Here is a 115,343-nt window from a genome sequence, read left to right on the forward strand (position 1 = left end):
TGCTTCCATCCCATCAGGCGTAAATACAGGACAGCCGTGAAGGTTCGGATCGAGAAGCCCTTGAGCAAAAACCTGCGGTTTCAAGCCCGGAGGTTTCTGCCCAAGGTAAGGACCTGTCAAGACCGGGAAATCATCCTGCTGCGCGTTAATACACGGAGCCAATGTGGCGGATATCAGAAGCACAACACAAATTGCCTTAGATTTCATTGTTTAATAACCTCTCTTCCGTTTCTTATCTACTAATACTAATACGTCAGATAGATAATTATGTTACGCTTGTGTTTATTGCCTTCCAGCGACTTCATTGTACGTAAATGATTTGCCTCCAATGACTGCCGCGTCTTGTTGAATAACATATCTTCACTTGAAACCCGAATTTCACTATAGTTTGGCGAGAGTGGGGTCGGGGCCGCTTTGACTATGCTGCGTTCTCGAATATCCAGTTGCGGAACTCGTCTCGTAGACCCCGCCATAAATCTTGACCGCGGTGATCGCCGGGGTTTTCTTGTAGTATGTGATTATTGGTGTCCACGCTCTCAAAACTCCAACCGAAGCGAATGCAACGCCCACGCGTGTCTATCCTTTCTAACCTTGTCTGGGGGCAATGTTTGGCGTCTGTAACTTCTATCTACAAGCTCACGTATAAGTAGCCAATAAGGTAGAGATTATTGCACTATATTGGTGGAAAGGCCTGGAATATGAGAACATCTGTTGTACTGGCGCTACTGCTTTTGTTGACTCAGTCGGCATTCACTAAGACGATCTTCGAAGCCGTTAAGGAGGGTGACTCGACCAGTGTCGCGCAGTTGCTGAGACAAGATGCCGATCTGGTCAGGCAGTTTGATGACCGGCATTGCTCACCGCTGCATCACGCGGCAAGCGGAGGCAAAATGGCAATAGTCAATCAACTAATCGCCGGCGGTGCTGCAATTGATGCCAAGGATTCTGATGGCGAAACACCTCTGCATTGGGCTTCTTACAATGGTCGGACTGAGGTCGTGGAACTACTTATATCTCTTGGCACTTCTGTTGACATAGTTAGCAACGATGGCATCACGCCACTACACTATGCAATCAATCGAGGTCATGAGGAAGTAGTTATGAGCCTGATTGCAAATGGCGCAGATATCACTATTGTAGATTCCAGAAAGCGGACACCACTCTGGTTAGCCACCGAGCGAAGTAATGTCACATTAGTTAACATGCTCCTGAGCGCAGGCGCAGATGTGAACGTTACAAGACCTGATGGAACGAGCCTGTTGAGCCAGGCTGCATTGTGCAATCAAACTGCAATTGGCAATCTACTGATAGACAAGGGCGTTGATCTGAACTCGAGAAACGCCAGAGGACTCAGCCCTCTGCACTTTGCTGCAGTCTCCGGATCGGAAGAGTTTACGGACCTGATGATACAGCATCACGCTGATCTTGAAGTGAAGGCTATGGATGGTAGCACGCCGTTGGCTTTCGCCAAAGCCGCGGGGCATGACACTATTGTAGAATTACTTTTCTCTGGTGGAGCCACGAATATAGATCCTCCGTTTCCGAGCTTCTCCGGACCTTACCTGGGAATGCAACCTCCCGGCAAAACTCCGGAACAGTTCCTCAGTGGGATAATCACTTTCGTATACAGGCCCCATGGGGGAGTCACCATATCAAAGAATAACCACGAGATTTATTGGGTTCGGAATTGCCCCAATTTCCAGAAGATATGGTATACCAGGGAGGTGGATGGTATATGGTCTCGGCCAAAGATAGCCTCCTTCAATTCGTCCGTGGATGGCGTCGGCGATGAGGATCCATATATAACACCGGATGGAATGAAACTGTTTTTTTCCTCGAATCGTCCTTTACGCCCGGGTGAGCCGGCCCGCGATGTGCAAAGCACGTGGTTTGTAGACAGGACTGAAGACGGTTGGAGTGAACCCCGAATTCTTGAGATCCCTGGCCGGGACAAAACCTGGGATGTTGGAGGGGCAACTGTTTCGAGCGACGGGTCAGTTTTCTTCCATGTTGATTATGTGGAAAATGGGACATTCGTAGCAGATATCTACAGCATGAGTCTAGAAAACAACGCGTACGGGGCTCCGGAGAAATTGAGCGACGCCATCAATTCGCCGTCGGTCGAAGCAAAACCTTATGTGGCACCAGACGGCAGCTATCTGATTTTCTCATCTCACAGGCCCCTGGGGGGAATTATGATGAGCAGACGAAGAGCTGACGGTACGTGGGCAGAGGCCTCCAATATCAGCAATCTCTTGGGTGATGAAATTATCAGTCTCCAAGGAATTTCCACTGATGGTAAATACCTGCTCGTAAACGGCGCTAGGGACGGGCACTTCAGCTTCTACTGGATTGATGCATCTATACTTCAGGGCAGCTAATAAACACGCATATTAAGAGGTGAATATGCAGTCGGTTCGTAGTAAGAGGGCTTGATCCTTAAGGCTGCCAGCCAGGCGGAGAGAACGCTTCGAACAGTGACGTGACTTTGCCCCGCTGGCAGGTCAGATTTGGCGGCCAATTCTTAATGCTCCGGGAAATAATGTTATTTTACAGTGCCGACCTTCACTATTAAAACATCTTCCATCGACTTCCACCCATCGCGGCATAGTGTAACCGAATTATAAAGCTGAAGCTCACAGAAGTTTGGGGAGAGTGATATTTGGGCCGCTTTTACATATCTAACTGTAAACAATAGACTTAGCGTTTCCAAGACTGTCCAGCCTAGGCACTCAGAGCCTGGATGCCGGTGATCAATTCAGCTGCCGATTTGGATTGCAGATAAGTTCCAAGGCTGTCAGTAACGGCCCGGCATGTCTTACGCCGGGAGCTTGCCGCCTGAACAGCCGCGCAAACCCATTTCCGCGAAGGGGTCTCCGCGATCGCTGCGGGGGGGGGGGGGGGACAAAACTGTTGCCAAGAACCGATGCAACTCGTAATCTTCACCGTCGGCGGTGCCGACCGGTGTGATTGATGCTCACAGGCAAAAAAATCCTGATGATCGACGATGACGTCAACCTGGTAGGCGTCTTCCGGAAAGTGTTCGAAGCCAAGGGGTTTGAATTCGCGGAGGCGTATTCGGCCTCCGAGGGGCTCGAGAAAATCAAACAGGTGGGTCCTGATTTGATCATTCTCGACGTCATCATGGAAGACTTCGTGGCCGGGTTTCGCATTGTCACTGAATTGCGGGCCGGCGAACCCGGCTCGGCTTACAGCGCCTTTGCCGAAGTGCCCATCCTTATGCTGACCAGCGTGACGTCACGAGCCAACGTGGATTTCTCCAATAGAGTAGGCACGGCCCTGCTCCCGATTGACGCTTTCATTGAAAAGCCGGTAAAGCCGGATGTCCTGCTGGCCAAAGTACAGGAGCTGCTGGAGCCGGACTCCGCCGGCCACGAAGGTCAGGAATAACCGGCCGTACTGTCGCCCGTCCGTTCTTGTCGATCTGCCGCAGGAGCGCTGTCCGTGTACGGTCAGGCGGGGATTGTGAATACGAACCTGGCCCAGTTGCCGGGTTCGGATTCAGCCCATACCCGGCCGCCGTGTTTTTCGATTATCTGCCTGGTCACAAACAGGCCCAGCCCCGTGCCCGGTCTGGTATCTTTCTGCGCGGTCCCGAATCGGGAAAACTTGGTGAACATGGCCTCAGCTTCGTCCGGACTGAAACCGGGTCCTTCGTTCAGGATGCTGAACTTCAGGAACCCGTCGCCGGCGTCCCGGCCCGTCTCAATCGAGATATGTCCCCCTTTCTTACCGTACTTGATGGCATTCGACAGGAGGTTCTGAAATACCGATGTCATCAGGCCGCGGTCACAGGTGGCCTGCAATTCCGGGGGAACGCTGCACGAGAGGTGCATGTTGTTGTCGGCCGCCATCTCCGCAAGGCGCTGAATCACGGGGTCTATGATCTCGGCGCGCACCGGGACAGTCCCCGGTTGCAGCCTGAACTCACCTTCCTCGATACGGCTCAGGTTGAGGTAGTTGGCGATGGTGCCACTGAGGTAGTCGGCGCTGTTGGACGCCGCCTTGAGCACCGACTCCTGCTCTTCGGTCAGCGGTCCGAGGATTCGACCTCTGACGGATTCGAGCGCAAAGACTATTGAGGCCAGGGGTGACTTGAGTTCGTGGGTAACGAATCCGAGCATTTCCAGGTATGCACGGTTTCGCTCGTCGGCCTCGAGGTACGCCTTTTTCAGAGCGACGGAGGTTTCCTGCAACTCCTTGTTGTGCACCTCCAATGACCGGGCCATGGAATTGAGCGAATCAGCCAGCTCGACCATCTCCAGGCTCCCCCCCTTACCTTCCACGCGAGTGTCCAGCTTTCCCGCCGAGAGCTTGCGTGTGGCCTCGACGAGTCTCAGGATGGGCCGGTGAAGATTGGCTGAGAAGTAGAACGCGAGTCCGGTGACCAGCAGCAGGGCCAGCACGCTGATGCCGAGGAACTTCACGGCTAGGTTCCACTTGTAGTCGAGGTACTTCTGTTCCAACAGGCCGACGTACAGAATCCCGACCGTATTTCCCCCGGGGTCCCGTATGGGGTCATAGGCCGAGAGGTACCAGACGTCGACCACGAAGGCCCGGTCGCCGAACCGTTCGCCCTTCTCGAGCACCTTGGCGTAGACCTCATCGGAGACTCTCGTGCCTATGGCGCGGGTAGCCCCCTGGCGCACCACGTTGGTGGCGATACGGACGTCCCACAGGAAGATGGTGACGGTCCCGAGCGGTTTGCCCTTGTAGAGTTCATCGCCGAACACGGCGTCGCGAATCCTGTCGACCAGGTCGAACTTGCGATTGAGCAGGATTCCTCCGTACATGGCGCCGACGACCACCGAACCGGGCCCCACTATGGGGACGGCCGCCTGCAGAGCCATGCCGCGCTCTTCGAAGATCCGGTCGGTGGGCCGGGCGCGCTCGGTCCGGACAAGCGGGATGTAGGCTCTCTCGACCAGCCGCCCGCTCTCCAGGGCCAGGTCCTCCCTGGTGAGAAGGACTGTCCCGTGATTGGCCTCACCGCGCAGGGCGCGATCGATGAACTCATCTCGACGGATCAGGGCGTTGCCGGAGGCCTGACTCGGAGGTCCGGATACCAGCACTCCGTTACTGTCGACCAGCGACAGGTAGTCCAGCCCGTGTTCCTGCATAAGCGAGGCCAGTTCGGAGGCGACACTTACTGCCGGTGCCTGACCCGTGAGAACTCTTCTGGGGCCGTCCCGTTGTGATGCATCGTAGAGCGCCGTCTGCAACAGCGCGCTTTCCTCGGCATAGGCGGCCCAGGCGGAGTTGAGGTCCATCTGCACTTTGAGCTTGGCCTCTTTCACGACCGTTTCCGAGATGAAAGAGAGTCCGGCGTAGATGGTGAATCCGCCCATGAGGGCCACCACCAGCGTGTAGCCCAGAAGGAGAGTTGTGCGATGACTCAATCTCATGTCATGCTCTTTGCGTAACGGATGGCGCCGTTCCCGACTCACTTGCGTTTCACCAGGCAGCTCCAGATCGTCTCTTCCAGTTGTTCCCGGGCTGACCTGGCCGGTTCGATGGCCGCGGGAGCCTCGGAAGGCCCGCGCTCCCCCCGGAGTTCGTGCAGGCGAAGCTGGTGTTGCTGTTCTATTTCATCGATGCCGAATTCCAGCGGCATGCTGACGAAATCATAGATCTGGTTGACAAACGGCCTCAGATCCTCAACTCGCCGCAGACGCTCGATGGTTGTCCTGTTCAGTTCGGCCAGCATCCGGGCGGTTTCTTCCGCCGGATAGCCGGCCTCGATGCGCCTCAGGCCCGAGATTTCGAAATAGTCCAGGAGTAACATCTTGTTGCCGGTGTGCACGGACGTCAGAAGCAGCCGGTAAATCAGTTTGAGAAACCAGGTCAGCTCCGTCCTGTCCAGGCTCCGGATGGCGGGATACCGAGTCGCGTCGGCCGGACCTGTAATTTGCTCGATCACCGCCTGGATGATATCGTCCTCCAGACTCGTCAGCGCGGTGTAGATCCGAAGGTTGGGGTGGTCCGTCTCTCGCCGCATGGCCGCAAGGTTGCGAAGACGCCATTCAAGCGGTTCGCTCTTGAGCCGTTCCATGAGAAACGGGAACCGGCGCTCAATAAGATGTCGCGGGTCGGCCGCCCACTGAAGCAGGGAACTGGTCCGGCTGTTCTCGATGTTGAGTTGCCGATCGATATAGCGCTGCATCCAGGGTCGTTCAAACGGCTCGTTCTTCGTTATGTACCCCCAGAGCAGCCTGAGCCGGATGCCGATGCCGCACAGGAACGCCGGCATCAGCATCGGCTTCCGTATCCTGCCGTAGAAGTACCGGAGAGCCAGCGAGAAAAGCTCCCGATGGGTGGTTGAGCCGGGAGTGCTGACAATCAGGACCTCGGCCGGCCCCAGGTGAGCGTGACGCGCCAGGAGGTTGCGGAAGAACGCGACGACGTCGCGGACGTGAATGTAGGGGATGGCCGACTCGCCGTGGCCGGCCAGGATTCCGGCCCGCCAGGAACCGCCGAGCCAGGTCGTCAGGAACGCATACAGCGGCGGATATTCACACCAGTCGCTGAAGACGGCGCCCAGCCGCACGATGCAGGAGGGGGTCGTTCTACCGAACTCCCGCACCATGGCCTCGCCCTGCCGTTTGCTCCACGGGTACAAAAGCTTGCCGTCGGGAGGCGAGGCCTCGTTAACAACCTCGTCTTTTTTCGGGAAAGAGCAGGCGGCCACGGAACTGGCGAACACAAAGAGCTTGAGATTCAAGCTGGCCGCCAGGTCGAGAATGTACCTTGTGCCTTCAACGTTTGTCCGCCGGTATTCCGGTCGCTTTTTGCCGGTGAAATCATAATATGCGGCCAGGTGGATCAGGTAGTCGGCTCCCCCGGCCGTGGCGATTTCACGAAAGGCCCTGGCTATGCCTGCAAAGTCGGCGATGTCGGCGCGGATCCAGGCGATGTTGGCGTGCACCGGCGCATTGCACTCGTGCTGGGAACGTCGGGCAATGGCAAAAATGCGGTATTCACTCTTCAGGTCATCGAGCAGGTGACGACCGACGAATCCGGACGCGCCGGTGATGACTATTGAAGGCAGTCTGCCCGTCATGGCTGGTCACCGATCTGTTGTGTTCCGGCGGGCCCGGCTCGTTGCTGCGGGACACCGCCGTTCCCGTTTCGCTTTGACGCAAGAGACCTGAGCGTGGCAGGTTGTCAATATCTCAGGAGGACTGCTCGCCTCTGTAGTAGGCCAGACAGGCCCATAGAATCAGCGACCCCATCATGCAGTCGCCGATGCCTGATCCCAGCACCATCCAGACCCGGTCTACGAAGAGGTAGTAGGCAAAGAGGAAGATCGTGGCCATGAACTTGGCCACAATGGACAGCACGACCAGGCCGCGAAACCGGCCAGGATCGGACGCCCCCAGCCCGTAGGCAACTGCCAGGACGAGGTGGAAAACGCCTCCCTGAACCGGAAAGAATCCTTCGCTGTAAACCTGAAACCCGAAGAACGGCATGGCTGCCGCGGGAATGAAAATCAGGCTCAAGCCAACCAGGATCGAATGGATGGCCACCAGCCACAGTACCACGACAAGACGCTTTCGGGCGGACAGGTTCATCTTCATGGGCCGACTTCTGACTCTACGACCGTGTACTCTCTATCGGATGCTCGCAGGCTATGTTGAGTCTGGCGCGAACAGCGCCCGTTCAGGCGAAACAGCGAGCACCACGGTCAAGATATGCTTCGTCCACAGGGCTTGTCAACTTGGTGGTGCTCCCGAGGGGGGGCTGGACTCGCGGGACGATCAGGCGCTTGCGGGACTCTCCAATACCGGCCCTCCCGACCGTGCAGAAGCGCTGACAGTCTGTCCGTAAGGGTATGACCAGCATAGACTTGCGGTCGTACGTCCGTGCGCTCCGCTGCTCCTTATGCGTAACCCCTTTCTGGCCACGGAAGATACGGTGAATAATGGTGAACAATGTCGATAAGGTGGGTCAATGCCTTGCTATGAAAAGCCGATACGTAGATTGAACAACCTGCACCGGCATCTTCACAAGCCGTAAGCTGCCGACCTGTTCAATAGTGCCGCTCCGAAGGCTGATGAGGATTAATTCGCGTGGTCAACGAACATGAGGTAATCACTCTCCTGCTCGGCTTGGGTGTCCTTGCCTTCGTGTTGAGGAATCGCTTTGTCTTCAGAGGCCAGCCCGCCTTTCGGATCCTGATTTCCTGCTTTGTTGTCCTGTTGGCCGGCTGGTTTTTGACCATTGCCGAGCAGTTCGTCTGGCACGCGACGCTTAACGCCCTCGAACACATTTGCTACGCTGGTAGTTCCGTTCTGGCGGCTTTCTGGTGCTGGAAGGTCTTTGCCAGGGAGGCGGTTTGATGTCGCTGCTGGCCGGGATTGCCGACGTGGTGGCGATTGGCGCTCTGCTGGCAGGCCTGGTCCTGTTCCTGCGAGGCTGGCGCAGGGCCCTGCGAACCGACGCGAAGCTGGTGGCCCTGGTCCTGGTCGGCCTGGGACTCTTTCTGCAAATGAGCACCATCCTGGCCTGGTGGGGAATCTCATCGCGGCTGGAAGCCTTTGCCGAACTCGGCACTGTCCTCGTGCCGGTGCTGTTTGCCTGGTTCGTATATGCGCTTTTGCAGGCTGCCGCGCAGCGGGACCTGCGGGAAAGCGAGGAGCGCTTCAGGCTTCTGGCCGAGCTGTCACCGGATGCCATCGTGGTGCACCGCGACGAGCGCATTGTCTTTATCAACCAAGCGGGTACCCGGATGCTGGGTGCCGACTCCCCCGCAGATCTCATTTCAACACCCATACTGGACTTCATTCCCCCCGATTTTCGCGACCTGGTCAGGCGGCGCATTCCGTACATACAAGAGACCCGGGCCTCGGTGCCGCTTCAACGGCAAAAATTGATCAGCCTTGACGGCCGCACGGTGGACGTAGAGGTGGCGTCCACCTGTCTGACCTATGCCGGGACACCGGCCGTGCAATCCGTCGTCAGGGACGTCACGGAGCGCAAGAGGACTGAGGAGGCGCTCAGGGAGAGGGAGGCGCATATTCTCTCGATCATCGAGAGCCTGCCGTTTGATTTCTTTGCCCTGGACGGTGACGGTCGGTACACACTTCAGAATTCCACGTGCAGGAAGCACTGGGGCGACGCCGTCGGAAAGCGCCCTGAAGACCTTCCCGTCAGCGACGACGTGCACGCCCTCTGGGCGCGCAACAACGAGCGTGCCTACGCGGGCGAGACGGTCGAGGGCGAAGTAGAGTACGAGATTGGGGCCGAGAAGGTACATTGCTACAATATCATTGCGCCCATTCGTTACCAGGGGCAGGTCCGGGGCATTCTCGGCGTCAACATGGACATTACCGAACGGAAACGTGCCGAGGCGGCGCTCACCGAAAGTCAGCGTGCTCTCAGCACGCTCATGAGCAACCTCCCCGGTATGGCGTACCGGTGCGCCAACGACCGCGACTGGACTATGCAGTTTGTCAGCGACGGATGTAAGGAACTGACCGGGTACGAGCCGGCTGAACTTGTTGGCAACAAGGTCGCATCGTACGCCCAACTGGTTCATGAAGACGACCGGGAGGACATCTGGAACGGCGTGCAGGAAGGCCTGGCGGAACATCTGCCGTTCCAGCTTGCCTACCGCATTCTCACGAAGGCCGGAGACGAGAAGTGGGTCTGGGAGAGAGGGCGCGGTGTTTTCTCCGACGACGGTGCGTTGACGGCCCTGGAGGGGTTCATCACTGACATCACGGAGCGCAGACGCGCCGAAGAAGCGCTGCGGGACAGTGAACAGAAGTTTCGTGAAATCGCTGAACGGGCTCCGGAGGCCATTTACGAAGCCGACAGCGACGGCGTTATCAAGTATGCCAACCGGCAGGCGTTCGCCTACTTCGGTTACACGCTCAAGGAGCATGAAGCCGGGCTGAACGTACTTGATATGGTCGCTCCCTCGGATCGCGAGCGGGCGAAAAGGAACTTCTACCGTATGCTGGCCGGGGAACGTCTGGGGACCCGCGAGTACACCGCCCGTCGGAAAGACGGCACCACCTTCCCCGTGACCATCCATTCCAGTCCGGTTATTCGCGACGGCAAACCGGCCGGAGTCAGGGGGCTGATTATCGACATCACCGACCGTAAGCGTCGGGAAAAGGAACTGCTCAAGGCGCAGAAACTCGAGTCAGTCAGCGTTCTGGCCGGAGGTATCGCCCACGATTTCAACAATCTGCTTACCGGAGTTCTCGGAAACATCTCTCTGGTAAGAATGGAACTGGACAAAGATACCGAGGCCTCCGAATGGCTGGAAGAAGCTGAGCAGGCGGCACTGAGGGCACGGGACCTGACTCAGCAACTGCTGACGTTCGCCAGAGGCGGGGAGCCGGTAAAGAAGGTTGCAGCTATTGACAGAGTGGTCAAGGACTGCGTGCACTTCGCTCTGCGCGGGTCAAACGTCAGGCCGGAATTCTCGATCGGAGACGATCTGTACTCCCTGGAGATAGACACGGGCCAGATAAGTCAGGTTCTGCACAATCTGGTCCTGAACGCCGACCAGGCCATGCCCGACGGCGGCACAGTCACGGTGTGTGTCGAAAACGTCACTGTGCCGTCGGGCAGCCATCTGCCCCTGGAACCCGGGCGATATGTCAGGCTGACGGTCAAGGATGAGGGTGTCGGCATCCCCCAAAAGCACCTTCAAAGGATCTTCGACCCGTATTTCACAACCAAGCAGATCGGCAGCGGACTCGGACTGGCCTCCAGCTATTCCATTGTCAATAAACACGGCGGGCACATCGAAGTGGAATCAGAACCGGGGGCGGGATCCGTCTTCCGGATCCTCCTCCCGGCTTGCGAGGGCGGGCAAGTCACGTCCAACGACGCCGGAGACGAGGGTGAGTGCGATGGATTCTCCGGTGCCGGCCGCGTGCTGGTGATGGATGATGAAAGCTCGGTGCGCGAACTGACCAGACGGGTGCTCGGCAAGTACGGTTACACGGTCGATTGCACCGATGACGGGAGCCGGGCGGTGGAACTTTACAAGCGGGCCAGGAACGGCGGTCGGCCGTTCGACGTGGTCATCCTTGATCTCACCGTGCCCGGGGGCATGGGGGGCAAGCAGACCATTGCCGAACTTCGCCGAACGGATCCTGAGGTCAGGGCGATAGCCTGCAGCGGGTACTCCAACGATCCGGTGATGGCCAATCACCGGGCTTTTGGCTTTGACGCCGTGGTCGCCAAGCCGTACGTCCCTGATGAGCTTGTCCGAGCGGTAAGGGAAGTGACGTCAAAACCGGCACGTCCGGCGGCCACGTGAACGGCAGTTAGAGGATAAACGCCGCAAGCGGCCGAGAATACCGGGTCGGGGGCGGGGCTGCCAGCGTCCGGCCGACGCTGAACGCACCGCGCGCTACAGCTCGATCACCTGATCCAGGGTCGGACTTACACACTCCCAGCCTCGTTCCGAGCGCAGGTGCTCCACCATCGCCTGAGACTGTGACTCTTCACCGTGCGTGACAAACACCGTCTTCGGCGCTGCCGTCACCGGTTCCAGCCAGTGTAACAGTTCGAGGTAGTCGGCATGGCCTGACAGCCCGTGCAGTTGCCTTACCGCGGCTTTGACCTCCACCGGCTGTTTGTGAATGTAGATAGTCCTCTCACCTTCGGTCAGCTTTCTTCCCAGGGTACCCTGGGCCATGAACCCAACGAGTGCAACGGTGGTGTTGGGATCGGGCAGACGGTTGATGAGATGGTGCATTATACGCCCGCCGGTCAGCATACCGCTGGCGGACATAATGATCGCCGGACCCTTGAGTCTGTTCAGCAATTGAGAAGACTTACGCTTGCGGTGCAGGAACACGTTCCTGCCGTTGATGGCGCATGCCGGGCCGCCAAGCCTGTGCAAATCCACGGAGTGATACGCGTGGTACTTGCAGTAAATGTCGGTGACGGAGATCGCCATCGGTGAGTCAATATGAATGTCTATCGGCGGAACCCGCTTTTGCTCTATGAGTTCGTTAATCAGGTACGTTACCTGCTGGGTCCTGCTGACGGCAAAGGCGGGGACCAGCAGAATTCCCTTTTTCTGAACGGCATCGTTGATCATTTGCTCGAAGGCGGCGTAGGGGTCTTCCGGGGCATGGATCCTGCCGCCATAGGTCGATTCGCACACGAGGTAGTCACACTGCGGCGGTTCGGCGGGGTTGGCCGTCAGGGGATTGCCGTACCGCCCGACGTCGCCCGAGAACAAAATGGTGACCGTCCTGTCACCGTCGTCAGCCTCCACTTCCACGCAGGCGGCGCCGAGGATGTGGCCGACGCCGTGAAGCCGGAACCTGATGCCGTTACTGACCTGGGTCCAGGTCAGAAACGGGACGGGCGCGGACCTGGCCAGCGTCTTCTGAGCGTCATCGGTCGTAAACAGCGGCAGAGCGACCCCGTGTCGGGACAGTTTCTTCTTCGTCCGGTACGCGGCGTCTTCCTCCTGGATATGGGCGGCGTCAAGCAGCGAGATGGCCGACAGGTCGGCCGTCGGCGCGGTGGAATAGATCTGTCCGCCGAATCCGTCGCGGACCAGCCGTGGCAGGTACCCGATATGGTCGATGTGCGCGTGAGTCACTATCACGGCACCGACAGCGGTGGGGTCGAATTGCATGGGAGCCCAGTTGCGCAGCCGGAGTTCTCGCGCCCCCTGGAACATGCCGCAGTCTATAAGGATACTCTGATCGTTGACCGTCAGGCAGTATTTAGATCCGGTGACGGTGCCTGCGGCACCGTGGAAGGCAAGCTGAATCAAGTTGTGGGTCCTTTATATTGCAGGGTGTGCCTGTAGTCGTGTTGCCAATGACGGCGGGCGGTGACGGACGGTTTCTGGCTGCCGGGCAGGGGGTTGGCATCATTCGGGGCCCAGGGCGTGAGCCGGACGGTGTCCGTACTGTCGTACCGGGTGAGGTGTCTGGTCGGCCGGCACGAGCTCGTCCAGCCAGTAAGCGTCGTCGTCCCGATGAAAGATCATGAAGCGCTCCTCATCCGCCTCATTCTTGGCCCGGTGGTAGCGAAGGTATATGCGATCGCCCGTAAGTCCCACCATTTCAATCTTCCCCGAGGCGTGGGACATGACCAGGCGTGCCCGCTTGGCCAGGCCGCTTACTTTCTTCTTGGCTTCGACGAAGGCCAGGTAGGTCGCCACGAGCGTCAGTGCGAACGGCTTGTTACCCTCGGTGGGGCGACATTGGAAGAAGTAGTACGGCGGCGCGCCGACAAACGAGAGTCTGCGCATCAGATCCGCCAGCACGTGCGGGTCGTCGTTGATGCCTTTGACGATGGGCGTCTGGTTGACCATGATGACACCGGCGCGCCGCAGCAGGTCCAGGGCAAAGATGGCCGGCTCGCTTAACTCCTGCGGGACGTTGAAGTGCGCCATGATATAGATGCGCCTGTGCCGGGTGCTGTATCGCGAGAGCATGGGCAGGAGATCCGCGTCGTTGATTATGCGATACGGGTTGATGGCCGGCATCTTGGAGCCGATGCGGATAATGCCCACGTGGTCGATCTTGCGGAGCGGGCGGAGAATGTTTTCCAGGCGGCGGGTGGACATCAGCAGCGGGTCGCCGCCGGTAAGCAGGACGTTGGTTACCTGCATGTTCTTCCGAATGTACTCTATGCCTTCCGCGACGTCATTTACGACTTCCTCGTTTTCGTCCATGAACAGGCGTTTGCGAAAACAGAAACGGCAGTACGCGCCGCAAATCTCGTTGCAGAGCAGGAGCACGGTACGGGGATACTTGTGCTGGCACCCGGGCGCAACGTAGTTGGTTTCCTCGTCGGAAGCATCGAGCTCGCCGAAGGATTCCAGCTCACCGGTAGTGGGGATCACGATCTTCCTGATCGGATCATCCGGGTCTTCCCAGTTTATCAGCCTCAGGTAGAAATCGTTGGCGCGAAACTTGTATTTCTGGGCCACCGGGGCCAGCTTCCGATGATCCTCAGGCGACAACTGCTCCACCTGGTCCAAGGACCGGATGTATTTGACGCTTATCATCGTGTTTCTTCCCTGCTCGGCGATTTAACCACGGTGGCTAGCTAAAAGATGATGGGGGTTACAGAACCCCGACCCGGATTTCTTGTCGGAGCCGTCCAGAGAAACTTAAGGCCTTGCCTCTCAACGCCATAGTATGTCAAATAGGGGAATCGTTGTCAAGTCTCAAACTGATCCCGCCGTCGGCGCAGTTTCGACGTCAGTCCGGCCGTTGCAGGCTGTTGACCGACGGCTGCCGAAAGCGGGGGTCCTGAGCCTTAGTCCTTGCCAGGTAATCTCTTAGCAGCGCCGTTACTCTCCCTGACAGCAGTACGGCGCCGAGCAGGGTGGGAATTGCCATAAGGGCAAAACAGGTATCGATGATGTTCACTACGGTAGCCTGGCCAAGCCAGGCGGCAGCCGGAAAACTCAGCAAGTACACGTACACGTACTTGCCGCCCAGCCTGATGCCGAACAGGTACTTGGCGCATTTCAGGCTGTAGTATGAGTAGGAGATCATGGTCGAAACCGAAAACAGGACAATAATCAGCGTCAGGGTATACCGGCCGATCTCCCCCATGGCGGAGGTAAAGGCGGCCAGGGTGACGAGGACCGCTTCCGAATCGCCCTGGAGCTGACCGCTCAGGACACCGGAACTGAGGATGACCAGCGCGGTCAGTGTGCAGACGATGTTGGTGTCCAGGAAAGGCCCCAGCATGGCGATGAGGCCTTCGCGGATCGGTTCCTTCGTCTTGGCTGCGCCGTGCGCCATCGGGGCCGTGCCGACCCCGGCCTCGTTGGAGAAGGCGGCCCGCTTGATCCCGGTCCTCATCACCTCGGTAAAGGCGATGCCGGCTCCGCCGCCCAACACCGCCTCCCCGCCGAAGGCGTTCCTGAAGATCGACAGGAGAACGTCCGGAATCACGGCGAAGTTTGAGACAATGATAAACAGGGTTGAGACGAGGTACAGGATGAACATCGTCGGCACGACCCTGGAGGTCACTTTTCCCACGCGGGTGATCCCGCCGAGAATGACTATCCCCACGAGGACCATACAGACAAGCCCGACCACGAGGCGGTGGGTGCCGTAGTCGTTGTGCAGCAGGATGGACAACTGGTTGACCTGGAACAGGGACAGGCACCCGATCATGCCGCAGACGGCGAACATAATGGCCAGTGGTTTGAAGTGCCGGCCCAGGCCCACCTCGAGGTAGTACATCGGCCCGCCCTGGTCTATTCCCTGCTCGTCTTTTTTTCGGTACAGCGTGGCCAGGGTGCAGGTATAGAACTTGGTCGACATACCGACCAGTCCGGCTATCCACATCCAGAAGATGGCGCCGGCACCGCCGAGTGAGATGGCGATAGCCACGCCAGCGATATTACCCATGCCGATCGTCGCCGACAGGGCCGACGACAGCGCCTGAAAATGACTTATCTCGCCCGGATCGTCGGGGCGGTCGAACTTGCCGCGAAGGATGTCAATAGCGTGGCGTATAGCCGTGAAGGGGAGAAATCTACTGGCAACGGTGAAGAAGGCACCCGATCCGACCAGCAGGTAGACCAGCCAGGGCCCCCACATCCAGTCCACGGCGGTCACCCAGAAGTTGTCAAATGCTTCCAACCAGATCCTCGAGTTGCTCTACCGCCGGTTTACAGGGTGCCCGGTTCGCCGGCCGCGATCAATTCACATACGTTAAGCGGCGTCTGGCTACCAATTACGGATGCTGACTCGCCGTTGGCAAGCGCTAAACCCGGCCGGTCGGTCGGGCAGGCGGCGTTCGGCATCTCACCGCCGGCTTGTTTGTCCGCCAGCCGAGGCGGAATTGCTTGTCTGCCGCCGACCTGTATGGCATATTGACCGGTAGGCCCGAACCGCAATCTTTGCAGCCACTGATATACAGGTATGTTGAAGCTGATCGGCACTGATGGTGAGAAGTACTATGCCTGGGACCTGTCCCCGGGCCGGTACAGGATCGGCCGTACATCCGAGTGCGACCTCAGCATTCCGCACGCTACGGTGTCACGATCCCATGCCGAGTTGTACGTTTTGCCCGACGGCCGGCAATGTTTCGTGACGGATCTTGGCAGTCACAACGGCACGCTGGTTAACGGAGTCCGGCTGTCCGAGCGGACGGCGGCCAAGGCCGGCGATAGTATCGTATTCGGCCGGGCCGAACTCCGGCTTACTTCCGATCAGGAGGAAACGGTGCGGTCTTCACACCCTACCGGAACCGTGCTCTCCGACCTGGACCCGAAAAAATCCGTGTACCTGTCGATCAACGAGGCGCTCAAGCCTCTACCCTCCAAGGTGACCGACCTTCCGGGCCTCCTGCCCACGCTCTCGGAGATGGCCCGTTTGCTGTTGCCGCACGAGCCGCGAGAAGTAATGCTTCAGAAATCGCTGGAACTGGTATCGAGAGTCATTCCCGCCGAGCGGCTGGCCGTGCTGTTTACGTCCGAGGATGACCGGGAGATATATGCCGCCGCTACCCTGCTGCCCGGAGGGAAAGACCCGGGCACGTTTACGCTGTCAAGGACGATCGTGAACGACATCCTTACGGAGAAGAGCGCCGTAGTGATAAGCGACCCCCAGACTGACCCCCGCTACGCGCTGCAGCAGTCAATCGTCGCCTCCTCTGTCAGGTCGGCCATGGCCGCACCGCTGTTCGACGAGGGCAAGGTGCTGGGTATCCTTTACGCCGACACCACCAATCCGATGCATCGATACGACGACGACTACCTGCGGCTGCTGGCCACGTTCGGCAATATCATCGCCTCGCGCCTGCTTAGCCACACGCTGCTTCAGGAGCGGGAAGAAAAGCGGGTGATCGAGGCGGAGTTGCGGCGCGCCTCACAGATCCAGCAGCGTCTGCTGGTGTCGGGTTGTCCCCGGCTGCCGGGGTACTCGGTTTACGCTTTTCAGGAGCAGTGCCGGATGGTCGGGGGCGATCTGTACGAGATGGCCACGCTGCCGGACGGGCGGTTTCTGTTCCTTGTCGGTGACGTGAGCGGCAAGGGGATGGGGGCGGCCTTGCTGATGTCGAATATCCTTGCGTCCTTCAGGATTCTGTACGGCGAGGAGGATTTCGATTTGCACCAGGCCATGCTGCGGGTCTCCCGGCAACTGTACGTGTACAGTGACTCGGATGACTTTGCCACCATGTTCGCGGGCCTTCTGGACCCGGCCGCTAACAGGCTGACATACATCAACGCGGGCCATAACCCGCCCCTGATTGTGGGGCGAGACGGTCTCCGGCGGCAACTGGAAGCTTGTGGTATCATGATAGGGGCCTTTGATTTCGATGACTGGCAGCCGGCGGTCGTGGATGTATCCCCCGGCGACGTGCTGCTCGTGTACACAGACGGCGTGACTGAGGCCGAGCGCGGTGAAACGCAGTACGGCGAGGAACGGATGACCACCGTGCTGGTCAAGGCGGCCGAGAGTTCGCCGAAAGATATCGCCCGTATGCTGATCGAGGACATACGGGATTTCGCCCAAAACACGCCGCAATCTGATGATATTACGATGTTGCTGTTAAAGAGAGATACATGATGCTCAAACCGGGTCAGACTGTCGCTCATTTTGAGATTGTTCGGCAACTCGGTGCCGGCGGGATGGGGGAAGTCTACCTGGCCGAGGACAAGAAGCTTGCCCGCCAGGTAGCTCTCAAGACTGTGGCAGAGGGTGTCTTTGAGGACGCCGAGCGGCTTGAACGCTTCCATCGCGAAGCGAGGACGGCCGCCCGGATATCCCATCCCAACGTCATGGCGATTTACGATATCGGCAGCGTTCGTGATGTAACGACCGGCCGGGACGTGAATTACATCGTCATGGAGTACGTCAAAGGGCGACCGCTGGGAGAGTATCTGGACGTCAACAAGCCGGAGTTACCCAAGGTCGTGCGGCTGGCGGAGAAGATCGCCGCCGGGCTGGCGGCCGCCCACCAGATGAACATCGTCCACCGCGACATTAAGATGGACAACATCCTTGTCGACGAGGGCGGCAAACCGAAGATACTGGATTTCGGTCTGGCCAAGCCGGTCGAGCCTCTGCAAATGGAAGGTGCGGGCGAAAAAGAGCAGACTATCTCCCAGGAGTTGACAAAGGCGGGGAAGATTCTCGGCACCGTCAAGTACATGTCACCGGAGCAGGTCCAGGGTAAACCCGTTGACCACCGTTCGGACGTCTTCTCGTTCGGTATCCTTCTGTACAGCATGTGCACCGGTGAGTCTCCGTTTGCCGGCAGGACACAGGTATCCACGATGGCCAAGATTCTCGAGGTGCGTCATGAGTCGCCCCGGGCCGCCAACGAGGACTTCCCGGTGGAACTGGAGCGGATCATTGACAAGTGCCTGAGCAAGGATCCGGATGATCGGTACCAGGACACTCGTGATCTGGTGGTCGACCTGAGAAACCTTCGGCGGCAGTACGATTCCGGCGTGACCGGCGCCATCTCCGTGGTGACCGATCGAGAGCTGGCGCGTCAGAGGTCCGCCGGTACAAGGCCCTGGTGGGGGAGGGCAATCGTGTGGGCCCCGATTGTGATCGTGACGGTGGCGTTGCTGAGCATGCTGGTCTGGTTCTTCAGAGAGTCCGGGCCGGGTACGGCCGCCGCCGGTCAGAGCAGCCTGGCCATTCTCGGGTTTGAGAACAAGACGGGTGACGCCGAACTCGACTGGCTCGAAACGGGGCTGCCCGAAATTCTCCTGACGGATCTTTCGCGCAGCCCGAACCTGCGGATTATCGGCCGGCAGCGCATCCTGGAGAGCTTTCCCGCCGATAAACAGACTTCGTACACGTTCGAGGACTGTGTGCAGGCTGCCCGGTCGCTGGGAGCCGACGAGCTGCTTTCCGGTTCGTTCTTCAAACTGGGCGAGTTGATTCGAATCGACGCCCGGTTGGAGGATGTCGGCACCGGGAGGATAATCCTGGGGGAGAAGGTCATTGGGCCGGATCCGTTCGTTTTGGTGGACAGTCTGACAGCCAAGATATCCGCCCAGCTTAACCTCACCCGGGCCGATACGACCCGCCCGTTCGCGTTGTCGCCCGACGCATTCAAGCAGTACCATCTGGGCATGGAGCTCTTCAGGTCCGGCCTTTTTGATGAGGCTGTCGCCAAGTTCAACGAGGCGTTGGCTATCGACTCGACGTTTGCCCTGCCATACATGAGAATAGCGCAGGTTCACGTTTCGCAGGGACATCTGGCCGAAGCTGCCCGATACTTGCGGCTTGCCAAATCGTTCGAGCAGAAGTTGCCGCTCAGCGAGCGCAGCCTGTTGGACGTGTACGCCGACATGTGGCTGAACATCAACTACGACCACGCCTTTGCCAAGCTGAAGTCGATGCTTCGGGATTACCCGCAGGACGCCGAAGTCCGCACTCTGTACGCGGTGCTGGTGAACGCTTTTCAGCGAGACACGGTGACGGCTTTCGCGCACCTCGACACAGTGCTCATGACGTACCCGACCTCCAGGTCGGCTCTGGGTCGATATGCCGAGATGTACGAGGAATACGGTGACTATGGCAAGGCAATTGAGTACACGCAGAGACTCCTGGCCGTTATTCCCGACTCTCCCTTCCCGCAGTTGCGCCTGGTGGAGTTGTACAGTCGGCAGGGCCGACAAGAAGAGGCGGCGGCTATCTGCGAGGGCCTGCTAAGCAGGTTCCCGTCTGATCCCCGGCCCGTTCGTCTGTTAAGACGGCTGTCGATTCTCCGGCGTGATTTTGCAACCAGCCGAAGGTACGTCGAATTGCTCAGGCAACAGAATCCGGATGATCCCTATCTGCTGGCCGAGTACTACGGTCATCTGGCCAACCTGTCCGATTGGGGTGGCAGGTTCAGCCAGGCGATGAGCTATCGGCTCGCGGCCCTCGACCATTGCATAGCTACGGCGGATTCAATGCTTGTGTTCAGTGTGCTTAACGACATAGCCAATGCCTTCAGGCATTATGGCATGCCGGATTCCGCGCTCGGATACAGCGCCCGGGCCTTTGAATGGGCCGTACCCTATAACCAGTTCTCTTATGCTATTGACCTGGTGGTGGCGGACACGGCCAATGCCGCCAGGGCACGACCCATTAGCAGGAAGGCGCTTGACGACCTCCGGGCACGGGTGCCGAGGGATATCTGGTCCCAGGCCGAACAGGTCGACGTAATCTTCGAGGGTTTTGCGCGGGCGGATACCCCGGCCGTCATCGACGCCCTGCGCCTTCTCATCGAGGAGCAGGCACAGGAAGCCTCGGACAATGTACGAGAGCTCGGCGTCCTCCTTGTTAAGTCAGGCCGGTACGAAGAGGGCAGGCGGGTTCTTGAGCCGTTTCTCTCGGGAGAGTATGAATCATCGTCAGGATGGACCTACCCCTATAGTCTCTACCTGGTCGGGTTGGCCAGCGAAGAGTTGGGGGACACTGGCCGAGCGGTTGAGTGTTACCGGGAGATGCTGACCTATTGGGGCAATCCGGAAATAGAGCTGGAGGAGATCCGCGACGCCCGGGAGCGCCTGAACCGGCTTACCAGTTGACGGCGGGGAATCATCGCAGGAAAGCATCGGGTCGTCCGGCTGAAAAGCGGGACGACTTTCTTGTAACCGCCGACACGGCAAACCGTTGCGCGGCGTTCACCGGGCCCGACCGACAGAATCATTGACAAACTTGGAGAATGTTGTATAGTGTAGAGTCTGGCACATAACTCCGTCTTGAAGGTTGTCATAATGAAAAAGTTAATCCTCTTCACGTCGTTGTCTCTTCTGGCTGCTCTTTCTCAACCTGTGTTCTCCCAATCGCCCGTCTTCACCGGGTGTCCGCCTTTTGTCGAGGGCGGCTACTGCGACTCCCTGGTCTACCAGGTGGTCGCGATTGATCCCTCCGGCGACGATTACGGCAGAAACATACGCTACCATCTCGTCTCCGGGCCGGGGCAGGTAAACGAGAAAACCGGCTTGTGGGTTTTTCATCCCGATCCCGCGGAAGCCGACCCGTACCTCATCAATACCGTTGAGATAGCGGCATCGGCAGGTCAGGATACGACCAGCGGCGACGAGAACTGCACCTTCGGTGTTCGCATACGCAACGAATCTCCGCGCTTCGAGTCATTCTGCGGCGCTCATTTCACGGTGCTGCCGGATGACACCCTCAGGCTTCCCCTGAACGTGCACGATCCCGACGGCTGCGATCCGGTCGTTCTGAAGATATCTGAGGTTACGCCGGAGGTGCAGGGTACGCTGACTCTGGACGCCGCCACCGGTCTGCTCACGTTCGTGCCTGCGTCCGCCGACAGCGGCATGACGTTTACCGTGACGCTGGAAGCCACGGATGGCGTGAACGTGCGAAGCTGCCGCCTGTACTTTGACACCTACCCGCTCAGTCCCGTTCAGCTTCAGATTGAGACCAGTCTGGGTGCCTCGGTCGGGGACACAGTCCAGGTGGCTATTCTGATGAACGCCAGCCCGGTCGAGTTTGGCCTGATTGACCTGGTGGTCAGTTACAACCCGCGTCTGCTTGATTTCCTGGGGGCATCCGGCGGGCCGGCCTTTTTCTCCGAGACCGAAGGCTGTTCCTGGGAGTACTTCCGTTTTTCCGAGCAGATCGTGTCCGATCCGGGTTTTCCTGAGCGGCTCGTCCGGATTCGCGGTGTGGCCGAGAGTCGCGGCCACCCCCCGCACGCGCTGTGCTACCTGCCGGAGGTGCTGCCGGCCGAGTTTGCATCGCTCGAGTTTGCGGTAAGAGACGCCGCGACTCCGCACGTGGGAATAACGCCGATTCGCTTTTTCTGGGCCGACTGCCGGAGCAACCTGCTCTTTTCGCCGAACGGGCAAATCGCCTATTATTCCAGCGTTGTGTACGATCTGCTCGGTTACCCGATCACTCAGGATAGCGTGGTCGTCGGGTACGATGGTGCCGCCGATGTGTGCTATCTGTCGTATCCGGGGTATCGGGAGAGATACCGTCAGGTGGAGTTCTACAACGGCGGCATATCGCTAAAGGGTGGTGGTCCGCCGGCCCCGTACGTTGTGAGGATTGAGCACGAGGCCGGTCCTTACGGCCACGGGGTGATTCAGGGGATGCCCGTCACGCTCGATGTAACGCTCGAGAGTATCGACGCCGGCCACGGGCTCGGCGGTTTCAGCTTTCTGATAGCTTACAACTCCGTGGCCCTGACACTTCAGCGGGTTGACAGCGGTCAGATCTACGAAGATTGCGGTTGGGAGTATTTCTCGTACCGGCACGGCCCCTTTGACAATTGCGGCGATGGTTGCCCGAACGGTATGGTTCAGGTTGTCGGCGTTGCGGAAATCAACAATGGCTCGCATCACCCGGGGTGCGCTGATCCGACCCCATATGTCGACGGGCTGCCGGTAACGCTGGCCGAACTGGTCTTCATGGTGACCAACGACAGGAACTGGGAAAACGCGTTTATCCCCGTGCGGTTCTTCTGGACACAGTGCAGCGACAACCGGCTGAGCAGTGCCGACGGTTTGTGGTCGTTCGCATCCCGCAGGGTGTTTGACTGGGACGGGTACCTGCTCCCGCTCGACACCGCTTTCCCGACCTACGGGGGAGAGGTGCCCGGCTGCGGCTGGGTCGAGTACCCCGGACCATACTCGCTGATAGACTTTTACGGCGGGGGCGTCGACATCATTGGCTGCGATATGGACATCCTGGGTGACATCAACTGCAACGGGATTCAATACGAGATCGCCGATGCCGTTCTGTTCATGGAGTACTTCAAGAACGGCCTGGACGCCTTCGGTCTCTTCGCTGACTATTCGGTCGACGCCTCCGATATCAACCGTGACGGCACCCCTCTTTCGGTGGCCGACTTGGTGCAATTGCTGCGCATCATCATCGGTGACGTCGTGCCGGACCACATCGTCAAACCCTCACCGCATACGGCCTCGTTCAATCCGGACCCGATAACCAAAGTGGTCATTGTCGACACACGTGACACGCTGGCAGCTGTACACCTTGTATTCGAGGGTGAGGAGCACATCGTACCCGGCCCCGGAGTGAGAGGGTTTGACTTTATCAGCGTGTATGATGGTGAAGTAACGCGCGTGCTCATGTCTCCGCCGATCAGCGATCTGTATGCTTCACACTTCGACGGCGGCGTACTCGTCCGGTTTTCCGGTGACGGGGCTTTGATCAGCGCTGACGCTTCTACACAGGGCGGTCGCATGGTTCCGTGCGTTATCGGGGGCTACACGGCCGTCGATGAGGCAGGCTCTGACGGTCTGCCGGAGCAGTTCACGCTGTCGCCGAACTACCCGAATCCGTTCAACCCGGTGACTACGGTGAAGTTCGGCCTGCCGCACGCCTGCCGGGTGAAGCTCGAGATTTACAACATCGCCGGGCAGAGGGTAAGAACGCTCGTGGACGGCGACAGGTCCGCCGGTTATCACGCCGTCTCATGGCAGGGCACGAACGACGCGGGCAATCGGGTGGCCAGCGGGGTATATCTATACCGGATTACGGCCGGTGACTTCGTGCAGTCGCTTAAGATGTTGCTTCTGAAGTAGCCGGGTGTGACTGTCTCTTGAGCCGGTACTCGGCGACTGCGCTGTAGAGTGTTGGTACCACGAAGGTCGTGATGAGCACCACAGTCATCCCGCCGAACGACGGGATGGCCATCGGCACCATGATGTCGGCTCCCTTGCCGGTGGAGGTTATCACCGGCAGCAGGGCCAGGATAGTCGTGGCCGAGGTCATCAGGGCCGGGCGTATCCTGCGCTTGCCCGCCAGTACCGTAGCCTCGCGAATCTCCCTGACGCTGGATGGTTTCTGTGCGCGGAAGACCTGCCTGAGATAGGTCGCGATAATTACTCCGTCGTCGGTGGCAATCCCGAACAGGGCCAGGAATCCCACCCACACCGCCACGGACAGGTTGTATTGGCGTACCTGGAACAATTCCCGAAGGTCAATGCCGAAAATGGAGACGTCCAGAAACCAGTTCTGTCCATACAGCCAGAGCATGAGAAACCCGCCCGACCAGGCCACGAAGACGCCGGTAAAGACGAGCAGGCTGGTCGACACACTCCTGAACTGCATGTACAGGATCATGAAGATGATAACAAGGGCCAGTGGGAGCACGATGCTGAGTTTCTTTTGCGCCCGCACCTGGTTCTCGTAGCTGCCGGCGAAAGTGAAGCTTGCCCCTGAGGGCAAAATCAGTTCGCCGGTTCGGATCTTATCGTTCAGGTAGGCGCGCGCGGTTTCCACGACGTTGACTTCCGAGTGACCGGCTTTCTTATCAAAAATGACGTAGCCGGTCAGGAAGGCGTCCTCCGACTTGATGACCATGGGGCCGCGCACGAACTCTATCTTGGCCAGTTCGATCAGCGGAATCTGGGTACCGTTCGGTGCGGCCACGAAGACGCGGCCGAGGTCCTCGATGCTGGTACGCAGCTCTCGCGGATAGCGGACCCGCACGGGGTAACGCTGCCGCCCTTCGATGGTGGTGGTCAGCCGCTTGCCTCCGACGGCTACCTCGATGACGTCCTGGACCTGCCGGATCGACAACCCGTAGCGGGCGATGGCCTCGCGGTCAATCCTGATTTCGAGATACGGCTTGCCGACAATACGGTCGGCTAGGACGGTCGCCGGTTCGACCGACGGCACCTGCTTGAGCAGCCGTTCGATCTGCAGGCTGACCTCTTCGATTGTCCGGAGATCCGGGCCCTTGACCTTCACGCCCATCGGCGCCCGCATGCCGGACTGAAGCATGACGATTCGGGCCGCAATCGGCTGTAGTTTCGGTGCCGACGTCGTGCCGGTGATTTTGCCCGCCTTGACCAGTTCCTTCCAGATGTCATCCGGCGAGTGAATGTGATCCCGCCACTGCCGGTACGGCTTGCCGTCCTCGTCAGGAATCAGCTCACCCAGCGAATCGCGCACGAACTGTCCGGCCTTGTCATCGTACCGGAACTTGAGTATCCGACCGTCGCCGTCGCTTCGATACTCCTGCCGGTAGTTGATCACGGTTTCGATCATCGAGATGGGAGCCGGGTCCAGGGGACTGTCGATCCGTCCCAGTTTGCCGACTACCGATTCAACCTCGGGGACGGCCGAGAATGCCTTGTCCTGCAATTGAAGAACATCGAGCGCTTCACCGATGGAGGCGTGAGGCATGGTCGTCGGCATGTAAAGGAATGAGCCTTCGTCGAGATCAGGCATGAATTCCCTGCCCAGTCCGGGCAGGGCATGGCTCACGCGGCTGTAAATCGCCGTGGACCGGACGAAGTCCGGCATGAAACCGAATATCCGGTCGAACCCGAGCCAGATGGAGGCACCGAAGAGCACGAGCGACATCGGCAAGAGCAGGAACTGCCATTTGTGGCTCAGGCACCAGCGAAGGATCGGTTCGTAGGCCTTCTGCAGGAGATGAAAGAGGTACAGGATACCTCCGAGCAGCACGGCGACAAACAGGAAGTTGAGCACGAGTCCGTTCTGCACGCCGAGCGGCCGCCAGTGCGACGCCAGCAGAAGCCCAACGACGGTGACTATGAAATAGTTGGCAAGTCCGGGGATGCGCCTGCTCACGGAATTGGGCAACCGCTTCCGTACAAGGACAAATGCGGCGCCCAGGATCAGCAGTGCCCCGGTCCACCAGAAGGACCATACCAGCATGGTAAGTCCGGCCAGTGTCAGCCCCAGGGGAAGCAGCCGCGAGGCCTTCCGACCTTTCGCGCCGCGTCTGAACAGCAGGTGAGCCAGCGGCGGGATGATCGTGAGGCCGATGATCACCGAGGCGATAAGGGCGAACGTTTTGGTATAGGCGAGCGGCGTGAAAAGCTTGCCCTCAGGTCCCGTCATTGTGAATACCGGCAGGAACGAGACGACGGTGGTGGCAATTGCCGTCAGAACGGCACCGCCCACCTCGGAGGACGCCTGCAGGATGACGTCTCTCCGGTTCTCGGTGGGAGCGGCCCCGTCAAGGCGGCGCAGGATGTTTTCCGAGACGACTATGCCGACATCGACGATGGTACCGATGGCGATGGCGATTCCGGAGAGGGCCACGATGTTGGCGTCGACGCCGAACAGCTTCATGGCGATGAACACCGTAAGTACGGTCAGCGGCAACAACCCGGAGACGAGCAGGGACGACCTGAGGTGCATCAGCATGAAGACAACGACTATAATGGTCACCAGAATCTCATCCACGAGCGCCGTGTTGAGCGTGTGGAGGGTCTCGTGAATCAGGCCGGTGCGGTCATAAAACGGAACGATTGTCAATTTCGAGACGGTCCCGTCGGGCAGCTCCTTCTGCGGCAGGCCGGGGGATATCTCCTGGATTTTTTCTTTGACGTTCTTGATAGCGGCCAGGGGATTCTCCCCGTGGCGGACCACGACCACGCCACCGACGGCCTCGGCGCCGCCCTTGTCGAGCACGCCGCGACGGGCAGCCGGGCCGAGGCTTACGTGGGCCACGTCCCTGACCAGCAGCGGAACGTTGTTGCGGACCCGCACCACGGTGTTCTCGATGTCCGCCACACTCTTGATCGACCCCAGGCCCCGGATGACGTATTCGACCCTGTTCATCTCCATCGATCGGGCGCCGACGTCGACGTTCGAGTTTTTGACGGCCTGGAACACCTCGGACAGAGTGATCCCGTAGGTCTTGAGGACGTCGGGGTTGACGTCGATCTGATACTCCTGCACGTGTCCGCCTATGGAGGCGACTTCGGCTACGCCGCCCGCGGATTGCAGCGCATACCTGACGGTCCAGTCCTGGATCGAGCGCAGTTCGTGCAGGTCCCAGCCGCCGGCCGGGCTGCCGTGCTCGTCGCGCCCTTCGAGGGTGTACCAGAAAACCTGCCCCAGGGCCGTGGCGTCCGGCCCGAGCGCCGGTTGCACCTCGTCGGGAAGCGTTCCCGGCGGAAGCGCACTCAGCTTTTCGAGGATACGGGAACGGGACCAGTAGAACTCAACATCGTCCCTGAAAATTACGTAGATGGACGAGAACCCGAAGAAGGAGTGGCTTCGCACCGTCCTGACGCCGGGTATACCCATGAGCGACACGGTCAGGGGATAGGTGATCTGGTCTTCAACGTCCTGCGGCGACCGCCCGGGCCATTCCGTAAAGACGATCTGCTGGTTTTCGCCGATATCCGGAATGGCGTCCACCGGAACCGGGTATCTGGCAATCCCGCCCAGGTTCCAGTCGAACGGGGCGACCAGCATGCCCCAGCCGATCAGGATAACCAGGCCGAACAGGACGATCAGCTTGTTGTCAAGGCAGTATCGTATCAACCGTCCGGTCAGGGTGCGATTGCCGTCCGCATTTGAGTCCGTGTCCCGCAGCATGTGCTATTCCCCTTGAGACTTCACCGGCGGCAGCTCTTTCTTGATGGTGCCGCAACGAAGCATGGCCGCGCCGAAATACGAGTTATTGACGGTATTGGACGTCTGCAGCCAATGCGCCCCCGTGTTGTCGAACGCCATCGGGCAGTATGTCAGGTAGTAGGGGCGGTCGTCGGCATGGCCAAACGCCTCTTGAAGATCTATCATCGCGCTGGACAGTTGCTCGAACCTCGCGCGCGCAGCCGCCAGGTCGCGGGATTCTCCCTCCGTTGCCGCTGTCTGCCGTATCCGGGCGGCAAGAGCCTTCCAAGTTACGTGCGCGCTTTTCTCGAACCCTGCCGTGTTCACCGTGTCTGCCGCTTCTGCCAGCGCGGTCATGGCGTCGAGGGTCGCGCTCAGGTCGTCGGCCGCCAGTGCTTCCTGGACCGCAAAGTAAGCGTTGTAAACCGGCGTGAGCGCATGGATGTCGCCATGATGGCCGCGCGGCGTGGCTCCGGCCGGGTTCATCATGCTTACGCGGCCCTGAAGCTGCAGTTCGCTGTCTATCTTGAAGGACCCGTTGGTCACCACGGACTCGCCCTCGGCCAGTCCGGACTTGACGACAAAGTAATCACCCGCTCTCGGACCGAGTTCGACCTCACGGCCTTCAAAGATGAAGCCGTCTGCGTCCGAGACCTGCACGTAAACGACTGCCCGGGTGCCCGTAAGCAGCGGGGCGGTAACGGGGATGAGCAACGGTGGTTCCGTATCGTTCTCCGGCGGAACAAAGCCGAGCGATTCGGCCGGAACCAGCGGCATGCCGCAAATGTCACACGTGCCCGGGCCGTCCTTGACGATCTCAGGGTGCATCGGGCTGATCCATTTGCCGTGAAGGTCGTCGGCAAGGACGTTGCCGTATTCATCGAGCCGCGGCCGGATGGTGCCGCTGACGAACATGTTCGGCTTGAGCTTGAAGGCGCTGTTGTCGACCACTACGCGCACCTTTACGGTCCGCGTGTCGCTGTCAACGAGCGGGTCTATGAAGGTCACCGTGCCGCTGAAACGTTCGCCCGGCAGCGAAAGCACGGTAAACTCCACCGTCTGTCCGTACCGGACCCAGGTGAGATCGGACTCGTGCACGTCAAGCACAACCCACACCTTCGACAGGTCGGCGATCGTGTAGATCCTCGCGCCCGTTTGCACGTACTGGCCCTCACGAGCGTCCTTCCGGACCACCACCCCGCCTGCCGGCGCATGGATTGTGACGTGATCGGAGGCGGTTTGCGACTGTTCGATCCGGGATATCTGGTCACCGGTCAGTCCCAAAAGCCTGAGTTTCTCCCGCGCGGCTTCCAGGGTGGCCGCGGCGGTCGTGCGGAGGGCGCTATTGGCGCTGTTCTGCAGTTGGCCCGTGGCACGATGCACCTGGATCAATTCCTGCTGAGCCGCGAGAAGATCGGGAGAATAGATCTCGGCCAGATGATCACCCTTTCGAACGGTGATACCGGTGCGATCCGCATAGAGACGATCCAGGCGGCCCGGGACCCAGGCGGTTATATGCGCGAGTCTCCCTTCGTCGTAGGTGACGTTGCCCGAAACCCGGACGCTATGTCGGGCTATGCCTCGGCGCACCGGTGTGGTGGCAATGGCGGCCAGTTCCCTGGCGGCAGCCGTCATCTTGAGCTGCCGATTTCCAGTCTCCTCGACACCGCTGCTTTCAACCGGGATCAGATCCATGAAACAGATCGGGCACTTGCCCGGCTCGGGCAGTTTTATCTGCGGGTGCATGGAGCACGTCCACACGGATGACTCGTCAACGCTCCCGTGATCGTGGCCGGCCGGCGGCCCCGGCTCGGGACCGGGGCCGCTGAGTATGTAACCGGCCAGGAAGGCCAGGGTGATTACGGCCGCCAGGGCGACCAGGCCGCGTCCTCTGCGGACCGCCAGGCCGCGCCGTGACCTGCCCTCAGAATGTGATTTCACCGCCATTGTTTACCTCTTTCCTCCGGCGCGGTCAGTCGCTGGTCCCTGTGCGGTGTTTGCCGTGACCTTCGTTCTTGTTATCCGCCGGTCTGTCCATCGAGCCCAGGTACTGTCCCGGGTCCTTCTGGAACTTGTCGACGCACTGCTCCGAACAGAAGTACAGGTGACGGCCCTCGTGGTGAGCCTGCACCTTTTTGTTCTGAAGGATCTCTCCCGTCACCGGGCAGGTTGCCTGGATATTCTCAAACATGATGCCTTCGGCGGCGGCTTTCTTGAAGTACTTGTCCGGGTCGGCTTTCAACGCCTTGGAGCATCCCGGGCAGCAATGGTATACACGCTGGCCCTGGATGTCGGTGAAAACGGTCGAGTCGATCGCGCCCCCCATAACCGGACAGCGGCTCTGGTTTTTCAACGTTGTTTCGGTCGTGTCGGCCTGGGCGTTGATGCCGACGGCCGTGAACAGCGTCACGGCAATGATGGTGGCAAGTGTCATAGTCTTTCGCATAACGGTTTCCTTTCGTCGTACTGTTGTTATTCTTTGTTTTTTTCTTGGGCTGAGTGAAGGTCCTGGCCGGTCAGCATCTCAAGTTCGGCCAGGCGGCGTGCGTGCTCGACGGCCGCCTGCTGAGTCTGAAGCCGCAGTTCGAGCAGGACTCGCTGAGCATCAATGACCTGCAGGAAGGACGCCGTGCCGGCCCGGTAAGCCGCGAACGCAACGTTCATCGACTCCTCGGCCTTGGCAACGAGCCCGTCACGGTACAGGCTCAGACGCCGGCCGGCGTCTTCGTAAAAGAACCTGACCAGTTCGACGCGGGCGTCAAGCTCGTCACGCCTGCTTTCCCTGAGTTGCTCAGCCTCGTGCAGGCGGGCAACGGCCTCACTTTTCGCGGCTTTGTTCTTTCCGAACCAGATGGGCAGGCTGATACCGACCGACACCGTCCAGGCATCCTTGCCGCTGCCGGCCATCGTTGGGTCGGAAGCCTCCCCGGTCTCGATGTAATCCGCGCCAATGGTGAACCGCGGCAGGGAAGATCTGCCGGCCAGGCTGACGGCCGCCCTTTGGCTGTTTATGACATGGTCAATCGCCTTCAGGTCGGGATTATGCGCCCGGGCCATTTCAACAAGCGCTTGGGCTGTCAGGTCGGGGGTGCGAGCCGGGATGGAGTCCGGCACCGGGGGCGACACGCTGTCGGGAAGGTTGACCGCCGCTTTCAGCCGTGCCGCGGCCGGTACGAGTTGCTGTTCCAGGCCGCGCAGGCGGTCTTCCAGCGTGCCAAGCTCCACCTGGACTTTGACCAGGTCGGCATGCGGCTGCACTGCGCTGGAATATCTCGTCCGTGCTACCTCTTCCCAGAAGCTCAATAGCTCCATGTTCCTGCGCGCAATCTCGATCTGCGCACCGAGATAGTAGTAGTCGTAGTATGCGCTCCTGACCCGGTAGAACAGACTCAACTTCTCGGCCTGGTAGCGCTGGTAGGCCGCATTGGCAGCCTCGCTTGCCATGTCGCCCTTTTTCCCGAGAGTGCCGAACCACGGGAAGGACTGATGCACCGAGAACCTGTGCCTCTGCGGACCCACTCTCGTCTCGACATTTTCCACGAAATAGGCATATGTGAACGTGGGTTCCGGAAGCGCCTTGGCTATCGAAACCTTTGCCAGCTCGGCCTTCCAGCCATGAAAAGCAGCCTTCAGCGCAGGGCTGAACAGGGCGGCGTGGGCTAGGTAGTCGTCAAGAGCCGGTTTCTCAGCCGGGAAGTCATACTCGGACTCCGCTCGCGCAAGCTCGTGGTCGATCTGTCCTGCGTCACGGTCCCCCGGCTGCTGCCCGTACGCGGTGGACACAGCATGGAGGCCGGCGAGTGCGCCTGCGATCAGGAATGTCTTTATCAGTTTCACAGTATTTTGGTCACCTCTGCCCGTGCTGTTTGCTGCCGGGCCGCAGATGTTCTTCCGTTTGTAAGTCAAACCGCGTGCCAAACTCCGAATTCCGCGATAAGCCTCTGTTTGCGAATGGGTTATGGTTTTTCGGAACTTTGCCGCCCCGACCTTGTTGGAGAATATTGTCAGGTATGCGGGATTTCGATGAAGAATATTATTGAAAAATCAAGATTTGAGAGCCTATATAATGATGGACAGAGAAGGACGCTGAAGTGATGAGAGCCCTGTATGTAAAGCTGTCGGTAGTGGCAGCGAGCGTGGCCCTTACGCTGGCCATCCACTACGGCTGGATTCTCGAACACGTGTTCGGGCACTCCGGCTGGGTTCATGCGCTGCACGGCCGGTTCTGCTACATACCCATTGTGGTCGCCGCATCCTGGTTCGGGTTGCGCGGCGGAGTGATTACGGCAGCCGCTATCTCGCTGCTTGTCGTTCCCTATCTGGTCAGCGGGTCGTACCACGGTGAATTGTCGGGAGAACTCGTTGAGATAGTGTTCTATTTCGCTATTGCGGTGTTGGCCGGCGGCCTGGTCGACAGAGAGTTTGCGCTTCGTCGAAGGCAGCAGGAAACGCAACGTCAACTGGAGCGTTCTCACCAGCTATCGATCATCGGCCGGATGGCAGCCGGGGTAGCGCACGAGATAAAGAACCCCCTGGCTTCGATAAAAGGCGCCGTGGAGATACTTACGGGTGAATCCGCCTCGCGGCAGGACAAGGAGGAGTTCGGTCGTATTATAGGCAGCGAAGTCAGGCGAATCGACGGCACCATCAGCGAGTTCCTGGCCTTCGGACGACCGAAACAGGCCAGGCTCGAACGGACTGACCTCACGGAGACACTGAAAACCACTATCAGGCAGTTTGAGAACCAAGCCGCGAGCGCAGGGGTGAGACTCAGAAGCGACGTCGCCGACGGCATTGTCGTCACCGCGGACAGGGAGAAGATACACCAGGTCGTCCTGAACCTGCTGCTAAACGCCCTCGAGGCGTCCGGGCAGGGCAGTAATATAGAAATCGGGCTTGTCCGGGAGGGCGCAAAGAGCGCGCGGTTGTCAGTGACGGATTTCGGTCGCGGGATTTCCGAGGAAGATCAAGGCCGGATTTTCGAGCCTTTCTACACGACGAAATCGAGCGGAAGCGGGCTTGGCCTGGCCGTGGCACGCTCCATTGTGGAAAGCCACAACGGAAGTATCAGCGTAACCAGCGAACCGTCCAGCGGGACGGAATTTGTCGTCAGGTTGCCCCTGCTTCGGGAGTAAATAATGTCAGTACGGATATTGCTTGCCGATGATGATGCCGCCCTGAGGCGGGTTCTGCAGTTCAAGCTCGAAGAGCACGGGTTCCAGGTCACCTCGGTGCCCGACGGTGAGCGGGCGTTGGAAGCGCTTGGCCGGAAACCGTACGTACTGCTGCTGTCGGACATGCGCATGCCCGGGCTGAGCGGCATCGAGTTGCTTGAAAAAGCGCGGGCACTTCAACCACAACTGGAGGTCATTCTCATGACCGCGTACGCCGAGGTGTCTCAAGCCGTCAAGGCTGTGAAACTGGGAGCGTTTGATTACCTGACGAAACCATTCGATGACGACCAGTTACTGGTGGCTATTGACAAGGCCGTCAGGTTCCGGCAACTCGAGGATGAAAACCGGTCCCTTAAAGAACAACTCTCCGGGCGAAAGTCCGTGCCGGTGGTGGTCGGGGTGTCGAAGTCATTCAAGGACCTTCAGGCGCTCGTGGACAAGATTGCCTCGGCCGACGCCACGGTTCTTATAAGCGGACCGTCCGGTTCCGGCAAGGAAGTGATCGCACGGATGATTCACCGGAAGAGCCCTCGCTCCGACGGACCGTTTGTGGCCGTGAATTGTGCCGCCATCCCCAGGGACCTGATTGAATCGGAACTGTTCGGGCACGTGAAGGGGGCATTTACGGGGGCGATCAAGGACAAGAAGGGGAAATTCGAGCTTGCCGACGGCGGCACGCTGTTGCTTGACGAAGTCAGCGAACTGAACATCGAACTGCAGGCCAAGCTGCTTCGGGCCGTCCAGGAGCGGATTATTGAACCGGTCGGGGCCGAGAAACGCATAGAGATAGACGTCCGCCTGCTCGCCGCGACAAACGTCAACCTGAAGGAGCGGGTGAAGTCCGGGCGGTTCCGGGAGGACCTGTTCTATCGGCTCAACGTTATCCCGGTCATGGTGCCGAGCCTGCGAGAACGGCCGGAGGATATTCCGCTTCTCGTGCAAACCTTTGTCAGCCGCTTCAGCCCGGAGGCGCGGATTGAGGTTGACGACGATCTGATCGACATGCTGGCGACCTGTGAGTGGCCGGGCAACATCCGCGAACTGGAAAACCTGATCGAACGGATGTTGGTCTTGCGCCACTCTGACAGGTTGGGGGTGGGCGATTTGCCGCCTGAGTACCGGGCTGAACCCTCGCAGGATGACGACACAAACGCCGGTGTGCCGGAGCGAGACCTCTCCTTTGCCGAGGCCGAGAAACGGTTGATCCTGAGGGCCCTGGAGAAAGCCGGCTGGAACAAGACACGCGCCGCCGAGATGTTGAAGGTGCCGCGCCATATCCTCGTGTATCGTATGAAAAAATACAGCCTGGTTCCGCCTCGATGACGACTGAATTCAGGTGTTCCGGATCTCACTTGCCGGAAGCAGGTTCGGCGAAGCGGCGCCGAGGCCGGCCGCCGTTGCACTATCTGACAGTCGGTGTCCCGTGACTTCCCGAGTTCGCGCTATCGTAATACTGCTTGCGGGAGCAACGCTGATCAGCTCTTCCCCGGTATTCGTGAAGCTGGCGATGGGGGGGGCGCTCGGGCCCACGGCCGTCGGCTTCTGGCGAACTCTGGTCGGCGGGCTGATCCTGTTCGCTATCGGACTGGCTCGGCACGGGCGGCTGGGGCTTTCGCGGCAGGCACTGCCGTTTGCCGTGCTGGCCGGGTTGTTCTTCTGCGCCGACCTGTACTTCTGGCATCGTTCCATCCAGAATGCCGGGGCTGGTATGGCGACCATGCTGGCCAACACTCAGGTCTTCGCCACCGCGCTTATCAGTTTCTTCGTGTTCCGGGAACGACCGAGTCTCATGTTTTATGGCGCTGCTGCCGTGGCGTTTGTAGGGGTTGTCCTGCTGGTGGGGGTCGGGAGCGAGCGAGTGGTGTTCACGGCGAGCTACGTGCGGGGCGTGGTGTACGGTTTGCTGACAGCGATAGCGTATGCCAACTATATCGTGAGCCTGAAGAAAGGTCAGGCTGGCCGGCCAGGCGACCATGCGGTCATCTTCGTGGCCTGGACATCATTGTTTTGCGCGCTTTTTCTCGGTCTGGTGGCGGCGACGGAGAGCGACGGCTTCTGGCCGTCGAATGCCTCGGAGATTGGGGCGCTTCTCGGCCTGGCCGTGATTGTTCAGGCGCTCGGTTGGTGGACCATAGCCAGCGGCCTGCCCCGCGTGCCGACCGCCCAGGCCGGCCTGATCCTGCTGCTTCAACCGACCCTGGCGATGGTCTGGGGGGCGCTCTTTTTTGCTGAGTACCTGACGGGCGTTCAGGTTCTGGGTGCCGTTATCGCCCTTGCCGGCATGTACATGGGCAGCATACGGGAACAAGTGAGACGCTAAAGAGGCAATAAGCAAGAAGGGCGGCTGCCGTCAGCTACCGCCCTTTTCTGCCGAAGTATAATCTTCAATCAATCAGCACTTTTTCAAGGCGCTCGCAGAGATAGGCGATCTCTTCATCAGTGATAATCAGCGGCGGGGAGATACGAATGGTGTGCCCGTGGCTGTCGTTGGCGAGCACGCCGAGTTCGAGCAACTTGCGGCAAAAGACCATGGCATCGCCGCTCTTGACCTCGATACCTATGAACAACCCGCGGCCGCGAACCTCTTTGACGTGCTTAGAGCGGGCCGCAATGGCGTCGATTTTCTCCTTGAGTACGGCCCCGACGCGAGCCGCCCGGGCGGGCAGATCTTCGTCGACGATGACGTCGAGCGCCGCCAGCCCCGCTGCACAGGCGAGCGGGTAGCCGCCGTAAGTGGAACCGTCGCGCCCCGGCTGAAAGACCAGGTCCATGAGCTTGGTATTGGTCACGAAAACCGACACCGGTACGAGGCCGCCGGAGATCGCCTTGCCCAGAATCAGGCCGTCCGGCGCGACATCCTCGTGCTCAAAGCAAAACATTCGTCCGGTGCGGCCGAGGCCGACCTGGATTTCGTCGAAAAGCAACACGAGGTCATGCTCGTCGGCCAGTTTGCGCAAGCCCCTGAGAAATCCGTCGGGCGGGATATACATGCCGCCTTCACCCTGCATGGGTTCCACGAGGATGCCGCACGTGTTCGGCGTGATAGCCTTCTCGACGGCCTTGATGTCCCCGTATTCCACCGCGACAAAACCCGGTGTCAGCGGGCCGAAACCTTCCTTGTACTTGGGCGTGGTGGAAAATGACACGGCCGTGATCATGCGGCCATGGAAGTTGTTGTTAAAGACGATGACTTCCTGGCTGCCGTCCGCAATCCCCTTCGATTTGTAACCGTAAAACCGTGCGGCCTTGACCGCGGTCTCGACGGACTCCACGCCCCCGTTCTTCGGCAGCACCTTGTTGCCGTTCTTTCCGAATCGCGGACCGAGCTGGGGCACGAGGGTGGCCACCTTCTCTGAGAATTCTCCAAGCCTGTCGGTGTAGACGACATTGGAGACGACCGAGGCATATCCGCCCTTGAGCGCGTCTATGAGCGCCTGTACGATCTTCGGATGGTGATGGCCTTGATTGGCGGCCGAATACGCGGCCAGGCAATCCAGGTACCGCTTGCCGTTCAGATCGGTCAGCCAGCAGCCGTTCATGCTGTGCACGACCACGTTCAGCCGGCTGTAGTGGTCGGCGCCGTAAGTGTGCACGAATTCGATAATCTCTTTGTCTGTAAGCGGCGGCTTGCCGACATTTGGCTTTTTCATCGTATGGGCTTTCGTCATATCACTATCCCCATTCTGCACCGGCAAACCCGGTGGCATCATTTATACATACCACTCATAGGTACGCACTTTCGAACCAGGATTCAAGCGTTCACGTTCATACTCATCGGTCCCGCCCGTGGCCGGCGCCCGGAGTATGATTACCGCAAGCCCCTAAGCTCTGATCCCCTGCATCCGTGCGGCCATCCGTGCATCGATCCCAAGCACTATCGGCGCCTTTGCGGACGTGGCCAGCACCTGATCGGTATAGAGTACGAAGTGCGCCTTACCGTCCTCGGTGGCAAACCGGCCGTTGAGACCGGCCTTGGCCTGAGAGGCAAGAAAGGCCAGTTCGCTGGTCAGTTCGTCGACATTCTTCGGGCCCACAGCGCCTCCGAGACCCTCCATCAACCGGGAGATGATCGCGACGTTGGTCATGCCGCTGACCGGATCGCCGATGGGGATGGTTTTCTGCTGGAGACCGGCCCAGTTGTTGAAATGGCCGTGGTTTTCCAGGTACCCCGACAGGGGCAGAAAGACGTCCGCCATCTGCACTGTCTCGGTGTCGAACATGTCCGCTACCACCAGGAATTCCAGGTTGTCGATGAACGGGTTGTACTGCTCATCGGCCGCCGGGTTCTCACCGAGGATGATGGCGCCGCGAATCTGGTCCTGGCTCATCTTGCGACTGACGTTGGTCCCCGACTTTTCCAGGAGCGCGGCCAGGTCAACCTGCCAGAGCGAGGCGACCTCGCCAAGGTGGCCGGTGTTCTTCAGCGTGGCGCCGCCCGGCAGCAGCCGGTTGTCGAATCCGGCCAGCCTCAGGCCGTTTTGATTGCACTGGCTGCCGGTCAGGGCCAGCCCGGAGCCGTCCGTCCCTATCTTGCCCAGGGCCAAAAGGAGCGTCACCAGCGCCTTCAGGTCGTCTGCGGCGCGGTCGATGCGGCTGTCGATGTTGTAGACGGCAACGGTTTTTCTGGCCGGGTCGGAAACCAGGGCGGCGATTTTCCTGATCGTATCGGGAGCAACGCCGGTGATCGAACCGATCTCCTCGAGGTTCCGGCCCGCCAGGTTTTTCCTGACCTGCTCGAAGTTCGTCGTGCGCTGAGCAACGAAAGCCTCGTTTACGCCGCCGCTGCGAATGACTTCGCCGATTACGCCGTTTAGAAGCGTGGTGGCAGTGCCGCGACGGGGATCGGCCCAGAGGGCAGCATGCCGAACAAGGTCGATCTCCGCTGAGTTGATGACTATAGCCTCGGCGCCATGACGAACGCGCCGTTTGAGCTGCCAGCCGAGAACCGGGTTGTCGATGGCGGGGTCACCCCCGACGAACAGGTACAGGTCGGCGTTGGCGATCTCCTCGGCGCCGACCGAGGGCGCCGTGCTTCCGAGCACCTCGTCAAGGGCATGGTAATCGGCCTCGTTAACCATCTGATGAAACGACACGATGTTATTCGTGCCAATGACGGCGCGGCCGAGACGCCCGGTCAGGTACAGTTCCTCGTTGGTCAGCTTGGGAGAGGCGGCCACCATGATGTGATCGGGCGAGTGTTCGGCGGCAATGTGTCCCAGGCCTTGCGAAACCGCCGCAAACGCCTCGTCCCAGGATGCCTCAACGAGCTTTCCGCCTTTCCTGATTTTCGGCGTCTTGAGGCGGCTGCCGTCGAGGTAGTGCTGATACCCGAAACGCCCGCGCACGCACAGCTCACCGCGGTTGGGTCCCCGGTCCGGCGGCGCGCCGGTGACAAAAAAGAGGTCCGGTGTCTTGACGTTCAGGGTGATGTTACAGCCGACGGCGCAATAGTTGCACACGCTGAACATCGGTTCCATCTTCCAGGGCCCGGAGCGGCGGAAGGGCATCTTCTCGACGAGGGCGCCGGTGGGGCAGACGTCGATACAGTTACCGCAGGAGACGCAGTTGGTCTCGTGCAGCGCCTTTTCCAGGGCGGGTTTGACAATCGTCTTGAAGCCGCGGTGGATGAAACCCAGCGCTGAGACGTTGAGGATTTCGGCGCACGTAGAAACGCAGCGTCCGCACCGAATGCATTTGTTGGAATCGATCTTTATGAACGGATGCCTGGTGTCCACCTTATAGCGGCTGAAGCCGCCCACGAAACGCTTCTGGTCGACGCCGTACTCGGTGCAGTAATCCTGGAGGGCGCAGGAAAGGCCGACGTCACAGCCGCACTCGGCGCAACGCAGGGACTCGGACACCGCCATCTCCCCATCGAACCCCAGTTCAACTTCTTCAAACGTGTGGATTCGTTCGGCGGCCGGAAGCTCCGGCATGCCGTGTCGTTCGGCCGGCTCCAGGGCGGGGAGATCTTCGACCGTCAGCTTGTGGAAGTTATCCCGCGTGCTCTCGAAGCGCGACACCGGCGGCTCGGCAATGCCGGTTTTGATGTACTTTTCGATGGCGCGTGCGGCGGCGCGCCCGGCGGCGATAGCGTCGATAGCATCAGCCGGACCGGTCACCACGTCGCCTCCGGAAAAAACGCCCGGGTGGTCGGTCTGGAAGGTGCCTTTCTTGGCCTCGATGGTCTTCCAGCGAGTGACCTGGACGGCCTGGTCGCTTTCAACGCCGCTGAGGTCCGGCTCCTGGCCGATCGCGGAGATGACCCAGTCGCACTCGAGCGTATACTCCGAACCTTCGATCTTGACCGGGCGACGCCTGCCGCTCTCGTCCGGCTCACCCAGCTCCATGCGGAGACATTCCATCGATTCGAGGCGGTCACCCGAGACGTTGACCCTTACCGGGGCGGCCAGGAAATTCATATTGACGCCTTCCTCTTCAGCGGCCTCGATCTCCACCTCGTTAGCGGGCATCTCTTTTCGGGTCCGTCGGTAGAGCAGGATGACCTCGTCGGCGCCAAGCCGCAGAGACGTCCGCGCGGCATCGATGGCGGTATTGCCGCCGCCGACCACCACCACGCGACCGCCTATCTTCGGGTTGGTTTTCATCTGCGCCTGGCGTAGGAACTCCACACCCGAGAGAATACCGTCGACCTCCTCATTCTCAACGCGCATCGGCTTGCCGACCTGCGCCCCCAGTCCCACGAAGACCGCCTTGTAGCCCTGCTTGAACAGGTCATCCATGCTGAAGTCTTTACCGAGGGTCTTGTTAAGCTGTACTTCCACGCCAAGGTCGGTGATCCACTTTATCTCTTTGTCGAGAACCTTCTTCGGCAGGCGGTACTCAGGAATGCCGTACTTGAGCATACCGCCCAGTTCCGGCAGGGCTTCAAAGACCGTGGGCCGGTAACCGTCAATTACCAGGTAATACGCGGCGGTCAGCCCGGCCGGGCCGCCGCCGATTATGGCCACTTTCTCGCCGTTGTCAGGTTTCGTTGGCGGCTGCCACATGTGGCCGATCATATCCTGGTCGGCGGCGTAGCGCTTGAGGAAATCAATCCCCACCGGCGCGTCGAGCAGCGAGCGGCGGCAGTTGACCTCGCACTTGCGCGTGCATACCCGGCCACAGACCGACGGCAGCGGGTTCTTTTCCTTGATGAGCGCAATAGCTTCCCGGAATTTACCAAGATTGACCAGGGACATGTAGCCCTGTATGTCGACGTCCGCCGGGCAGTTGAGCCGGCAGGGACCGAAACAGTCCGCGTAGTGATCAGAAAGAAGCAATTCCAGACAGGTCTTACGCGCCCGCAGAACCTTTTCGGATCGCGTCTGGATTTTCATGCCCTCGGTGACCCTGGTCGAACAGGAGGGGAACAACCTCGTCTGGCCCTCCATCTCGACCACGCAGAGGAAGCAGGATCCGAACGGGGGCAGCTTGTCGTCATAGCAGAGGGTCGGGATACTGTCAATGTTCTGCTCCCGGCAGACCTGGAGAATGGTCCGGTCGGGTGACGCCGTAATCTCTTTCCCGTTTATCGTAAGCTTGACCATGGCTGTCCTCATTCCTTCGTCACCGCGTCAAAGCGGCAGACAGTGAAGCATTTTCCACACTTAATGCACTTGTCCTGATCGACGACGTGTTTCTGTTTCTTCTCTCCCGTGATGGCCTCGGTAGGGCAGGCTCGTGCGCAGACCACGCATCCGGTGCAGTTATCGTTGATCGTGTACGTCAGGAGAGCCGCGCAGACGTGAGCCGGGCAGCGCTTCTCCTCGATGTGCGTCACGTACTCATCGCGGAAGTACCGGAGCGTCGTCAGCACCGGGTTCGGCGCCGTCTGGCCGAGGCCGCACAGGGAGGCCGCCTTGATCTGTTCGCTGAGCTCGTCGAGGTTTTCGAGGTCCTCCATAGTGCCCTCGCCCATGGTGATGCGCTCGAGGATCTCCAGCATCCGTTTGGTCCCGATGCGGCAGAACGTGCACTTGCCGCATGACTCAACCTGGGTGAAGGCGAGGAAGAACTTGGCCACGTCAACCATGCAGGTGGTTTCGTCCATGACGATCAGGCCGCCGGAACCCATAATGGCCCCGGTTTTGTTGATCTGCTGGTAGTCAATCGGCAAGTCACACAGCCTGGCGGGGATACAGCCGCCCGAGGGACCGCCCATCTGAACCGCCTTGAGTGCCCGATCATCGATAATACCGCCGCAGGCGTCGAAAACGATCGAACGGATCGTAATGCCCATCGGGACCTCGACCAGGCCGGTCCGCTTGACCTTGCCGGCCATAGCGAACACCTTGGTCCCCTTGCTGTCCTCGGTTCCAAAGGCGGCAAAGGCCTCACCGCCCCTCATAACGATCCAGGGTATGTTGGCGAAGGTTTCGACGTTGTTGATATTGGTCGGCTTGCCCCACAGGCCGGACTGGGCCGGAAACGGCGGGCGGAAACGCGGCATGCCGCGTCTGCCTTCAATGGAGTGAATCAGCGCCGTTTCTTCGCCGCAGACGAAGGCGCCCGCGCCTTCCTTAATCCTGATGGCGAAGTTGAAGCCGGAATCAAGGATGTTCTCGCCCAGGAACCCGCTTTGCCTGGCCTGGGCGATCGCCTGGCGCAGCCTGGCAATCGCCTTCGGGTACTCGGCACGGCAGTAGATGTACGCCTCGTCCGCGCCGACGGCGAAGCCCGCGATAACCATGCCCTCGAGGACCGCATGCGGGTCGCTTTCCAGCACCGAACGGTCCATGAAGGCTCCCGGGTCGCCCTCGTCGGCGTTGCAGATGATGTACTTCTTGTCTCCCGGCGCCGAGCGTGTGAACTTCCATTTGGCCCCGGTGGGGAAGCCTCCGCCGCCCCGCCCGCGAAGGCCGGACCTGGAGACCTCGTCTATCACCTGCTCCGGAGACATCCGGACGAGCGCTTTCTGAAGCGCCTCGTAACCGCCCTCGGCGATGTATTCATCGATGGAACCGGGGTCGATCCGGCCGCAGTTTCTGAGCACGATGCGGTTCTGGTTTTCGAAGAAACCGATCTCACGGTCATCGCCGCTGACCCGCCACTCATCAATGACGCGGTCACCGAGAATATCCTCTTGAACGATACGCGCCACGCCTTCCGGTGTAACGGGGCCGTAGAGATGCCCGTCGCCGTTGCCGTTGGATACCTCGACCAGGACTTCCCGGTAGCACATACCGATGCAGCCTGTTTCCTTAAGGACGAACGCCTCGGGCTGCTCCCTGAGTTCGTCCTGGAAGGCTTTGAAGACCTTTTCGCCGCCGGCCGAGATCCCGCAGGTGCCTAATCCAACTTTCACTGTCTTCATCGAAGTAACCTCAATCGTTTTCCGGTTGCGCTTGCTTCTTGACCTGCCGCTTGAAGTTGCGAATGATTTTCCGCAGCTTCTGCGCCGTCAGGCGGCCGAAGGTCTCGTCGTTGAAGGTTATCACCGGCGCCAGCGAGCAGCAGCCGAGGCAGGCGACCGAGAGCAAGCTGAAGTTGCCGTCGTCGGTGGTCTCCTCGTACGTGATCCCCAGTTCGTCCTGCATGGTATCGTACACCATTTTGGCGCCGTTGACGTGGCACGCGGTCCCGTTGCAGATCTTGATAATATTCTTGCCCAGGGGCTTGGTGCGGAACTGCGCATAGAAGGTCACGACGCCGTAAATGTCGGCCGCCGGGATACCCGTGACGTGGCTGATATAGTCGATGGCCTTCTCGGAAACGTACCCGTAGGTGTCCTGGGCCGACTGCAACAGGGGGATGAGCGCCCCGGCATGCCCGTCGTACTTCCACAGGTCGACGTTGAAGGTCTTGAATTCCTGCGTTGTTTCGTGTGCCATGAGCGACTCCTACATGTTTTCCAGATCGATGAGTCGATCCTGCTTGATGCGCAGAACGCCGTCCAGGGGCCGGATCTGCTCGTTGATGGTGCGGTCAATGTCATCGAAGCTCTCCCCGGTCACCATCGCCGCCATGTCGCAGCCGCCGGCCGTGGGGGAGACGAAGGCCACCGCGGTATTCGACGTCAGCGCGGCGGTCAGGGCGTCCTTCTTCGACGAATCAATGTCCATGAACGCGTAGCTTCGGCTTACGCTGACGTCGCGCGTGTCAACCGCGTCGTTATCCGCGAGAATTTCGCACCTCTTGAGTTCCAGCAGGCCGTCAAGCCGCTTGACAGCATCGAGGGCCCCGCCGTCGGAAGAATCCAGCTTGATGATGAGGTTATGGTGCCCCTCGACCGCGTCCCACCGCGCGACTCCGTTCAGGCCCCGGATCACCTCGAGGGCGGGCAGGAGCCGTTCATGGTCGTCAAATCGCGCAAGCAAGTATGATCCGAAACTCATCGTCTGATCCTTTCTCATGTAATACGAATTGAATTGTTGCCTCAGCTAAACGGGTCGGCGGTCCGGGCAGCGGTCGGACCGAAGGCTGTCGAGCCGGCCGGCCGCAAGCATAGTTTGAGAAATCTTTCACAATACCGCCCAAAAAAAACCACCTGGCCAACTTGGTGCTAAGGTAGCGATTGGGTAGGAATCTGTCAATACGGCCCAGCCCGAAATCTGTACCCGGTTTTGCCGTACCGGTTTAGGCGCCGTGCGGTCTGTTGGCCGGGATCCCCGGGGGAAAAGCGCTCTCCGGCCCAAGGAAGTCTCCGGCCGGGGAGCTTTTGTTTTTGCGGGTTTACTCCCGGCTGCCTATATATTACCGACTCGGCATGATAACATCCGAACAGGTAAAGAAGCTCGCCGCGGCACGGGGATTTGATCTCTGCGGTATCACCACGCCGGAACTGATACCGGAGGCACGAAGGCGGTACGTGCGGTATCTCGAGGACGGGCTTCACGGCGAGATGACCTATCTGGCGCGGGAAGTCGCCCGGCGCACCGACGCGTCCGGTCTGATGGAGAATGCGCGGTCGGTGATAATGCTGGGGCTGAACTACTTTCAGCCGAACGCTCAGAAAGTGCCCGCCGATTACGGCCGTATTTCCCGGTATGCCAGGGGCCGGGACTACCATAAGGTAGTCTCGAACAAGACCAGGGCCCTGATCCGGTCGATCGAGAGCGTTCTGGGGACCACCGAGCCTTTTGAATTCAAGTGGTTTGTCGACTACGGGCCGATGATGGAGCGGGCGTACGCCGAGAAAGCCGGGCTGGGGTTTATCGGCAGGAACGGCATGTTAATCAACCGCGAGTTCGGTTCCTGGGTATTCCTGTCGGAGATTATCACCAGCCTTGACCTGCAACCGGACGTGCCCGATCCGACGGCCCACGGTGATTGCGGCGACTGTCGGCTTTGCGCGCAGGCTTGCCCCACGGGCGCGATCGTGGCACCGAGGGTCATCGACTCCCGGCGGTGCATTTCCTACCTGACGGTTGAAAAACCCTCGAGCGTGTCGGACGATCTGGCTGGCCGGATGGGCAGCCTGGTGTTCGGCTGTGATATCTGTCAGGAGGTCTGCCCGTACAACCGCGCGGCGACCGTGACCCGTCACGCCGAGTTGCTGTCAGCCCGTGGGATGGGGGAGTTCCTCGATCTGAAGGCGGTCATGCGCATGCAGACACGGGAGGATTTCTTGCAGCTTACGGCCGGCACGGCACTCACGCGGCCGAAGCTCGAGGGTCTGAAACGAAGCGCTGGAATCGTTCTGAAGAACCAGGTCGAACGGACGTAAGCACGTCGTCTGAGCGACATGGCACGGGCAAGACCGAGGGCCAAAAAGCGGTTGCGTCACGCTCCGAAATTACCCACATTGGCGCTATGCCGAAAGTCGCCCCATCGGTTCTGGCTGCGGATTTTTCCCACCTGGCTGACGACGTTTCCAGCGCCGAACAGGCCGGCGTCTCCATGCTCCACCTGGACATAATGGATGGTCACTTTGTGCCGAATATCTCGTTCGGCCCCGGGATCGTGAAGACCATTAACGAGATCACGGACCTGTTTCTGGACGTTCATCTGATGTTATCCCAGCCGGAGAAGTACTTCGACCAATTCGTCAAGGCCGGCGCGGATGCTATTACTTTTCACCTCGAAGTCCATCCGGAACCGGCTCCTCAGGCCGCCCGCCTCCGCGCGCTTGGTGTGAAAACTGGCATCTCAATCAACCCGGACATGCCCGTTGAGCGTGTGCTGCGCTATCTGGAGGATTTCGACTTCCTGCTGCTGATGTCGGTGTTTCCCGGTTTCGGCGGCCAGGGTTTCATAGACTCGGTCAAGCAGAAAATCTCAGTGGCCCGCCAACACGTTGACCGGCACCAACTCGACACCAGGATCATGGTAGACGGCGGCATCGACGCCGGCAACGTGCGCGAGGTGGTCGCCGCCGGTGCGGACATCCTGGTCATGGGGACAGGCTTCTTCGGCAGCGCCGATCGTCGGCAGCTGGTCGAGTCCGTAGAGAGCTTGAGCAACGCCAACCGGGTTCCGTAGACAGACATGCAGCCTCGAGGATTCATTTACCTTCACCCGGGACAAGTTCAGACAGAGTATGCCGGAGCCGTGAGGAAGGGAATAAACCGCGGCCTGGTGCCAAAAATCATGAACCGCAAGCCGGAGGTGTTCACCGGCGGGCGGGACACGAGCAAACGCATAGCCAATCGGCTGGGCTGGGTCGACGTCGTGTCCCTGATGAAGCGAAGAGTGGCGGGGATAGAACGCGTCGCCGATGGTGCCTTTCGGGCGGGCCTGCGGCACATCGTGCTCATGGGCATGGGCGGATCATCGTTGTGCCCGGAAGTGTTCGGGAAGATTTTCGGTCGACATCCCGCGGTCAGATCATTCCAGGTGCTGGACTCCACGGACCCTGCGACCGTGAGGGCTGTCCGGCGAAAGATCGACCTGAAGAAGACCCTGTTTATTGTCGCCTCCAAGTCCGGGACCACCGTCGAAACGCGGTCGCACGAGGCCTATTTTTTTAACGAACTCAGGAATGCAGGTGTGCGGGTGCCGGGGCGGCGGTTCGTGGCTATCACCGATGCCGGGAGTGACCTCGAGCGGCTGGCCCGAAGGCAGAAGTATCGGAGGACATTCGTCAATCCGTCCGACATCGGCGGACGGTATTCAGCGCTTTCGTACTTCGGTCTCGTCCCGGCGTATTTTGTCGGCGTCGACCTGAGGAGGCTGCTGGACGAGGCTGCCGAAACGGAGCGGCTGCTGCGCGATCGTGATGATGAGAGCAATCCGGCGCTTCTTCTGGGCGCCCTGATGGCCGCGTGTGCCGGGGCAGGTTTGAACAAAATGACCCTGCTGGCCTCCAGGAGAACCGCTCCGTTGGTCCCGTGGCTGGAGCAACTGGTTGCGGAGTCAACCGGAAAGAAGAAAACCGGCATCGTGCCCGTTGAAGCCGAGCCTGTCGGAAAGGCCGGACACTATGGAGCGGACCGTTTCTTCGTCTTCCTTCGCATGACCGGTGAAAAGCAGGAGCCGCACGGACGGTTGATGAAGAGGTTGATCCAACAGAGGGCACCGGTAGTCGAACTGGTCGTCGGTGACCGGTACGACGTGGGCAGCCATTTCCTGCTTTGGGAGGCGGCGGTGGCCGCGGCCGGCAGCCTGATGGGAATCAACCCGTTTGACGAGCCGAATGTGACCGAGAGCAAAGAAAATACTAACGCCATACTTGCAGATTATACGGCCGGCGGGGCGTTCCCGCTCATGGAAAAGGTGGCACGGCGGGCGGGTCTGTCATCGGCGGCAGCCCGCGGAGGCCGGCAACACGGCAGGCTTGATCGGGCGGAAGCCGCCCGTTCCTTGAAACGGTTTCTGGCCGGTCTGCGGCCGCCGCAGTACCTGGCCGTGCTCTGCTATTTCAAGTCCGACCGGCGCACGAAGGAAGCGCTCGCCGAGCTGCGCCGAAAGGTTTGCGACAGGACGGGAGCGGCAGTGGTGCGGGGGTATGGTCCGCGATACCTGCATTCAATCGGGCAGTTGTACAAAGGCGGGCCGTCGAATGGCCGCTTCATCATATTCGTTCGAGACCGTTATGATCACCTGGAGATCCCCGGACGACCATTTGATTTCGGCCGGTTGATCGCAGCCCAGGCGGTCGGTGACGCCCGTGCCCTGTCGCGGCGCAGGCTTCCGGTGTTGGTAATGACAGTCGGCCCCGACCCTGCGGCAGGGCTTCGAACGTTTGCCCGTGCGGCAGGCAGGGCACTTCAATAGGAAGGAACGGATTACGGCTATGTTTGACACGTGGCGCGGCTTCACTCAGGGGAGACTATCCCGGGACCGGTACGAGCAACTGACCGAAATGGCCAGGCAGGCCAGGGGGCACATCCTCAAAATGACAACGGTGGCGGGCTCGGGTCATCCGGGCGGCTCCATGTCGTCGCTGGAAGTGTTCCTGGTTCTGTACACGACAGCCAGGGTGGACCCCGGTGACCCGTTGCGTGATGATCGCGACAGGATAATCATCTCTCACGGGCACACCTCGCCGGGTGTCTACGCGGCGCTGGGTGCGGCGGGATTCTATGACGTCACGCTTGCCCTGCACGGTTTTCGTCAGGGCGGCTCACCGTTCGAAGGCCACGTGGAACGTTCCATCCCCGGGGTTGAATGGGATACCGGCAACCTGGGCCAGGGTCTTTCGGTGGGCGTCGGCAAAGCCATCTACGCGCGGCTGTCCGGAAACGATTTTCATACCTATGTATGCATGGGTGACGGTGAGCAGCAAAAGGGGCAGATATCCGAGGCCCGGCGGATGGCTGCCAAGTACAAGCTGACGCGTTTGACGGCTATTGTCGATTTCAACCACCTGCAGATCTCCGGCCGGATCGAAGACATCATGCCGCAGGACATCAGGGCCGAGTGGGAAGCGGGCGGGTGGAAAGTGATCGAGATCGACGGCCATGATCTTAACCAGGTCTACGAGTCGCTGCGCACAGCCACCATGGATGACGGCTCCCCGTATATGATCCTGGCCACTTCGGTCATGGGTCAAGGGGTCTCCTTCATGAAGAACGACAAGAGCTTCCACGGTTCGGCCGTCAAGAAAGACCGGATCCAGACCGCCCTTGATGAACTCGGCATCGAGAACGACGTCGAGGCTCTGCTGGCGCGCCGGAAGGAAGGTCCGCCGCCGATGTTTGATATCAGGCGTCCGGCTTTTCCGAACGTTGACGCCGGTTCGCCGATCAGCTACCAGGCTGACGTTGGCATGGACAACCGGAGCGCTTTCGGCAGCGCTCTGCAGTCGGTGGCCGAGAAGAACATGGGCCGGGAGGCCTTCACGATGGCCGTGTTCGACTGTGACCTGGCGGGGTCCGTCAAGACCCACGGGTTCGCCATGAAGTATCCGCACAACTTCTTTCAGTGCGGGATATCCGAGCACAACGCGGCGAGCATGGCCGGCTCTCTTTCGGCGGAAGCAGCCGTTTCCGTATGGGCGGATTTCGGCGTGTTCGGCATCGATGAGACGTACAACCAGGCCCGGCTGAACGACATCAATCACACCAACCTGAAACTGTTCTGCACGCATTCGGGCGTCAACGTCGGCGAGGACGGCAAAACACATCAGTGCATCGACTACTTCGGGCTGTTCAACTCCACGTTCGGCTGGAAAGTGATCACGCCGGCTGACCCCAATCAGACCGACCGGGCGGTGCGCTATGTCCTGTCCCGGCCGGGCAATTTCGCCGTCATTATGGGACGGTCCGTGAATCCGGTTATCACCGATGAATCCGGGCGGCCGTTCTTTGCCGAAAACTACGCCTACCGCTACGGCCGCATGGAGACGATTCGGCAGGGCAGGGGTTTTGCGCTGGTGGCGGCAGGCAATATGCTCGGTCGCGCGCTGGAAGCCTGGGACATACTTAACGCCGAAAAAAGACGCATAGCGCTTGTCTGCGTGTCCGACTGGTCGGACCTGCATGCCGATGACCTGGCCATGCTGGCGTCCTATGATCGGATTGCGGTGCTCGAAGATCACAATGTCAGGACCGGACTGGGAACGGCCATAGCCGCGACCCTGGCTGACAGCGATCTCTCGGTCGGAATCACCAGGCTGGGTGTCACCACGTACGCGTCGTCCGGTAAACCCGACGAGCTTTTCAGGATGCTCGGGCTGGACCCGCATTCCGTCGCGGCCCGTATACGCGCGCTTGTCGAGAACAGCCCGGTCGGGGTTTGAGAGCCGGCCGCAAGCCGGAACCGAAAAAGTAAAGGAGCATATCATGCTGGTAGTCACTACGCCGAATATTGAAGGCAAGAAAATCACCAGGTACTTCGGTCTGGTCAGCGGTGAGGCCATCCTCGGCGCCAATATTTTCAAGGACCTCTTCGCGTCCATCCGCGACATAGTCGGCGGCCGGTCACAGGCCTACGAGCAGGAATTGCAGAAGGCGAAGGCCATCGCCCTGAGCGAAATGAGCGAGAAAGCGCAGGCGATGGGGGCAAATGCCGTGATTGCGGTCGACCTGGATTACGAGAGTATCTCCATGGGGACGTCCAATATGCTTATGGTGAGCGCCTCCGGCACGGCGGTTGTCTGCCAGTGACGCCTCCCGGGGGCGGCCGGGTCCGCCCCATGCGGGGCAAAACGAGGTGGAAATCCGAACGGTTCAGGCCAGAAAGCGCTTGTCAAGGGACCGGCCACTGCTTATTCTTCCCCTGCCTCTAGTTCTCGCATCAAAAGCCACGGACGATAGCGGTAAGCCTTCGCTGAGGATGGACTTGCAGTAAGGTATACAGGGGTGCGTGATGAAAGCAATGCTGGCCGGATACATAAGCGGGTCGTCGGTTGACCTTGCGCGCGTGCGCAACACGGGCAACCGGGTGGAGTTGTACGACCAAGCTAATTTCGTCAGCACCGGCTATTCCGACCTCGAGTCAATCCTTAAAATCTATCACAAGAAGAGCAAGGGTGATATCGACGTTGCCTGCTTCGGTGTCGCCGGACCCGTGATCAGAAACGAGGTTTCAACCACCAACCTCCCGTGGCACATCGTGGGCGGCGAGATCGAGAAGAGGTTTTCCATCAAGCAGGTTCGATTGCTCAACGACATCGTTGCGACCGCCTATGGTCTTCCGCATCTCGGCCCCGACAGGTTCTACACTATCAACGAGGGTAATCCCGGAGAGAACGGGAATCTCGGCCTGATCGCCGCCGGGGCCGGTCTGGGTGAAGCGTTGATCTACCGCACCGGCGACCAGATCCACCCGTATGCCTCGGAAGGGGGCCATGCCGATTTCGCGCCGAGCAACCAGATCCAGGCTGAACTCTGGGAATACCTGTATGGGGAATTGGGCAATGTCGAGGTGGAGGACATCGTGAGCCTGACCGGCCTGGAACGGATATTCAACTTCCTGGTCGACACCCACGGGGGAGTCCGGGGGGAGTGGTATGACCGCGCCGAGAACCGGGCGGCGGCCATAATCGAGATGGCGCTCTCAGGCAGGGACCGCACAGCCGGCCAGGCGCTGGACATTTTCATAGACTGTTACGCCTCGGAGGCGGCCAACCTGGCCCTGAAGGGCATGACGCTCGGCGGCATCTACATCGGGGGCCAGATAGCGCCGCAGATCATTACCGCGCTGGATCAGGGGCGGTTCATGGAGCACTTCGTAAAGCACGGCAAAATGGAGAGCCTGCTGGCCGGCATGCCGGTGGGGGTCATCATCGAAGAGAAAACGGCCCTGCTTGGTGCGGCAGGCGTGTCCACAGCCATGTGATGCCGCATGAGAGACTGCATCATCTTCCTGCGCGGGGTCTATCGCGCTCGTGATCTAACCTTTTACCGCTCGCTTTGCCGTGGAAAATTCCGCATCGCGGCCGACGGGGGATACGCTTTCTTCCGTAAATCCGGGCTGGTGCCCGACCTGCTCGTGGGCGACTTTGATTCCCTGAGAATCAGCCCGAACCGGCTGTCTTCGCGCACCAGGATCGAGCCTCACTCGACGAACAAGAACGCCACGGACGCCGAACTGGCTCTCGACTACTGCCTGCGGCGGGGGGCACGCCGCGTCGATATCGTGCAACCGTCGATCGGCGAGCCGGACCATTTCGCCGGCAACCTGCTCCTGCTGGCCAGGTCGCACAAGGACGCAAACAGGCGGTATAAGCCGCGTGTCCGGCTGGTCGATGCCGCCGCCGAGGTGCTTATGGTCGATTCGAGTGTGTGGATCATTCGGGGGGCGGTTGGTGACAGGGTGTCAGTAGTACCTATCTCCAAACGTGCAATCCTGACCTGCCAGGGCACGGACTACGACGTCGTCAACCTGACAATTCGACGGGGCGAGACGGTAGGTTTGCGTAACCGCGTCCGCACTGCTCGTGCGCGATTCGAAATCCGGGGGACGGCGCTGGTTTTTCACCGTTGGGCCGGCCGTTAAGGTCGGGCCATTCGGCGCTTGACTCGCGCGGCCGATTGTATATATTGGGCACCGCCGCAGAGTAAAGGCCTGCGGCAGCCTGCCGATATGACGTGAGTACTGGGAGATCGTCCAATGGTAGGACATACGGCTCTGGACCGTAGAATCGGGGTTCGAATCCCTGTCTCCCAGCTTTTTCATGCCCTGCATACGGGGGAGAGTGCTTCTCTTTTGTGAACGCACGATTGCGGGATACGGAAAGCTCGCGGCTTATTGCCTGCTCGTCCCGTCAGGTTTCCTCGCCTTGATTACGTAAACGTCGCCTGAGGCGCACGCGAAGTAGGTCCCGTCGTCGATCTGTTGCCGGAACACTTCCAGAACTTCACTCTCCGCTTTCTCATACTGTGCGAATTCAGCCGGGTCGCCGTCGGCCTCGAGGAATTCCTGCCTCGCTCGGTCAATCCAGGCCGTGCGGCGTGGCTCGTCCAGCCACTGTTTTCTGACGTTGTCCAGCGCGTCCTGCTGATGAGGCCCCCCGTAGGGCGGATCCAGGAAATGGACGCGGTCGTTAAGGCGCACGTCGATGTCCACAAGCCCCAACTCGCTCATCATCCTCGGGACCCTGGGGCCTATGGCGTTATCCCCGTGGCCGCGTGCAATCCTCCCGCGGTGGCAGGTGAGGGCGACTTTGGCCCGCAGCAGTTGATCCTCGATATCCAACTCCGGCAGCGAGGAATAGTGCTGCGAGAGCATATAGCGGACGTTGTCCGATTCTATACAGGTAATGAGTCCACCCGGCCCGGTCACTCTGATCATCTCGGACAGGGCGCGTCGGGGATCTTCGAGGTGCATCAGGACGGCCTGGCACATGACCCAGTCGGCGAAGTCATCTTCAAAGGGTAACTCGTAAGCGTTACCGGCGACGAACGAGGTTTCTCCGGCGTCGGCCCACGTCTTTGCGGACCGCGCGGCGTCCCGCAGCAAGGCCGGTGATCTGTCGACGCCCACGTACCGCCCGCCTTTCCCGAAATATGGCCAGAAGGTGTAACCGAGATACCCCAGGCCACAGCCGACGTCGACGGCGGTGATTCCGTGGCCCAGGCCGAACCAGGCGGCCAGTTTGTCGATAGTGTCATCCAGCCACATGGACTTGCGCTGGAAAACCAGCATTTCCTTCCAGCATTCGTCCGACCAGTCAATCCCCTGTGCTTTTTTCTTCATGACGCGGATTCCTCCCGGTAGTGACAACCTACGGCGGCTCCGGGTGCGACGCGAGGCTTTTTTGCCGCCGACCACGCCGAGAACTCCCCTGCGGCCGGTTCGCCGATGAAGACCCGGCCCTGGTCTTCGTTTCCGCACTTGAAGATTGCAATTCTTCCAGAAGTGTGTAATTTGTCCCCAAGAGAATGGTGATCATCGAGAAGCATCTCACGTCGAGATGTTTCCGCTTCTGCTGCGGAGGAGACCCGTTATGGCACCCTGTCGTTACCGTTCAATGAACACCAGGCTTCACGTAAACCGCCGGGATTTTCTCAAGGCCGGCGGCGTCGTTGGCGCCGGTCTGATGCTGGGCAACCCGTCCCTGTGGGCACAGGACAAAGAAAAGAACGGGGAAACGGAGAGACCCAGGACGAATATCGACGAGGCGATGAAGGTCCCGCGAACCCCGCTATCGCTGCCCGGCTGTCTTCCCGGCAAAGTGGTCGAGGTGTACGATGAACAGGCGATCGCCGACGGCCGGCCGGTCTCGGAGCGCGTTGCGAACATGTTTCAGCGGGGATTGCAGGAACTGACCGGAAAGAGTCCCGCCGACAGTTTCAACCTCTTCTTTGAGGCCGGTGATACGGTTGGTATCAAGGTCAATCCCGTGGGTGCCGGCCTGATCAGCACGCGGCTGGAGGTTGTCGATGCCGTCGTTGCCTGGCTGGAGGACAACGGCATCCCGCGCGGGAATATCGTCATCTGGGACCGCTACGATTACATGCTCAAGGAAGCGGGTTTTACCGAAGAACGGTATCCGGGGATCGGCATAGAAGGATTGCAGACCGCGGACGAGGAGGCCATCGGCGGCGAAGCAAAGGACGACAGCCGCTGGCTGGACGACGAAGGCAGGCACGTCAGCGTCGGCAACTTCGACATGGACGTGTACTACTGGGCCGATATCGAGGGGCCGAAAGACAAGCCCTACCTGAATCAGCACGTTTTCAACGGCAAGTATTCCTACTTCGGCAAGCTGCTCACGAAGAAGCTGACCAAGATCATAAACGTCCCCGTCTGCAAGAACACCGGGGGCGGCATCTCCGTGGCTGCCAAGAATCTCGGTTACGGCGCGGTCTGCAACACCGGCAGGCTTCACCGCGGGCTGTTCTTTGACGTGTGCACGGAAGTCATGGCCTTTTCGGCGATTCGCGATAAGCTGGTCATGAACGTCGCGGATGGATTGGTGGCGCAGTACGACGGCGGGCCGATGCCCGCCGCTCAGTTTACGTACCAGTTCAAGACGCTGTTTTTCGCCACCGATCCTTTTGCGCTGGACATGATTTGCCACAATATAATGGTGGAGAAGCGCAAGAGCATGAAGATCAAGGTAAACGAGCACCCCGTCTTCACTGACTATCTTCGCTACGCCCAACGGCTCGGACTGGGTGTGGTCGACCCGGAAAGGACGCACCACGCTCGTGTGGATATGTCCGCCTGACGCGCGGGCGCCCGGAGTATCGTTATGAGAACAGTATTAGTTGCAGCCGCCGTCCTGCTGGCCGCGGGCGGCATCGCGGCGGAGATCGTATATCCCGGCGATGATTTCGTGCCCGGGTGGAAGACGGCGGGACAAACGCTTCGCTTCGTCAAGAACGACCTCTACGGGTACATCGACGGCGGCGCAGAGTTGTTTCACGAGTACGGGTTTGAAGACCTGCTGGTGCAGCACTACGTCAGGGGCGAGGATGAGATCAGTCTGGAAGTGTATCGAATGGCAAGTCCGGAATCGGCGCTCGGTATATACCTGATCAGGTGCGGAACGGAAACCCCCGTCCAGGGCGTGCCGGTAAGGAACTCCGGAGGCTGGTCGCAGATTGCGGCTGTAAAGGGCGGTTGCTTCATTCAGGTCAACAATTTCATGGGTGACGAAGACCTCCTCCCCGTGATGGTCGAGCTGGTCAGCCGGGCAGCGACGTCCGTACCGGAAGCTGAACCCGTTCTGTTGTTAGACAGTCTGCCCCGGGAAGGCCTTGTCCCCGGAACGGAGTTGATCGTCAGGGGCCCTTACAGTCTTCAGATGATGCTCACGTTCGGCAAGGGGGACGTGCTCGAACTGGGTTCGGAGATATTCGGTGTGGCCGGTGATTACCGGGATTCCGCCGGTGTCGTTTTCACCCGGATCGTCATTCCCTATCCGAACGCCGGGACGGCCCGGCACGCATTCGAGAGCCTGGTGGCTAACCTGGACCCGTACCTCACGGTAGAGGACGCGTGGCAGGACGGATTTACATTCAGAGACTATCAGGACAAGTTCGGCGAGGCCACGGTCGCCGAAAACGTGATCTCCATCCGCATTCACCTTCCGGCGACACCGGCACGGCCGGTCTTACAACGGTGATATGCAGTGCCCGCGACGGCGACGTCATTCCTCGAAGATAACGGCCTGGAATTTCTCGATGACGGCTCCCGGCGACTGGTACGCTTCAGCAGGCAGTCCGGCCTTTCTGCACGTCTGCCTCAGGAATTCCGTTCTGTCCCAGCCGTAGTCCGTTGCGACCTGGGGAAGCAGCAGTCCGCGATTACCCCCCATGGAGATCATGAGCCCGTCGCGCCCAACCTGAATCTCCTCCAGGGACTCAACCCGTTGCAAGGGTGTCAAAACCGATATTTCCAGGTGCAGGTCGGCCAGTTCCGAGGCCTGGACCAGAGGAAATCTTGGGTCGGCGACGGCCGCCTTGACGGCACATTCCGAAACCGTCCGGTACAGCGGGGTGCTGGCGACCGTGTACCCGATGCATCCTCTCAACTGTCCCTGTTTCTCGAGCGTGACGAATGCGGCGCCCGGTTGCGCCAGAATGCCGCTGACCTCGAATGTCGGCAGATTGCCGTCTTGCAGGTAACTCTCGATGGACTGCCGTGCGATCCTCAGCAGCGTTGTCTTGTCGCTGTCAGACAACATGGCCGTCGGGATTTGTCCTCTTTCTGCATCCGGGGAGTCTGGAAGTGTCGCCTCTGATCCCTGCCCGACCCTGGCCTTATAGATCGCGGCCGCCACGTATCCCACGACCGACCCCTTGTCCCCTGAGACATCGCCGGAATCACCGTAGCGCAGAATTTTCACGCTGTTGGCGCCCCGGGCCACGGCCGCTTTTATAACGGCCACGGTCGGGCCGCCGCCGCACATCTCCACTCTGCCGCTTTTGAGGTGATTCTCAAGGCCGCGGGCATCCAGGCGCATCAGGCAGTCGATGCCGAGGGAATCCATTTTCCACCCCTCGTCGGCCGCTCGGTAGTGTTGCCAGTCCGTTGACGCGATCATGACGGTCCGGCCGCCGGGACTGAGTTTCACCATCGCCGCGGCCAAAAGCCTGGCCGTGGGTGGATCGGGCCGCCCCATGATTGCCGGCACGATTTCGAATTCTTTGAGCACTGTCTGAAGGTACGGGAGTTGGACCTCAAGGCAATGTTCAGCCTCGTGCGCCTGTGGTGATTCGGCAATCAGCGGATCGAAATCTATGAGTTCTTTGCAGAGACGGTCATCGCACGGAACCGTGCCGAGGGGCGTTTTCCATGCCACACCCGGGCCGTAGACTGAAACCCCCTCAAACCGCAGTCGGTGCGAGGGTCCGCAGAGGATGACGTTCTCGACGCCCGAATCTTCCAGCAGCTTGTAACTGTATGCCGCGATGGGCCCGGAATAGATCAGGCCGGCGTGGGGTACGATCAGCGCTATGAGCTCGCCGTCGATCGACGCCGAGTCGCCGACCGCCGAAAGGTGATCTCCCACCATTGCCGCCAGCGCGGCGCTGTCGGCGGGATAGAAGGTGCCGGCTACGGCCGGTTCCCTGACGGTTGAGTTAGCTGCGCTGGCGCAGAACAGACCAAGTAAAAGGAAACCTGCAAGGGGAACGGCCCTGCTCATTCTATGACCTCCTCGGGTATAATCGGCCAACCGACCGCGCGGCGGCGTCGGGAAAACCGGTGTCGCTGGTTGCGAGTTTCTCGTATAATTAGTATATGAGTCGTGTCGTTGTCGTCAAGTCTAATGGTAAGCCCACGGGAAACGGATTTGGTCGACAGGAATACGTTGCCCTGCTTTCGGCCGGTCTTGGGTGGCTTTCCGGTGAGAACGAGGTGCGGGCGGCGCTGCGCAAATACCTGCCCTCAGGCACGATCGGTATGAAAACGAACTGCCTGGTCGGCAGGCGCAATTCGACGCCGGTGGCGCTGGTTGATGCGCTGTCCCAGCTGCTGACCGGCGCCGGGTTTGACGAAAATGACCTGGTCGTGTGGGATCGGACCAACCGGGAACTGGCCGGGGCCGACTTCCCGCTCAACGCGGCTTCCAGGGGCCGGCGGTGCCTGGGCACGGACACAAACGGGGCCGGGTACAGTGAAGAATTCTACAGTTTTGGAGAAGTCAATTCTCTGGTTACTCGCATTCTTACGGACATGGTCGACCACAACGTCAATCTGCCGGTGCTCAAGGACCATTCCATAGCGGGTCTTTCGGCCGGGCTGAAGAACATGTACGGTGCGATACACAACCCGAACAAGTACCACGGCAACAACTGCGATCCCTACTGTGCCCACGTCTCCAACCTTTCGCCCATCCGGCAGAAGAACCGGCTGACCGTACTCGACGCCGTCCGGGTCCAGTATGATCGCGGTCCCGGTTTTGTCGGCAGGCATATGTACTCTTACAACGGCGTAGTGATCTCTGATGACCCGGTGGCTGCCGACCGGGTGGGGCTGGAGATTCTGGAGCGTATCCGCGCTATCAACGGTCTGCCTTCCCTCGAGAAGGCCGGGCGGCCCGTGAAATACCTCGGTTCGGCCGAAGCGACAGGGCTCGGGACGGCCGACCTGTCGCGTATAGATCTGAACGTGGTGCTGGTTGACGCCGACGGGCGCCGTCGGCCGGGAGAACTGTTCTGATGCAACGACGGTCATTCCTTCGCTGCCTTGGCTGTGGCGCCCTGGCCACCGCCGCCTGCCAGACGGAACTGCTGCCTGAATACCTGGGCGGCATACAGAATGCGTACGCCTTTGACACGGCCGGGCAACTGTCGTCGGTGGAGGCACGCTACTACAAGAAGCTTGAAGGCGGCGGAATTGAATGTCACGTCTGCCCCAGGCATTGCCTCGTGACCGACCTCGAGCGGGGTTACTGCGGCGTCAGAGAGAATCGATCCGATGTATACTACACCCTTGTATACGGCCTGCCGTGTGCGCTGAACATCGATCCCATAGAGAAAAAGCCCCTGTTCCATTTTCACCCCGGTACGACGGCGCTGTCGCTGGCCACGGCCGGCTGCAACGTAAACTGCAAATTCTGCCAGAACTGGGAAATTTCACAGTCACGTCCCGAACAGACTGACAACCTCGACGTCTCCCCGCAGGCTCTTGTCGACATATGCAAACAGAGGCAGATTCCGACCATGGCGTACACTTACTCCGAGCCGGTCGTTTTCTACGAGTACATGTACGACACGGCCGAACGGGGGCACCGTGATTCCGTGAAGTCCGTCATGATCACCGGGGGCTTCATCGAAGAGGAGCCGCTTGCGAATCTCCTGTTACAGCTGGACGCGATTAAAGTGGATCTCAAGGCGATGCGGGAGGCGTATTACCAGAACGTGGTCGGGGGCGAACTGAAGCCGGTCCTGGACCGGCTCATCCAGATCAGGAAATCAGGCGTATGGCTCGAAATAGTCTACCTGGTCGTGCCGACCCTTAACGACACCGAAGCTGAGTTTCGAGACCTCGCCCGCTGGGTCAAGACGTATCTGGGGCCGGACGTGCCGGTTCATTTTTCCCGGTTCTATCCCCAGTACCTGCTGAAGAATCTTCCGCCGACCCCCCAAAGGACGCTGGAAAAGGCCCACGAGATCTGTCGCGGCGAGGGCCTGGAGTTTGTGTATCTGGGTAACCTGCGCGGACATCCTGCCGAATCGACGTACTGCCCGGCGTGCGGGCAGGTTGTGATCGGACGCCAGGGGTACCGTATCCATACATACCGATTGACCGGAAACCGCTGTCAAAAGTGCGACCGGGAGATTCCCGGGCTGTTCTGAATGAATCGTAAGGCCTTTCTGCTCGGGTTCTACGCGACTGGCGGCCAGGTGCTGCTTCTGCGCGAGCTGGTCTCCTCTCTCAACGGCGACGAACTGTTCATTGGCACGGCCCTTTTCGGCTGGCTGGTCTGGGTGGCCATTGGCGCCTACCTCGGGGGCAGGGCGGTCAGCGGACCCGGATCAAATGCGCTGTTTTCAGCCGCCATCCTTGTCCTGCCGATAACGGTCGTTCTCACGCGGCTGTCGCCAATGGTCACCACCGGCCTTATCGGTCAAATCATTCCCTTCAGCACGGCGGCGGTGGTGTCGGGCATGATGATGCTGCCGACCGGATTCATCGCCGGATGGCTGTTCCCGTCGATAACCCGGGAGGACCGCAAGGCCGCCCAGTCGATCGTGCGAGTCTACCTGTTTGAGGGCATAGGTGCCTTTGCCGCCGGGCTTATCATTGCCGTTCTCGTCGGCAGGGTGGTCGCGACGTTGGGGATGTCGGTGATTCTCGTGGCGATCGTTGGAGGCGGCCTGGCTCTGCCGCGACGGAGCCAAAGACGACGCGGGATCATTGCCGGCGCGGGCGTCATCGCGGCCGTCCTGCTGATCACGCCCTACGCAGCGTCCCATGCCGACGCGTACCTGGAAGGCGTCAAGAACGCCTCCTACCACGTGGAGCACTCGTTCGACACCCATTACAGTCACCAGGCGATCCTGTCCCGTGACGGCAGCCTTGTCCTGTTGACCGATAACACCGTTGAAGCGGTCTATCCCAATCTGGAGTCGGCCGAGAATATGTTAATCCCGCCGCTGGCCTACAACCCCGGCGCGCGCCGGGTTCTTTTTGTGGGACGGTCCGAATTCGGGGTGGCTCAACTGGCGGACAGCGTGCGCGGACTGTCGCTTACGACCGTAGATCCCCGGCACCTGCTGACCGAGGCGCTGAGCGATCTGCTGCCGGTATCGCCGGCTGTCCGGCAGATCGAGAACGACCCGGTGGCGCTTTTCTCGCGAGCGTCCGGCTCACCGAAGTATGATATCATGATTGTCAATCCCGGCGAGCTTGACATCTACCGGAACAGCCGCCTGGTCACGCCGAGATTCCTCAGGGCCGCCCGGTCATTCCTGCAACCCGACGGCATCTTGTACCTGCCCACGCGTTTCGATACCGACCGGTATATCTCGGCCGACGCGAAAGTGCTGCTTTCCGTCATCCACAACGTCCTGCGCAGTTCGTTTGAATACGTGACTATGTGGCCGGGAACCATGACCCTGTTTTTCGCCAGCGACGCGCCGCTGGCGGACCTTACTTACGATTCGGTGAGCACCCGGCTGTCCGGTCTGGGGTATTCACCACAGTACATAAGCGATAACTATCTGGTTGATCGGCTGGACGAGACTAAGGTGCAGCGCCTGCGTGAGGCGGTGCAGCAGTCAGACGCCATAAACAGCATGGAGCGGCCGGTGCTGCCACAGTATCAGGCGTGGTATCGGGCCAAAGCAAACAGCCTCGACAGGGGGCTGTTTTCGCTCATTCTCAGGAAGCCGGCCTGGGTCGTTGCCCTCCCGGCGGCAATTGTTCTGCTGCTGGTGGTTACGATGACCGGCAGGGGAAGAAGGCGGCGGTTCGGGCTGTTTCTGTATTTTACTGCGGGCGTCGTATCCCTTTCACTGGAGCTGGTTTCGTTTTACGTCTTTCAGTCTTCGGCCGGTTCTCTTTACGCGGAGATGGCCGCGTTGATTGGTGTCTTCATGCTGGGGCTGGCCCTCGGCACGTACTTCACGGTGCGAACGGTCGGTCGGGGTGCCGAGTACTGTGCCCTGTTGATGTTCCTTGCCGCGGCGATCGTGTTCCTTCTCACTTACGGTTCCGTACATCCGCAGATGGTCTTTCCGTATCATCTGCTGTTCCTGTTTGTGAGTGCGCTGGCCACGGGGTGCCTGTTTGTGGCGGCCACGCGCCGTTTCTACGACGGGAGCGCGGCTGAGAACCGGGGCTCCGGGTACGCCTTCGAACTGCTGGGCTCAGCTGTGGGGGCTCTGTGTGCCGTTACTATCCTGCTCCCGGTCATCGGGTTGCAGTGGCTGCTTCTTTCACTGATTGCCCTGCTCGTGGCGGCCCTGATTGGCAGCCTGGCCACTTCATAATGCAGACCGACTACGGCAGCGTACTCAGCCAGAGACTCAGAAACTCCCGGTGAGGCTCGCTGTAGCCCACCATTCCCACTACCCTGCCACCGCGCAGACCGCCGATGACTGCGCCACCGGAACCGTCATCGGTGCCAAAAGCCGTGCCGTTCTCGAACACGAAGGTGCCGGAAGTCGAGTCACGTAACCCCATCTCGTCAAGTCTGGCCTGCCACCGGGAGAGCGCGTCACCGGACATCGTCCCGGATACGAACAGCATGACCGTGTCACCGGCCAGAAAGAAGCGCCGCGTATAGATACCGGCAAGAAACTCGCGACCGAGAAAGGATTGGACGAAGTACTGATCGCCGGCAACAACCGTGCTGTCGGCCGGGAACAGCGAAAAGGCCTCAGGTGGCAGGGTGGTCCCGGGGACGCGCGGCTCGATCTCCTGCGCCGCCTGCATCAGGGCGCGCGCGGTTTCCTCGGATTCGTCGTAACCGGTCAGGGCCACCAGGAACTCACCCTTCACGAACTGAAGGTTGGCCGTGGAAACGATGCCCTCCACGCCGAGCGAGACCAGGTTGGGGGAATCGGGCCGCGCGAGCGAGTACAGCCCGTACGCATCCGTGGCGTTGTCGAATCGAAAGATCTCCACGACGATGGCTGTGTTGTCATCCCCGTATTCGGCTGTGGCGACCTCCTGGAAATTGTACGACAGAAACAGTTCGGCTCCGCCGTCGATGTATTCCCAGAGCGTAGAGTCCGTAAAGACGCTGACTTCCGAGGACCTGGCCAACCGGCCTTCGGCCACCGTATCGGGCAGAAGATCGGCGGAGTGGACGATCCCGGCCTGTTTTGCACCGTCGCCGCACGTGACGGACAAGAGGACGAGTACGCTCAGCAGCGACACGGCAGTTTTACTCATAATCCCGGCTCCTGTTAGCGGTCCGCGGTTTGGCTTTTCGGCGTCGAAGCAGAATCTGGTTTCGGGCCGAACGTGATTCGCCCACCGAGGTCATGTAGACGGCTGGTCGATCAATGACGGGGCAGGCGTATTCACACGCTCCGCAGCCCGTGCACAATTCCGGGTCAACGTATGGCCGCTTGACCCTGACCTCTTTTCCCCGGCTGTCATATGCGATTTCGTCCCGGAGATAAACGGACTTGGGAGAGGTCGGGCACCACTCTTCGCAGACGATGCACGGCGTAGCCATGGCCCACGGCAGGCACCGCCCGCGGTCAATAAACGCGGTGCCTATACGGTTGGGCGGCGTGTCCTGGTCACCGACCTTTTCGACCAGCGAAAGCTCGGCGATAGCGCCGGTCGGGCACACCTGGCCGCAGAGCGTGCAACTGGGCTCACAGTAGCCGATCCTTGCAATCAGGACGGGGGTCCATATGCCCTCCAGGCCGGCCTCGAACAGGGTGGGATGCAGGGCGTTGTTCGGGCACACGCGCATGCACTGGCCGCACCTTATACAGCGGCCGAAGAAATCGTCTTCCGGTGCTGCGCCCGGGGGACGGATCAAGCGGGGGTTGCTGTTGACCTCGAAGGCATCGCCGGACCGGAAAAGCGGAAACAGTACCAGCCCGCCGGCCACGGAGGCGGCAAATTTCCGCCGCGTAACGTCCACTTTGGGTGTCCCGGCGGGATTGGCCTGCGTACTGACCTGCTCGGGGAAGAACCTGAATCTCAGGGCGTTGCTCGGGCATTCCGCCTGGCAGTTCAGGCACAGGTGGCATTCGGTTTGCCGCCAGGGGGAGCCTATCTCCGGGTCGTCCGCCCCCTGGCAGGAAAGAAGGCACTTGTGACACTGGTCGCACCCTGATTCGACCTTCTCCAGGCCGAATATGGCGAACCTGGAAAAGACGCCAAGGAGCGCCCCCAGCGGGCATATCCCACGGCACCAGAAACGGGTGAAAACTCTGTTGAGGGCCAGGATGACAATGAAGAAAAGGCCGATGGATACGACCGTGTGAAAGTAGTTCTGGCGAAAAGGCAGCAGAGCCCAAGCTGTAAGTTCATAGACGGACCGCGCCCCGGTAGTAAGCGGTGGCAGGCCGATGGTTCCGACCCATTCAACCAGGCGCAGGGCCCCGGTATGGATAACCGGCAGAACGAACGTTCCGATGGAGCGCGCCAGCAACGACAGCGGGTCGAGCAGACCCACCTGCAGCGTGCCCGCCGTCGCCGCGGCCAGAAAGGCGAACAGGATATAGTACTTGAGACGCTGGTATTTCTTGTATCGGTTTGACTCAATCTTGCGAGCGCCGCGTCTGCGGGGTCTCTCGGACCGGATCTCGGAAATCCAGTGGTTGACCGAACCCAGCGGGCATACCCAGCCGCAAAAGAAACGCCCGAGGAAGATCGTGGGGATCAGGACGACGAGCGACCACAGCAGGCCCTTATACACGGTCCCGCTGGAAAGCAGGGTGGCGATCGCCACCAGGGGGTCGAACTCCAGGGCGATTGAAACCGGGTAGGGCAGACGGATCTCCGTGATGTCGGCGGGGCGAAAACTCACCTCGAAGGTGGTCTTGAGCACGAGCCAGAAGAATACTGCGAAGAACACTACTTGCGAGATGCGCCGAAGGTTTCTGACAGTACGGACGTGCATCAGACGATCTCTTTGTATCCGATGGACCGGTAATCGACCGTGCCCAGCCCGGATTGCTCGCCCAGGACGATGTGGCCGACGCGGTCGCCCTGAAGGCCGAGGAATTCCGCCGCCCGCGCGTCAGCCGCCACGGGATCGGTCGAACATATGACCGTGTCCTCCCGTGCCACGTAGTCAAGCGACCCTCCCTGCGGGCCGCCCCGCAACAGGACCCGGGTGGCATCGACCACGGTAAGCGTGGGGCGGCAGAAACTGACAAGGTCGACTATAGACTGGTCTATGTGCTGGTGCAACTGGTTGCGTCGTCCTCCGAGTATGCCGTACAGGTTCTTCATGCCGACAGTACACTGACACATCGAGTGCTGCTTGGTGATAGGCATGTTGATCAGCCTGTCCGTCTCTACGAAGTATTGCAGCACGGGCCAGGCCGTCAGGATTTTCCCGCCCAGATCCATTGTCACGAAATCGGCGGGTCTCGGGAGCATGACGCGGGCGCCGGCTTTCTCAGCGGCATCTCTTATGCCTGACCGGAGAAAGCAGCGGCGCGAGTCGTTGCAGCTTACGTCGGTGACTATCACTTCGGCGGCGCCGGCAGCCAGACAAATCCTGGTCATTTCAGCCACCAGTACGGGATTGGTATTGGCAGCCTGGGCCGCCGTTCTGTCCCACCCGATGTTGGGCTTTATCGTCACCCGCTCGCCCGCAGTAACAAACCGTTGGATGCCGCCCACGGCGTCGAGGGCAGCGTGAAGGGCAGCCGCCGGATCGTTATGCCGGGCCAGCGCAACCTGCGGCAGGGACGGGTCCGGGGGCACCTCGAAGTTGCTGACCTTGGTCATGACCGGCTGATAAGAAGCGGTCTGGCGGTTGTGAAAGAGAACACCGGTCCCGCCGGTCACCGCCGCCAGGGCCAGGGCCTGACCGGATTTCTTGAGGAATTCTCGTCGCTGCATACTGTTCCCGAACAAATGGCACCGAACGCTCGAATATATGGAATGCCCACGCGTCAGACAAGGTGTGTTGATATTCAACAGCGCGTGGCGGCATTCCTTAAGGGCCGCTTTTTTGCCCGGTGTCCGCGGCCGACGGCGGCAATCCGAGCAGAAATCGGCGCGGCCGACAGCCCGGGGCTTTCGCTTTCCGGTCGGAAATAGCGGGATGGCAGGGGCGGGCAAGGGGCGATTGACCTGCCTCTGTGAAAATTGATCTTCCGCCAGGGGAGAGAATTTGCGTTCTTTCGGTGGAACTCCCGTCTGCATCCGGGAACGGACATTCCAAAGTAATCAGCGAGGGATGTGATGAAAGACGACAAGCGAGAAGCGAAACGAAAGCTGGTCCGTAAGTTCTACGGTCAGCAGATCAGCAAGCAAACGGAGAGTTGCTGCTCAGGCGATTCTGACGCTGCTCAGGTGCAGGAAGACTTCGAGTTCTTCGGCTATTCGCCGCAGGAAGTAAGAGAGTTTCACGGTGGAGCGGCCGCCGGGCTGTGTTGCGGCAATCCCCTGCCGGGTGCGGCCATAAAAGCCGGGGAAACCGTCCTGGATCTCGGCAGCGGCCGAGGGCTGGATTGCTATCTGGCAGCCCGGCTGGTTGGAGAGACGGGGAAAGTGATAGGGGTTGACATGACCCCGGAGCTCGTCAGCAGTTCGCGGTCGCGAATTGCGACCCTCGGTCGCCGAAACATCGATATCCGCCTGGGAGAGATCGAAAACCTGCCGGTAGCGGATAACTCCGTCGACGTTGTTATTTCAAATTGCGTTATCAACCTCTCGCCGGACAAGCCGCGAGTCTTTCAGGAAATATTCCGGGTGCTCAAGCCGGGTGGCCGGCTGGCCGTGTCTGACATTGTGGCCATCACGGAACTGCCAGCCGAATTGCGAGAGGACAGCGACGCTTACGTGCAATGCATTGCGGGAGCCGCTCTGGTTACCGACCTGGAGAATATGCTCATCGGGGCGGGGTTTGAACGCGTCAGCGTGGCGCCCCAACAAGAGAGCCGGAGTGTAATTCGGAAGTGGAAGGCTGGTGAAAAGGCGGCCGACGCGGTAGCGTCCGCCCTCATCACGGCGATCAAACCGGCCTGACCGCTCCGCGTCGTCAGGCACTGGTGGGTAGGAAACCGGTGAAGACGACATTCTTCTCTGTAATATGTGGTATCCTGAGTGTGTGGATCCTGATGCCGGGGGATGGTGCTATGTCCGCTGAAAAATGGTGGGAACATACCGATGAGGCCCGAGAATACGACCTGTCCGCTCAACGGATCCTGATACTGTCAGCCGAGGGCTTTGATTTTCAGGAGTTGGAGATCGTCCGAGAATACTGGCTCGGCTGGGGCGCGCAGGTTCAGACCGCGGGGACTGAAGCTGGGATTCGGAAGACGGCGAGCCGTATGCGGCCAATGCCGCCATTGACACGCTGCGCGTGCTCAAGGACTACAACATTGTGTGATGCCGCCTGTGGACATCGGCGCGGGATTCTTGCATACTGAGGCAGGACGGCAGGAACGGAAAGCGACGGAAAGTCATTTCGGGGAGGCGTCGATGAAGGCAGACGCGCGTAAACCATTCAAGGTTCAGCCGGTCTGTCTGGTCGGTGACAGGTCATCGTTTCTCAGCCCGGACGGCCTCGGCTTTGTGGACATCGAAGACCGGGCCGAGCAGGAACGACGGACGAGCGAAATCCTTTCGCACCTGGCCATGGACCTCGCGGACAAGGTTCTTGTGCGTTCCGAGAGCGACCTGTTGCGCCTGGACACCGGGGCCGACGTATTCCTCGTGTTTGTGCACTGCATGCACAAGTTTTCGGCGCTGGAGGCGTTGGCGCGCACGGGTATTCCGCTGATCCTGGCCGGAGAGGAAGGCGCGCCGGGTGACGCCTTCGACACGTATTCCTCCATAGCCGACTGCGACAACGTGCACGTGGCGTTCAGTTACGACGGTATTGCACGGCGCGCGAGGGTGCTCAGGGCCGCCGCGTACGTGAGAAAGGCCACCGTGTGCGTCTTTGACTCGGGGGAACGGTCACTCGACGCCGCGCCGTGGTACCGCAATCCGGTGGTCGACGGGACGCTCAAGACCGCGTACGTGGATATGGAGGATTTCAGGCGCGAACTGACGCGTGCCGACACCGACGAGGCCGAAAGGCTGGCGAAGAGCTGGATGGAGGGAGCCATGGTGCTGGAGCCGACGCTTCAGGACGTCAGGCAATCGGCTGTTCTCTATCTGGCCATGAAGAGCGTAATTGACGGCATGGGGGCCGAGGCGGCCTACGTGCTCTGGTGCGGCCAGTTCTCCGAACTGGTCGGGGGAAAGATGTGCTATGCGATAGCCAAGCTGAACGAGACCGGTTACCTCACCGGTTGCTGGCGCGGTGAGAATGCCGCGCCCATGATGATCCTGCACGCGCTCTCCGGAAAGCCCGTGTTTTTCGGAGAGGTTCACACGTACGGCGGGGACGTCATGGCCGTGCGGCACTGTGCGGTTCCGTGCAACATGGCGGCCGGCCCGCCGGTTCTCAGAACGTGGCGTGGCCACGAAGGGACCGTAACCGCCTATTGCGAAATGCCCAGGGGAACGGTCACCGTGGTCAATATGGGCATCGGGGACAGGTTGGTCGTGTTGAAGGGCGAGGTGACCGAAACGCGCGACCTCGGCGGTGAGAATTGCCGCACCACCGTCATGGTACAGCTGCATAACCCGCCCGCGCCCCGGCAATTCGTGTCGCGCGAGATGGCCATGGTGTACGGGGATTTCGTGGACGACGTGCTGGCGGTCGCAGGAACGCTGCACATCAGATCCGATTGAATATCGGCCCGTTGAGTGACAGGTTGAGTCAAGGATACAGGTTAGAATATGTTGCTGCCTCTTCACGAAGGAGTCTTGTACGGCCCGGTGCAGTCCCGACGGTACGGGAAATCTCTGGGAATTAACCTGATGCCGACGACGTACAAGCTGTGCTCTTTCAACTGTGTTTACTGCCACTATGGGCTGACCGACGTATGTACCGCGGACTTGTCCGGGCGGGAGGACGACCTGCCGTCCGTCGATGAAGTCGTCACGGCGCTGGAACAAGCCCTCCGAAAACCGACGGAACTTGATCTGATTACGTTCTCCGGGAACGGCGAGCCCACCCTGTACCCCCGGTTTCCTGAACTGGTCGGTGCGGTCGCCGATCTTCGGGACGCGTACAAACCGTTGGCGCGGGTGGCGCTGCTGTCCAACGCCGCCGGCCTGGTGCGCGACGAGGTTCGCGGCAGTCTCTCCCGGGTGGACCTGCCGGTGCTTAAGCTCGATGCCGGCACCGAGAGAACCTTCCGGGCGATAAACAGGCCCGCCAAAGGAATCCGTTTCCGGGAAATCGTCGACCGTCTCATTGCGCTCGATAACATTTACCTTCAGACGGTGCTCCTGGACGGCACACCGTCGAATGTGAACCCGGCCGAGCTGGACGCCTATTTCGAGTTGCTCCGGCAGATCCGCCCCCTGGAAGTCCATATGTACTCGATTGACCGCCCCGTTCCCGATGCCGCGATATCGCTGGTCCCGCCCGATCGGCTCGAAGAGATTGCAGACCAGGCCAGCCGGGAAACGGGCGTCCCAGTGAGAGCGTTCTATGCCGGGGGGCAGCGGTGATCGCGTGAAACCGCACCTTGCTCGTACCGCTGTGACTTGTCGACGCGGGCGCTGAAGTCATGTCGCCCGGAGAAGAAGATGAGGACCTGCCGGGGCCGCCGCCGGCGGCCGTCCGGGATCCCCAACGTCGACTATAGCAACACAGGAGGAACGGTGTGCAGTCCGAAGATAGTGATCTGAGCATCCTTGCCATGTCCGAAGCGGACATTCCGTTTGCCAACAGGCTGACGGACATCGAGGAATGGGGGTATCTTCCCGATGATTTCCGGCGGTTGATTTCCCTGCAGCCGTCGGGCTGCTTCGTTGCGTGGAAGGGCGGTGAGCGCGCGGGCATGATTACGTGTATGCTTTACGGCGACTATGCTTTCCTTGGCTCGCTGATCGTCCTGGCGGCCTGCCGCCAGAAGAACATCGGCGAGCAGCTCATGCGTCATGCCATGAGCTATCTTGAAGGTGAAGGAGCAAGGACAATCGAGCTGGACGGAGTTTTCCCGGCCGTTTCTCTTTACCGGCGGCTGGGTTTTGTCGACAAGTATCTGTCCCTTCGTTTCTACCGCCCGCCGGGTGCGGCAGCCGGGTCGGCGTCGGCTCCCAAGACCGGTCACTCCGATTCCCTGGTCGAGTTCGACCTGCGTAAGACCGGCGTGAAGCGTGAGCATTTGCTCAGGCGCTATTGCCGGGAGTTCGGTCAGTCGGCCTATGCGGTCGGCGACACCGAATTGTCCGCCTACGCGATTGTCAGGCCGACGAGTGACGACCGGTTTACCGTGGCGCCTTTTGTCGCGCAAGATACCGATAGCGCCGGGCAGTTGCTCTCGGCCGTTGTGGCGAAGTACGCCGCGAAGGGCTTGGGTATGGGGGTTCCGGAGGTCAACCGGGATATGGTCGCCCTTTTGCTGCGCGAGGGCTTTACATACACGCAGCCGTCGGTGCGGATGTACCGAGGACCGAGAAGAGACTATGAGAGGCACGTGTATGGTATCGCGTCACCGGATAAGGGATAGCGGCGGGGCCGGCAGAGGAGTCTGGGCACGATCTCTCGTGAGTTCGTCGAGGTTTTTCACCCGATCCATGAGCGACTTGATGGATCGTCGGTGAACTGGGTGGTGACCGGCAGCTTCAGCTTTGCGATGCAGGGCCTGCCCGTCACGCCCTGGATATCGAGCGTCACGGACGGGGGCATTACTCCAAAGTGACGCTTTTTGTTGCCCGAAAGAACTAGGCCGGTGAAACCACGTAATATGTCAAGGAGCGGGGGCGGACGTCAAGAGACCCGGCTATCGAGTGGTTGAAGAGCCGGTCATGCGCGGCAGGCGTCGACGATTTTCCTGATGGCGGCCGTGTGTTCCGGTGTGGTGCCGCAACAGCCGCCGATAATGTTGACTCCCGCGGCCAGCAGCTTCTGCGCTTCATCCGCCATGAACTCCGGGGTCTCAGGGTAGACGACCCGGCCTTCCTGAATCAGCGGAAGCCCGGCGTTCGATTGGATCAGCAGGGGAAGCGATGTATGCTTCCTGAACTCCTCGGCAATCCTCACCATGTTCCGTATGCCGTTGCCGCAGTTCGATCCGATGATGTCGGCCCCGGCCTCGGCGAGCCCTTCGACGGCCTGCTCGACGCTTACCCCCATAATGGTGTAAAACCCTCTCGGCGTGGCATCGAAGGTCATGGTCGCCGCCACCGGTGTTGACGGCGCAATCGATTTCGCGGCTTTGACGGCCAGAACGGCTTCGGACAGGTCGGTCATGGTCTCCACGGTGATCATGTCGATACCCGCCTCTGCGAGCGCGCTTATCTGCCGCGCGAAGCTCTCCGAGACGGTCTCCGGGTCGGTGTCACCGTGCGGTTTGAGCAGGGTTCCGCTGGGGCCGCACGATGCCGACAGGTAATCTTTGTCGCCGACCGCCGCCCTCGCCGCCTGCACGGCGGCGGCGTTGATTCGTTCCGTCCTGTCGTCAAGGGCGTACGGCACGAGCCTGAGTGGCGAGGCCCCGAACGTGTTGGTGTGTATGATATCGGCGCCGGCTTCAAGATACAGATGGGCGATCCGTGTGAGCACATCCGGCCGGTCGAGGTTCATTCTCTCCGGGCAGTCGCCGATCTTCAGCCCTCGTTCTTGCAGCATCGTTCCCATGGCACCGTCGGCCACGAGCACGGTGCCGCTTTTCAGACAATCGAGCAGTTCCCGCACGTCACTTCACTCCGAGAAACCCCTTTACGCTCTCCACGGCGTTGGCGCCGTCGAAGCAGTACGCGTGGGCCCCGATCTGCCGGGCGTATTCCGCCGAGAGCGGTGCGCCCCCGACAATGAATTTCATTTTGTCGTACACTCCCCGTTCTCTGGCCAGCGCAATGACCTTTGCCATGACCGGCATGGTGGTGGTCAACAGGGCGGACATGCCGATTACCTGGGCGCCGGTGCGCTCGGCAGCGTCAATGAACTCCTGAGGCGGGACGTCCTTGCCGAGATCCACGACTTCGAATCCCGCCCCCTTGAGCATGATGCCGGCAAGGTTCTTTCCGATATCATGCAGGTCCCCCTGGACGGTGCCTATGACCACCCGGCCGATTGCCGGGACGCCCTCCCTGATAAGGTGCGGTTTGAGCAGGTCCATGCCGGCGTACATGGCCTTGGCGGCGAGCAGCACGTCGGGCAGGAAAATTTCGTGGGTTTTGAACCTCTCGCCGATCACGTTCATCCCCGCGATGAGCCCTTCGTCGAGTATGGTTTTTGGCGGCATGCCGGCGTCGAGCGCCTGCTGTGTCAACCGTGAAGTCTCTTCAGCCTGTCCCTTCTGCAGATTCTCTGATATCTGTTCGCAGATGCTCATATCCTGAACCCTCGTGTGTAAACCTTGCGTCAGTTCCTCTGTATTGCCCTGGCCCGTTGGCGGCAGGAGTGCGTCTCGCAGTCCCTGCAGAACGGGAATTTGTCGTCGAACTCGAAAATGTGACCGGGGCCGGCGACAATCACCCCCGTTACCGACTTGAGAGGCTGCATCAGAAAACTGTCTGAGAGTTCGATGCCGATCTCCTCAGGTGACAACGCCTGGAACAGTTTTCGCTGTGCGCTGACGTGCCAGCCGCAGTAACCGGGGCTGAACTGCATGACGCCGGCGGTCGTTTCCAGCCGCGCGGTCGCCTCCAACTGTTCATGGTACTCCAGCCTCATGACCTCACTTGCCATTTCCGTGCCTTCAGACGCCGCCGAATCAAGCATGGACCCGAGGGCGAATTCACGTTCATCAAAGAGGCGCGAGATTTCCGCACAGATGTCCTGCCCGACGGTGACGGCAAACAGGGCCAGGCTGTCCGCCGACCGGTAGATGTCTTCCAGCGGCGTGTGCTCGGCGTTCAGAGCTTCGCCTCGGTACACCGCCTCGAAGTCGGCTTCGGACACCTCCCTCAACAGGCCGACGGGATCAGCAAGCCTGCCGTACAGCAGGACCGACTGCCGTGCGAGGTCCGAGGTTCGGGCGTCCGGGACGACATCGCGCGGGATTCCCTGGGCCCGGAGCACGGCCTCGACGGGGGGAATCACCTCGTCAACAGGTATGCCTATTACCCTTCGCATCAACTCGTTTCGGGCAGGTGCTCCATGCCGTGTCGGCGCGCCTCGGCCTGCATGAGTTCCGTCAGTTCTCGCCGGACGTCTTCAGGCAGCCCCACCGGCTCGTGTTTTTCTACAAGACGTTTTACCTCGGCGCGGGCACGGTCCGTGAGACTCACGCGTCCTTCAGCCTCCCATCGGGACCGATTCGCCCGATCGATCACTGGTCCGGGGAAGTACATCTCTTCCTTGAGATACCGGCGGGTGTGGTCCGAGATCAGCAGGTGCTGTTCGGCCAGCAGTTCTTCGAAGCGCGGCAGGGCCGGGAAGTCCTCTTTCGGCTCGATGCCCTCGATCATGCGGAAGGCCATCCCGCAGATCTCGTTGTCGAGCACCAGCTTCTCGAGGCTGAAGCAGCTTTCAAAGTCAAGCATGCCGGGACCGGATATGCTGTTTATGCCGGCAAGGGCGGCCAGCACGGCTCCCATGCCCGATTCCAGTCCCGCCTGGGCGTCAAGCAACTTGGCGTCACTCAATCCGATATAAGCCTGGGTCGGCAGACCAAGGTATTTCCCGATTTCATTGTATGCGCAGTCGAGCATCATGGTACCGATAGCGCCCATGGGTGTGGTCTCAAACCGGACGTCGAATACGGCCGGCGAACCTCCGTACAGCACGGGAGCGCCGGGGTTGGTCAACTGGCTGATCACCAGCCCGCTCAACGTCTCGGCCGTGTGCTGAACAAGTGAGCCTACCAGCGTCACGGGGGCCATGAAACCGGAAAGCGGCATCGAGATAAACTCCACCGGAATTGAATGTCGGGCGCAGTCGACGACGTTCTGGGAGGTGACGTCGCTCCACTTGACCGGGGAGGTGGGGCAGCAGGAGAAGATGGTCAGCGGGCGGGCGGCCAGATTCTCCTTGGACCCGCGCACGGCCACCTGGAGGTCCTTCATTATATTAAACGCCTCAATAGTAAAGGTGCCCGTCACGACCGGCTTGTCGCAGAACAGCAGGCTCAAGTACAGCCGGTAGCTGTCCGATACCATCTCCGGCACGTCCGCCGGGATCATGGCCGTCGACTGCATGGCAATATGCCTCATCGATGCCATGAGCTTCGCATAGCTGACGTAGTCGGCCGTGGCCGGCCTGCGAATCCTGCCGCTTTCGCCGTCAAGGACGTTGATGGCTGCCGAACCGGGTGTGAAATTCACCCTGAGCCCCGACAGGACGGCGGCCTCGTCGCCCGAAGAATCGTACAGCGTGAAACCGTCGGGTGCCGTCCTGAGGCTGTTGTCAATCATGTCAGCCGTGAGGTAGGCGCGTTTTTTTGTCCGGTCGATTCTGGCGCCGTGGTCGGCCAGCATCGAAACAACCCCCTCGTTGTGGATTTCGACGCCGAGCTTGTACAGCAGGTCACGCCCCTCCGAAACGATCTTCTCCAGCAGGCTTTCATCGAGGAATCGAAGTTTAGGTCTCACGTTTTGGCTCCTGTAAAGGCCGGACTTCGGCGGAGCCCGGTAATCCGGGGTGCGCTCGTTGAACGGCAAGCACTAATTTGTACCTCAAAGGCCCGCCTGTCAAGTCGGCGGGGGGAAGTTCCGGCGCCAAACAGCCGCCGGGAATGACGTTTTTGACATCGCGCGGACCTGACACGATCGAGCGAATCGGGGCCGGCTGTTCACCGGTACAGGTGATAGTCTAAGGGAGTGGTAATCTTTACCGTTGACAGTGTTGTGATGTGTCCGGCATATTGCCAGATCAGAGTTGCAGAATGACACGCGGGCCGCAGCGCCGGCCGCCGCGCTGAATTCGCAATCCGGCAAAGGATAACAGCTTCACCAGAACAGGGATTTTTAGGAGGAGTGCAATGAGGAAGCCAGAGTCATTGGTTCTCGTCGGGTTTTTTGCGGCCGTAACCCTTTTCGGTTTGACCGCGAGTTCCTATGCGGACACGTACATCAAGCACGTCACGCACACTGACTCGTTTGAGGCGATGGGCCAGGTCCAGCCGGCACGGGACGATACGTCCGAGTGCTGGGTGACCGATGGGAGGGCCTGTATCATCAATGCTGATAGCGCGTCCTTCGTCATGATCGCCGATAAGAACATCATGTACATGATCGACCACTATGAAAAGACATATTCGGAAATGCCACTCGACGCGGTCGGTGACATCAAGAAGATGGCCGGCCTGGAGGATGATGAAGAGGGCGCCGAGTACGCCGAGATGATGCAGGGCATGATGGGGGGGATGATGGCCATGACGGTCAGCGTTACCCCGACCGAGGAAAAGAAGAAGATCGACAAGTGGACTGCCACCAAGTACATCGTGGATATGACCATGCCGATGGGGTCGAGCAAGTCGGAAGTCTGGGCGACCGAGGATATCGACGTTGACTACGATGTCCTTCGCACCATCAGTTACGCCATGATGTCCTACGTCCCGGGTTTCGCGGAGGCCATGAAGGAAATGGCGAAGGTGAAAGGCGTCGCTCTCCTGAGCGTGGGCGAGGCGTCCATGATGGGCGCGGCCGTCAAGACGTTGACGAAGTTGGTTGAAATTGCCGACAAACCTGCGCCGGCGGGCACCTTCAGCGTGCCGGAGGGGTACGAGAAAATTGAAATGAAGGGTATGGGGCGGCCATAGGCTCCACCTTCAGGCTGCCCTGGCGGGATTACGGGGGCGGAGAGCCACGGCGTGCGGGCATCGGTCCGTATCACCGGGTCGATGCTGCGTGGGCGTGATCCGTAAAACAAATGCTTGCCCGCATCCCGCCACGTGCGTAAATTGAGCACTGCGTATCCGAATTACATGGATATTTACCCTCGATACTTGACATATGTGACGTTCCGGTTCCGTGCCCTGATTAGATCCCGCGAGCACGAACGCGTCCGATGTCGGTGAAGGAAACAGGGAGTCAAGAGTGCCGGGTGACGACGACAAGTACCGGTCGGACAGCACGGGACGGCCTTCCGCGAGTGAGGACCCGCTTGGCATAATCGGCTGGGTGGTCGGCGGTAAATACAAGATCGGGTCTTACGTTGGCGGCGGCGGCTTCGGCGAGGTCTACGGCGGCTACAACGTCAACCTGATAGAACAGCGGGTTATCGTCAAGTTCTTCAAGCGGGTGCAGGTCCGGGACAAGTTCGACAAGGAAGCCAGGATCCTCTGCATGCTGGACCACCCCAACATCTCGCGGGTGATCGATTACCTTCCGGACGAGGGCGCCCTGGTCATTCAATACATCGACGGCCGCAACGGCGCCGAGGTCCTGAAGGAAACAGGCTCGCTGGCGGAGGACATGTTTCTGCGCGTGGCCCGGTCCATGACCGACGCCGTCGCCTATGCCCACGAACGAAAGATTGCGCACCGCGATATCAAACCGGCCAACATTCTCATCGACAGAAACGACCACGTCTACCTGATCGACTTCGGCATCGCCAAGGAGATCGGCGGCGCGGCCACCAAGACGGCCTACCAGGCGTTAACGCCCATGTTCGCCGCACCCGAACGCCAGGCGGGCGACCGCGACTACAACCCCTTCCTGAGCGACATTTACGAGCTTGGCATTACGCTGTTCACTTTCGCCACCAACAGTATGCCGTATCGCAATCCGGTGTCGCCGAACCCCGCCGAATGGGGCGGGCGGGTCGCCGGTCGCCTCTCCCCGCAGCTTCGACGTATCATCAAGAAAGCGACGCACCCGGAGCCGGCAAAGCGCCACCAGTCGGCCAGGGAATTGCTCAGCGAGTTGAATGCGATTGAGAACGTCTACCACCGGCGTCGCAGAAAGCCGCTGTGGGCGGCCGTGATCGTTATCGCGCTGGCAGCGGCGGCCTTCCTGGGTCGCGATACCGTACGGGGCTGGCTGTCGCTCGGCGGCGCTGAGCCGACGGCAAGTCAGGCCGAGAGGGCCCTTGACCGGGATCAGGCGGGCACGGACCGGGAACCGCTGAACGAGCCGGCAGGCGCGGCGGCGGATACCGTCGCACGCGACGCCGGTCGCCAGGCGGATACCGGCGCCCTGACCGGGGCAGCCACAGGCGTTACGGAAACCATCCAGCAGCGCCCGGAGCCGCCCAGAGCAGCCCAGGAGACCACTCAGGAAACGACCGAACCGGTAGTTGCGCCGGTTGAAGAAGTATCGCCAACCCTGCGCGTGGATGTTATTCCCGAGGGTTTTGAGAAGCTGCTCATAGATGACAGGGAACGGGTTCCGGGGCGGGCCTTTGACATCGCATCCGGCACTCACCAGGTGATCGTTGTCCACCCGGCCTATCCCGTGCTCAGAAAGGTCGTGCGCGTTTCGGATGAGCAGACGAGCGTGGCCTACGATCTGGAGAGAGAGTTTGCCGGGGCTGATACGGTCAGCGTCCAGGTGGCGCTGTACCCGCCGACCGATGACAACCTGGTCGAGTTTACCCTGAACGGCCGCAAACGGATTTACACCCAGTTCCCGGTGCTTGACCTGGCCGTTCTCGAAGGTGACTGGCAAATAAGTGTTGATGTGTTGCCAGTAAACGACTATCTTGGTGTACTTTTGAAAGTAGACTCCAGCGTGACATTCCCATACGGAGGCGGCCCGCGGGTCGGGCTCGCCGGGGCTGCCGGAACCACAACTCTCATGGCTGGCGAAAACGGACACGCAGTCCCACTGCTTATCTACTGGTCAGAACAATAGGTTTGAAACCTGAACATAACAGTCTAAGGAGGCAGGATGCGTAGTTGTAACCGCATGCTGAAAGGCATTGCCGTGTTGGTCCTGCTTGTCTTTGCGCAGTCGATGGTGTTACCGCAGTTGGTCCGGGCGCAGGCTCCCGAATGCGTCTACGACAAGACGAAACCGTCCCTGGATCACGCGCGAACCAATTTCAAGATCACCAACTACGACTGTGCGGAGATGGAGTTGAAGGACCTCCTGGCAGTGGACACGCTGGCCCTTCAAGACAAAGCGGACGCCCATATTCTGCTGGCTGCCGTCTACTACGCCAAAGTGCGAGGCGACAAGGAGAAGCGGAACCGGGTCATGAAAGAGTTCGTCGCGGCCTTCAAGGCTGCCCGCGAGTGGCGCGGCGTGCTCGACATCCAGTCACCCGAGTTTCTCGCTCTCATGAAAGAGGCGCAGGATTTGGTGGATCAGGAGGAGAGCGCCATGGCGGCCGTCGAGGAACAGGTGCCCGGGGCCAGGGTGGATCTGGGGCTGAAAGACGAGGATAAAGGCAAAAAGAAGCCCTGGTATAAACGCTGGTGGGTGCTCGGCATCGGAGTCGGCGTTGTTGCCATGGCCGTGGCCGTGGCCGCCGGCGGGGGCGGTGATGAACCCGGTGAGGAGCCGCTTGGCCCGCTGCCCGGATTCCCCGGACATCCTTAAGTAAGATGGACCGTACCGGCAAGATGGCGGCATCGCAAGCCGCAATGACCTTGAGAAAAGCAAATTGAGAGATCCCAAAGATATCAGGAAGGAGCCCGTAAGATGCGAAACTCAGGCAAAGTGTTACTCTTGATCGTCACGCTGGTTGTGCTTCTGTCGGCGCAATTGGCGGCCCAGGCGCCCGGCACCATATTGTACCAGGGGCGCCTGACCAATGCCGACGGCGACCCGATTGTCGCCCCGACAGACGTGAAGTTCAGGATACTAAAAGATACCACGGCGTCACCGGAGGTGATCCTGGATACTACTATGAGCATCACGCCGGACACGAACGGGGTATTCACCGTCGAGCTTGGACCGCTGATAAACCCTTCAGACTGGAACGGCGCCAAGCGGTTTCTCGGCATAACCGTTGGGACCGATGCGGAAATGCTGCCGTACCAGGTTCTGACATCGGTGCCATATGCCCTTTCGGCGGGGCAGGCTGAGATGGCCGCAGGCGTGGGTAACAATTCCGTCACGTCGTCTTCCATCGTCGATGGCTCAATAATGAACGCAGATATCAGCGGCTCGGCGGCCATTGCCGCGAGCAAGATCTCCGGCACTGCGGCCACGCTGGGTGCAAGCCAGACGTTTACCGGGACTCAGACCTTTCATGACAGCACCATGACGGTCGGGTCGGCCGGCATCACCATTGGCAACTTCGGCATTGCTCCAAGCGCGACATATCTTATGCGAATGCGGCGAAACTACAACACCACCGCGCCCCGGTACGGAGTGGACATCAATATGGTTAACGCGAGCACGGGGACTACGTACGGCCTGGTATCTAATGTGCAGCATACTACGGTCAGCGGCGGCGGAAGCGTCTATGGCGTTAGCACCGATGCTATAAGTGATGGAGGAACGCGATACGGTGTCGAGGTTTATGCCGCACGCCAGACGGTACCGTCTTACACGGGAACCACCTACGGAGTTATGTCCGGCGCGTTCAACGGGCTTAACGTTTACGGCCTGTACGCTGACGGCGGTAACTGCTCTAACTACTACGGCATATATTGCGCCACCGCAAGCGGTGTTACGGGGACGAACCTTGCCGGGTACTTTAACGGCAGCATCAATGTTACCGGCTCGGTGCTCGGACCCGGGATTTTCTTTACGGTCGATCACCCGCTCGATCCGGAGAACAAGTACCTCAGCCACAGTTCCGTCGAGTCTCCCGACATGATGAACGTATACAACGGTAATGTCACCACCGACGGCAACGGTGAGGCGGTCGTTCAACTGCCGGACTACTTCAGTGCCTTCAACCGGGATTTCAGGTACCAGTTGACGCCGATCGGTGAGTTCGCCCAGGCCATCGTGGCCGAGGAAATATCCGGGAATGCCTTTACGATCAGGACCGACAAGCCCAATGTCAAGGTTTCGTGGCAAGTGACCGGTATCCGCACGGATGCCTGGGCCGAGGCTAACCGCATGCAGGTGGAAAGGGTAAAACCGGACAATGAGAGAGGCCTGTACATGCATCCGGAGGCGTTCGGCCTTGGTCCGGAGAAGTACATCAACTACGAGCAGGAGCAGGAAGCTGACAGGGCGGCAGGTGAAGAAGGCAGGCAGCAGCAGTGAGCGGAGCGTCTTTCATCCTTGTCATTCAAAACTGGCGTAATCAGGATGCTGATTACGCTCCAGTAAGAGAGGTCAGCTATGAAAAAAACGATTAGCATAATATCGGCGCTGGGCCTGATGCTGATTGCCTCTCAGGTGATGGCTCAGGCGGGCAGCGCCAATTACCTGCTCACGAACGGCGGTGTTGTCGGGGGCGGCGGCGGCGGAACGTCGGCCAATGCCGCCCTGGTCGGCAACTTCGGAAACGGCCCGATGGGTGTCAGCAGTTCGGCCAATTACACGGTCAATGGTGGTGTCATCGGTTCCATGGAGGCCGGACCGCGCTTTTTCGCAGCGTATGGCATCCCCGACGAGCAGATCGTGCCGGTGGCCAACTACCCGCTCAGCGTGACCTACGGCAACCAGGAGGGTACGGTCGTCGGGGCGTTCTTCTCCCGGCCGTCCGCCGGAACGTCATACGGTCAGGCCGCCATGACGGTTGGAGCCGGCAGCACCCTGCAATACACGATCCCGGCCGCCAGCCTGACCGTCCGAGGGCTGGAATACTACGTACGGATCGTGGATCAGGGCACAAATGACACCGTTTACGTGGGCTCGGCCGATAACCCGCTGCGGTTCGTGTGCGAGTTGAACAACAGCCAGGGCAGGCGGCCGACGGGCATGCCGGATGCGCAGTATCGCATTATCGGTCTGCCGGTCAATATCCAGGGCGACAATACGCCGCAGACGATTTTCCTGGACGACCTGGGCGCGGTGGATGTCACGCAATGGCGGCTGGGCCGCTATGAAGCGGACGACGACACGATCTATGCATATCCGAACGTCGCCGGCGTGAAACCGGGAACGGGGTACTGGTTGATCGCCCGCGGCGGGCGTCGCTACGGCGCCGCCGGGTACTCGATGCTTCCCAACCTGACCTATGACGGAAGCGAGTATTACCGACCGGGCGTACAACTGGATTCCGGCTGGAACCAACTGGCCAATCCGTTTTCTTTTCCGGTGCGGTGGCATGACGTGTTTTTTGACACCAGCAATGTTATTCTGACCGTTCATTCCGACGCCATTCTTGACGATGCCGCGTACTGGTATGACGGCGGCCTGGCGGATTACCGCACGGTCAACTCGATTCCCGCCTGGGAAGGCTTTTTTGTCTACATCAAGAGGTCGGGCGTCAAGATTCTGTATCCGTTTGAGGAGTCTACAGTTACCGGCATGCCGGCGGCGCTGGCGGCGGACACGCTGAGCATCGTCGACGGCTGGCACATAAACCTCCAACTGGCCTCTGCCGGCGGCAGGGACGGGATCAATTTTGCCGGCGTGCGAAGCGACGCGCGGCCGGGTGATGACGCCTACGACTTCGTGGAACCGCCGTCCCCGCCCGAGGCACCGTACCTGGCCTTCTCCATGCCGGATCAGGGCGGCCTGTTCCGCACCGATTACAGACCGTATTTCACTGACGGCGCCACCTGGGATGTGGTTATGTCAAAGGGCAGCAAGCGCGTCCTGATGGTCACGGGTATCGACCAGATCCCGGACGACATGCAGGCCTGGCTGATCACTGACAAGGGCACGGTGAACGAGCTTACCGAAGGAATGACCATCGAACTGCCGGGGGACGTAGCCGGCGGTCGCCTGGCGGTCGGAAAGCCCGAATACCTCGCCAGCCTGCTTGCGGAGGCCCTGCCGGAGAACTACGAACTGAGCCAGAGCTTCCCGAATCCGTTTAACCCCACCGCCACCATCCGCTTCGCCCTTCCCAACTCGGGCAACGTGAAGCTGGTTGTCTACAACGTCCTTGGCCAGCATGTGACCGCGCTGGTGGACGGGCCCCTCGAAGCCGGGCGCCACGTGGTAGTCTGGGAAGGACGTGACGACGGCGGCAAGACGGTCGCGAGCGGTGTCTACTTCTATCGTCTGACGGCCGGGAAGTTCCGCGACTCGAAGAAGATGGTGTTTCTGAAGTAGCCTCTCCGGCGGCGAAACGGGATCGGGAAGACCGGGTGTTGCACGGCTCTACCCGCGCCATTGGATTGGTACGCCCGGGGTCGGGACAACGTGATGCCGGGTGGGGATAGTCTGCATCGCTGGAGTTGAAACATTGACTGTGGTCTGAAACGGCAGGTATATTTGACGTTGTCATACAACCGCACGAGTGTTGGGAGGATATGATGGGTAAGCCCGCCGCCCGCATGGGCGACATGACCGTTCACGGCGGTTCGATACTTGCCGGGGCTCCCACCGTGATGATCGGGGGCAAGCCCGCGGCACGGGTCGGCGACATGCACGTTTGCCCCATGCTCAACCCGGGCGTGCCACCCCCTCCGCACGTCGGTGCGGCCATTTTGCCCCCGGGCTGTCCCACGGTGATGATTGGCGGCATGCCTGCCGCCTGTGTCGGCGACATGGTGGCGTGTTCCGGTCCGCCTGATTCCATTGCCCCCCCCGGTTGCCCCACGGTCCTTATCGGACCGGGAGGAGGCGGCGGTGGAGGCGGTGGTGCCGCCCAGACGGGATCAGCCGCGGCGGGCACCGGTGCCGGCGCGGCGCAACTGGAAGGCAGTGTTGAAGACGACGAAAAGGAAACCCACTACCTTGACGTGAGTTTCGAGGACAAGGGCGGGTTTCCGATCTCCGGCGTCGGATACACCGTCAAATCTCCTGATAACAAGACCGGCAGGGGACTGCTGTCCGGAAAGCTGAAGAGGGCCGACGTACCGGCGGGCAATTACGAAATCGCCCTGCACGCCATCGTCAACGCCAAATGGTCGACCAGGGAAGCTCCCACCGGAGATAAGGTGAAACTGATTGTCGAGACGGCCGGTATGGAGCCGGGGGAGACGGCCACGCTCGAAATCTACTTGCGAGACGCCAACTTCGCCACGCGGCTGATGAAATCCTGGGAAGTCCAGATCAGCGGCGACAAGATCGAAGAAGAGTGGGAATTCAAGGTCGACGACGAGTATCTCAAGATGCAGGGCGAGAAGGAACAATCCGGCGGCTATTCCTTCCCTCTCTTCTACTTCATGGTCAGGATCGGCGATTTGCAGATGCGTTCGGGGCTGCTCAGGTTCAAGGACTGGGTGGAAGTCGAGCTCAAGGACGAAGACGGCAACGCCATCGGCAACAAGAAGTATCGTGTTTCTCTGTCCAACGGTGAAACGCGCAGCGGCACGCTGGACGGAAACGGGACGGCCAGGGAAGAGAACGTCCCTCCCGGGCCGGTCAGAACGTCGGTAGACGTGAAAAGTTGAGGACTTTGCAGACATGACAGCATGGGTGAGCGATGGCCGGCGGCGTCATTGACGTTGCGGTCGAAGCGTTAGGGGCCGCCGTTAAGGCCATTGCCGTTTCGGGCGCCGTTGCGAAGATCAAAGCCAGGCCCACGGCGGTGGATTTCCTCGAACTGGAGGATACCCTTTTCAACGACGGCAGCGCCGTGATGATGCCCGAGGCGCCTGCACCGGAGGGCGGTGGTGGGGGCGGCGATGCGCCTCCGCTTCTTACCGGGGTGAGAGCCCTCGCACTGGGCATAAACCATCTGGTTCTCTATCCCGAAAAGCGCATGGTCATCACCGGGCACACCCACCAGGGGGACGATATCCCCGATACTTTCCGGCTGTCCCGGGAGCGGGCCGAGGGTGTTCAGTACCTCCTTGAGGGAGACATTGAAAAGTGGCGGGACACTTGTGACAAGCGCCACGTTATCAAGGATTACCAGCGCATCCTCAAGTACTTCCATGAACTGGCGCCTTGGAAGGGCGGCAACTGGAACTGTGATCCCGGTGACGCGACCGGCGATTGGAACGACGCTACAAAGAACGCTCTCAACGAGTTTGCCAAGGGATTCAACAAGGATTTCGCCCATCCGCCCGATATCCCCAAACTGCCGGACAACCTGGGGACACAAATGGAGGCGGGCGAACACAAGTGGCCCAAGGATCACTGGCCGGCGCTGTATCATCTGTACGATCGTCTGTTGCGCGATACGCTTTCGGTGGACGCGGCGAAACTCGGTCAACTCCGGACACAGCAGGTGAAGAAGCGATTTCTCAACCTGAAAGCCATCGGGTGTGCCCATTCGTTTGCCATCGATCCCCCACCCGAAGACGTGTACAAGTATCGGTCGACGACCAACACGCGGGTCGAGATTCTCTTTTTCCCGGGGGCGGAGACGGAGAAACCCGAACTGATGTGCTGGCCGACCTTTGATGCCTTGCACCAGGCGGAGCAGTGCCCCATATGGCACCACGATCTAATGCGCCGCTCGTACATCGATTCGGGCGACCTGCACGCGGTCGTCTACCACCTCAGGTTCCGGCACTACGACCGTGTCAAGAAATCATGGCAGTACATTCCTGAGGACAAGGACCTGAAAATCAGGACCTTTGAGAAGGAGGGCGCCAACCCGCCCAAGGAAATCCGCACCATCACCCAGTACCACAACGGCATATATTCGGCAAGGGTGCAGTTTTCCGAGGCCAACCCGAACTTCGCGGCCAAGAAGCTGTACTTTATGTTCGAGACGGCCAACAGGTGGATCTACACTGCCAACAAGGACGCTACGCCGAAGATCGTTACCATTCAGCCTGCCGACTACAACGCGCTGACCTTTGCCGAGAAATACAAGCGCTATGACCTTCCGGCCAAATGGTGCTCGCTGAATTACTGGACCCTGTACACGGCCGGCCTCACGGACGGAGCGGTGTTCCAGGAGGCCGTCAAAGATAAGCGCCAACTCAAGCCGTTCGGCGCCAAGACCACGGCCGAGAGTGAGCCGCTCACGTTTTCGCTGGATGACATTGTCCTTATGGACGCGGCCGGCCACGACCAGGATGTCAAGGACGAGAACCAGCGGGGCACCGCCAAGGAGCTGTGCGACGGCGTGGCGGCCGGGGATCCCGGCTCGCGGGTGAAGCTGTTCGTGGTCGACGATGCCACCAAGCAGCTCAAGCTGTACCGGTCGGCCGACGCCGACCCCAAGTCATGCCGGATCAGATTTGACAAGAACCTGATCACGGTGCCGGCGCCCGGCGTGAGGATCGTTCATTTTCGCGACGGTTTTTACACCGTGGCCAACCGCCGGACCACCGATCAGCCGGCCGACTGGATGGACAAGAACTTCGTCGTCGGGGCCAGGCTGGCCTTGCGTAACGATCCGGACAAGCACAAATCCTGGCCACTGCAGCACTTCAGCGTGCATCAGGGTTTCACCGGCGATTACGATCTGCACTACTTCCACAGGCTGCATCTGGAAGACGACCACCCGGTATCTTTCCTCATTATCTATACCTCAATAAACTTCATGCTCGATACCCGCCAGGACCCTGAGGACCCCGCGTGGACAGGCGACGCCAAGAATCCACAAGACGCTGATGTGACCAAGTTCGTCGACGAGGGTGTGTACAACGCGATCGAGTACTGGAACCGAAAAGGCTACTATTTTGAAGAAGAGGGCGCGGCCGCGGACTGTGTCCTGATCCGCCGGTTCTATTTCTTCGACGAACGGGAGACGTTCAAACTGGCGACAGCCGACGTGCCGAAGAACGTCGATTTTGACACCGATCCGACGGCTGTTTTTATCGATGGTGACTTTCAGACCGCTCAGGAGAACGCCTTCGGAGGACCGGTCAGGTTTGTGGCCTTTGTCTGCCCCGACCAGGACGTGAACACGCCCTATGGTGATGCCTATGCCTGGCCGGTCAGGGGCGAGAACAAGGCCAGCGGCGTGGCCGCCTACTCGGTCCTGAAGCTGAACAAGTCGGCTTATAAGATTGTGCTGAACATCTTTGACTACAACAACAAGCCTCCAGCGAACCCGGCCACCGAAGCGTCGGCATACAAGGAGGACGGCACGCGGTACGGGGTCTTCACGCTGGCCCACGAACTCGGGCACGTCACGAGCCTGGCTGACGAGTACGTGCAGGATGTACCGGCGGAGACAGGGGGCACGGCGAACAACACCCAGGGCTACCCCGCTTTCGACCAGTTCTTTGAGCAGTATACAATGCCCTCCAACGAGCCGTCCATGATGTACCTTAATGGCTCCCCGCGCCTGCACCATACCTGGTATCACTTGCACTGTATACAGCATCACATAGATGACCCCGCGGGTGATCTCAGGGACGCGGCGTGGCTGGGAGGCAAGAAGTTTGTCGCGCGCTTTGTCACGACTGATTACGATTACAGGTACAAGCGGGACCTGACGGGGGCGTCGCCCGTGCCGCAGGATATCCGAACACCGTACAAGCAGGAAAAGAGATATGAGTTACCCAACTGGGTGGTGGTTTCGCTCATTCCTGACCTGACGCCGCTATCGAATCCGTTGAAGGCCAAGATCAGGACCGAGGCGGCCGACAAGTCCTTCTATTTCACCGGCACGATGACCGTCGCCGAGCGGGACGATATCAAGAACCGGTTTGCCGCTGGTGCTGCCGGTGACGCGGACAGGAAGATGATAGACCGCCTGTATCAGAAGACGCGGTCGACACGAAGAGTGTATCTGGCGTTGTACGACACCGGGCAGGACGAGTCCTCCTGCCGGTTCTTCCACGAAAACCAGGTTGATGAATGCCAGGCTGTCCTGGTCGTCCGCGTCTTTCTCGGAATTGACTTCACGGATGATGACGTCGCCGCCGGTAACTGGACGTGGGCCGATTTGCACGCCGTTCTGGACGAGCTCAAGAACGGGTGGGCGGAACTCGGCAATACTTACCGGCTCGTTCGAACCGCGGGCGCCAACGACATTGAACGGATATATGTTCACTTCATGGCGGGCTTTGCCGACGCGGGCAAAGCCGGCGCAGACTGGAGCTACAAGCTCGACCTTCTCAGGTCGACCACGACGTTTGAAGTGACGGTGGCCACTGCGCCGAACCCGGTCCCGCCGCCGCCGGCCAACGCATCGTATGATGCCGGGCCCAAGAAGCTCAAGTACAAGGGGAGGATGACCGACGCCGATCAGGGTCAACTTCAAGGATACTTCGCCGGCCAGGCGGCCGATGAGGCCAAAGTTGATGATTTGCACGAGAAATCGACGACGGTGGAGCGGATTGTCAGCGCCAGCGGGGAAATCGACGTGCCGAGGGACGTCACCGCGGAAGATCTGAAGCACCACTTCATTAATATGTATCCGGATGACGACGTCACCGACAGGTTGAAGTTTCTTGAGACTTGGGTGAGCAGCGAGCTGGGAGCCACTTACGAGGTGCAGCAGATTCCGCCACCGGCTCCCCCGCTTCCTCCTCCACCCCCGCCGCCGCCTCCGCCACCCCCGCCCCCGCCACCGGGGCCGTAGGGAGTGTGACGCATGAGCGGTTGCAGAATGGATAGCGCCGAGGAATAAAATGACAGGAGTTCTTTCGACATATGGATACGCGAAGACAGGTGATCCGTGCGATGTGCCTGGTACTGGCGGTCACGGCCTCGGCCGGGTGCACGGGAAATGCTTCGCGAGCTCAGACGGCTCAAGGGGCAGAGGAGACGACCGTGGCTGAAGTGCTGACTATCAATACAAACCGCTTTGCCGATCTCCAGAACAGTTCGTTCCTGCCGGTCAGCGGGCGCATAACCGGTAACGAAGTGTGGTTCAGTCCATCCATGGACACCGGCCGCATGCGTATTCCCGCCTGTCTGGGGCTGCACGGGGACGTTCTCGTCGCCGGTTATGGCACTCTTCTGGTAGGCGTGAGACGGCAGGACGGCCCCGCGCTCTGGGCGCACACGATCACCGGCAATCACGCTTTCATGATGAACGAGCGCGGTATCGTTACCCTTAATCACGCCGGGTTCTTTGTCCTGCGGGATTTCGAGGGCGAGACGGTCGAGAAAAAATACCTGGCCATGGTCACTCGCGAGACCTTTCTGCACTTCTTCGCTGAGGTCGGCGAGGAAACGGTGTTCTGTTTCCAGACGTACCCCAAGCCGGTGAATAAGCCGGGTATGCAAGTGGAGTTGCCGAGGACTGCGTTCATTCGATATATTCCAGACCACCGCGATATTCGCTGGTACTTTGAGCGTCGGGAAACATGCCTGGACGCTCTGATCAGCCGGGACCTCGCGCGCGTCTATATCGCCGTCTACGACAAGCTGTATTCGTTCCCGACCGACGCCGCCTCGGAGGATTCGGTCGTGACTGTCGAGTTCACCAGGATTGCGTCGTTATCGGTGGATCACAGCGGTAAGGCGCTGGTGGTCGATATGACGGAAGAGGGGACGGAACTGAAGCAGGTGGCGGCCGACGGCCAAATCGAGTGGACCGTTCCACTCGGGACCTTGCCGGTATCGCCGCAACCGCCGGCCTCGTCGCCGGACGGCTACGTGTACATTGTCAGCGGCAATGTTCTGCATCAAATAAAGGACGGGGCCATTCTCTGGAGTCGTCCCCTGCCCGCCGGGCCGGACGAGATTCTCTACAGCGTGCTGGCCGACAATTCGGTGCTGGCCGCCGCCGGCCAGGCCCTCGTGCACGTTTCCGACCGGGGCGAAGAAATCATGGCCAAAATGATGCTCTCGCCGATCGGTACCAGGCCGCTCATGGATGAACAGGGGAGAGTCTACCTGGGAGGTGCCGATGGCATTCGTTGTCTTCAGTAGGATCACCCATGCTGCGGGGAAACGCCCATGACTTCATACAATAACCAGTTTCGCATTGACCTGCCCGACGGATGGGAAGACCGGTCGGTCCACTACCTGCTCGGACCGGAGGAGGGCGGGACCCAGCACAGCCTGACGATCGTCGTTGACCGCTATGCCAGGGGCGCCGAGTTGGCCGAATACGCCCGACAGAGAATCGAAACCGCCGTTGATGCCATCCCCGGGGCCGAAATCCTCAAGGAGGAAGAGAAGTCACTTCCGGACGGTCGCACGGTCTACGAGTGCGTCTTCAAATGGGTTCCGTCCGACGGCAAGGCGGAGTTTCGCAAGATTGATTGCATGATTATCGACGGCGTGGGGTACACGTTCACGTCGAACTTCTCCAAGAAAACCGTCAAAACCATTCGAACCGTCGTAGACCAGATGATCGCTTCATTCGCGCCGCTCGACGAAGACTGAGGCAGTGGAGGACCGTTGTGGACCTGAGCTATTCCAAGGGGACCGACAGCAAGCACACCGTTAAGCTGGAGTCGCACCTCATTTCCGCCGAGTGGCTCTGCCCGTTCGCCATAGGCGGCCAGACGGCCAAATTCGAGGTGCGGACGAGCTTCGTCGGGGACGGCGCGCCGGTGAAGGTCACCGGCAAGAGTGAGAAAGGCAAGAAGGCGGGCAAGACAAGCGGCACCATCATGCGCAACAAGTACGTCGGGGAACTGGCTATCCCTGAGGATATCGAGTACGGCGATAGTGTCTATTTCGAGGCTTCGCTGCCCAAGAACAGCCTGTCGGGGGAGTCCTTCCCCATCCCGGCCTTCCCGCCGGTCGAGGTGACGAACATGAAATGGAGCGCCGCCGAAGCCCGGCGGGGCGATATCCTTACCCTGACGGCCGACGTGCGCGACCTGCCGGATGACCTGGAGATTATGGTTGTCATCTACGAATACGATGAGGACGGCATACACGACAGGATCACCGAACTGCCCGTCAGGATCAAGGACCGCAAGATCAAACTCCAGTGGGAGTACGAGTATCACGAGGATACCGACGAAATCAACACCGAAACCGACCTTGAGCAATACGGCAAGCACTACAGCCCGCCGGAGTACTTCTTCGCGGTGAAGGTCGGTGACGCCGAATACGGCCGTGAGCAGGAATCCGGGCTTCTGTTGTTCAAAGACTGGATGGAGGTTACGCTGAAGGACCATGCGGGTAAGCCGCTGGGCAAAGAAAAGTACACGCTGCGCATGCCGGACGGCACGACCCGTGACGGCAATCTGGACGACAGCGGTTACGCCAAGGTTGAGGACGTGCCGCCCGGGACGTGCACGGTCGATTTCCCCGATCTTAAAGAGGAATAAGGGACCGGAGAAGCTTTCGGATGGAGAATATATATATAGCCGGAGAAAGCCTCAAAGCCGCCAGCGGCCGCGACCTGGCGGCGACGCACGTTACGCCGGTCTACCGGAAAATCAGTATTACGAAGATCGAGGTCCTTGACGACACTGATGTCTGGTCGAAGGGAGATTTTGTGTGCGAGGCCCTCGTCAACGGCGTCACCCTCGGCACCACCGAGGTCCAGTACAAGAGCACCGAGCAGTTCCTCGACTACGAGTTCGCCATTGCCGTGAAGCACTACCCGCTGACTCAGGACCGCCAGCCCAACCCCCTGGTTGTTCAATTCAAGGCCGACGAACTCGACACCGCTTTCCTGTTCTTCGGGTCGTCCAAAGAGAAGGTGGCCGACTTCCGCCAGGAGTTCGCTGAAGGCTGTGATTACGGCATCGAGGATGAGATCAAGCCGTTTGTCAACGATTACCTGAGAGTTCACTACACGATCGAGAAGCTTACGGAGTCGCAGTTCGATAATCTGGAAAAGATCGCCGGGGAGGTCTTTACTTACGACGAAGCTAACCCCAAAATGAAAGTATCGGTGGACGGTGCCCTTGTCAGGCTGTTCGAGGTGAGGAAGGCCGAAGCCGCCAGCGGCAAGGTCGAAAGCGCGCCCGGCGACGGCACTTTTGTGAAACAGACCAACCCGCGCGATGACCGTCTCTTCGACCTCACCGGGCTGGACGTGGACGTCGCCTACCGCGTCAGGATAACGGCCAACGGTTACAGCAGTTTCACTCACGATTTCAACTGCCTGCACCAGTTCGTCCGCGCACCGCTGTCGAGGATATGCTTCAACGGCAAGGTCGTCGATCAGGACAAGAAGGCGCTGGCCAATGCCGACGTGCACCTGTACAAGACGATGGTGAGACTTCCCAAAGAACTCCCATGTTTCAGAGAGGGAAGCACAGACAAACCAATAAAGATCAAAACGGGGGAAGAACCCTTCAAACTCGATGCCGGCAGCTACACGGGGCTGGAGATCAAAGAGGTTGCGGGCAACCGCTGGGCCCGGATTCAGGCGGCCAAACTGCCCGCCGGCACCGGATGGCTCTGCTATGGTTCTGGCACCAAGTCATGGGCAACCATGAACGCCACCAACACCAGCGTCACGCTCAACTCCAAACTCAAGTGTTTCGAAACGACGGATGTCAGGAGGCCGATCCAGGTAGCGGTTACTAAGGACGTTCGCATCGCCGCCGGGGACTATGCGGTCATAGCTACATCATTGGACAGCACCAAGGACGCCGACTACGTCAAGATCCGGTCGGAAAATCTCCCGTACGACGAGGGGTGGGTCTGTTCACGCTGGCGTGACACGGCCGACAAGGACCACCACACGGCGGTCCTGTATGACACGAGAATCAAGGACAATGCGGTCAAGACCGACAACAAGGGCCAATTCAGCATCCGGATCGAGGATCAGCCGGATCAGCTCTACCGGGTCCGGACGGTGCTTCAGAACCACTTCGACGGTGAAAGCGCCCGGAAACTCCCGGCGGTGGAGAAGGGCAAGAACCCGGCCGTGATTTCGATGACCCACTGTGACGGCATAATCGAAGAGTCGGACATCACGCGCTGGCTGAGCGAGTTTGAGGGCTGGACGTACGGCCTGAACGTGGTCCCCCGCTACCCCGCCGGCTGGCATATCCACGACCTCGTGCAATATCAGAATGCAGCAGGGGACTTTGTAAGCTCGTTGAAGGCGGCCCCGCCGAAATCCACGCAGAACGGCTGCAACTCGTTCGTGGAGGCGCTCTTGATTCAGGCGTGGCGGGAGAAGTTCGGCGCGACTTTCGGATGGGATAATGATAAACACATGACGGTGATGATCCCGAACCGCTGGGATGACACGGAGCCGCCCGCCGGCGGGCAGTTCGACCCCACTATTGACCTGTACGGGCCGGTGACGCTTGCGATCGGCGAAGATGACGACGACGTGCGCATGGCCATCGGCGTTGCCAGCGACCGGATCCCGCCCCCGTGGACCGTGGTGCAGGCGTGGTGGAAATGGAACCCCACGCGTGTGCCGCCGGCCGAGCCGGGTAAGCCGCCGACCGCGACCGATATCGGTGGCCACTGCTTCATAATCGTCGACGTGCATCCTGAGACGCAACGGGTTCTTATGCTCGAATCCAATGTGCCCAGCAAGTTGAACGGTCCGGGTTTCCGGGAAGCCGGGCACCTTGACAACTTCCTGGAGGGTGACCAGGTCAATCCGAACAAGGACGACAAGTTCTGGTGGGAGCGGGTCACGGTGTTTGACTGGAAGAAGTTCACCGCAACCTTTCCCGTGAACAGGCGGCGCATGGCCCGCCTGAAAGTGAATAACCTGAGAATGGTCAAATGATATTCATCGTCAGAATTGCGTCCGCGCTTGTCTTCACATTCGTCTTACGATATGGCAGCGCCTCGGCGCAGTATGACCCGTTCGAAAAGGAATGCGCCCTGGGTTGCAGCCAGGATATGCAGGTGATCGGCTGGTCGCAGGATGAGGAGTACTACGCCGTTAGGCTGTACTGTCTTTATACTGACAGCAACCCGATGGTGGGCGGCTACCCTCTCCCGGTGGACTGCGAGGGGTATGTCTCCCACGTTGGGAAGGCCTATAACGGCGGTTTGTCCATTCATATCTTTCACGGCGGCCAGGTGGTCGAGAACCATCCTATTCAGGACGCCGACACCTGCACACCCCTCCCCGTGGCCAGAGAACGGTTGAAGAAAGCCAGGGCGGCGCTGAAATCATACGGCATCTGCCTGACCAATCCGGGAAGGATCCTGTACCCGGAGGATAACCGGGTGGTGGTGGACGACAGCACGCAAGGATCGTACACTCTCGTGCATACGCTTGACGTGCAGTACTTGCCTGACAGTGGATACGTGGATGGTGAGATCCACCGGGGCAGCCAAAGCCTCTCGCTGCTTACCGGCGGTGACACCGTCGAGGTGCTCCACCGGGAGATCAATGAGGAAGTACCTGTTACTTCCGGCTACACTAAGAGCCGGGGTTGCGAGGTCTTCTGCGTATCTCCTTCGGGGGACAGGATTCTTGTGTTGGGTTATACAAAGACCTTCAGCTATGCGGGCCAGTCGAGGTGCCTGTGGCTGTGGGGAGAGCTGTGCTGGGTCGAGAGTGAGTTACGAGCGTGCCGGGAGTGAACCCGGCGTGTGAGAGCGGGCCGGTCGGTGAAGACCGGCCTTGGCGAGAAGGCAAAGAAGGGTCGGCGCGCTGGCCGGGCCGAACAATTTGCTTGACACCTATAATGGGGAGAGTTATGGTATTAGGTTATAGAAATAAAGTGACCCCCGAGACGCCGTCAGCGTTGATATCTTGGCGAGCAAACCAAAAAGTGGACTAATACCCCATGGATATTGCCAGCTATTCTTCTGATTCGCGGGCCGTTATCAAGGTTGCCAAGGAAGTTGCCACGGAGTTCCGACACCCGGAAATCGAGATCGAGCACCTTCTCCTGGCAGTGGTGCGGCATGAGGGTTCCGAGGTCGAGTCGATTCTCAATCAGCTCGGCAAGAGTCCGAGTTCCGTTGCCTCGATCATCGAGATACACCTCAAGGAGCAGTCCAGCCGCTCCACGGCACGTGCCAACATCAGTATCAGCCCCGCCGTTGAACTGGTTCTGACTCAGGCGCTTGAGGAGAAGGCCAAGCTGTACGACCCTCTCGTCGAGCCGGAACACATTTTCATAGCCGCCTTTGACCTCAAGTCAAGCCTGTCTCCCTACATCCGCGACAAGCTTGACATTACCAAGGAGGATATCTACAAGGCGATTGCCGAGAGCAAGGCGGTCCAAGAGATAGCCTCGGGCGTCACGCCTGCCGGTGAGAGGGTTGCGGTCGAGGGCAGACGGGATGTGCCGGGGACGCTGCGCTACTGCATCGACATGACCAATCAGGCGGCGGCCGGTGAGTTCGACCCGATGATCGGGCGCGAGAAGGAGGTCCAGCAGGTCATCCAGATTCTGCTGCGGCGGCGAAAGAACTCGCCCGTCCTGGTGGGAGGCGCCGGTGTCGGCAAGTCCGCTATCGTCGAAGGGTTCGCGCAGGCGATCGTCGCCGGCGGTGTGCCCAAGGCGTTACGGGATGTGAAGGTGATGGAAGTCGACATGGGCTCCCTGATCGCAGGCGCCAAGTACAAGGGGGAGTTCGAGGAACGGTTTAAGACGCTTGTCGGCGAGGCCGTCAAGTCCGGCGGCAAGCTCGTTCTTTTCATCGACGAAGTTCACACTATCACCGGCGCGGGAGCCGGTTCCGGCGGCATGGATGCGGCCAATCTGATCAAGCCGGCGCTGGCTCGCGGCCATATCCGCCTGATCGGCGCCACCACCGAGGAGGAATACACCAAGCACCTCGAGAAGGACAAGGCGCTCGCCCGCCGCTTCGAAAAAGTCAAAGTTGAGGAACCGCTGTTCGACGAAGCCGTGCGCATTGTCGACGGCGTGGTTTCGAAGTACGCGGAGCATCACAAGATTACCTACACGCGCGAGGCTCTCGTGGGCTCGGTGAAATACGCCAAACGGTACCTGAGTGAGCGCAACCTGCCCGACGTCGCCCTGGACATCATCGACGAGGCTGGTTCCGAATACGCCGTCAAGGAGGAGTTTGCCAGAGAGAAGCTCCCCGAGCTGACGACGCAAGTGGCGGATATACGCAAGATGATCGCGCAATGTGAAGGTAAAGACCCGGAAAAAGACGCCGAGGCGTTCAGGCAGTTGCAGGAGTCGTGCGATCAGTTCTGCCGGGTGGTGGACCGGCTGCACGAATTCTGGGGACACCGCCTTGAGGCCGGCGCGGGAGCATCGTAATGGCTGACACTGTGAAGAATATCGACGTTCTGAAGCGCGATTTCGAGGAGAGAGCCCGGACGCTCCCGGCGCTCCAGTCGGTCGTGGACAAGCTCGATCAGACAATCAACGACTCGGATATCGCCGCCGTGGTGGCCCGCCGGACCGGGATTCCCGTCTCCAAGATGCTCACCGCGGAGAAGGACCGGCTGCTGAACATGGAGGCGTTCCTGTCCAGGAAAATCGTCGGCCAGGAGAAAGCGATCGCCGCCATCGCCAACGCTATACGCAAGTCGCGCGCCGGACTCAAGCTGGCGCACCGTCCGGTCGGTTCGTTCCTGTTCCTCGGTCCGACCGGCACCGGCAAGACGTACCTGCCCAAGCTGCTGGCCGAGTTCCTGTTCGATGACAAGAACGCCATGGTGCGGCTGGACATGTCCGAATACATGGAGAAGCACTCCGTGGCCAAGATGATCGGCGCCCCGCCCGGTTACGTGGGGTACGAGGAAGGCGGCGTGCTGACCGAGGCCGTCAGGCGTAAACCGTTCTCCATCGTGCTCTTCGACGAGGTTGAAAAGGCCCACCCGGACGTGTTCAATCTGCTGCTGCAGCTGCTGGACGACGGCCGGCTCACCGACGGCCAGAGCCGCACGGTTGACTTCTCCAACACCCTGGTGGTGCTGACCTCCAACTATGCGGCGGACCAGATTCTCGACGCCGACCGGGAGGGACGCGAGCTTGACATGGAGGAGGTCCGGTCCTTCCTTTTCTCCAAGTTCCGCCCGGAGTTCCTCAACCGGCTCAACGAGATTATCATCTACCATACCTTCACCCCGGAGCAGGTGGAGACGATTGCCGGTCTGGAGTTCAACCAGCTGTGCGAGCTGCTGGAAGATCAGGACATAACGGCCACGCTGAGCGCCGAGGCCCAGGCCAAGCTGGCCCGTGACGGCTACACCTTTGAGCTCGGCGCGCGGCCGATCCAGCGCATCATCGAGCAGCAGATCGTCAACCGGCTGTCGGTGGATATAATCACCGGCAAGGTGATGGCCGGCGACAGCGTTCGGGTGGAAGTGCAGGATGACGCATATATATTCACGAATGTAGAAGAAACTAAGAAGTAAATACAAACTGACGAGGGAGAAGCATATGGCGAAATTCATCCTCGGTGCGACGGAAAGGATCAAACGGGATGATTCCATTCCCGTGGAACTGCTTCCGTCCAACAAAACGCTCTACGCCGCGAAACTCAACAACGACGAAAACGCCGACGTGACACCGATGCGCTGCAACAACATGAAGGAGGTGTTCGAGAAGTATCGGCCCAACTTCTCGGTCGAGCTTGAGTCAGCGGAGGGGGAGCCGGTTAACGCTGATTTCGAGATCAAGGCGATGAAGGACTTCTCGTCAAAAGAACTCATCGAGAAGAACGACTACCTTCAGAAGACCTACTACAGCAAGGAGATCATGGCCGATCTTGACAAGCAGCTCAAGAAGAACGCCGCCCTGAAGAAAATCCTGGCGGACAAGGAAAAGAAAGAAGCGTTGCTGAAAGTGGCCCAGTACTACGTTGACCTTCTGAGCGAGTAAAGTGAGGTGATGAATAAATGGGTGAAGAGGAAAAACAACAGCCGCAACCGGAGGCCGCACCGGCCCAACCGGCGGAAGAAAAAGTAGCCGCTGAGCGACTCTCGGACAGCGATTTTACTTCCATCCTGGAGCAATCGTTCGGGGACTTCAAGAAGCTTGCTTCGTTACTCCCCTCGTTCAAGACTGCCGACGGTGATCTCGTGCGCGGAGTCGAGTGGCTCGACCCCAAGAAGGATTTCCAGCGCAAGGAATTCCTTAATAAGAAGGAATTCGGCACTCAGCGCCGGCTTTTAGCCGAACGCCTGAAAATCTGGTCGGAGTACCTCTCGCGCAGCGAGAATCTTGACGACGTTCGCAAGGCGCTCAACGAGTCGGCCACCAAGCTCGAGGAAAACCTCGGCAAGAACATGAAGAAGGTGCATCGAGCCAGTCGCGAACTCGAAGTCTCCTACCGGGCCATCGACAAGTTCTTCGCCAACGCGCAGGCGGAGCCGGACGAGAAGGTGAATGCCTACTTCTCCAACGTCAGCGCGGAAGAACTGACCGACCCGGACGACAAGGAGAAGTTCGAGCAGCTGACCACGGCGATCGCCGACCTGTACCGCGAGTGGAGCGTCAAGGAGTGCTTCTCGATGTGCGTCGTGCCCGGCTACCTCGGGAGCGTCGAGGCCATCGATACCTTTGGCCGGCAACTGGGTCTTCCGAACAAGGTGCATGTCCTGACCGACCTCCCCAACTTCGAGAAGTTCGACGAAGTCATGGAGATGCTGGATGATCCCAACTACGCGAACCTGGCCGGAATCGACGACTTCAAGCAGTACGTGTCGGTGTTTGCCAATTACATGCTGGCGCGTAACGCCAACGCATACGAGGAGGAGGACATGTGGGTGCCGCCGTCGGCGGCGGTGGCCGGCAAGATGTACCAGGGTGACGTGACGGTGGGTATGCAGCAGCCGATGGCGGGGTTCAAGCACGGCAAGATCAACGAGGCCAAGTACCTTCGGTTCAAGTGCAACCAGCCGAACGCCAGCAAGATCAACGAGAAGGGTGTCAATCCGCTTGTCGATTTCGAGGCGGCCCCGGTGGCCATGGGCGCCGCCACGCTGTTTAAGAAGGAGACCTTTAACGTCTACTCAATCCGCCGGACCTACGACTACGTGTATAAGACGCTCCGCAACTACCTGAACAAGCAGACGTTCAGCGTGATTGACCAGAAGTTCGTCGACACCATGCGCCGTGACATCGACAAGTTCATGAAGGCCATCTCGGGCGGCGACAACATTCTTCAGGACTTCAAGGTCGACATTTTTGCCGATGAAGAGATGCGCAAGCGTCAGGAGATTGACGTCAAGGTGAGCCTTAATCCCAAGTACCCGGCCCGGACATTCAACATCGAGTTCGTCGCCTGGGGCGAGGGAGACCAGGTCAACGTGAAGGACAAGTGACGCCGGCGTGACCGCTTCCGCACACGCGGTTTCACGACGTTGATGTCAGAGCTTTTTGAACAGTGTGGACGGACAAGTAACCACATCAAACCATAAGCGTGTAACAGTAAAGGGAGAAACGTAATGGCCAGGAGACCAAGTCTGGAAATCGACGGTGTCGTGTACAAGAATGTGTACGCGGTAAGTTACGAGCTGTACACCGCCAAGGATGAAACGGGGCGTCCCTCGGACCGTGCCCACGCCGGTCTTATCAAGGTCACTCGCGAATCCGACGAGAACAGCGACATCTCACGCTGGGCCATGGATTCCAGTGAGCCGAATATGAAGGGTGGCAAGGTGACGTTCAGGAACCCGCACGACGCAGTCATGAAAGAGCTGACGTGGGAGCAAGGGTTCATCACGCGTTACGAGGAACACGTCCCGCACGTTAAGGACAGGCCTGACGATCAGGTCTTTGAGTACTTCGAAATGTCTTGCCAGCGGCTCAAGATCGGCGACGCCGAGATTGACAACCGGTGGAAGGAGTAAGAAGATGCGCGTGTCAGCCGGGCGGATCGCAGTGTCCGCCCGGCTGCATGCCACCTCAGACACGTGAGCGAATACGCTATGCCAAAACTTGAAACCAGCGCCGAATGTCGGGTAAAGATTGACAACGAGGAGATCAAACACACCGTCTCCTCGGTCAGGCTCGAACAGTGCATAGATGGACACCACGTCCTGCAGGTCGGGATCCGCGGGGGAGCGCAGGCCACGGGCGGCGCCAAGCTGGAGGATCCCAGCCAGTTTACCGGCTTTCTGGGAAAGACGATTTCGGTGACGATACAGCCGGTTGGGGATGTCGTTGACCCCTCGCTGACCATGCAGTTTGTCGGCATCGTCACCGAGGTGCGTCTGGACAACAGCGTTGACGAGTTCAATTGCGTCACCATTGTCGGGCGCAGCCCGACTATCGCCCTGGAGGGCGCGAAGCGTAACAGCTTCCACCACGAGGAGACCGGGAGCAGTATCGTCGAAGCGGTTCTTCGCGAGCACCAGATTACAGTCGGCTCAGTCGAATCGACCAAGAAAGCGCTTGAGTTCAGCGTTCAGTATCGGGAGTCCGACTACGAGTATGTTATGCGCATCGCGTCGGAGAGCGGCTTGTTCGCGTTTTATGACGGCCGGCAGTTTTACGCCGTGAAAGCCAGCAGCGACACCGCCGCCGAAGTGACTTTTCGCGAGACCCTCGGAGTATTCTCGATGGGGCTCGGTACGGCTATCTCGGATTATCTCACGCAGGCATGGGACCAGGCCAATAAGCAGTCCCTCGAGGGAGATGTGACCGGGACGCCGAAAGGCTCCTCGCCCTCGGAGCTGTCGAGCATTTCCTTGAAGGCCTCGAGCACGGTTTTTGCCAAACCGGGTTTCACCGCGGCCGTCAAGGCCCCCGACATGGCCTCGGTCGACGCGGTGCTCGCACGGGCAAAGGAATCGTCCGTCGGGCGCATGGTCCGGTGCCGGGGCGAGTCAATTGTCCCCGCCGTGGCCGTCGGACACTGTGTTAAGATAAGCGGGATGGATAAGCTCGACGGCCTTTACTGGGTGCAGACTGTCACGCACGTCTTTGACGAGAGCGGCAAGTACCACAATACGTTTACGTGCACCCCCCTGGACGTCGCGTTCCCCCCCGCCATAGCTCCCGGACCTCCGATCACGGACTTGCAGAGCGCCGTCGTGGTTGACAACAACGACCCGGAGAAGCTCGGGCGCGTGAAGGTGAAGTTTCCCTGGCAGGGTTCGGACGAAACACCCTGGATTCGCGTCATGACCCCGCAGGCCGGTGCCGAGCGCGGCTGGTACGGCATTCCGGAGATAGATGATGAGGTCCTGATCGGCTTTGAACACGGTGACCCGGACCTGCCTCTCGTTCTCGGCTCCCTTTACAGCGGTAAGGACGCGCCGCATGGCGACACCGGCGGTGAGGACAATCTCGTCAAGCTGTATATGACCAAGGGCGGCAACCAGATCTGCTTCACGGACAAAGAGGGCGCCGAAGAGATCAGGATTGCTCAGAAGGACGGCAAGAACACGATCGTGGTGACGCTGGACGGTCCCGCCATCAGCATCGAGAGCCAGGGCGACATTACCATCAAAGGTGCAACCATCAGCCTTGAGAGCACCAAAGGCGACGTCACTGTCAAGTCTGCCGGCAAGCTGGTCGAAGAGAGTAAGGCGGATCTGACGCTCAAGGCGGGCATGAACCTCAAGAGCGAGGCTTCCGTCAACTACGAAATCAAGGGCGGGGCCAACTGCAAGGTTGAGGGCGGCGCCATGGTCAAAGTGCAAGGGGCCATGGTTCAGATAAATTAGTCAGGGTTCATGGAATACTTAGCCTTACCGTTTGTGCTCCGGGAGGGGTACTTTCGCCGCGCCAGCCTGCACGAATCCATTACCTATTCGGTCGGGCTCATGCTGAGCACCCGCATGGGCCTGATGCAATTTGACCCGGAATTCGGGTGCGAGATCTGGGGAAGGGAGTTCTCGGATCTGTACACCTCCAGCCGGGCGAACGTCCGGGCCAACCTGAGAAACACCATTGACAAGTTTGAAAAGCGACTCTACAACGTCTCGGTTTCGTTCACCAGCCCCTCCGGCAGCACCGCCCAGGCACTGGGCGTGCTGGTGAAAGTGAGCGGCAACTACCGGGATGGTGACGAAGAGCGGAAATTCGAGGGATCGTACCTGTTAGGCTGACGGACAACTGTTATGAATACCAAACCCAAGCCCGAAGAGCAAAAGTCCCGGGACCGGTTCTTTGCCCTGATGTATCAGGACCTGCGCGCCTGGAACCGCCAGATCCCCGAATCTCCCGAGCGCATCGACCCGGTGCTGCGAATACTGCTACAGCTTTTCGCATACCAGCTCACGGACATCGACAAGCGATTGGATGCCACCTGGGACGTGGCGACGAAGTCCCTGATCAAGTCCATGGCGCCCGAGGCCAAACGCTGGCCCATTCCCGCGTTCACCGTTATGCGCTGCGAGCCGGCCGACCCGGTGGTCGAAATCGATCCCCACACGAAATTCTTCTATAAAGAGAAGCGCGAAGGCGGGCAGACTTTTTTTTTCTGCTCGCAACGACAAGAAAAACTGATCGCTGCTCGCGTCAGGCACTCGCTGCTCGTTGACGGCAACACCGTTACCGACCTCATCCCCTCCCCGGATAAGCCCCAGCCGGCGTCACGAACGGCCTCAGGCGTCGGCGGCGACCGCAGGACCTGCCTGCATGTTGCCGTTGAGTTCGGCGGCCTCGTCTCTGATTTCAGGGACGCCTCGCTGTTTCTCCGAGGTGACGACGACGTACTGAAACAGTTGCGCTGGGCGTACTGGTATCCCGGCGACAAGGCCGGGCAGTTCAGTAAGGACGCCGGTTTCTGCCCCGGGCTGACGTCCTCGGTCGAGGGCATGTTCTCTTACAACAGCGAGTCACCGGTAGACTGGGGCGGTCTAAGGACCAGCACCGACCTGTTCGGGCCGCTCGAGAACAGCTGGGTGGTGTTGCCGGAATCGTTCGCTGATGCGTGGGAGATAGGCCCTCCCGGCGACGGGTTGAGCGGCCTGCTGGACGCGGCGGGAGTGCAGCTTTCGTCGGCCGACCGGCGCTTCTACTGGATGCGCGTTGATCTCCCGCCCGGCGGCGACAAGCGGCGCCTCCATTCGCCGCTTGAGATGTTCTTCAACTGCTTTGCAGCCACGAACAGAAACGAACTTACCGTGTTCAAGCACACCGGTGGCAACCCGCTGGTGGAGATCGAACTGCCCGAGCACCTGGACAGCATTCTCGACATCGTCAGCGTGATTGACTCACAGGGCACGGAATACCTGCCCCGGTACAGGATACACGGCGGCGGGGGAGCCAACTCCTACGCGCTCGAACAGCGCGATAACAGGCTGGTTCTCTGGTTCGATTTCTCGTCCGGCCTCGGCATTCCGCCCGATGCTCTGACCGTCACCTACTCGGTCACCGCCGGCGTGGCTCCCAACGGTATCGCCGCGGGCAAGATTACAGAGTTGTACGAGAGCCACCCCGGCATACTGTCGGCTGCGAATATTCTACCCGTGCAGGGTGCCATTCCGGCGAAGGGCGACCAGCAGTTGATCGCCGAGATCTCGGCGCGCCTGCGCAATCGTGATCGGGCGCTTACGTTTGCCGACATTTCATCATGGGTTATGGCTTTCGACCCTCGCATCCGCAAGGTCGAGTGTAAAAACGGCATCGAACGGGCCAGGCGGGGTGTGCGCAGGTGTATTGTCGTCACCGTCACCGTCAAACAGAAGGACATCTACTCCGAGGATGAAGTGGCGCTGCTGGCTCGGCGGCTCACGCGGTTTCTCAAGTCTCGTTCTCCCATCAACACCCACTTCGCAGTGGAGATCAAGGCCACGTGAGTCCACGTTCTCCCAGCAGGATGCCGGACTTCTGCAGCCGGCGAAATCCGTTTCACTACACGACCGCACTGAACACCCTGATGAAAATAGGAATTGATCTGTCCCGGGTCAGTCTCCTCGCGGTCGGCCATTTCGAGAACTACAAGGGTGAGGTCCACTGCCAGACTCCCGCGCCGGGCACTGAGATTACGCCCGAGACCCGGATCGCGCTGGAAGTCGGAAGTTCCAGCGGCACTGATTATGTGCCGTTCCAGTTCTTCTACGGTATCAGGGGCGAGCACGTCGCCGGTGACGATTGGGAGACCAGGGCGCGCGAACTTCTGACTCCGTTCGACTCCTCCGTGATAAGGTACGAAGCGGCCACCCAGTACCAGAAGCGCAAGTTCAATTTCGGCGTGGTCGACAGGCCGCAGCTGGTCCGCTTTCTGCAATTGTTCGGCTCTTCCGCGGAGACCGGCTGCGAGAACCTTCAGGAGTTGCTGTTCTGGGCGTCGGTCATGCCCACGTTCCACCTCTGGGCCGGGAATCCGCAGGCGGTTGCCGCCGTCCTCGAGCGGCTCATCATGCATCCCGTCGGGATCATCGAGAACACCAGGGCCCGCTACGATATTCCCGAATCGTGCCAGTCCCGGCTCGGCGCCGCCACCGGTTGTCTGGGCGAGCAATTCGTGCTTGGCCGTTCGTTCAGCGAGTGCGACAGCAGCTACGAAGTGGTCATTCACGGCATCGAGCCGAAAGACGTTCCGGATTATCTGCCCGGGGGAGCGCGTCGCAAGAAGCTGGAGTGGGTCTTAAGTGTTTGTATGCCAAGCAACTTGGAACCCCGGTTTCGAATCGAAGCCAAGTCGAAGGCCGCCCGGATCGGAAAGAAACGAGGCAAATGCTACCTGGGGTATTCCACGTATGCCTGAAACGAACGCACGTCGCGGCGGCGACGAATGTATTAGGCTTGACATTGAAACAACTGAGTCATAGATTCCGGCCGTTGGCTCTGAGGGCAAGATAATGAGCGACTTTAACTTATACTCGGTAAACTGGCAGGACGGGATGCTGATCACGCAGCAGCATCTGAAGGATCAGGAACGCTATTTCGAGAACCTGGCGCGGTGGTACGCCGTCAACGTGGGTGACAGCTACGGACTCATTCGTAAGGCCTTCTCGGGAAAGCCGGCCCTGAGTTTGAACCTGTCGCTCAGCGGCAACCGGCTCACCGTGGAGGTCGCTCGATGCCAGGCCCTGACGCCCGACGGGTCGTGCGTGGAAATCAACGAATCCACTAAGCCCGTCGTGAGGGCGCAGTGCGAGGTTCATGATACGCCTGTGAAGGTCTTCATTGCCGTCGACGCGACTACCAAGCATGAGGTGGGAGACCCGGACCCGAACGAAGACGTGCCGCGCATGCCGTACCTTAGCTGTAAATACTCTCTGCACCTCGGCACGCCGCCGAACCTTCCCGCCGGCGGCTTCCTCGAGGTGGCGAGGCTGGCTGTCGGCGGCAACGAGGTGGCACCGACACCCAACTTTTACCCCGCCTGTCTGAATCTGTTTGCCGATGAGCGGCTGCTTTCCAAGGCCAACGAGTTCCGGGATCGCCTTGAGAAACTGCTCTTTCTGTCGTCGCAGGCATATACGGCCGTCACCAGCGAGGACGGTACTCTGGCCGGGGAGAAAGGTGGTCTCCAGCTGGCCTTCAAGGAAACCGTGGAACAACTGGCATACCACCTGTCCGCCACCCTTGACACCTTCGTGGTCGACCGCAACGCCGCCCATCCGATTCAACTCGTGATTGCTTTCAGGCGGTTGTTTCGCCTGTTCTCGACCTCGCTCAATCTGCGATCCGGGTTGAAAGATTACCTCAATGAGCAGTTTTTCATCAAGGTCAAGAAGACGGACATTCGCGGGTTCATGTCGTCCTTGGACAGCTTCCTGCTTTCCCAGTATAACCATCAGGACCTGGGCGGGCATATTGACGCCATCGACAAACTTCTTGAAACGTTGCGCGGCGTGCTTGACTTTCTGGCCCAGGTCAAGAGCGGTCAGCTCGGTCCCCAGGCCGTCAGAACCGATATGCTCACGTATCTGGGCAAAACCTACCGGTTGGCGGAGTATTCCAGCAGCCGGCTGGAGCAGGTCGGAGAGCTCAGTTACCTGGTTATCGATCTTGCCCAGGCCGGGGCTTTTACGAACACGGTGGTTCTCATAACGAAGGACCTGTTCAGCGCCGCTGAATGGTCCAGCATGCAGGTGCGTCTTGGTCTGAACCAGGCCCGCGGGCTGGGCGAGACCGACCCGGTCGATATCGATACCATGACGTTTGCCAACAAGGTGGCACTGTACCCCAAGGATATGCTTGCGCTGTCGTCGGTCAATCAGCTTACGCTGATTTTCCGTGGAACCGCCGATGCCGAGAAGCTCTCCGGCTTGGGCGATGCGGACCTTATCGTGTACGGTGTGTGAGAGGTAAAAATATAGTGTGCCATGAGTGATATCAGGTCATACATCGACGACCTCTTCCGCTACATCGAGAGCTACGAGAAGAGTTACTCTGAATCCCAGACTGAAGCCTTTATCCAGACGTATCAGGGGGTTTATGCCGTTTTCCAGGCGTTGCGCCAGCAGCGTGACAAGGCCGTCATGGTCGACCAGTGTTTCCTGGGAAAGGTCAGGCAGTCGCCGCTTAACAGTTCGGATCTCCGCCAGTTGACCATACAGGTGCTCGTCAGCTTCTTTGAGTCGGAAGCCGATATCGACGGTCAGTCCAATCAGGTATACTCGTACTGCCGCAGTTTGCGATCGGTCAGGCAGGATGTTCCGTACTTCGAAGCCAGCCTGATGCCGCTGCTGTTTCGCCAGGGCAGCCTCAACGGTAACTTCCGCCTGAATTCCTTCTTTCTGGCCGAGATCGCGCGTTTCATTCAGAAGTTCGGCAAACCGCTTCAGGTGGCCCTGGCGCCCGAGGCATTTGCGGCGATGCCCGATCCGCTGAAGCTCCTGGAATTGGCGCGCCGACGCCTTGAGCTCGGCACCGATCTCATTGGCGACAGATCCAGTCTCGAGTTTCACCTGCGTCAGGTCGACGCCTTTGAAAAGCTCAAGCAGCGGCACCGGTTGTTCGAGTCATACCTCAGGGATTGGGAATACCTGGTAACCAGGAGTTACTGGCTGACGGTCCGGAATTTCTTGGCCCGGTCGTGGGTTAAGATCAAGGGGGCGTTTTCCAGTTGGCGCTACTTCCGGCTCGTCCTCGGTCAGCGGAATCCCGCCTTCCTGTTCTATGGTGTCATCATCGTGGTCATGATCCTGCTGGCCATCCTTGTTCCGACGTGGTGGGGCAACTACGGGGACGGGCAGCTCGAGGATTTCAAGGAGCGGGTCGAGAGCGTGCAATCGGGCTCGAAGTGAACAAAACGGATTTTGCATTCGTGCAGGTGGCGGAAGGACGCCCATAGTGAAGCCGAAGAACATATTCAAGATATTCCAGAAGGGTTCCAAGGCGGCGTCCCGCGCGAAGAAAAAGTGTCACGTGGAGTCGAAGTGGCCGTCGGGAATCCGGATCGGCATTTACGGCCACACCAACACGGGGAAAACGGTTTACCTCACGGTCCTGAACGAAGACTGCAAGATTTCCAAGAAACTTCAGATCGCCGTGTCGGATACGACCACGGCCGGAGAGCTGCTGGCCAACTATCGTTCCATCTGGGGCCTGGGCATCAGCAGCGAAGTCGGCACCGTCGTTGATCTTCGGGGAGAAAAAAAGTTCCCGGAGGCGACCACGGGCCACAAGACCCTGTTGTTCAACGCCATTCTGGACCGCTCCAGCAAAATGCCGGTCGTGGCGCTGGACTACGACGGCAAGGCGGTCTCGATCTCCGAACAGAGCGATCTGAAGGACAAGGTCGAGGAGTTCATGGCCGGCTGCGACGGGATCCTCGTGTTTTACGACCCCAAGATGCTCGGCGCCGAGTGGCAGACGCAGGAATGTGCCGCCTCGTTTTCCCACATGCTGGAGCAACTGGCTCCGCTGCATCGGCGTCTGCCTGTCCCGGTCGGTCTGGTGGTCACGAAAGCCGACATTCTGCCCGGCTTTACCGGAGACAACGAAACTGTTCTCATCAATCCGGAGGATGAGAATTTCCTCTCGCAGGATTTCGAAACGTTCCTGGAAAGGGTGCTGGCCAGCGACAAATTGACCCGCAATCAGGTCTGGGCGGGCACCGTGCGCGACGTTCTTGTCAAGCTTCAGGAGTTCCTGAAAGCCGTCATCGGCCGGACTCTCAACTTCCAGATATTCTTCATTTCCTCCACGGGACAGCCGCCGGAGAAGATCGGCACCGAGATTGGGCGGTCGATCTACCAGCCGCCCAAGAAGATGACCCCGATTGGCGTGAAGGAACCGATGTACTGGCTCCTGCATGCAATCAAGCGCAATCGGAGAGTTTCCCGCCTGGGGGCCGTGGCACGCGTGGTTACGTACGCCGCGGTGATCTGGATTGCCGTCTGCTCGCTGCCTTACCTGTACCACTTCAAGTTCCTGCTGCCGCGCACCTATCAGGTCGAGGAGCGGATACTTGATCTCTACGAGGGCAACCCGTTTAACATGTCTGCGCAGGAGCGCACCGTCATCGGGACCGCTTATCGACGGTATCAGAACTCGCTGGCGGTCAGATGGATGTTCCCCGGGTTCACGGCGCCGGCCCAGCGCAAGATTGACATGTACCGTGAGTTCGACCTCGGCGAGGGGATCAAACGCCTGGACGGTCTCATTGTGGGTTTCACGACCATTGTCTCTGATACCCTGCTCTGGCCCAAGGTCAATCCGAGCAATGATTCGCTGATGCCGACGCAGGCGTACGACCAGTTGATGGCTCAGTTGGAGGCTTTTCACAAGGGAGAAGAGACGTCCATTCTCTTCGCGCGCAGCGGCCGCGTGCTGCAGTACCGCGATCTGTTTCATCAGGCCATTATTCAACGCGATGACACCACGTACTGGAATACGATCAAACGGCAGGTGCAGCAGGATCAGAGCCTTTACGCTAAGCAGATCAGCCCCGCCGAGAAACAGTTCGGCGCGGTGTTGATGCAGTATGAGCTTGATAAAGTCAAGGAGGTCATCGCGGAAACGAAGGCCTTTGAGATGAGTGACTTGATCGACCGCGTAAATGGGTACACTGACCCGCGAGATCGCCTTGAAAAGGCCGTCAATGAATTGCAGGACGTGCTCTCGCAACTTGCCCCGTCGGACGTCAACAACCGAAACACTATCCGCACCTACCTGCGGGCGGCCGAGAGCTGGTTCAAACGTCGAGCCTATACGTGCAAGGTCGAAACCCTGCCCGGACAGGATCACCTGCACATCGAAGTTACGGACAACGGGGCGGACCCGACCTGGTCCGAACTCAACCAGATCTTTCAGGGTGACGAGACAAAAATCATCTGGGAACCGGGCCGGGATATCCATATTGCGCTTGACACCCTCGGGCACAACTGCCAATTGGGCAAGGACGCAAGCGAGAAGATTACGCTGTCGAAAAAATATTGCTTGTTTGAGATGGAAGGTGACCTTTCTTTCGACAATACCGGCAGGAAAATCAACGTTCGTTTCAAGCCCAGCCTGAGCGAGCAGTTGCCGGCGTTAAAGTGACTACAGAGAGCAGGAGTTGACCATGCACGGTGACAGGGAGTGGATACAAGTCATTACAGGATGTGCTCTTCTGGGGCTGGTCTGTCTTTTCCCGTGCGGCACGGCCACGGCGGCAAGGGTACAGCTTCCGGCAGGCACCGAGGTTAAAGTCAAGTTTGACCCCCTGGTGACGATCAATTCCGGCCGTTCGGTGGCGGGCGTTCCGTTGCAGGTACACCTGGCCGAGGCCATAACGGTCAGCGGCAGGGTTGTCGTTGAAGAAGGGGCAGTCGGAACGGCTACGATCATGGAAGTCGTCCAAGCCGGCCGCGGCGGCAAGCCGGGGAAGATATCCGTAAGTTTCGTGGAGTTGCAAACCAAGGGGCTGTTCAAGGCTCCCGACGATGCCCTGATCAAGCTCGCCGGTTCTGAGACCCGGGCAGGCAAGGGGAAAAAGCTGCTGTCCTACCTGTTCATTGCCGGGCTGTTCATAAAAGGCGGGCAGGCGGAAATCCCGACGGATCAAGTCTATATGGCCACTATTGCCGAGACGATCATCCTGGAGAGCGAGTAGAAGGGATCTGCCTGGCCGAAAAACAGCAGGCCGATGCTCTCGTTCCCGAATTACCAGCCGTGGCGGCTGGTTTTTTGCTGCCTACAATCCCAAACAGGATAGAACCGTCCGCGATCGAATACTTACTAGGTTGACGGTCGCCAAAAACCGGTTATATTTAACCAGATATTCTCGGCAGTAACGCTCCCGATGCGTTGCATGACGGGATTCACCTCCAAACCTTGTCAGAGGTGGTGTTCTATGACTCTTCCAGCGTCGGCTTCAGGTCTTCGGGCCGTGCCCGGAGCCTGCCACCGCTTATTCCTTGCAGGCCTTGCCGTTATCGTGCTTACGACCGCTGCCCGGGGTCAGACTTCAGGCGGAGGACCGCCTGCCTTTCAGCCGGTCGATAGAGACCCGGCTCCCCTGAACGGGCGGTCAGAATCGGCCTCTTCTATTGCCGATACGGTCGGGTTCTTCTTCGGCAAAGACACTGAGGGCTGGAGTATACTCAACTCATCCTCCCAGGTAAGGATTCACTATCCCGAGCCTGACGCTGATTCCTGCAAGAACCTAACGCGGTGGGATCTCAGTGAGACTCCCTTCACGCTGTCCTGGGACGCGTTCGAGGAACCCGGTGCACTCAAGTATCACGCACCGTTTGAGGGCTTCCAGCGGGGTGAGTGCGACTACGAGTTCTGGCATAACTGGATTGGCATGATGGACGTCACCGGGTGGACGGGTATCGGCAAGCTGGCCGCCCGCGTCTACAACGCATCCGGCAACACGATTTATGCCGGCCTGGGCTGCAGGTCTCAAGACACATTGTATCACTATTATCTCGATGCCGGGGATTGGACCTCGCTCAGCCGTAACGATTGGACGGTCATAACGCTGGATGAGCCGTCGCCCGGGAAGTTTGCCGACGTGGAGAAGATCGTTATCTGTTTTGGCTCCTGGGGTGAAGGCGGAGACATATACATTGACTGGGTAATCGGTGTAGACCCGTTTCCGCCGGCTCCGCCCGTGCTTATCGGGCCGCCGGACCAGTCGCATATCGAGGCTAATAAGCCGACTTTCGCCTGGCAGGGCGATGCTGACTACTTTACTCTGGAGTACAGCACCGGGGAATCGTTCGCCAACGCGGTGACGGTACCCGACATTCTGGACACCGTTTATATCCCGGCTTTTGCTCTTCCCAACGGTGTCTATTACTGGCGAGTAAAGGCGTTCAACTTCCAGGGGGAATCCAGCGAACATTCGCCCGTGTTTTCGTTCACTATTGAGGGCCCTTACGAGGTCCCCTCCGAGTTTCCCAATATCCAGGCGGCGGTCAGCGCTTTTCCGCTCTTGTCGACCGGTACCGTGCTCGTTGCGCCGGGGATATATAAGGGCCTGGGGAATCGCGATATCGATGGATTTGTAGGGAAAACGATAGAGGTCGTTTCCGCAGGCGGGCCGGGGGAGACGGTCATAGACTGTCAGGGTAGTTACGGAGCCTTTGTACTCGGCCCCTATGTGTACAGTGCCGTAATTGACGGTTTTACGATTGTCAACGCCAATGCCGGCGCGGACCGGGGCGCCATCGACTGTCTGGGCGGCTCACCGACGATTCGCAACTGTATTGTTCAAAACAGCGTCGGGCGGGGAATCTGGCTCCGCGCCGGTGACTCCCCTGTGATTGACAACTGCGCGTTCGAGAACGGTACCGGCTATGCGTTATACTGCGAGCAGTCCGATCCGATTGTCACCAATTGTGATTTCAATTCCATGAGCGGCGGCGGTGCCGTTTTTCTCGGGGCCGGGTGCAGCGCTTCCATCAGTCAATCCACGTTCGTGGGCAATGACGCCGGCATCTTCGTGGAAAGCGCTTCCGTAGGGGCGGCCACGGCGACTATCAGCCTTTCTCAGTGCATTATCGCCTTCAGCACTTCGGGTGCCGCGGTGCAGGTCGATGACGTCGGGGGCGACGTTATTCTTGTGCTCTCCTGCTGTGATCTGTACGGGAACAAGGGCGGCGACTGGGCAGGCTATATTGCCGATCAGGTGGACGAGAACGGTAACATCTGGCTCGATCCGCTGTTTTGCGACGAGCCAAACGGCGATTACACGCTTTACGACATTTCCCCATGTGCTGCGGAAAACAGCGACTGCGGCCAGGTGGGCCGGTACGGCGTAGCCTGCCTGAGCGGTCCGACGCTGGTGGTGGCTCCGGATACACTCGACTTCGAAGCGGTTCTTACTGAGGCGACCTTGACGATCATCAACAGTGGCGGCGGAACGCTCAACTGGGCGGTGTCCGATGACCGCGAATGGATCTCTGTGGCCCCCCCGGGCGGCAGCACGACTTCCGAGACCGACGACGTCATAGTGACCGTTGATCGAGGCGACCTGGAACCCGGCCTGTACGAAGGCACCGTGACGGTTGAGTCCGACGGCGGTGAGGAGACGGTCCACGTGGTGATGGCCGTGGGTGAACCTCTGCTGGTGGTACCGCCGCCGTTCGTATCCGACGTCCTGATCGACTCGCTGGCCGTTATACGTTTCAACAAACCCGTGGACACTTCGACTATCGGCGAGAACGTGTCGGTGGTCAGCGCCAGCGGAGGCGTGGTGAACGTTCGACACTATCTCGATGAAAACGCTTCAGTTCTCACGATCGAGCCCGTCGGTGGTTTCTTCCCGGCCCTGGATACGCTCGACGTTGTCATCGGCGCCGGGCTGAGGGATGTCCAGGGGATATCGCTGGCGGAACCGTACGTCGCGTCGTTTACGACCGGCGTGGGTGTGTATCCCGGTGATGCTAACGACGACGGTGTGGTTGATGAGCGCGACGTGCTCCCGATCGGCTACTACTTTGGTTTCACCGGACCCGGACGTGATTCGGTGAGCACCTGGTGGGGGCTGACCCCGGTCCACGTGAAAGTACGATCCACAGTCTGGGATCCATACCTTGCGGCATACGCGGATGCCGACGGTTCCAGCCGCGTGGACGGCGAGGACGTGTGCGCCGTGGCCGCCAACTGGCAGCGGCGGGTTGCAGACAAGCTCGAGCGTGGCGGGGAAACCGGGCCGCGGTCCGGTCTGGCGTCCCTGGATGCGTCGGTCGCACTGCAACTGTACGAGAGCATTATCAACTGCCCGGAGGGCGAAGGCAAAGATGCGCTGGAGCAGATGCTGGCCTCGCTGGTCGACCGGCCGCAGGCCAACCTGCCCACTACCATGGAACTGCACCAGAATTACCCCAATCCGTTCAATCCGGCCACGTCGATTGAGTTCTATCTTCCGGACGACGGTCAGGTCACGCTGACGGTGTATAACACGGTCGGCCAGCGCGTGGCGGTCCTTCTTGACGGCCACACGGCCGCCGGTTTCACCGAAGTGGTCTGGGACGGCACGGACGGGAGCGGCCACGAGGTCGCGAGCGGCGTGTACTTATACCGGCTGGAGACCCGGGACAAGACAGAGACCAGGCGCATGCTGCTCCTTAAGTGACGGGCGCTCGCAGCCCCCGGCAGGAATTAAAGGTTCGTTAAAGGGCCGGCAAAGCTCAGATGCTGCCGGCCCTCTTCTTGTCAGATCTTTTCCAGCTCGACCCGCTTACGGTTCTGCCGGAAGCATCACCGGAGGCAGCAGGTCGACGGTGCATTCATCGGTGTAGAATACGTCAAACGCAACACCGGCTGTGCCGCGGTCAATGAACGTGAATCCCGTCGTGTCAATGCCGACAACCGTCGTAAGCATGTTCGGCCAAACGTCGAGTCCCGCCTCGACCCTGAAGTACAGCCGTGCCAGCGTCGCGTCGCCCCGGGAATCAACCAGCGTCTTGCTCTGGTTTGTCTGCGAGACGGAAATGCCGTAGACCGATCCGGTGGTGTCGATAAGGTTTCCGTAGAAAAGGAGCGTGTCGTCGGCGGACGTATCGCCCTGGACGGCGCTGTCGAGGAAGAGCAGGTTGCCGTCCCACGTCACCCGAAACGAGATCCCGTACAGTGAATCCACCTCGAACGCCTTTACGTCCACGGCGAAACTGGGGGAGTCCTCCAGCAGAACGTAGCGGGGGGTGAATTTCAGCAGCGGGACCTGCGCCCGCAGGCGTATGGTGATGGTGTTAATGCTGCCGGACGACAGGACGGCCTCCGCCGTGCCGGCGTAGACGGTAAGTCCGATGCGGTTGTCGATCGCCGCCACCCTGAATTTCAGAAGCCGTCCGGCCGGCAGGCTGTCGATGGTGCCTTCGAGAAACCTCCCGGTCAGGGTAAGGGGCGCCTTGGCCAGTATCTCGCCCGTTCGTGGATCCGTGACGGTGACCTCGAACAGACCCAGGGCCGCTTCCAGGGCGGGCGAGGCGTCGTCGACGGTGAACGCAAGGCGCACCGCCTCGGTCGGCTCGCGGCCGATGAAGCTGTCCGAACAGCCGTACAGCATGGTCAGGAGCACGGTAACACCGGCGGCACGGGCGAGCAGCCGTTTTGCGCTAAACTCTCTTATCATCCCTGGTACCTCCCGTGTTTAGAGCGTGCCCACGAGGCTGGTGACGATTTGGAACCCGGTCAGATCGATTTTCCCACCGTCGGCCCGGCCCGTCAGGTATTTACCCCCCAACTCCAGATTGAATCGCTCGCCGAGACTTCGGCCGAGTGCAGCGCCGAGCGTTAGTGTATGAGAGTTGCCGAAACCCTCCTCGTTGCTTTCTATCAGCTTGAGCGACCCCGAGGGCGTGAGATACCAGGCCCGGGGGAGGAAGTAGGCGAAGTCCCCGGAGATCTGAAATTCGTTGCCGTAGAGTTTGAGTCGCTCGGTGACTTTCTCGGACGAGGCGTCATACCGCGAGTTGCGGCCGCGTATGCCGTACCGAAGCGACCCGCGAGCGCGGTGCCGTTCCATCGAATACTGGCCGCCGAGTTGAAAGTCAAGCTGCCTGCCCTGCCTGAACACCTTGGCGCCGTCCAGCTTGTCCGCCACGTAAGCGGTGAAGATGACGTCGCCCGTCCAGCTCATCCTTCCATGTTTCATCTCAGCCCCGACGCTGGCGTTTATCAGGTCGCCCGGGTCGTAGCTGTCGACGCCCTCATACGGTTCATACGCACCGGTGTACTCGTACATGATGCCCGCGCCCGCGTTGACGGGTCCCAGGTTCCGGGCCGCCCCCGCGAGCAGGTTGAAACCGAACCCTTCTCCGTATCGCCGCATCGGAAAGTCGAGAAAGCTCTCCGAAAGGACATCGATCACCCTCCGCTCGTTCGTCAGGTCGAGCTTGCGCTTGCCGGTCGGCAGATTGAAACCGAGGCTGAGCAGGAACCGGTCATCGAGCAGCGACCGGTTGAACTGCACACGGAAATCCGTCAGACCGGTAACATCGGCCTTGCCGTCGGTGTCCTCCAGACTGTTGACGGCGCTGGCCACGTAAAACCGCATCTCGGTGTTGTCGCGGATCGGCAGCAATCCGCTCAGCGGTACCATGAACTGGCTGATCGTGAAGGCCTCGCCCGTGTCAGGGGTGAGCTTCCAGTACGTGTACATGGGTCCCGAGCTGCCGCTGGTCGGCTGTCCGCGGATGATCTGACCGGACGCCGACGACGCAAGCAGCACGAGGGCCGAAAGCACCAGCATGGTATGGCAAAGTCTCTTAATCGGCATCGAGATCCCCCCTTACCACCACGCTCGCGTTGCGTTCGGCTTCGGGTGTCGAAATGGGCGTGGTTGTGTGCCTCGGCTGAACGCCAGTGGGAATGGTGATTGCACCCGAGTTCGTGACAACCCTCGTCAGCCGCTGGCCCATTATCAGTTCTGCGTTACGCGCGTCGCGTACGACGGCCGCTTCCACGTCGGCAGCCGTTACTCCTCCCTGCTGCATGGCCGATATGCCGGTGGCGGCGGACTCCATTTCCTGGCGCGCGGCGCTGAAGTTCTCGTCCTGGTTGACGGCTTGTTGAAACTCGTTCCGCGCCTCCTCGAGCAGGCCGCGGTTCCGATACTCCAGGCCGCGGCAATAGGACAGGAAGGCAAGGAACGACTCGGTCGGCACCTCCCTTATGGCATCCCGCTCGGCCGCCGTCAGTTCCACGCCCAGGTCGTCCAGGATATTGAACACGAGCTCCTTTTGCACCCGGAAGAAGTCGACGAGTTTTCCCTCGGAAGGTTCCGTTACGTCGGAGGTGCTGTCGACGGTGCTGACGATGGCCCCGTCCAGGCGGATACGGTCGTCTCCAATGCCCAGGACGCTGCCGGTGACGATTCGATTGCTGCCCAGCAGGCGTCCCATACGCGGCGCCTGGGTTGCATCCACGTAGCCGCCGCCCGCCAGTTCCAGTTCCCGAAGGAGCGCGTCCACCTTGAGCCGCTCCACGAGCCGCAGAGAGCGCACGCTGGCCAGGTCGGCGGCCGTCAGTTCCGCCAAACCGCGCGCGATGGGCGCAGTTTCGGGAGGCAGAAGCGAGCCGTCAAAGTCGGCCACGGCGATTGTGTTGGGCGGTATGCTCGCGACGTCAAGCGACGATTCGTTTTCGATGGCCCGGGCCACGTCGCGGTCAATTGTCCGCCGGATGAGACCGTCAAGGTGCGCGCGCACGAGAGATTCGGTTTCTCCCCCCGGGCGCAGTTTCAGCGCCGATGTGTAGGCACGCACGGCCAGGTCGTCTTCACCCCGCGATTCCAGCACCAGGCCCAGGTACAGGTGCGTTGCGGGATCGGCCTTGCCGGCCTTCTTGAGCGCATCCTCCGCCCGGATCAGATCCCCCGACTTGTAGAAGGCGATACCCAGTTCCTTCCAGGCGTCGACTTGTCGCGGGTCCTGGGCTATCTGCCGATAGAACACCTCGATGGCGCGCTCGTATTCCCCCTCGTCCACCAGCCTCCTGCCCTGGACGAGCAGACTCTGGGAACATCCCGACAACAGCAGAGCCGAGAGCAGTATGGTTCGTTTCAGCATGGTTCCTCTTTGCGCTTCGGTTGCGGTTAACCCTGCGGCCGGTCAGGTGGCTAATGGACGGTAAATATCCATTTTCCGCCTGGCTTCGACGAAATCCGGGTCCAGGTCGTGCGCCTGCTTGAAATACTCATAGGCCGTCTGGTAGTCGTACTTGTCCTCGAACTCCAGGCCCTTGGCGTACAGCGTCGTGGCGTCGAACGACTCAGTGCCGCCCATGTCGATAATCTTCTTGTCTTCGCCGGTCAGCGTGATGTCAAGCTCCTTGCAAAGATCTTCCACAAGCGCCTTCTCCAGCTTGAAATAATCCGGCTTGCCCTCGGTCGAGACCGAGGCCACGATTTCCGACGTCTCCACGCTGACGGCGCGGACGACCACTCGGGTCTGCCGGTGGTCAATCTGCGTGAAGCTGCCGAAGACCATCAGGTGGGCGCTGAGAAGCTTGCCGGCCTTGATGGCTGAAGCCTGATCGACCAGGCCGGACTCGGCCAGCTCCTGCTCCTGGATGACGTACTCAATCTTGTCACGTTCCACCACTGACAGGGAACTGATCTTGGCGAAATCGTACTGGAAAAAGCTCGCCAGGCCGGCCCCGAGAGCGCCAAGCTCTTCCTGGTACTTGCCCACTGAGAAGTTGTCAAAGGGCATGACCGCGATTGTCTTGATGTCGGTGGTGCCGGTGTCAGGGCAGGTCAGCGCGCCGGCGTTGCTGACGAGCGAATACCATTGCCGGCGCAGCCCCTTCGGCCAGATGTCGTGCGGCAGCCTGATCACGCACGGGCCGATGCTGGACATCTTCTTCAGGTAGTCGTAAGATTGCCCGACGTACTGCTGCCCCTTGCTGTAGTAAATGATACTAAGCACCTCGTAGATGGCAATACTGTCCTGGGCAGTCAGGTCCTGGCGTGCCAGCATCTGACTCGCGATCGCGATGCCTTCGTCGAACCTCCCGTAGATGCGGTGATCCAGCGCCTCCGCCAGCTTCTGAGCAATGTTCGCATCCTCCTGGGCCTGAACTGAGCCGTCAGCGAGCACGGAGAGCATAAGCACAAGCAGCACCATGCCCAGTCTCGATGCATGATTGTAACACCTTTTCATACGGGCTCCTCTGGAAGGGTGTGGTTTGTTGACTGTAAGCCAATAACAGCGCTCATGAGAGAGCCTGGTAACGCTAATCCGTGTAGGGGAAAATGACTGAATCCCCGTCAAAATCAAACATCATTTTTTCGTACTGACCGGCCGCAACGTTCACGGACAATTCCAGCGACGGCATTTCTTCATCATCAAGGATAGCCTTGATGCGGCGTTCTCCCGGCCTGAGCGTCAGGGTATAGGGGGTATGCACGTCCTCCTTCTTCACGCCGTCGACGAATATCACGGCGCCGGGCGGGAAAGAAAGCACGGCCAGCTCTCCATTGGCTACCGGCGGCGGCTTGGGCTCGGGAAACGTAAAGGCATAGCTGCGACTGACCGTATCTCCTGCCGCAACGCTGACCGTGTCGACGATTTCTCCCTCGGTCGAGCTGGTGTTTTCGATACGCAAACCATACAGCCCGGTGTCTGTCGTGGCCTCCCACCGCGTGGCATCCCGTACCCGCAGGGAGTCGTTGACGTAAACGTCGCTCCGGCGGTTGACCGTGATCTGAAGCGTTCCCGTAGCCGGAGCCGGGGGAGATGCAATCGTGAACGACCGGCCGGAAGAGTATCCGCCGGCCCGCCCGTCCTCGCTCACCGCCCGCACTCGCCAGAAGTACTCGCCGGACGGCAGTTTTGCCTCGCCGCTGTGCACGGTGTCGGGCCAGTCCGTGATCTGCAGAGCGTCCGTGAACGATGAGTCGGTGGCGAGATCCAGGAAGTATGTCCCGCCGGCACCGGCCACGGCGCTCCAGGTGAATGTCAACGGTGCGGCATGGGCGACCACGGCACGTTCTGCCGGTGAATACAGTTGCGGTATCTCAGGCACCCCTGCTCGTGGTATCAGCACGTAGATGGCAACGGCCGCTA

General features: G+C 59.8%; 82 protein-coding genes, 1 tRNA gene and 2 pseudogenes (1 of these 85 running past the window's edge). 54 read left to right on the plus strand and 31 right to left on the minus strand.

Going from position 1 to position 115,343, the window contains the following annotated elements:
• Positions 1 to 207 (minus strand): hypothetical protein (locus VMY05_09770; protein HUV31362.1); only part of this gene is annotated, 207 nt, incomplete at its 3' end.
• Between the two features lie 491 nt (positions 208 to 698).
• Here VMY05_09770 and VMY05_09775 point away from each other — a divergent pair.
• On the plus strand, positions 699 to 2,381 hold the full coding sequence (locus tag VMY05_09775) for an ankyrin repeat domain-containing protein (protein ID HUV31363.1): 1,683 nt from the start codon (positions 699 to 701) through the stop codon (positions 2,379 to 2,381).
• Between the two features lie 592 nt (positions 2,382 to 2,973).
• On the plus strand, positions 2,974 to 3,411 hold the full coding sequence (locus tag VMY05_09780) for a response regulator (GenBank protein ID HUV31364.1): 438 nt from the start codon (positions 2,974 to 2,976) through the stop codon (positions 3,409 to 3,411).
• Positions 3,412 to 3,473: 62 nt separating this feature from the next.
• Here the strand turns inward: VMY05_09780 and VMY05_09785 are convergent, their stop codons facing one another.
• From VMY05_09785 to VMY05_09795, 3 genes are all read right to left on the minus strand, one after another.
• Positions 3,474 to 5,426, minus strand: a complete 1,953-nt coding sequence (locus tag VMY05_09785) for a cache domain-containing protein (GenBank protein ID HUV31365.1) — start codon at positions 5,424 to 5,426, stop codon at positions 3,474 to 3,476.
• 38 nt (positions 5,427 to 5,464) lie between these two features.
• A complete protein-coding gene (locus tag VMY05_09790; protein ID HUV31366.1) occupies positions 5,465 to 7,081 on the minus strand; it encodes an NAD(P)-dependent oxidoreductase in 1,617 nt (538 codons plus the stop codon).
• Between the two features lie 112 nt (positions 7,082 to 7,193).
• Positions 7,194 to 7,598 carry a hypothetical protein gene (locus VMY05_09795; GenBank protein ID HUV31367.1) on the minus strand — a complete coding sequence of 135 codons (405 nt, stop codon included), beginning with the start codon at positions 7,596 to 7,598 and terminating at the stop codon, positions 7,194 to 7,196.
• Positions 7,599 to 8,090: 492 nt separating this feature from the next.
• On the opposite strand from VMY05_09795, the gene VMY05_09800 reads away from it, so the two are divergent.
• Both VMY05_09800 and VMY05_09805 read left to right on the plus strand, forming a co-directional pair.
• Positions 8,091 to 8,360, plus strand: a complete 270-nt coding sequence (locus VMY05_09800; protein ID HUV31368.1) for a hypothetical protein — start codon at positions 8,091 to 8,093, stop codon at positions 8,358 to 8,360.
• Positions 8,360 to 11,302, plus strand: a complete 2,943-nt coding sequence (locus tag VMY05_09805; GenBank protein ID HUV31369.1) for a PAS domain S-box protein — start codon at positions 8,360 to 8,362, stop codon at positions 11,300 to 11,302. Before VMY05_09800 ends, VMY05_09805 begins: the two co-directional genes overlap by 1 nt.
• A 93-nt stretch (positions 11,303 to 11,395) precedes the next feature.
• Here VMY05_09805 and VMY05_09810 read toward each other — a convergent pair whose 3' ends face one another.
• The 3 genes from VMY05_09810 to VMY05_09820 all read right to left on the minus strand — a co-directional run bounded on the left by VMY05_09810 (position 11,396) and on the right by VMY05_09820 (position 15,623).
• On the minus strand, positions 11,396 to 12,781 hold the full coding sequence (locus VMY05_09810; protein ID HUV31370.1) for an MBL fold metallo-hydrolase: 1,386 nt from the start codon (positions 12,779 to 12,781) through the stop codon (positions 11,396 to 11,398).
• Positions 12,782 to 12,880: 99 nt separating this feature from the next.
• Complete coding sequence (locus VMY05_09815; protein ID HUV31371.1) at positions 12,881 to 14,023, minus strand: radical SAM protein; 1,143 nt, start codon at positions 14,021 to 14,023, stop codon at positions 12,881 to 12,883.
• 199 nt (positions 14,024 to 14,222) lie between these two features.
• Positions 14,223 to 15,623 carry a sodium:alanine symporter family protein gene (locus VMY05_09820; GenBank protein ID HUV31372.1) on the minus strand — a complete coding sequence of 467 codons (1,401 nt, stop codon included), beginning with the start codon at positions 15,621 to 15,623 and terminating at the stop codon, positions 14,223 to 14,225.
• A gap of 282 nt (positions 15,624 to 15,905) precedes the next feature.
• Between VMY05_09820 and VMY05_09825 the strand changes: the two genes are divergently transcribed.
• From VMY05_09825 to VMY05_09835, 3 genes are all read left to right on the plus strand, one after another.
• Positions 15,906 to 17,555 (plus strand): SpoIIE family protein phosphatase, encoded by a 1,650-nt coding sequence (locus tag VMY05_09825; protein ID HUV31373.1) that lies wholly within the window; start codon positions 15,906 to 15,908, stop codon positions 17,553 to 17,555.
• Entirely contained in the window at positions 17,552 to 20,524 is a 2,973-nt protein-coding gene (locus VMY05_09830) for a protein kinase (GenBank protein HUV31374.1), read from the plus strand. Before VMY05_09825 ends, VMY05_09830 begins: the two co-directional genes overlap by 4 nt.
• Positions 20,525 to 20,713: 189 nt before the next feature.
• A complete protein-coding gene (locus tag VMY05_09835; GenBank protein HUV31375.1) occupies positions 20,714 to 23,518 on the plus strand; it encodes a FlgD immunoglobulin-like domain containing protein in 2,805 nt (934 codons plus the stop codon).
• Here VMY05_09835 and VMY05_09840 read toward each other — a convergent pair.
• From VMY05_09840 to VMY05_09855, 4 genes are read right to left on the minus strand one after another with little or no spacing between them, the layout of a single operon-like run.
• A complete protein-coding gene (locus VMY05_09840) occupies positions 23,496 to 27,302 on the minus strand; it encodes an efflux RND transporter permease subunit (GenBank protein HUV31376.1) in 3,807 nt (1,268 codons plus the stop codon). The two genes, VMY05_09835 and VMY05_09840, sit on opposite strands and share 23 nt — an antisense overlap.
• A 3-nt stretch (positions 27,303 to 27,305) precedes the next feature.
• A complete protein-coding gene (locus VMY05_09845; protein HUV31377.1) occupies positions 27,306 to 29,267 on the minus strand; it encodes an efflux RND transporter periplasmic adaptor subunit in 1,962 nt (653 codons plus the stop codon).
• Positions 29,268 to 29,292: 25 nt separating this feature from the next.
• A complete protein-coding gene (locus VMY05_09850; protein ID HUV31378.1) occupies positions 29,293 to 29,766 on the minus strand; it encodes a YHS domain-containing protein in 474 nt (157 codons plus the stop codon).
• Between the two features lie 26 nt (positions 29,767 to 29,792).
• The gene (locus tag VMY05_09855) at positions 29,793 to 31,157 is read right to left on the minus strand and encodes a TolC family protein (GenBank protein ID HUV31379.1); all 1,365 of its coding nucleotides are present in this window, start codon (positions 31,155 to 31,157) and stop codon (positions 29,793 to 29,795) included.
• A 257-nt stretch (positions 31,158 to 31,414) separates the two neighbouring features.
• On the opposite strand from VMY05_09855, the gene VMY05_09860 reads away from it, so the two are divergent.
• From VMY05_09860 to VMY05_09870, 3 genes are all read left to right on the plus strand, one after another.
• The gene (locus VMY05_09860) at positions 31,415 to 32,455 is read left to right on the plus strand and encodes an ATP-binding protein (GenBank protein HUV31380.1); all 1,041 of its coding nucleotides are present in this window, start codon (positions 31,415 to 31,417) and stop codon (positions 32,453 to 32,455) included.
• Between the two features lie 3 nt (positions 32,456 to 32,458).
• A complete protein-coding gene (locus tag VMY05_09865) occupies positions 32,459 to 33,817 on the plus strand; it encodes a sigma-54 dependent transcriptional regulator (GenBank protein ID HUV31381.1) in 1,359 nt (452 codons plus the stop codon).
• 100 nt (positions 33,818 to 33,917) lie between these two features.
• On the plus strand, positions 33,918 to 34,814 hold the full coding sequence (locus VMY05_09870) for a DMT family transporter (protein ID HUV31382.1): 897 nt from the start codon (positions 33,918 to 33,920) through the stop codon (positions 34,812 to 34,814).
• 64 nt (positions 34,815 to 34,878) lie between these two features.
• Here the strand turns inward: VMY05_09870 and rocD are convergent, their stop codons facing one another.
• The 5 genes from rocD to VMY05_09895 form a co-directional block, all read right to left on the minus strand.
• Positions 34,879 to 36,144, minus strand: coding sequence for an ornithine--oxo-acid transaminase (gene rocD, locus VMY05_09875; protein HUV31383.1), 1,266 nt, complete (start codon positions 36,142 to 36,144; stop codon positions 34,879 to 34,881).
• Between the two features lie 171 nt (positions 36,145 to 36,315).
• Entirely contained in the window at positions 36,316 to 40,044 is a 3,729-nt protein-coding gene (locus tag VMY05_09880; protein ID HUV31384.1) for a molybdopterin-dependent oxidoreductase, read from the minus strand.
• Between the two features lie 8 nt (positions 40,045 to 40,052).
• Positions 40,053 to 41,810 (minus strand): NADH-quinone oxidoreductase subunit NuoF, encoded by a 1,758-nt coding sequence (gene nuoF, locus VMY05_09885; GenBank protein ID HUV31385.1) that lies wholly within the window; start codon positions 41,808 to 41,810, stop codon positions 40,053 to 40,055.
• A gap of 10 nt (positions 41,811 to 41,820) precedes the next feature.
• Positions 41,821 to 42,327: an NADH-quinone oxidoreductase subunit NuoE gene (gene nuoE, locus VMY05_09890; GenBank protein ID HUV31386.1), complete on the minus strand. Its 507-nt coding sequence runs from the start codon at positions 42,325 to 42,327 to the stop codon at positions 41,821 to 41,823.
• A gap of 9 nt (positions 42,328 to 42,336) precedes the next feature.
• The gene (locus tag VMY05_09895) at positions 42,337 to 42,831 is read right to left on the minus strand and encodes a hypothetical protein (protein HUV31387.1); all 495 of its coding nucleotides are present in this window, start codon (positions 42,829 to 42,831) and stop codon (positions 42,337 to 42,339) included.
• 371 nt (positions 42,832 to 43,202) lie between these two features.
• Here VMY05_09895 and queG point away from each other — a divergent pair, with 371 nt between their 5' ends.
• The 8 genes from queG to VMY05_09935 all read left to right on the plus strand — a co-directional run bounded on the left by queG (position 43,203) and on the right by VMY05_09935 (position 50,989).
• Positions 43,203 to 44,162 (plus strand): tRNA epoxyqueuosine(34) reductase QueG, encoded by a 960-nt coding sequence (gene queG / locus VMY05_09900; protein HUV31388.1) that lies wholly within the window; start codon positions 43,203 to 43,205, stop codon positions 44,160 to 44,162.
• 86 nt (positions 44,163 to 44,248) lie between these two features.
• Positions 44,249 to 44,917 carry a ribulose-phosphate 3-epimerase gene (gene rpe / locus VMY05_09905; protein ID HUV31389.1) on the plus strand — a complete coding sequence of 223 codons (669 nt, stop codon included), beginning with the start codon at positions 44,249 to 44,251 and terminating at the stop codon, positions 44,915 to 44,917.
• Positions 44,918 to 44,986: 69 nt separating this feature from the next.
• A complete protein-coding gene (locus tag VMY05_09910; GenBank protein ID HUV31390.1) occupies positions 44,987 to 46,651 on the plus strand; it encodes a glucose-6-phosphate isomerase in 1,665 nt (554 codons plus the stop codon).
• Between the two features lie 19 nt (positions 46,652 to 46,670).
• Entirely contained in the window at positions 46,671 to 48,617 is a 1,947-nt protein-coding gene (locus VMY05_09915; GenBank protein ID HUV31391.1) for a transketolase, read from the plus strand.
• Positions 48,618 to 48,660: 43 nt separating this feature from the next.
• Positions 48,661 to 48,984, plus strand: coding sequence for a heavy metal-binding domain-containing protein (locus tag VMY05_09920; protein ID HUV31392.1), 324 nt, complete (start codon positions 48,661 to 48,663; stop codon positions 48,982 to 48,984).
• A 202-nt stretch (positions 48,985 to 49,186) separates the two neighbouring features.
• Positions 49,187 to 50,158: a glucokinase gene (locus VMY05_09925; GenBank protein HUV31393.1), complete on the plus strand. Its 972-nt coding sequence runs from the start codon at positions 49,187 to 49,189 to the stop codon at positions 50,156 to 50,158.
• Between the two features lie 6 nt (positions 50,159 to 50,164).
• A complete protein-coding gene (locus VMY05_09930; GenBank protein ID HUV31394.1) occupies positions 50,165 to 50,818 on the plus strand; it encodes a thiamine diphosphokinase in 654 nt (217 codons plus the stop codon).
• Between the two features lie 100 nt (positions 50,819 to 50,918).
• A tRNA-Gln gene (locus tag VMY05_09935) sits at positions 50,919 to 50,989 on the plus strand.
• A gap of 78 nt (positions 50,990 to 51,067) precedes the next feature.
• Here VMY05_09935 and VMY05_09940 read toward each other — a convergent pair.
• Positions 51,068 to 52,018 carry a methyltransferase domain-containing protein gene (locus VMY05_09940; GenBank protein ID HUV31395.1) on the minus strand — a complete coding sequence of 317 codons (951 nt, stop codon included), beginning with the start codon at positions 52,016 to 52,018 and terminating at the stop codon, positions 51,068 to 51,070.
• 250 nt (positions 52,019 to 52,268) lie between these two features.
• Between VMY05_09940 and VMY05_09945 the strand changes: the two genes are divergently transcribed.
• Together VMY05_09945 and VMY05_09950 are read left to right on the plus strand one after the other, a co-directional pair.
• Positions 52,269 to 53,495, plus strand: a complete 1,227-nt coding sequence (locus VMY05_09945) for a DUF362 domain-containing protein (GenBank protein HUV31396.1) — start codon at positions 52,269 to 52,271, stop codon at positions 53,493 to 53,495.
• 24 nt (positions 53,496 to 53,519) lie between these two features.
• Positions 53,520 to 54,395, plus strand: coding sequence for a DUF6599 family protein (locus tag VMY05_09950; protein HUV31397.1), 876 nt, complete (start codon positions 53,520 to 53,522; stop codon positions 54,393 to 54,395).
• A 24-nt stretch (positions 54,396 to 54,419) separates the two neighbouring features.
• On the opposite strand, the gene amrB is transcribed toward VMY05_09950, so the two are convergent.
• Positions 54,420 to 55,919, minus strand: a complete 1,500-nt coding sequence (amrB, locus tag VMY05_09955) for an AmmeMemoRadiSam system protein B (protein HUV31398.1) — start codon at positions 55,917 to 55,919, stop codon at positions 54,420 to 54,422.
• Between the two features lie 95 nt (positions 55,920 to 56,014).
• Between amrB and VMY05_09960 the strand changes: the two genes are divergently transcribed.
• Genes VMY05_09960 through VMY05_09970 form a run of 3 tightly spaced genes read left to right on the plus strand, consistent with a single transcriptional unit; the run spans position 56,015 to position 60,213 of the window.
• Positions 56,015 to 56,935 (plus strand): DUF362 domain-containing protein, encoded by a 921-nt coding sequence (locus VMY05_09960; GenBank protein ID HUV31399.1) that lies wholly within the window; start codon positions 56,015 to 56,017, stop codon positions 56,933 to 56,935.
• On the plus strand, positions 56,935 to 58,074 hold the full coding sequence (gene amrS, locus VMY05_09965) for an AmmeMemoRadiSam system radical SAM enzyme (GenBank protein HUV31400.1): 1,140 nt from the start codon (positions 56,935 to 56,937) through the stop codon (positions 58,072 to 58,074). Before VMY05_09960 ends, amrS begins: the two co-directional genes overlap by 1 nt.
• On the plus strand, positions 58,075 to 60,213 hold the full coding sequence (locus tag VMY05_09970; protein ID HUV31401.1) for a hypothetical protein: 2,139 nt from the start codon (positions 58,075 to 58,077) through the stop codon (positions 60,211 to 60,213). It begins immediately after the preceding gene.
• A 10-nt stretch (positions 60,214 to 60,223) separates the two neighbouring features.
• On the opposite strand, the gene VMY05_09975 is transcribed toward VMY05_09970, so the two are convergent.
• The 3 genes from VMY05_09975 to VMY05_09985 are packed head-to-tail and all read right to left on the minus strand — an operon-like array spanning position 60,224 to position 63,766.
• The gene (locus VMY05_09975) at positions 60,224 to 61,120 is read right to left on the minus strand and encodes a DUF6599 family protein (protein ID HUV31402.1); all 897 of its coding nucleotides are present in this window, start codon (positions 61,118 to 61,120) and stop codon (positions 60,224 to 60,226) included.
• Positions 61,113 to 62,813, minus strand: coding sequence for a 4Fe-4S dicluster domain-containing protein (locus tag VMY05_09980; GenBank protein ID HUV31403.1), 1,701 nt, complete (start codon positions 62,811 to 62,813; stop codon positions 61,113 to 61,115). Before VMY05_09980 ends, VMY05_09975 begins: the two co-directional genes overlap by 8 nt.
• On the minus strand, positions 62,813 to 63,766 hold the full coding sequence (locus tag VMY05_09985; GenBank protein ID HUV31404.1) for a DUF362 domain-containing protein: 954 nt from the start codon (positions 63,764 to 63,766) through the stop codon (positions 62,813 to 62,815). Before VMY05_09985 ends, VMY05_09980 begins: the two co-directional genes overlap by 1 nt.
• Before the next feature lie 345 nt (positions 63,767 to 64,111).
• Between VMY05_09985 and arsM the strand changes: the two genes are divergently transcribed.
• The 4 genes from arsM (at position 64,112) to VMY05_10005 (ending at position 68,448) form a co-directional block, all read left to right on the plus strand.
• Complete coding sequence (gene arsM, locus VMY05_09990) at positions 64,112 to 64,897, plus strand: arsenite methyltransferase (GenBank protein ID HUV31405.1); 786 nt, start codon at positions 64,112 to 64,114, stop codon at positions 64,895 to 64,897.
• A 456-nt stretch (positions 64,898 to 65,353) separates the two neighbouring features.
• Entirely contained in the window at positions 65,354 to 66,616 is a 1,263-nt protein-coding gene (locus tag VMY05_09995; GenBank protein ID HUV31406.1) for a hypothetical protein, read from the plus strand.
• A gap of 129 nt (positions 66,617 to 66,745) precedes the next feature.
• Positions 66,746 to 67,444 (plus strand): radical SAM protein, encoded by a 699-nt coding sequence (locus VMY05_10000; protein ID HUV31407.1) that lies wholly within the window; start codon positions 66,746 to 66,748, stop codon positions 67,442 to 67,444.
• A gap of 155 nt (positions 67,445 to 67,599) precedes the next feature.
• On the plus strand, positions 67,600 to 68,448 hold the full coding sequence (locus tag VMY05_10005; GenBank protein HUV31408.1) for a GNAT family N-acetyltransferase: 849 nt from the start codon (positions 67,600 to 67,602) through the stop codon (positions 68,446 to 68,448).
• Positions 68,449 to 68,504: 56 nt separating this feature from the next.
• Here the strand turns inward: VMY05_10005 and VMY05_10010 are convergent, their stop codons facing one another.
• The 5 genes from VMY05_10010 to VMY05_10030 form a co-directional block, all read right to left on the minus strand.
• Positions 68,505 to 68,627, minus strand: coding sequence for a hypothetical protein (locus VMY05_10010; protein ID HUV31409.1), 123 nt, complete (start codon positions 68,625 to 68,627; stop codon positions 68,505 to 68,507).
• A gap of 117 nt (positions 68,628 to 68,744) precedes the next feature.
• Positions 68,745 to 69,635 carry a homocysteine S-methyltransferase family protein gene (locus VMY05_10015; protein HUV31410.1) on the minus strand — a complete coding sequence of 297 codons (891 nt, stop codon included), beginning with the start codon at positions 69,633 to 69,635 and terminating at the stop codon, positions 68,745 to 68,747.
• A 1-nt stretch (position 69,636) separates the two neighbouring features.
• Positions 69,637 to 70,275, minus strand: a complete 639-nt coding sequence (locus tag VMY05_10020) for a corrinoid protein (protein HUV31411.1) — start codon at positions 70,273 to 70,275, stop codon at positions 69,637 to 69,639.
• Positions 70,276 to 70,304: 29 nt separating this feature from the next.
• On the minus strand, positions 70,305 to 71,018 hold the full coding sequence (locus tag VMY05_10025) for a vitamin B12 dependent-methionine synthase activation domain-containing protein (protein ID HUV31412.1): 714 nt from the start codon (positions 71,016 to 71,018) through the stop codon (positions 70,305 to 70,307).
• Positions 71,018 to 72,475, minus strand: coding sequence for a trimethylamine methyltransferase family protein (locus VMY05_10030; protein ID HUV31413.1), 1,458 nt, complete (start codon positions 72,473 to 72,475; stop codon positions 71,018 to 71,020). The genes VMY05_10025 and VMY05_10030 overlap by 1 nt, the downstream gene beginning before the upstream one ends.
• Before the next feature lie 389 nt (positions 72,476 to 72,864).
• On the opposite strand from VMY05_10030, the gene VMY05_10035 reads away from it, so the two are divergent.
• From VMY05_10035 to VMY05_10165, 27 genes and pseudogenes are all read left to right on the plus strand, one after another.
• The gene (locus VMY05_10035) at positions 72,865 to 73,644 is read left to right on the plus strand and encodes a hypothetical protein (protein HUV31414.1); all 780 of its coding nucleotides are present in this window, start codon (positions 72,865 to 72,867) and stop codon (positions 73,642 to 73,644) included.
• Positions 73,645 to 73,921: 277 nt separating this feature from the next.
• Positions 73,922 to 75,679 (plus strand): serine/threonine-protein kinase, encoded by a 1,758-nt coding sequence (locus tag VMY05_10040; GenBank protein ID HUV31415.1) that lies wholly within the window; start codon positions 73,922 to 73,924, stop codon positions 75,677 to 75,679.
• A 36-nt stretch (positions 75,680 to 75,715) separates the two neighbouring features.
• Positions 75,716 to 76,369: a hypothetical protein gene (locus VMY05_10045; GenBank protein HUV31416.1), complete on the plus strand. Its 654-nt coding sequence runs from the start codon at positions 75,716 to 75,718 to the stop codon at positions 76,367 to 76,369.
• Positions 76,370 to 76,471: 102 nt separating this feature from the next.
• Complete coding sequence (locus VMY05_10050) at positions 76,472 to 77,995, plus strand: hypothetical protein (GenBank protein ID HUV31417.1); 1,524 nt, start codon at positions 76,472 to 76,474, stop codon at positions 77,993 to 77,995.
• 78 nt (positions 77,996 to 78,073) lie between these two features.
• A complete protein-coding gene (locus VMY05_10055; protein ID HUV31418.1) occupies positions 78,074 to 79,960 on the plus strand; it encodes a T9SS type A sorting domain-containing protein in 1,887 nt (628 codons plus the stop codon).
• A gap of 233 nt (positions 79,961 to 80,193) precedes the next feature.
• A pseudogene (locus VMY05_10060) lies at positions 80,194 to 80,243 on the plus strand (hypothetical protein).
• Positions 80,239 to 80,463, plus strand: a pseudogene (locus tag VMY05_10065) (PAAR domain-containing protein). The pseudogenes VMY05_10060 and VMY05_10065 overlap by 5 nt, the downstream one beginning before the upstream one ends.
• An 815-nt stretch (positions 80,464 to 81,278) precedes the next feature.
• Positions 81,279 to 85,289 (plus strand): hypothetical protein, encoded by a 4,011-nt coding sequence (locus VMY05_10070; protein ID HUV31419.1) that lies wholly within the window; start codon positions 81,279 to 81,281, stop codon positions 85,287 to 85,289.
• 71 nt (positions 85,290 to 85,360) lie between these two features.
• Positions 85,361 to 86,587, plus strand: coding sequence for a hypothetical protein (locus VMY05_10075; GenBank protein HUV31420.1), 1,227 nt, complete (start codon positions 85,361 to 85,363; stop codon positions 86,585 to 86,587).
• 27 nt (positions 86,588 to 86,614) lie between these two features.
• Positions 86,615 to 87,046: a DcrB-related protein gene (locus VMY05_10080; GenBank protein ID HUV31421.1), complete on the plus strand. Its 432-nt coding sequence runs from the start codon at positions 86,615 to 86,617 to the stop codon at positions 87,044 to 87,046.
• A gap of 17 nt (positions 87,047 to 87,063) precedes the next feature.
• Positions 87,064 to 87,945: a hypothetical protein gene (locus VMY05_10085; GenBank protein ID HUV31422.1), complete on the plus strand. Its 882-nt coding sequence runs from the start codon at positions 87,064 to 87,066 to the stop codon at positions 87,943 to 87,945.
• A 20-nt stretch (positions 87,946 to 87,965) separates the two neighbouring features.
• Positions 87,966 to 90,326 (plus strand): hypothetical protein, encoded by a 2,361-nt coding sequence (locus tag VMY05_10090; GenBank protein ID HUV31423.1) that lies wholly within the window; start codon positions 87,966 to 87,968, stop codon positions 90,324 to 90,326.
• Positions 90,323 to 91,135, plus strand: a complete 813-nt coding sequence (locus VMY05_10095; protein ID HUV31424.1) for a hypothetical protein — start codon at positions 90,323 to 90,325, stop codon at positions 91,133 to 91,135. The genes VMY05_10090 and VMY05_10095 overlap by 4 nt, the downstream gene beginning before the upstream one ends.
• 206 nt (positions 91,136 to 91,341) lie before the next feature.
• The gene (locus VMY05_10100) at positions 91,342 to 92,796 is read left to right on the plus strand and encodes a Clp protease N-terminal domain-containing protein (protein ID HUV31425.1); all 1,455 of its coding nucleotides are present in this window, start codon (positions 91,342 to 91,344) and stop codon (positions 92,794 to 92,796) included.
• Positions 92,796 to 93,899, plus strand: a complete 1,104-nt coding sequence (locus VMY05_10105) for an AAA family ATPase (protein HUV31426.1) — start codon at positions 92,796 to 92,798, stop codon at positions 93,897 to 93,899. Before VMY05_10100 ends, VMY05_10105 begins: the two co-directional genes overlap by 1 nt.
• A 25-nt stretch (positions 93,900 to 93,924) precedes the next feature.
• Positions 93,925 to 94,365 (plus strand): type VI secretion system contractile sheath small subunit, encoded by a 441-nt coding sequence (locus VMY05_10110; GenBank protein HUV31427.1) that lies wholly within the window; start codon positions 93,925 to 93,927, stop codon positions 94,363 to 94,365.
• 17 nt (positions 94,366 to 94,382) lie between these two features.
• Positions 94,383 to 95,810, plus strand: coding sequence for a hypothetical protein (locus VMY05_10115; GenBank protein HUV31428.1), 1,428 nt, complete (start codon positions 94,383 to 94,385; stop codon positions 95,808 to 95,810).
• Between the two features lie 123 nt (positions 95,811 to 95,933).
• Complete coding sequence (gene tssD / locus VMY05_10120; GenBank protein ID HUV31429.1) at positions 95,934 to 96,338, plus strand: type VI secretion system tube protein TssD; 405 nt, start codon at positions 95,934 to 95,936, stop codon at positions 96,336 to 96,338.
• Positions 96,339 to 96,416: 78 nt separating this feature from the next.
• Positions 96,417 to 98,159, plus strand: a complete 1,743-nt coding sequence (locus VMY05_10125; protein HUV31430.1) for a phage baseplate assembly protein V — start codon at positions 96,417 to 96,419, stop codon at positions 98,157 to 98,159.
• 9 nt (positions 98,160 to 98,168) lie between these two features.
• The gene (locus VMY05_10130) at positions 98,169 to 98,543 is read left to right on the plus strand and encodes a GPW/gp25 family protein (protein ID HUV31431.1); all 375 of its coding nucleotides are present in this window, start codon (positions 98,169 to 98,171) and stop codon (positions 98,541 to 98,543) included.
• A 12-nt stretch (positions 98,544 to 98,555) separates the two neighbouring features.
• Complete coding sequence (locus VMY05_10135; GenBank protein ID HUV31432.1) at positions 98,556 to 100,238, plus strand: hypothetical protein; 1,683 nt, start codon at positions 98,556 to 98,558, stop codon at positions 100,236 to 100,238.
• Between the two features lie 80 nt (positions 100,239 to 100,318).
• Positions 100,319 to 101,149, plus strand: coding sequence for a type VI secretion system baseplate subunit TssG (locus VMY05_10140; protein ID HUV31433.1), 831 nt, complete (start codon positions 100,319 to 100,321; stop codon positions 101,147 to 101,149).
• 94 nt (positions 101,150 to 101,243) lie between these two features.
• Complete coding sequence (locus tag VMY05_10145) at positions 101,244 to 102,695, plus strand: hypothetical protein (GenBank protein ID HUV31434.1); 1,452 nt, start codon at positions 101,244 to 101,246, stop codon at positions 102,693 to 102,695.
• Between the two features lie 21 nt (positions 102,696 to 102,716).
• Positions 102,717 to 103,640 carry a hypothetical protein gene (locus tag VMY05_10150; protein HUV31435.1) on the plus strand — a complete coding sequence of 308 codons (924 nt, stop codon included), beginning with the start codon at positions 102,717 to 102,719 and terminating at the stop codon, positions 103,638 to 103,640.
• Between the two features lie 46 nt (positions 103,641 to 103,686).
• The gene (locus tag VMY05_10155) at positions 103,687 to 105,879 is read left to right on the plus strand and encodes a hypothetical protein (protein ID HUV31436.1); all 2,193 of its coding nucleotides are present in this window, start codon (positions 103,687 to 103,689) and stop codon (positions 105,877 to 105,879) included.
• Positions 105,880 to 105,901: 22 nt separating this feature from the next.
• Complete coding sequence (locus tag VMY05_10160) at positions 105,902 to 106,432, plus strand: hypothetical protein (GenBank protein HUV31437.1); 531 nt, start codon at positions 105,902 to 105,904, stop codon at positions 106,430 to 106,432.
• Between the two features lie 240 nt (positions 106,433 to 106,672).
• Complete coding sequence (locus tag VMY05_10165; protein ID HUV31438.1) at positions 106,673 to 109,906, plus strand: right-handed parallel beta-helix repeat-containing protein; 3,234 nt, start codon at positions 106,673 to 106,675, stop codon at positions 109,904 to 109,906.
• 105 nt (positions 109,907 to 110,011) lie between these two features.
• Here VMY05_10165 and VMY05_10170 read toward each other — a convergent pair whose 3' ends face one another.
• The 5 genes from VMY05_10170 to VMY05_10190 form a co-directional block, all read right to left on the minus strand.
• Positions 110,012 to 110,905 (minus strand): hypothetical protein, encoded by an 894-nt coding sequence (locus VMY05_10170; GenBank protein HUV31439.1) that lies wholly within the window; start codon positions 110,903 to 110,905, stop codon positions 110,012 to 110,014.
• Positions 110,906 to 110,923: 18 nt separating this feature from the next.
• A complete protein-coding gene (locus tag VMY05_10175) occupies positions 110,924 to 112,051 on the minus strand; it encodes a hypothetical protein (protein HUV31440.1) in 1,128 nt (375 codons plus the stop codon).
• The gene (locus VMY05_10180; protein ID HUV31441.1) at positions 112,041 to 113,342 is read right to left on the minus strand and encodes a tetratricopeptide repeat protein; all 1,302 of its coding nucleotides are present in this window, start codon (positions 113,340 to 113,342) and stop codon (positions 112,041 to 112,043) included. The genes VMY05_10175 and VMY05_10180 overlap by 11 nt, the downstream gene beginning before the upstream one ends.
• 42 nt (positions 113,343 to 113,384) lie before the next feature.
• Positions 113,385 to 114,437: a CsgG/HfaB family protein gene (locus VMY05_10185; protein ID HUV31442.1), complete on the minus strand. Its 1,053-nt coding sequence runs from the start codon at positions 114,435 to 114,437 to the stop codon at positions 113,385 to 113,387.
• Between the two features lie 73 nt (positions 114,438 to 114,510).
• Positions 114,511 to 115,343 carry the 3' end of a serine/threonine-protein kinase gene (locus tag VMY05_10190; protein HUV31443.1) on the minus strand. It continues 913 nt past the right edge of the window, so only the last 833 of its 1,746 coding nucleotides appear in the window; the start codon falls outside the window, past its right edge — the gene reads right to left on this strand; it ends in the stop codon at positions 114,511 to 114,513.

It is taken from the genome of Acidobacteriota bacterium (assembly GCA_035529075.1).
Taxonomy (GTDB): Bacteria; Zixibacteria; MSB-5A5; order GN15; family FEB-12; genus DATKXK01.

Bases quoted from the DNA above. Each gene is read 5' to 3' on its own strand.
- VMY05_10125 (HUV31430.1), top strand. From the start codon at position 96,417: ATGCCAAAACTTGAAACCAGCGCCGAATGTCGGGTAAAGATTGACAAC.
- VMY05_09920 (HUV31392.1), top strand. From the start codon at position 48,661: ATGCTGGTAGTCACTACGCCGAATATTGAAGGCAAGAAAATCACCAGG.
- VMY05_09940 (HUV31395.1), bottom strand. From the start codon at position 52,018: ATGAAGAAAAAAGCACAGGGGATTGACTGGTCGGACGAATGCTGGAAG.
- VMY05_10025 (HUV31412.1), bottom strand. From the start codon at position 71,018: ATGCGAAGGGTAATAGGCATACCTGTTGACGAGGTGATTCCCCCCGTC.
- VMY05_09960 (HUV31399.1), top strand. From the start codon at position 56,015: ATGAGTCGTGTCGTTGTCGTCAAGTCTAATGGTAAGCCCACGGGAAAC.
- VMY05_09975 (HUV31402.1), bottom strand. From the start codon at position 61,120: ATGAGTAAAACTGCCGTGTCGCTGCTGAGCGTACTCGTCCTCTTGTCC.
- rpe (HUV31389.1), top strand. From the start codon at position 44,249: ATGCCGAAAGTCGCCCCATCGGTTCTGGCTGCGGATTTTTCCCACCTG.
- nuoE (HUV31386.1), bottom strand. From the start codon at position 42,327: ATGGCACACGAAACAACGCAGGAATTCAAGACCTTCAACGTCGACCTG.
- queG (HUV31388.1), top strand. From the start codon at position 43,203: ATGATAACATCCGAACAGGTAAAGAAGCTCGCCGCGGCACGGGGATTT.
- VMY05_09775 (HUV31363.1), top strand. From the start codon at position 699: ATGAGAACATCTGTTGTACTGGCGCTACTGCTTTTGTTGACTCAGTCG.
- VMY05_10150 (HUV31435.1), top strand. From the start codon at position 102,717: ATGAGTGATATCAGGTCATACATCGACGACCTCTTCCGCTACATCGAG.
- arsM (HUV31405.1), top strand. From the start codon at position 64,112: ATGAAAGACGACAAGCGAGAAGCGAAACGAAAGCTGGTCCGTAAGTTC.
- amrB (HUV31398.1), bottom strand. From the start codon at position 55,919: ATGAGCAGGGCCGTTCCCCTTGCAGGTTTCCTTTTACTTGGTCTGTTC.
- VMY05_10010 (HUV31409.1), bottom strand. From the start codon at position 68,627: ATGCCCCCGTCCGTGACGCTCGATATCCAGGGCGTGACGGGCAGGCCC.
- rocD (HUV31383.1), bottom strand. From the start codon at position 36,144: ATGAAAAAGCCAAATGTCGGCAAGCCGCCGCTTACAGACAAAGAGATT.
- VMY05_09980 (HUV31403.1), bottom strand. From the start codon at position 62,813: ATGCACGTCCGTACTGTCAGAAACCTTCGGCGCATCTCGCAAGTAGTG.
- VMY05_10080 (HUV31421.1), top strand. From the start codon at position 86,615: ATGACTTCATACAATAACCAGTTTCGCATTGACCTGCCCGACGGATGG.
- VMY05_10185 (HUV31442.1), bottom strand. From the start codon at position 114,437: ATGAAAAGGTGTTACAATCATGCATCGAGACTGGGCATGGTGCTGCTT.
- VMY05_10045 (HUV31416.1), top strand. From the start codon at position 75,716: ATGCGTAGTTGTAACCGCATGCTGAAAGGCATTGCCGTGTTGGTCCTG.
- VMY05_09835 (HUV31375.1), top strand. From the start codon at position 20,714: ATGAAAAAGTTAATCCTCTTCACGTCGTTGTCTCTTCTGGCTGCTCTT.
- VMY05_10000 (HUV31407.1), top strand. From the start codon at position 66,746: ATGCCGACGACGTACAAGCTGTGCTCTTTCAACTGTGTTTACTGCCAC.
- VMY05_09780 (HUV31364.1), top strand. From the start codon at position 2,974: ATGCTCACAGGCAAAAAAATCCTGATGATCGACGATGACGTCAACCTG.
- VMY05_10135 (HUV31432.1), top strand. From the start codon at position 98,556: ATGAATACCAAACCCAAGCCCGAAGAGCAAAAGTCCCGGGACCGGTTC.
- VMY05_09795 (HUV31367.1), bottom strand. From the start codon at position 7,598: ATGAAGATGAACCTGTCCGCCCGAAAGCGTCTTGTCGTGGTACTGTGG.
- VMY05_10095 (HUV31424.1), top strand. From the start codon at position 90,323: ATGATATTCATCGTCAGAATTGCGTCCGCGCTTGTCTTCACATTCGTC.
- VMY05_10020 (HUV31411.1), bottom strand. From the start codon at position 70,275: ATGAGCATCTGCGAACAGATATCAGAGAATCTGCAGAAGGGACAGGCT.
- VMY05_09945 (HUV31396.1), top strand. From the start codon at position 52,269: ATGGCACCCTGTCGTTACCGTTCAATGAACACCAGGCTTCACGTAAAC.
- VMY05_09950 (HUV31397.1), top strand. From the start codon at position 53,520: ATGAGAACAGTATTAGTTGCAGCCGCCGTCCTGCTGGCCGCGGGCGGC.
- VMY05_09925 (HUV31393.1), top strand. From the start codon at position 49,187: ATGAAAGCAATGCTGGCCGGATACATAAGCGGGTCGTCGGTTGACCTT.
- VMY05_10105 (HUV31426.1), top strand. From the start codon at position 92,796: ATGGCTGACACTGTGAAGAATATCGACGTTCTGAAGCGCGATTTCGAG.
- VMY05_10090 (HUV31423.1), top strand. From the start codon at position 87,966: ATGGAGAATATATATATAGCCGGAGAAAGCCTCAAAGCCGCCAGCGGC.
- VMY05_09970 (HUV31401.1), top strand. From the start codon at position 58,075: ATGAATCGTAAGGCCTTTCTGCTCGGGTTCTACGCGACTGGCGGCCAG.
- VMY05_09895 (HUV31387.1), bottom strand. From the start codon at position 42,831: ATGAGTTTCGGATCATACTTGCTTGCGCGATTTGACGACCATGAACGG.
- VMY05_10140 (HUV31433.1), top strand. From the start codon at position 100,319: ATGAAAATAGGAATTGATCTGTCCCGGGTCAGTCTCCTCGCGGTCGGC.
- VMY05_10075 (HUV31420.1), top strand. From the start codon at position 85,361: ATGGATACGCGAAGACAGGTGATCCGTGCGATGTGCCTGGTACTGGCG.
- VMY05_09860 (HUV31380.1), top strand. From the start codon at position 31,415: ATGAGAGCCCTGTATGTAAAGCTGTCGGTAGTGGCAGCGAGCGTGGCC.
- VMY05_09985 (HUV31404.1), bottom strand. From the start codon at position 63,766: ATGCAGCGACGAGAATTCCTCAAGAAATCCGGTCAGGCCCTGGCCCTG.
- VMY05_10145 (HUV31434.1), top strand. From the start codon at position 101,244: ATGAGCGACTTTAACTTATACTCGGTAAACTGGCAGGACGGGATGCTG.
- VMY05_09845 (HUV31377.1), bottom strand. From the start codon at position 29,267: ATGGCGGTGAAATCACATTCTGAGGGCAGGTCACGGCGCGGCCTGGCG.
- VMY05_10170 (HUV31439.1), bottom strand. From the start codon at position 110,905: ATGATAAGAGAGTTTAGCGCAAAACGGCTGCTCGCCCGTGCCGCCGGT.
- VMY05_10115 (HUV31428.1), top strand. From the start codon at position 94,383: ATGGGTGAAGAGGAAAAACAACAGCCGCAACCGGAGGCCGCACCGGCC.
- VMY05_10050 (HUV31417.1), top strand. From the start codon at position 76,472: ATGCGAAACTCAGGCAAAGTGTTACTCTTGATCGTCACGCTGGTTGTG.
- VMY05_09785 (HUV31365.1), bottom strand. From the start codon at position 5,426: ATGAGATTGAGTCATCGCACAACTCTCCTTCTGGGCTACACGCTGGTG.
- VMY05_10055 (HUV31418.1), top strand. From the start codon at position 78,074: ATGAAAAAAACGATTAGCATAATATCGGCGCTGGGCCTGATGCTGATT.
- VMY05_10180 (HUV31441.1), bottom strand. From the start codon at position 113,342: ATGCTGAAACGAACCATACTGCTCTCGGCTCTGCTGTTGTCGGGATGT.
- VMY05_10130 (HUV31431.1), top strand. From the start codon at position 98,169: ATGGAATACTTAGCCTTACCGTTTGTGCTCCGGGAGGGGTACTTTCGC.
- VMY05_09850 (HUV31378.1), bottom strand. From the start codon at position 29,766: ATGCGAAAGACTATGACACTTGCCACCATCATTGCCGTGACGCTGTTC.
- VMY05_09840 (HUV31376.1), bottom strand. From the start codon at position 27,302: ATGCTGCGGGACACGGACTCAAATGCGGACGGCAATCGCACCCTGACC.
- amrS (HUV31400.1), top strand. From the start codon at position 56,935: ATGCAACGACGGTCATTCCTTCGCTGCCTTGGCTGTGGCGCCCTGGCC.
- VMY05_10160 (HUV31437.1), top strand. From the start codon at position 105,902: ATGCACGGTGACAGGGAGTGGATACAAGTCATTACAGGATGTGCTCTT.
- VMY05_10035 (HUV31414.1), top strand. From the start codon at position 72,865: ATGAGGAAGCCAGAGTCATTGGTTCTCGTCGGGTTTTTTGCGGCCGTA.
- nuoF (HUV31385.1), bottom strand. From the start codon at position 41,810: ATGAAGACAGTGAAAGTTGGATTAGGCACCTGCGGGATCTCGGCCGGC.
- tssD (HUV31429.1), top strand. From the start codon at position 95,934: ATGGCCAGGAGACCAAGTCTGGAAATCGACGGTGTCGTGTACAAGAAT.
- VMY05_09915 (HUV31391.1), top strand. From the start codon at position 46,671: ATGTTTGACACGTGGCGCGGCTTCACTCAGGGGAGACTATCCCGGGAC.
- VMY05_10100 (HUV31425.1), top strand. From the start codon at position 91,342: ATGGATATTGCCAGCTATTCTTCTGATTCGCGGGCCGTTATCAAGGTT.
- VMY05_09995 (HUV31406.1), top strand. From the start codon at position 65,354: ATGAAGGCAGACGCGCGTAAACCATTCAAGGTTCAGCCGGTCTGTCTG.
- VMY05_09805 (HUV31369.1), top strand. From the start codon at position 8,360: ATGTCGCTGCTGGCCGGGATTGCCGACGTGGTGGCGATTGGCGCTCTG.
- VMY05_09825 (HUV31373.1), top strand. From the start codon at position 15,906: ATGTTGAAGCTGATCGGCACTGATGGTGAGAAGTACTATGCCTGGGAC.
- VMY05_09930 (HUV31394.1), top strand. From the start codon at position 50,165: ATGAGAGACTGCATCATCTTCCTGCGCGGGGTCTATCGCGCTCGTGAT.
- VMY05_10070 (HUV31419.1), top strand. From the start codon at position 81,279: ATGGCCGGCGGCGTCATTGACGTTGCGGTCGAAGCGTTAGGGGCCGCC.
- VMY05_10175 (HUV31440.1), bottom strand. From the start codon at position 112,051: ATGCCGATTAAGAGACTTTGCCATACCATGCTGGTGCTTTCGGCCCTC.
- VMY05_09790 (HUV31366.1), bottom strand. From the start codon at position 7,081: ATGACGGGCAGACTGCCTTCAATAGTCATCACCGGCGCGTCCGGATTC.
- VMY05_09880 (HUV31384.1), bottom strand. From the start codon at position 40,044: ATGGTCAAGCTTACGATAAACGGGAAAGAGATTACGGCGTCACCCGAC.
- VMY05_09865 (HUV31381.1), top strand. From the start codon at position 32,459: ATGTCAGTACGGATATTGCTTGCCGATGATGATGCCGCCCTGAGGCGG.
- VMY05_10165 (HUV31438.1), top strand. From the start codon at position 106,673: ATGACTCTTCCAGCGTCGGCTTCAGGTCTTCGGGCCGTGCCCGGAGCC.
- VMY05_10110 (HUV31427.1), top strand. From the start codon at position 93,925: ATGGCGAAATTCATCCTCGGTGCGACGGAAAGGATCAAACGGGATGAT.
- VMY05_09830 (HUV31374.1), top strand. From the start codon at position 17,552: ATGATGCTCAAACCGGGTCAGACTGTCGCTCATTTTGAGATTGTTCGG.